The following is a 99,068-nucleotide window of genomic DNA, read 5'->3' on the forward strand; positions in this document are numbered from 1 at the left end:
TGCCGATCAGGCGCTCGCGCCGGGCCCCGCTCGGCAGGTCCTTGAAGATCCTCTGCCGGTGCGTGATGCCGCTCTCGGCAAAGGCCACCATGCCACGGGTCCGGGTGTCGATGCGCTCCTGGATCTTGTCCTTGAGGGGTTGGAGGTAGCTGTCCATCTCCTCCCTGAAATCCGGAGCGAGCATCCGCATCGTCATCACCATGCCGACCGCCTGGATGATCGCGTTGGCATTCACTCCGCGCGAGAGCGGCTTGAGACAGGACTGCATCATCATCTGCATGTAGACGTGGTGCATGACGCCGAGATCCTGCGTCCGCTCCTCGTCGGTGAAGCCGGGCACGAACAGCTTCGAGTCCCGCAGCGAGGCCATGTACTTCTCGCAGGCCAGCCGCGTCTCCGCCCTGAGTTTGAGCAGCTGCTCGCGCTGGTCCAGGCCCTCGCTCTCGTCCTCGGCCCGGTCGACGTCGATCCCGTGCACGCGGTCACGGTCGGCCATCCGCTTCCGGGTCTTCTCACCGAAGAATGCGCGGGCACGGTCCCGGAGCCGCTCACGTCGGGCGCGCACACCGTCCGCGTCCTGCGGCCCCGGACCGTCGCTCACCTCGGCGTCGACCGGCTCGTCCGAGCGCGAGTCCCCGTGGGCGTAGGTGTTGCCTCGCGGCTCACCGGTCCGAAGCCGATCGTCGCCAACCGGAAGCGCCTTGGTCGCGCGCCGGCGGCCCGCGGGTCCTGTTCCCAGTGCCTTGGGCTGTGCCATCTCAGTACCCCATCCCGTAGTCGTCGTTGTTGACTTCGGGCTGATCGATCGCGATGGTCGGCTTGTAGACCGGGCGCCTCGCGCCCACGACCACGGCATGCGCGGAGCGGCGCTGCGAGCCGCGGGTGCGGGACGCCGCCGCGTCTTGAGAGATCACGTCGCGCTTGACCACCGAGTCATCGACGGCGAGCACGGCGTGGTCCAGGCCGTGCCTCTCGGTGGAGCCCAGCTGATCCAGCTGCGACGACATCTGCACCCGAGCCTTCAGAGCCGCCGAAGACGCGAACTGCTCGTTCTTCTCGCCGTCGAAGACGCTCTCACGGTTCTTGGCCGCCTCGACCAGATCGGCGAACGCGCCGGCGTAGGCCATCCGGTCCATCAGGGTACCCCGCAGCGACACGTCTTCTTCCAAGTTGCGGATGAGCCCGGTCGCCGGGTCCTCCAGCGCACTGGCCACGCGAGCCACGTACTCCGGGTTGACCCTGACTCCGAAGCCATCCTTCGATTCGTAGAACTCGATGAACTGCTTCTCCCACTCCTCGGCCGCAGCCTGGACGGGCTCACCGTCCATGAATGCCGTGCGCCACTGGCCCGGGCCGACACGTTCGATGCTGCGGCCCCTCCAGAGATCGCGGCCGGGGCCCTGGAGCATCGCGTATTTGTGCCGGGCCTCGGCAGCGTCGTGCTTCGCCTGCAGGATCGACTGGGTCACCGGGTAGGTGACCTCCAGGACGGCCTTGAGATCCTCGCCGCGCAGCGCGCGCACGGCGCGCTGGCTGAACGCGCCACCCAAGCCGGTGCCGTGGGACTTGATCGCCGTGGCGAACATCGAGGCTTCCTGGTCGGATTGGGTGATGCCGGGCGTGCCCTGTGCATCGCCCAGGTTCCGGGCGTAGTCCTCGAGCTTCTTCTCGCTCCCCTTCGCGCCGGTCCTGACACAGACCTCGCGCACGCTCTGCAGGTGTGCCTCGCGATCCGCGAACGTCAGAGCCGCACCGAACTCGCCACGCTGCGCCCGGCGGTACAGCCCGCTCAGCTCCTCCGTCACGAACTGCTGGGCGAGCCTGACGTCCTCCGGCGAATCCGAACCCGTGATTGCCCGCAGCCGGAGCCGGTTGGCCTCGCTCCGCGAACTCTCCAACTCATGGGCCATTCTGTCGTTCTTGGACAGCGCGACCTGGGTGTCCAGCGACACCTGCATGGCCAGCGGGTGTGAACCGTCGCCCTTGACCACTCCGGTGTCCAACAGGTTGGCCGGCACCGAGAGCTTTGCCAGGGCCTCAGCCTTGGCTGCCTCGCTGTGCAGCTTCACCACGGCGACGGCATCACCGTCGAAATCGCCGTCAAAGCAAGCGTCCATCACCGGGTTGATCGCCGCGCCGGTGAGTCGGTCGTCGATCGCCACCCGCATGTAGCGCACACCGGCGTCACGGAGCACCGGGTCACGCCACACCAGCGCGTGGTCGCCCTCGGCGAGCCCCAACTTCGCAGCCTTGACCGAGCTGAGGGCGACTTGGTCGACGTCCAGCCGTGGGTCTGCGGTCCACACCATCGTCGCCGAGTCGGTGAGCCGTGAGGACATCAGCCCGGTCTTGAAGATGTTGCTCGTGCCCGTCAGCACTCGGTTCTGGACGTCGGTCGTGATCACTTCGAAGGCGCGCTGAGCGCGCGAGACCGATTCGCTCATGCCGCGACGCACCCTGGCGCGCTCCTCGGCAGACAGACCCTGGCTGTCCAGCTGCTCGGCCATGTAGCGGTAGCGGCAGGCCTCCACGAATACGTCCTGGTAGCTGCGGGTGTAGTCGTGCATGACGGAGGTCCCGTCCTCGAACTCCTGACCACTACGCAGATGCGAGGACATCACCGGCAGCTTCCACGAGCTCGCGCTCACCGTCTCCGTCTGCTCACCGGTCGGATACGTGAGCGGAAACGGGATCTCCATGTCGCCACCGCGGTCGCCGATGAGGTCGCCGAAGGACTCGCGCATCGCCATGATGTTCAGTCCCGGGAGCTGGCCCGCCCTGCGCGGCTGCGTGCGCAGCAAGTCGGGCATCGGGATGAACCGACGCTCGGTACGCTCGTCGAGGCCCTCGGCCTGGCCGATCACGCGCAGCGTGCCGTCAGCGTCCATGTCCATGCCGGATACCAGAAGGTACTCGCGCAGGCTCGACTCGGCCCCGCTGTTGTGGCCGTAGAACTCGCGCATGATCGCCGGACAGTCCTGAGACTGCAGCGCCCAGGCCAGTTGAGCGGAGGCCTTACGGCCCTTGCCGGCACGCACCTGCTCGTCGTCGTAGATCTTCGTCTTCTCGTCGACGGCCATATGGGTGACCACGAAGCGCATCTCGCCCAGGGCACTCGGCCGCAGTTCTCCGTTGGGCGAGCGCAGATCGGAGACGTTCCCGCTCATCAGCTCGCGCGCCGAGCCCGCGTTGCGCCGGGAGATGAGGCTGAACGGACTCATCACCACGTCCAGACCCGGGTTGGCGCGGAACCAGTTGACCTCTTCGACAACGGCCTGCCGCTGCGCGTCGTGCAGAGGCATGTCCCGGTCGACGATCAGCGAGATCACGCCCTTGTTGCCGTGCAGATCCGAGATCTTGTCGCCCACGACGAGATCGCGCTCCCGACCGCCGGCCCCGCGGATGCGGTGGCGCCCGGCGAATTCCTTCGACACCACGATCGGGTCATCAGCCGTCCAGCCGCCGAAGGTCATCAGCGCCGTCTTCGCCGGTGCGGTGACCTCGGAGGACTGCATGATCGTCGAGGCCGTCATCTGCTGACGGTCGAACGGGTCGTACCGCAGCGTCTCGAGCTCGGGGAGAGCCATGAGCGGCGCACGCTGTCCGGCCACGCTCTCGTCGCCCGGCACGATCCGACCATCGCTGTCGACCTGGGCCTGAGTGGTCAGGTACCGCACGATGCCCTGGTTGGTCGCGCCTCCGGTCATCACCGGGTCGAAGTAGCCGCTGGGCGCTGCCACGTTGTTCCGGTCCTTACCGGTGAGCACCGCCATGTTCCGCCCGCCGGTGAGCCGCCAGGCGTCGAAGTGGTTGTCATCAGCCGGGTCGGTTCGGTCGCGCTGGGCCCTGTACTCGGCGTAGACGGTCGAGCCGGCCTTGATCTCGTTGGAGTAGCGCACACGGCGCGCCTCGGTCTGCAGGATCGCTGCCGTCCACTCGTCCAGGTGTGCCTTGATCTCGCCGGTGGACTCGTCCCGCTGGTACGTGGTGGCGCGCTCGATGTAGTCGATGGGGTGCCTGGTGCCGTAAAGCTGTGAGTAGACCGTGTTGAGCGAGGAGGGCTCGCCGGTCTCGCTCCGCCCGGTGATGACGTCACCGGCGATCTGGTACTGGATGCGCTCGTGCATGAGCTGCTCGTAGCCGCGCAGGCGCGTGCGCTCCTCGACCGAGGTCGGAGCCTCGCCCGGGGTCTGGGCCGTGATCGTGGCCTCGTAGCCGGGCACGATCAGGGCGTTCTGCCCGCCGGCGAAGGCGGTGGTGATCTCGCCGTACGCGCCGACATCGAACACCTGGCCGATCTCACCCGAGATCGGAGTTCCCTTGCCGTCACGGCGAAGCTTCTCGCCACTCCAGCGAATGACGCCGTGATCGTCGACCAGGATCTCGGCGACCGTCGCCGCGTTGCGCTCGATGCTCTCGCGCACGGTGACCCCGATACGCCGCATGAACGCGGATTCGTGATCGGCGATCGGCACGGAACGCTCGGCGTTGAAGCGGACGAGCCGGTCCTTGAACCGGGTCGTCTGGAAGGTCGAGCCCATGATCTCGTCAGGGGAGATCTCGCAACGACGAAGCGCCGAGGCGAGGTTGTCGAGGTTCGACCACTGCCCGGTGGGGCTGGTCATGTATCGCGCCACCCGCTCCGGGTTGAAGCGCTGATCGACAAACTCGCCGTCGACGTCGTGGGGCTCCGCCTCCCAGGTCCCGATGAGTTCGAAGGGAACGTCCTCAGCGTGCTGTCGGACCTTCTCGACGGCGGTGCCGCCGTAGACAAGGTTGCCCATCTCGGGCGTCTCCTCGGCCTGCAGCTCGCCGATCTCCTCCAGCCGTTGCCGGTACATCTCTTCGGTCGCACCCGGGCGCAGCAGTTCGCTGTGCGCGCCTGTGAGCACGTCCCAGTACGAGCGCTGGATCGCAGCGACCTCGGAGTCAGCCGAGTACTCCGGCGGTTCGATCGCATCCAGCAGTCCGCCGGTTCGCTCCAGCTCCGTCTCGGCACGGGCAATGAGGTCCTCGACGCCGAGGGCTGCCCTCAGGTTTTCCCGAGCGGTCTCGACGGCGGTCTTCGCATAGGCCGCGGCCGATTCGGTGTCGCGGAAAAAGGCCGGCAGTGAGCGTTTCTTCGCGTCCCGGCGCAGCATCACCTTCGAGCCGGGCCTAGGGCCGGACTCACCGGGGGCCACGTAGTCGCCGACCACGAACATCGACTCACGGTCACCGTGGTAGCTGTCGGGCACTTCCACCACCATGCGGCCACGGCCGCGCTCCTGGTGCGTCGCGCCGGTCTCGCCGGCGGCGCGCCCCGGAAAGTCCGTACGCTCGACGCGATGTCCCTGGGCGAAGCGCAGTAGTTGGACGGCCTCCGCCGGCGAGGGAGAGTAGACCGCCATGCCGCCGGGAACCCGGTGGTTCGTCGAGTAGCGCAGCACGGTGCCCTTGTCGTATATCCGAGCTCCGGCGTACTCCTCCTGGCGTGTGTCGATGAGGCGGATCTCCATGCCGGTCCCGGCGATCTTCGCCTTGATCTGCCCTGGTTCGCGGTCGCGCATCACCGCGTAGGGCACGCCCTGCGCCTTCAGCTCTTCGAGCAGTGCTGCCGAGCGCGCCACGGCGCGCCGGGACATGAAGCGGTTGCCGTCGACGCGGTTCGTCTGCGGGTTCCGGCCGCCGTCGATGACCCACTCGCGCACCTGGTCGTACTCCTGCCGGCTCATCTTGTCCATGAGCGCGGTGAGTCCCGCGGCGTCGTCGATCGTCATCGCGCGGCCTGCCTGGAACGGCCGGCCGTTGTCGTCGATGCGCCAGAGCACCATGTTTCCGCGCCGCGGGTCGGCCAGGTTCTCCACCTCGCCGCCGGCCACGCGTCCGATCGTCTCGTCCGGCAGGTACAGCAGAGCGGTTCCGGCGCGCTTCACCGTCGCGCGTTCGGACCAGGCGGGGTCATAGGGGCTGATCGGCAGCCGGGCCGACTGTGAGTCGACCTGGGCACCGACACCGGTGACGCGGGTGAACTCCCGCTGCAACTGCTGATAGCGCTCGTTCCGGGGGGAATGATCACCGAACTGCGGCTCGTAGTCGGACACCTTCTCCGCGAACGCCTGGTCGATGGCGGAGAGGCAGTCCGCGATGCCCAGCCGGGGGTCGGCCAGTGCGGTGCCCCGCCGGCCGAGGATCTCGTCGACTCGGGCGCGGATCGCCTTGGCCTGGGAGATCGGAATGACCTGTCCGGCCTGCACCCGGGCCTGCTCGACTGCCTTGTAGTAGACGTACTCGTAGAAGTACTTCCGCAGTCCGCGCGCCTTCTTCATAGTCAATCAGCTTCCTGTGGATGCTCCGGGTTGCATAGAGCTTACATCGTCTATCGAAAGAGAGTTGGAAGCTATTCGAAAGGTCAGTGTCGAGGCTGTCCATCTTGGCTGAGAGGTGGCCTCGGCACTGGCTGTGGTCCTTGTCCGGCCCCAAGCGGCCGCCGGCTACTTCGAGTTCATCTCGATGGCCATCGCCCTGTCGAACCGGCCGTCGGCCAGCACCTCCCAGCTCGGCAGCGAGGCCAGGTACTGGTAGAAGGCCGAGTGGACCCTCACCGTCGCCAGCGACTTCAGGTCCTCCTCGGTGACGTCCTCCTCCGCGAACACCCGCGAGTCCTCGTCCTTCACGTGGCCGTTGATCAGGCGGGCGGCCTTGGCGTACGCGTCCGAGCGGATCTGGCTGATGTAGGTCTGAGACCCGTCGGCGCTGCGCAGTTCGCCGTCGCCGCCGACCGAGAAGTGCTCGCGATCCTGTTCCAACTCGGTCTGCGCGGACTTGTAAGCCTCGGCGATCTCGATGTCCAGGCTTTTGACCTTTGCCGAGCCGTCGGGATTGACCAGCATCTCCTTGCTGATCGTCCCCTCCGCGTAGAGCAGACGCTGCCGCTCGACGCTGGCCGCCTGACTCTCGGCGACTGCGACACCGACCTCGACGTTCTCGATGAACTGGTCCTCGTCGAACATGCTCATCCCCTCGTACTCGTCGGGGTCGACGACCACCGGAGCGTGGGGGTCATGGCCCTCGTCCACCGTGGTCATCGTCGTGATGACCTCCATGACTTCGTCGGCGTAGACATCCGGGTCCAGGCGCTCGATGTCGACCTCCCGGTAGCCGTAGATCTCCTTGTACTGCGCCTTCGCGTCCGCGGCCTTGACCGCCTGCCGCATGCGCTTCTCCAGCATCTTCACGAAGTCCGGCTGATTCATCCGCACGTCGAAGTCCATGGCACTGGACAGCGTGGGGATCGTCTGCAGTGAGTACGTGTGCCCCGGATGCTTGATCGTGTTCCTCAGCAGCCGGACCGACATCGGCAGGATCGTCTGGTTGCGGTTCCAGATCGGCGCATCGCCGGCCCGGAAGACGATCGAGTTGCGCGGCGAGAGGAAGGCCATGTCGTTGTAGCTGATCAGCGGCTCTTCCTTGGTGCTCATCGTGTAGGAGACCCGGCCCTCGGTCTTGCCGCCGATGACCTTGTCGAGATCCTGGCTGATCTGCTTGCTGTCCCTGTACGAGCGGTGAGTCCTGCCGCTCATCTTCTCCAGCGTCTCGATCATCGAGTCGTCCGTGGATTTCAAGAAGACGATGTTCGAGGTGTTGCCCTGCACGATCTTGTCGACGCTCTCGCCGTAGACGTCGCGCAGTTGCTGCAGGGTCTGCAGGATGAGCGTGAACTGCTGCTCCTGGCCCAGGCCGATGGAGAGCATCGTCGCGAAGCCGTCGATGCCCTTGCCCTCCGACTGCAGGTTGCCGAGCTCGTCGAGCATGAACCGCGTGCGGTAGAGCGGCTTCTGGTTCGACTTCGTCATGTACGACTGGTCGGCGCTCACATCGAACAGCTGCTTGACCAGAATCAGGATCAGTTTCGCGTACTTCATCAGGTGAGGCGGGGTCACCAGGAACAGCGCCTTCGGGGACTCCGAGTAGCGAGACAGCTTCTGCGTGATCGCCCGTGCCTGATACGAGACCTTCTCCGGGTTGCCGCCGCCGGAGAAGTCGAGCCGCGTGTCCGGGTAGAGCGTGTCTCCGGCCTGGAAGGACAGGATCTTCCCGTCCCGAGTGCCGCCCTCACGCACCGGCTTCAGCTCGCGCATCACGCCGTTCTTCACGATCTTCTTGCCCGTCACAGGCTCGACCACGTAGTGCCGGCCATTGAGCGAGACCTGGTGGGTCTTCGTGAAGCTGAAGTAGAAGGTGCGCAGCAGCATCTTCGTCTGGGGGTTGACCAGCTCCAGCTTGAGCCAGGCTTCGGCGCCGGGGAACTTGCCCTTGAAGTTGTACCGGGCCCAACCTTCGCGGCCGACGATCTCCTCGTGCTCGAAGTCCTCGCCGAGGTTCTCGGTGAACATCGGGTCCGCGTAGGCGGACCACACGGCCTGTTGACCGACGAGGTGGTCGCGCTTGACGTAGTTCGGCGCGAAGCGCACGCCGAGGCGACGCGGGAAGCTCAGTCCGGCCAGGTCGGTGTTCTGCGACGGCTTGCCCGAGGTCAGCGTCGAGATCGTGGGGTCGGTGAAGAACGACATGGCGGTGATCGCGATGCCGTACACAGAGGCGAGCATCTTCTCCGCGCCGGCCATCGAGCGCAGCGCGTTGTGGGCGTTGCCCACCATCGTGCGCATGTTGTTGCGGGGCAGCGCTTCGCTCGCGTTGAAGTACAGGCTGAGCATGTCCTGATCGGCCTTGCCTTCCCACATGAAGGCCCGGGCCGCAGCCTTCTCCTGCTCCTCGGCCAGGGCGTCCGCGTCGTTGTCGAACTCGCCTGCCTTGACCCGCTTTTCCAGTTCGGCCTCAGGGTTCTTGACCTTCTTCGAGCTCATCTGCACGAAGAGCTGGTAGCAGTTGTAGAGCGTGACCTTGCCCCAGAGGTCGTCGAGCTTCTGCTCGAGCAGCACCGGGTCCATGTTCAGCACGGCTGCGGCGCTGCGCAGCTCCCGTTCCTCTTCCAGGTAGAAGTCGATGAGTCCGTAGGCCGCGCGCTTGAAGGCGTTGTTGGCGGCATTGGGCCAGACCGGGTCCTCGCCGCCGTCGAGCGGAAAGAAGATCCCGGCGATGTTCTCCACGTACAGTGCGCACTTGGTGAAGTTGCCTTCACGCGCTGCGTCGGCCGCCAGCCCCAGGGGGTTGTAGATGTCGGTCTTCATGGAGTTGATCAGGTTGAACTGCACCGGCTCGAACCCCCGGGTGACCAGGGGCACGTAGTTCTTCACCAGCAGCTCGCCCTTGGGGTCGTTGATGACCATGTTCGAGGGCTTCTTCTCTCGCGACCACATGTCGATGACCGGCTCGATGTACGTCTGGCCCTTACCGGCTCGGGTGATGGCCAGCACCATGGTGTTCACCGGCGCGGTGTCGACTATGTACGCCCCGGCAGGGCGCTGGACCTCGTACTCCGGGAACGTCCAGTCCTCCTTGATCAGGGCAGCGACGGTCTTGTACGTGTTCGATCCGAAGCCGAGTTTGTCGCGGTTCTTGCCGTCAGGGTTGTACGGGATGCGTGTGGCGTCGTACTTCTGTCGCAGGGTCTTGTCAGCGGGGAGGCCGGAAGCCTCGAACAGCTCGTCGCCGAAGACTTCGTCGATGATCGGCAGGGTCCGCGTCAGCGGACTGCCTTCGTCGTCGTCCATGACCTCGCCGGCGTAATAGACGAGGTTCCCCTCCTCATCGGTGACGTCCTCCTTGGCGCGCTGGGCGACCTCGACGGTGCCCAGACCCTTCTGCCTGAGCATCATGTGGCTGAGCATCGAGCTGACCTGCACGCTCGAGTGAGCACCGGCGTCAGGGAACCAGTCGTAGTTCTGCTGGATCTCTTCCGGCAGAGCGATGTGCTGGTCGTTCTGGTACTGGTTGATGTCGCTCGTGGTGTTCATCAGGTTCGCCGCGGCGACCCTCCGCGAGAACCACGTGCCGATGACGAGGGCGACCATCAGACCCGAGCCGAGCGTGATGAAAAGCTTGAACCCCGAGACGTCGGCCAGCTGCTCTCCGACCGACGCCCCGCTCTTCTCGGGCTCAGCCGGCCTGCCGGCGCCGAGCTCGCCGTCCTTCGCCGCGGTGTACCAGACGGGGACCGGAACAGCCTCAGCGCTGGGGTGACACTTCGCCTTCACGTCCGGGTTGCCGTCCCGGGTCAGGGGTCGGTAACACTTCACGACCGAGCCGCCCGCACCCGTCATGGTGTCCTGAACGTAGTACGCACTCGGCTTGCCGCTGCCGGACACGCCCGAGCCCGCGAACACGCCCACCGAGAGCACCGCCGCGGCGATGAGCGAGTAGAGGACCCAGGCAACGACCGTCACCAGCACCCCGGTAGTCACCGCGACGACGATGCCCGGTCTGGTCGACCTCAGGGTCAGGAACTTGCTGCGGTCCAACTGCTGGCTGTCGTGCACGTCTCGGTTCGTCAGCGTCTCGCCGGGCTTCCGCGCCGAGATCTTCTCCCAGCTGCTCGCCTTCGGCCGTGCCGCCTTCCGCCTGTTCGTGGCCATCGTGATTCCTTACTCCCGAGCCTCGCCCATTTCGCTGTCCCGCTGTCCGTTGCGCCCGGCTGCGCAGACGGCGACGGCGCAGGGGGAACGCGCCCCGTGCGCCGTCAGATCACCCCGGTCATGACCGGATCGCTCAACGGATGAAGACCACCCCGACGATGAAGCCGGCCACACCCATGAGGAGCGAGAGCGTGACGATCATGACGACGAGGATCTTGTTCGAGCGGCTCTGCATCTCGGAAGCCCGCGCCAGCTCGTTGGCGTAGGCCTCCTTGTCGGCCTGCATCTCCGTCAGGCGGGCTTCGTACCGCCTGGCCGCTGAATCCTCGACCGTCGTCAGCTGCTTGAGCAGGTCGGTGACCCGCGTCACCTGGAAGTTGGTCTTCTCCTTCTCCAGGTTGAGGTTGTGCTGCCACTCGGCGTCCCGGGTCGCCATCTGCGTGATGGCGTCCTTGCGGTTGCGTTCGAGCTCGTCCTCCATCCGGCGGATCCGGTCGGCGTGCTCAGAGCGCATCGATTCCAGGAGGTCCTGCTGTTCCCGGCGCAGGATGCCGATCTCGTCCGTGGTCCGCTGGTGCTCGGCCAGCGCCTCGGACTGGGCGATGTCCGCCTTGCGGTTGTCGTCGACGATTCGCTGGATCTCGGACTTCCACCGGCTCAGGCGCTCTTCCTCGGCCGCCAGGTACTCCGACTGCCGCTCGGCCAGCACCTCGAATATCCGCGTCTGCCCGGTCTGCATCTTCAGCGTTGCGTCCGACCGCCGGACCCGCAGGATTTCCTGCTGGTTGTGCGCGTGGGTATCCTCGATGTCCCGCTCGATCTGGGCTACGGAGTCAATCTGCTCGCGCTCCATCCGCGAGCGGTTGCGCTCCTTGTACTGCAGCTCCGCCGAAAGCGCCGCCTGCTGGGCCACCTTGGCGGCCTGCGCCTCGTAGTCCTTGGCGATCTCCGCCCGGCGGGCTCGGGCCTTTTCCTCCCTCTCTGCCTGCCGCTGCTGGTGCTCAGCCTCAGCCGCATCCTTCAACAGCTTGTACCGGGAGCCCTCGCGGTCGGTGGCCACCGCACGGATGACCTGCTCGGTGTGCGCCGACATGAGGTTGACGTAGAGCGCACGCAGCTCAACCTCGTGCGCGGAACGGAGCTGCATCAAGTCCGCGTTGGCCTGCCGGTTGAGCTGGGCGACCTGGTCCCCGAGCCACTCGGTCGCTCCCTCGGGCACGGCGATCTGTACGACCGGTGCGCCGATGGTGAAGGTCGCGTTGAACTCGTCAAGCCTTACGTCCAAGTCCAGTTCCTCGGAGAGGAACCGGCGGGCGATGACGTCGCGTACCTGGGCCTGATCCGCCAGCGGCACGGCGTCGCCGGCTTCCTGGTAGTCGCCTTCGACGTCGTAGCCGGCGTCGGTCTCGTCGAAGCCCTCGTAGCCGGTCACCTCGTCGCCGTCGTAGTCCGGCTCCGGCTCGACCGAAACGGTGCCCACGTCGTCCCCGTCGAACACGGGTGCGTCCACCCGTTCATCGTCGTCGACGACGTCGCTGAAACGCGGCTCGTCGTCCAGGTCCTCGTCAGCCCCCTCGTCACCGGGGATCTCATCGAAGATCGCATCCCCCTCGTCCTCATCGAGGAGCGCCGGGGAGGGGTCGGCGGTCCCAGCCTCGGCGACCAGGCCGCTGTGTTCTTCCCACGCCTTCTTACCCACGGCTTCTTCGAGGGTCGTGATACCTGCGGCGACGAAGCGCGCCTGTGCGAAGGTCGCGTCGTTCACCAGATCGACGAGCAGATCGCCGCCGGGCTTCTGCCACACGACGGCCCAGGCGTAGGTGGCGCCGGTGAGCAGCGAGTACTCCTCCATGCGCGCGAGCGTCTCGTCGGTGGGGATGATGCCGAAGACTTCCTCTTCGAGCATCTCTGCCGTGGCCACCGTGCGGATCTGGTCGGAGCTGATGAGCTCGATGATCGAGCCCTTCGCCTCGTCCCGGCCGTGCCGCATACTCAAGCCGCCGATCTCCTCGGCAGCAAGCACGAGCATCACCCAGGCCGTGCCGCTGGGAAAGACGAACGGAGTGTTCGACCGCAGCAACTCGACCGCTGCCGGGATCGCCGTCTCTCTCACCACGGAGGCCAGAAGCTCATTGGGCTTCTTCTTCCGTTCCTTCTTCTGGCGGACCGCCGCCGCTCCCAGAATGCCCATTGATGCCGATCCCCTCGCCAAAAGAACACAGTCCGCCTGGTTTACGAGCATCCTATCGCCGCTTTGTCTGAGTAGGCAACTATAGGGCCACGAAGGGCTATCGACTCGTCAGTCGACTAGGTCCGCCGGTCTTTACCGACTCATCGCACCGCGCTGACCTCGATGTAGGCGTCGGAACTCAGCAGGTTCTTGTCGTCGCTGACCAAGTCGCCGACGACGTCGATGCGGATCCGTCGCTCTGAGGGGTGCTCGTTGAGGAAGGTCGCCACCGCGGTGGTGACCTCGTTGGTCAGCCTCGCCACGGCCGCACGCGCGCCGCCGGCATCGGAGTCGGTGTCACCCTTGTCCTCGATGAGGTACTGCAGCACCCTCGCATCGACGTCGACCCGCACGTTGTGCTTGATGAACACCTCCTGCACCATCTCCCGAAGCTTCTTCCGCACGATCTTCTGCTGCGTCGGCAGCGACAGCGGCTGGAAGGGTACGATCGCGTCGATGCGGCCCAGCAGCTCGGGCGGGAACCGGTTGTCGCCTGTCGTCGAGGAGATGGAGCGGCGGATCAGCTTCTCGTACTCCATCAGCTGCTTGCCCGAGCCGGTGTCGTCGGCGGCGTACTGCGAGATGCTCTTGTAGATCTCCGTGCCGGCGTTCGTCGTCAGAACGATGTACGTGTTGAGGAAGCTCACTTCGCGGTTGTTGTCGTCGTTGAGCCGGCCGTCGTCGAGCACCTGTAGTAGCACGCGCGTGACCATCGCCGAGGCCTTCTCGACCTCGTCGAAAAGCAGCACGGCGTGGGAGAGGTCCCACACCCGCTTGGTGAGTTCGGAGCGGAAGGCCGCGAATGACGAGTCCTCGGCGTACTCCGTCATGTCGAAGCGGATCAGGTGCCGCTGGTCATCGCCGAACAGCAGCTTCGCCAGCTGCTTGGTGAGTTCGGTCTTGCCGACGCCGGTGGAGCCCGTGAACAGCAGGCTCGCCATTGGCTTTCCCTTGTCGTTGAGGTCCGCCACCGCCAGCTGTAGGCGACGCGCCACCGCGCCGGTCGCCCATTCCTGGCTGAACACCTTCTCGTCCAGCTGCTTCTTGATCTTCGCGCCGTCGACCTTGAAGGCCACGTTGACGTTCAGGGTCTCCATGAGCACGTCCGAGAGCAGGTCCCGGTCCATCGGCCGGTGCGTCAGGCGGGACCAGCCGACCATGGAGTCGAGCACGAGGATCGACTTGCGCGGTTGAGCGCTGGCCGGCATGTAGCGCTGGGTGTACTCGTAGATCTGCCGGAAGATGTGGTCGTCGTAGAACTCGCCAGCCACCCCATATCGTTCGGCCATGCCCTGCAGAATCTTGATCGTCGTCGACTGGTCGGGCGGGTTCAGGTTGATGCGTTGCAGTCGCTCGACGAGCGGCTGGTTCGGCGAGATGTGCTTGTGGAACTCCTCGTAGGTTGTCGCCGCGATGATCCTGATGCCGCGGGTTCCCGATGCGGCGAGGACCGGCTTGATCGCCTCGACGGCGGCGTCGGAGAGCTGAGCGACCTGATGGAACTCGTCGATGAAGAGGACCAGTTCGTGCTTCTCGTTTCTGACGAAGTCCTCGGCCTCGTCGAAGAAGCCCTTGAGGATCGCGGCCATGTTCTCGGCGGTGCCCGCCTCGGAGATCATGCGCGCTGGGTCCACTTCCAGGTAGAGGCGGTCCTTGTCCACCAGCATCGTGGCCTGGACCAGGGCTGTCTTGCCTGTGCCGGCCTCGGCCAACAGGAGCGCGTTGCACAGCTCGGGACGGCTCAGCGAGGCCAGCAGCTGTGTCGTCTCGTGCTCGCGGCCGACGATGTCGCGCTCGGCCTTCTTCAGCGGCTCCGAGAGTTTGGACAGGAGCCGGTAGCGCTCGTTGAGCTGCACCTCTTGGAACATGCCACACAAGACCTCTCGACAGGACTCACGTTTCGACTGCAAAACCAGTCAAAACCTATCATGAGTCGCACTCGATAGGGCTTGAATGGGGGACTGGAAGGGGTCGTGAGGGCATTCGGAGGGGGTCTTGGGAGGCGGCCGCGCGATCAGTGCTCGACATCTCGTAGTCGTAGGTCGTGCACTCCCGTGGGTCAAGGTGAGCGACTTGTGCGTCCGGATGCGTGCGGTCGCGCGCTGACGGTTTCGGTGGCGCGAGCTGACCGACAGGCAGGCGCCCCCGTGTAGCCGAGAGGCCCCTGGATGTCATTCCAGGGGCCTCTCGAGGGCTTGACTCGGCCTCGCCCTTGGTCTCAGCCGACCGTCGGCTGGTCGACCTCGACCTCGGCTGCCTGCTCCCGCTCGGTCTCGGGAGCCGAAGTCCGAGCCTGCGACTCCTTGGCCGCGGCCTGGGCGTCGCGGGCTGCACGCATGGAGGCCAATTGACGGTCCAGCGTTCTGCTGTCGACCGTGAACTCGGAGGCCTTGACGGACTTGGTGTTGACCACCAGGCCGGTGCCGTGCGTCGCGGGCATCACATTGCCCTTGAAGCCGTAGACGGTGCCGATCTCGTTGCCGTCCTTGTCCAGGATCGGCTCGGTGTTCGGCCCCGCGGCCTCGACGATCTCCTCCATCTGACTGGTGGAGTACGGGGCGCCGTTGTTGTAGCGGACCTTGCCGTCCTCGCCCTGAACCCGATCGGACTTCAGATGCAGGTCCGTTTGATTCGGGCCGCGCAGGTCTCGAGCGTCAAGCTGGATGTCGGCGTACCGGGACTTGCCATCCTTGGTGAAGCCCTTCTTGTAGGCTATCGCGATGAGGTTGACCCCGGTCATCGCGCCCTTGCCCTTGAGAAGTGCCATGATCTCTTCCCTCCACTTGTTCCGACTGTCATCTGACAGTCGACCGCGATCAGTCACACCGCCCGAACAAGACGTAATCAGCTCGTCTGGTCAGGGCTCAAAAGCGGTTGAGATGGACGGCTGATGCGAGTCGGATGCCATCTCGGCGTCTGCTGTGGTCACAGCCTGATCGACTCGGGCCTGGACCCGCACGACCAGGCCGGCGTCCAGCGAGGAAGCCTTGGACCGCCGCATCCCCTCGGCCTGCTCACGCCCGGCGCGCAGCTCCGCGATTCGGGAACGCAACATGAGCGAGCCGGATCGCCGGCCCGTCTGCTGGGACGTCAGCTCCCGGGACACCCGTGTCATCGCCGCGACATCGTTCACCGGCAGATCGGCGATCGCCTCTGCCTGACCGGACTGGTCCAGGTAGTCCATCGCCGCCAGCAGCAGCCGTCGGCGATCCCTGGCCGTCTCGACGAAGGCCTGGTGTGCGCGCGGCCCGATGACGACGTCGGTGACGAAGTCGTAGCGCAGGTGATGTAGATCCAAGCCTTTGACCTCGTCGAAGTCATACGCGGTACCGGCGACGACCTTGAAGTCGGTGCTGACCGCGTCCGTCTCCGGACTCACCCGATCCTCGGCGCTCGACCCCACGCGCAGCACCAGGCCGGAGGAAGCGAGATCCGCCCGGAGGCCGTGCAACTTCCGGTCATAGGACTGCTTCATCGTCCGAATGCGCGCGTCCAGCACCGCCCGGCCGCGCATGCCCTCGGTCAGGAGCCTGCCGCCGGGCTGACCGTAGATCGTCCGGCCCAGATTCTCGGCCTCCTCGGAGTCTTTCATCCGCTGCAGCGAGGCATCCGCGCGCAGGGCCATGAGCGAGAGCAGCCGCCGGCCGTAAGCCGCCACGTCCTGCTGCTGCTCGTGCCATGCGCCCGCACCCCCGACAAAGGGCAGGAAGTGCCGGTACTTGCTCATCAGCCTCCAGTGGTAGGCCTCCTCGAAGCGATAGAAGTCGTAGAGCGGGCGCGAATCCTCTGCGGCCGCACCGGCCTTCTCGGCCCGTTCCCACTGGTGGGTGAGATCGCGGTAGACCCCGGCCTTCTCCCGGTGATGCCGTAGACGTGAGGCGTAGCTGCGCAGCCGGAAGCCGAAGGAGACCAGATCGGCTTCCGTGTTCTCGTGGTCCACCTGACGATCTGCAGCCAGCGCCGCCATCTGCTGGTAGTCCATCCCCATGACTTCGAGCATCGGCGTGCGCACTCGCAGGTCCGACTCCGGCATGGCCCGAAGCATCTGGTAGATGCCGTTGACGGCGCGCTCCGTGATCTGCGTACGTCCCTGCTCGACCAGCTTCTGCCATTCCTCCGTGCTCAGAGACTCCTTCGCGCGGCGCTCGTCGGCGTAGTCGACGATGCGCTCCATGGCCGCGGGCATCGGGGACCCAGCACGTTCGAGCTGCTCGTTCACGAGCTCGGTCACCAGCTGGTTCGCCTTGCGCATGCGAGCGTCGTCCGAGCCGGCGCGCCAAAGGGTTCGGTCCCCAGGCAGGCAGGCGACCAGAAACTGCGGCAGGGACTCGGCACGGATTCGCTCGTGCGCCCACCGCTTGATGAAGGTGGTGACGTTGCGCCGCTCGTAGCCGACGGCGCTGGAGAGGTGAGCGACCGCCTGCTTCTCGTGGAGCCAGGCATCGACGCCGCGGCGGAGCCGGGACTTGTGCCGGTCCAGTAGCTTGCCGCGCTGCGTGCCGTTCTTCGTCACCTGGCCCCGGCCGCCGTCGACCATGGCCAGGTGGCAGTGCACGTGCTCGGTGTCGACCTGGATGACCCCCACGTACCGCAGGTCGTCGAAGCCGCTGGTGCCCGAGCCCATCCGCTCCAGGCCGTACATGATCGCCATGCGCAGCTTCATCTGATCGATGTGGCCGCGGTAGTCACCGCGGGCTTCGCAGCGGAAGTCAACGTCGATGATCTTCTGCTTCCGCAGGTACTCCTCGTCGAAAGACAGCACGGTCTTCAACACGGTGTGCCCCGCGTCGAAGTAGCGCTGGATGTCCTTGCCGGCCGCCTTGAGCTGTTCGTCCGAGAGCGAGACCGAGCCGTAGCCGAAGGCCACGCCGCCGTCGCCTTGCGCCTGCCGCATCTCGTGCTTCGTCGCACCCCGCGAGATGCCGGCGCGCTCGACGGCGGACTCCCGCGCCGTGTAGCGCAGGATGAAGTCGTCGGTGCGCAGACGCCGGATCGGAGCCAGGGACTCCGTCGCCTGCGCGCGGGCCATGTACCGGGTGACGTAGTCGCCCGGCGTCGCGCCGCGCGATCCCTTGCCGCCGGGCAGCAGCACGCTGAACTCATTCACGATCACGATGTCCTGCTTCAGGCCCATCGTCGCTCTCCTTCCTGTCTCGCCACCGATGCACCACGGGCCCCGGCTCCCGTCAGCCGGCTCCCCGGGCCGCGCACGTCACGCCTGATCCGTCCTCAGGAGCCCAAGCTCTGCTCGTCGTCTACGCCGAAGTCCAGGTCGGCCGCACGCTGGGCCACCTGGAGCTTGCGCAAGTCCAGGCTCGGGGCGGGCTTGACCTCATGTCGGCGTGCCTCCTCCTGCAGGTCGGGACCGAGGTTCAGGTCGCGTTGCGCCTCACGGGTCGGGACCGAGGAAGCGGACGGCACCTCCTGCTCTTCTGCCTTGTGCAGTGGTGCAGCCACGCGCTCCCGGTAGAGGTTCTCCGTGGTGCCCTCGGTGCTCGCACGCTCGGTCTTGTACTGCTCGCGTTCGGCGGCGATCTCCGCCTCGATCTGCCGCAAGCGTGCGTTCACGCCGTCGGCCACCGGCGCTGCCTCGGGCGCGGGCGCTCCGACGACCTGCTTGGTCTCGGTGTCCAGGCCCAGCTCGTCCTCGGTGAACAGCGGGTTGATCGCGTCCGAGCGCGACTTCAGCCCACGTGCGTCGACTACGGCCTCGGCCCGCGGGACGCCGTTCTCGGATTGGTCGGCGAAGTAGTCGGCGAGGTCGTAGCCGCTGGACTCGAGATCGATCTCCAAGCCCCCGATGCCGTGGATCTGTGTGAAGACCACGGGCACATCGCCTTCGGTCTGCACCTGCGACGGAGCGAGGACGAGCACGTCCGCCGTGGCCGGCAGCTCCCACTCGATCCCAGTGACCTGCTCGGGCACGGTGAAGCCACTCGTGAAGTATCCCTTGCCGGCCAGCACCACCAGCTGCTGGTCGTCGAACTCGTAGAAGGCGTCCACCTTCTCGCCCTGGCCGGGGGAGTAGGTCACCTGGGATATACCGAACGGCAGGGCCTCCGCAGGGGTGACCGAGCGCAGCTCGCCCGTCATGTGCAGATACGGGCGGTAGTTTTCCTCCCGGCCCCGATGCTTGAGGTCGAGGGATTCGACCATGACGCCGAGCTCGGCGGCCACGCCCTCCAGCCGGTACGTCTCCACTCCTCGTTCCCGCAGGACACGGTGGGCCCATACGTCGTTCATCGTCAGTCCTGCGGTGCGCATCACTTGCTCCTCTTCCGGTTGGTCCTGCTCTGGTTGGTGGTCCTGGTCGTGGACTCCCGTGTGGCGTCGGCCCCGGTCACGTCGCCCCGGGCGTCCTGGATCTTCGCGATCATCCGTGTTGCCCAGCGCCACATGCCGCGCATCACGACGATCTCGCCCGCGGCGAGCAGTGCGACCAGGAAGAGGAGCGGCACCAGCCACAGGGCGATGGTTCCATCCGCGCTGAGCGCAACCCGGGATGCGCCCGACTGCTGGTGCAGCCATGCGCTCAGCAGCGGGATGATGACCACGGCCGTGATGCATGCCAGCAGGTAGTCGGCGAGAAGGACGACGGCCCGGAAGAACCCCGCCCACACCACGACGGAGAACCCGCCGGCCTGATTCCTCGGAGCCAGGCGCCGCCATCCGGTGCGCGGCTTCGAAGCCTTGGGCTCCTTCTCAGGCTTGGCCGTGGTCTTCCTCGCCGCCGAGGCCGTACTCGTCGGGACAGTCGTCTCGGTCTTCTCCAGGGCCTGAGTCGACATCTTCGTGTCCTTACGTCTCGTAGAGGTCTTCTGGGGTGCGCGCCGAAACGGTGGGTGCTTCGCTCACCGCTTCGGCTTGGGGGAGGACTGTTCCCCGCCGGCCCCGACGAGGGCGTCGCGGGTCTTGCCGGAGGCCCGATAGGCGTCCAGCGATGTCGCCGTGCCGTCCTGAGAGGTGGAGTAGGTGATGACCACGAACTCGCTCTTGGCGGCGCTGCTCTTATCCGGTCCAACGCGGACCGGATCGAGACGGGCCACCCCCGTGTAGGAGTAGTTCAGGCCCTGCACTCGACTCACGTGAACGTCCAGACCGGCAAGCGCGTACGTCGTCCCAGCGCCCTTCGCGGCTCCGGTCGCAGTCATCCACTCCGGCACGAACTCAGTCAGTACCCGGGACTTGTGGTCGAGGAAGCCGTAGCGCGCGTCGAGTAGCGCCTGCTGCTCCTTGACGGTCCGGCTCGACGCCGAGCTGTCCGTGAGGCCGAGCAGAAGGGACCGGCCCGTCGTCCTGTCACGGTTCACCCGCTCGATGTCCACGCCCGGCAACTGGGCCAGCAGCGCCGTGTGCCGTGCTGCGAGCTCGGTCCGGGCGTCGTTGAGGTCGCCTTCGAGCTTCTGAACGACCGCGTTGTCCTGGATGTCCGACACCGCCGGACCGGCGCTGAGCAGTCCGGCTCCGAGTGTGACCACCGAGAGCGCGAGCAGCGCCCCGGTGCCGCCGAGCAGGATCCTCCCGGCGTGCAGGCGCAACTTGTCGTTGATCTCCTCCTTCACGGTGCCCTCACCTCCTGCTCCAGAGCCTTGCCCGTGACCGTCGTACCGGTCCGGATGTTCACGAATGCGTTGCGGACCAGGTCGTAGTCGGCGCGGGCCCAGGCCAGCACCGCCGGCTTTTCGCCCGTCCCGGTCCTGGTCTCCATCGCCAGCCAGGTCACCGCGATGGTGCCGTCGTCGTTGACCAGGTAAGGCACCTGGCCGGCCCACTCGAAGCCCGAGTCGAAGCTCATGGGGATCCCGACGCCGGCTGGTACGTCCTTGTCGCCGGCGAGCAGGTACCACGGACCCAGGTCTTCCTGGTGTACCGAGGGGGCAAAGTAGGGGAGGAGATTGCGCAGCGTCGACTGAGACGTCGCCGCGTCGAGCTTGCCGCCGTCTGCCGCCACCTTGGGCGTCAGGTAGCGGTAGTCGTTCTGCAGCTTCGCGACTTGACCGGCCGCCCTCAGGGCCGCGGTCAGACCACGCTCGGCGTCGTCGGCCTTCGGTAGCGCCGCGGTCTTCGCCTCGGTGATCCTGAGCTGCTCCCGCAGAGAGGACACCTCCGGTACAGCCGTACCGCGCACCGCGCTCTGGCCGTCGGACGTTCCTGCGGAGAGCAGGAAGCACAGCAGTGCGCCGACACCCATGCTCAGACCGGCCGCAAGGGTGCGCTTGCGCAGGCCGCCCGCGGGCTCCATGCGCTCAGGAGTGTCCGCGCCCTCCTGCGAGGACCTGGACGTCGCGACGAAGCGTGTCTTGCGTACCGCGGACCCGCCCGACTCATCGGTCTGTGTCGACGCCATTGCCCCTCAACTCGCCGTTCCACTCAAATACCAGTCTAACTCTATCAGTGAGACGAGTCGAAAGGGCGTGCAAGTCATTTGGAATGGCGAGTCTCGCCGCTCGCCGGCACGCCGGAGAGGTTCGCGACCTTGCCGTGGGCGTCGACCGTGACGAAGAGGAGCGCGCGCCGGTACGCCGTGACACTGGCCTTGCTCGCCTTGTTCTGGGTCGTCGCGTCGGAGGTGACCTCGACGTCGGCAAGGACGGCGTAGGTGTAGACGCCCGCCTTGGCGTCGATGACCTCCACGGCCGGATCCTCACCGAGGGCCGAGTTCAGGCCAACCGCGTCGATGTAGTGGTAACGCCGCCCCTGGGAATCCTCGTTGAACCTCGACGGGGGCATGAACGTCTTCAGGAACATCTCGTTCTCGGTGAGGTCGAACCGACTCTTCAGCCGCTCGCGCGCAGCGTCGTAGCTCTGCCCCGAGTCCCACGTGAAGACCATCGAGAGCAGCGACTTGATGCGCTCACGGTCGGTGCTCAGCCGATTCCGGCTGACACCCAGGGCCGCCATGACGTCCGCGTTCACCTGCTCGGCTTCACTCTTCCGGACTGCCGCCAGACGTCCCTCCAAATCGTTGATCCGGGTCTCCTGCTCGACCAGGGCCGCGTGCCGGCTGCTCCAGGTCACTCCGCCAACCGTCGCGACCACCGTGAGGACCGCTGCCGCCCCCAGGGCCGAGAGGTTGCGCCGGAAGAATCCCCGCCGCGCGGGTGCTGCCGTCTGCTCCGTCATCGCTTCCCGCCCGCCTCCTGTGTGCCCGTGCCGCTGAGTTCGGGTACTCCGGACCCGGCCGGCATCCTGACCGCCGGGTTCTCGTGCGGAGCCCCGGCGGCGGTTACCACGAGGGCCAAGCGGTCGAAGGTCCCCACCGTGCCATTGCGTACGTAACGCGCGCTCGCCCAGGCGAGCACCTCGCCGCTCGTCGTGTCCCGGCACAGCCAGATGACCCTTGCCTGGTTCGTCGCGCCGGAGCCGCCCTTCGCGCTCAGATCGGGCATCACCGACTCGACCTTCCATGCGTACGCGCTCGGGGGGGCTGCCTTGTCGCCGTCGTAGCGGATGTACCAGGCGTGGCGCGGATCGATCTCGGTGGTCGCATCGAACGGCGTCAGCGACGACGTGCTGTACGCCTCCTTGTCACTGACGAGGAAGGAGTCCTTGTTGAACAGCGGCGCCAAGGCCCGTCGGTGCTCGACGATTTCCAGCGTGGCCTGGTTCGGAGCCCCGTTCTTCGGGCTGGGCTGGACATCGGCCTGGTGGTACAACTCGGCGAAGGTCTGCTCACCCGCCGCGACCTTCTTCGCGTCGGCGGCTGCCGCCTCGGCGAGCTTTGACAACTGCGCGCCGACGTCCGCCTTCGCGGGCTTGGACTGGGCATCGTCCAGGTGTTGCGTGAGCTGGAGGATCCGGGCCTCGTTGTCTGCTGTGGTCGTCTTGAAGCTCTCGCCGGTCACGCCCGCAGTGATGACCAGGGCGAGGATCCCGGCACTCATCACCGCGGTGACGCCGCGGCGGAGCAGGCGCGCGTTGTCCGCCGGGGCGCGGGCCTGGCCCTTCTCTCGCCGGCGCATCATCCAGCCCGCGAAGCGCTCTTCGAGCTCGACTCCGGTGACCTTCGTGTGTGTCTTCGGTGTCGCGGGCTTCTCCCCGGGCATCGACTCGCTCTCCTGCTCCGATCCGCTGCCCTTGGACTCGTCAGGGGTTGTCGTCACGGAACGCTCCTCAGTCCGCGTTGTTCTCATAAACGACTGAAGTCTATATCAAAAGCCATTCGCGGCCGAGTGTGAATCCATTCAGTAAGAGCGTCGAAGGTGGAACCGGCGCGCGGACCTGACTCGGACACGGAGAAGCCGGTGCCCGGATCGCCGAGCACCGGCGTCTTCCTTCCAGGTCAGATGCTGTGCATCAGGCCGTTTTGATCTTGTCGGAGGTGAGCATCGCATCCGACATGTCCACGAACTTCCAGCCTTCGGCAGCCATCCGCGCCGCGCTGTCGACGCGGACCCGGCCCATGTAGGCGCAGTAGCCGGCCTCACCGAGGATGACCTTGTCCCCCTGGACGCCGAGCACCACGAGGGTGTGGCCGACGGAAGTGGATCCCGGCCCGGACCCGACCGAGTAGGGGACGGGGGTCGACTGCATCGTCTTGCCGGTCTCCCTCGCGATCGTGTAGGCCGTCTCCTTGCCATCACCGACCGGGTAGGCCTGGAACGTCGTGTACTTGTTCACGAAATAGGTGGAGAAGCTCACGCAGTTCATGGCGTGGTTGTCGCCGCAGGAACCGGGGCCGCCGCCCGGACCGTACCGGTCGTCGAGGAACTTGTCGCCCTCCTTGTTGAAGAGGTCGACGAGGGCCTGGGCCTCCTCTTGCGTCATCCCGCCGTCCTTCGGCGAGACGGAACCGCCGGCCGTGGAGGCGCAGTTTCCCAGGATCGTGTCGATCGCGTTCGATATGTTGTCGATGATCCCGCCGACGATGTCCTCGACGTCACCGACGATCGAGCTGTCGACCGACCAGCCGCTCATCTTGCCGAACCACATCTCGGCGTTGTCGCCTCGTACGGCGAGCCCGGCCGCGCCGTCGGCGGAGCGCTCCCAGTTCTCGTGAAAATGCAGCGCCGCCGCACGCGGCGAGCCCTGCGACTTCCTGAGCATGTCCTTGAAGACCGCAACGTCACCCGGGTTGTCACCATCGGCCATGAAGGCCAACTGGGCCTTGATCGTGAACCAGTCGACGCCCTTGCGCTGCGCGTACTGGCGCAGCAGCGTGTTGCGGCCGAACGTCCACTGCCCGAGGCCGATACCGTTGTCCGTGTTCTGCGCGGCGCTGGCCTTCGCGGCGGTCATGGCATACGTCCCCGTCGGAAAGTTCTGCACACTCGTCGGGTCGATCCCCGACTCCTGCGACCAGTTCCCGAGGATGCCCGCGATGTTCGCCTTCGGCATCCCCCAACTGCTGAGTACCGAGTAGATCTCCTTGGCGTTCTTCTCCACGTTCGCCGGGACTGTGGCACCGGAACCGTTGCCGACGTTGTCCGCGTTGACGACGCACGCCGCCCTGTTCGCGTTGATGCTGCCCTCGGTCAACGCCGTCGAGTTGAGGACACCGGTCAGGACCGTGCCCAGCAGGCCCACGGTGGCGGTGATCGCGACCGCACCCGACAGTGCTGCCGCCACAGGGGCCATCGTCGCAGTGACGGTGACGCCCAGGACCGCGCCGGCCCCCTTGGCCAGGAAGCTGCCGATCGCCATGAACGGTGCGGCGATCGCATGACCAACTGCCTTGACGATGTTGACAAAGAGAGTCCACAGCAGCTTCCCGGCGTTGACGGCCATCGCCATGGCTGCGAAGAACATGGACTTGAGCCAGTTCAGTAAGGCCATGGCCATGACCAGGGCCATGGCCGGCGGAGCAGCAGACGCACTACCGCCGATGGCGACGCCCTTGGCCGCCTTCGCGCCCAGGCCCTCGTCGTCCTTCGTCGGACCGCGCTCGTAGCCCGTGCCGCCGACACCCAGCTCACGCTGGTCGGCCGGCTTGGCGTCGGGGCTGCCGCCGGTGGCCTTGGACACGCCTTTGACCGTGTCCTGGGCACCCTCGACAGCGAGGTTCTTCGCTGCGCCAACGGCGGCTCCCGGAAGCCCGCCGGCCTGTGCGCCGGCCACGGCACCGGAGACAGCAGCGCCCGCGTAACGCCCGACGTGACGACGGGTCGCGCTGCTGCCGTCTCCTTCTATCGCCTTCTGGGTCGCGCCTCCGGCCAGGTTCCCGGCGACGCCGTTCATACCCTGCTTGATCGTCGCCCCGGCGTTCGCGGCCCCGGCTGTCTTGCCTGCCGTGTCTGCACTGTCCGGTACCTTCGACCCGGTCTCCGCCGTCTTCGGTCGTGCGGTGTTCGCCGTGCCGGATGTGTCAGCAGGACCGGAAGGACGAGAAGGATCGGAGGGAACAGGAGGACCAGAAGGACCAGAAGGGCCGGAAGGGCCGGAAGGGCCAGAAGGGCGGGAAGGGCGGGAAGGGCGGGAAAGACGGGAAGGACGGGAGGGATCGGAAGGACGGGAAGGACGGGAAGGATCGGAAGGACCGGAAGGATCAGCTTCCCGCCCCGGGAGCTGCTTGGGCACGGCGGTCTTGCCCTCAGGAGGCTTCTCGATGCCCTCCTTTCGGGTGGGTGCCTCCGCCTTCATCCTGCTGTGCCGGCGCGGGGGCGCCGCCGAATCGAGGCTCTTGGTCCCGCGACCCTGCCGGGGCATCCCCTGACTCGCCGACGCGTCCGGCTGGTCCTTCGTCGTCCCCGTCTCGGAGCTCCGATTCGGCTGGTCGGCGGCCATGCTATTTTCCTTTCCGGCTCAAGCCAGGTAGCAGGATCCGACACTTCTTCGCCGCACTCAGTGGAGCGTGGTGAGGAAGTCTTTGTCGTCACGAACGGTGCTGTTGGACTGCACGTCCCGCAGACTCACGTCCAGTCGGAGGAGGTCGAGTGACAGGTCCGACTGGTACTTGGACTTGTTCGCTGAGTAGGTTTGATACGCATGTGAAAGGTTGTTCATGATGTTCATGAGCGGGCGCACCGTCACGTCAGAGGACTGGTAGTCCTTGGTGAGGCTGGTGCCATCCGAGAGAATCCACTGCATGTCCGAGATCTGCTGAACCGTCGGATCTGCCCCCTCGTCGCGCTTCTTGGCGAACAACTGGGCGTAGCTCTGTCCGGCCGGCGCCAGGGCATCGAGGTAGCCGTCGTAGACGTTGCCTGTACGCCAGTTGAGGTCGAAGCCGCCGGCGGCGACGTGCTTGGTCTGCAGCGCCAGCGTCGAGACACCATCCTTTGCCTCGGCTGCGGAGACCCCCGTGATCTTGTCGGTGGCGATCGAGGCCGGAACGGTCGGCGGACGCAGGAACAACCCGTCGATCTTCGTCGTCTGCAGGTCGGACGTATAAGACCGAATCTGCGTCAGATTCGCGCGCATCTCGACGAGCTTCTGGTCCAGGGCCTTCCTGGCCTCGGTCTCCTTCTTCTTGAGTGCGACCCAGTAGTAGGCCTGCGCGGGATCGAAGGTCGGAGCGTTGAGCGCCGCGATCTTCTGGACCCCGGACGCACCGGGGTTGAAGAAGACCCGCCACTGGTCGTACTTGGCGAAGGTCTCGTCACCGGCCAGCTTGCCGCTGTTCTGCTTCGGCTGGGCTCCGGGCGCGGTGAGTTCGGCATTGGCACGGACCGTCAGGTTCAACACCTGACGGTCGAAGGGCCGGTCGGCGTTCAGGAGGACCCCGATGTAGCCGGTCGAGCCGAAGGTGTAGAGGGATCCCTTGATCCCGCTGGTGCTGACCGGCTCGGTGTTGAGTGAGGTGTCCGACCCGAGCAGGAACGCCCTGTAGTCCGCGGCGTTGTACGAGATCTGAGCGGTCGGGCTGAAGTGCATCATCACGAGCGCCTTGTTGCCGCGCTCGTTGGTGTAGACCCCGTCCACGGTGCCGCCGAGATTCGTCTTCGACGTTTTGAAGTCGCTGGTGTACAGGGCCGTCTGTGACAGCGAGTCGCGTCCCGCCTGGTATGCCGAGACCCCTGATGCGCCGATCGCGATCGCGCCCGTGACCGCGAAGATGCCGAAGAACACCCCAAAACGCTCGATCGCGTGGTGCGAGTCAAGCTTGAACTTCCTGCTGAAGCCCAGCGCCTTGTTCCTGATCCCCATCTTCTGCTCTCTTTCGCGCCTGCACCGTGCTGCGAGCCCGGGTACGGCGAACCGGGTCGGAAGAGGCCTTGCGCCTCAACCGACCCGGTTCGCTCGATGGCTCTGTCACCGTTCGTCTGCGCAGTCCGTGACGGCCCCTTACTTGGAAGGGCCGCTCAGGAATCCGGTGACCTGGTCGAAGGTCTGCGCGATCACCGTGCCGCCGCCGAGGTCCGTAATGGTCTTCTGGCCGCCGGAGCCGATCGTCGAGATCAGCGTCCAGCCGCCGGTGCTCAAAGCTCCGCCGACGAGAACGAGGAGCGCGATCGTGCCCCAGCCCTGCTGTTGGCCCGCGGACTGCGGGTTGGCCATCAGCTTCTTGATCAAGAGCACGCCGCCCCAGACCAGGCCGACAACGCCGAGCAGCATGAGTACAGAACCTCCCCAGAGCTGGACCTGGGACTTGGCGTTCTGCAGGAAGCTGGTCAGGTCCCAGGCGGCGCTCGGCAGGGATGCCTGTGCGAGGACGGCTGCCCCGTCGGTCTTCGGCATACTTCTTTCCTCTCGCCTTTCGATTCATTCAGTGGTGTGACATCGAGTCGCACGGCGACAAGCGCTGACTACCTACCATGACAGGTAGCGACAGGGGCTGAGTGGGTCGCGGTCATCCATCGACTCCTCTTGCGGACTCGTATACGTGTGCACCCGGAGTGGCTAACTTACACCATTCGAATCGCCGATCGTAGGGGTGGGCTAGATGTATCGATAGACCATCGAAAGGGCCTCGGGATTGAGGCGAATCGACGTCGCGGTGCGTGGTCGTGGAGGTGGCGCGCGGCCGTTGAGGTGCGGCGGGCGGCTGTGGAATCCGCAGTTCGGGATGTGTAAGGTGCTGCTCCAGCAGTGCCGCGACGTCGGCCTGCTCGATTCCGAGGTGGGCCGCCCCGCCTGCCCCCCGTCGATCGCGATCTTGACCAGGAAGTGTCAAACCGCCATGAACCCACTGCCCGGTGACCTTTTCGCCCGTCGGCTTCGTCAAGAGCGCGAACGCCTCGGCATCAGCCAGGCAGAGCTGGCGCGCCGTATGGCCGCACTGCTTGGCGCGAACGTCGACGCCACTGCCATCACGCGCATCGAGCAGCAGACCCGTGCGGTCAGGCTCGATGAGGCGGTCACCGCTGCCGAGGCTCTCGGGGTTCCGCTGATCACCCTGGTCAGCGACAACTACGCCCGGGAAAACGAGGCTGAGATCCAGAAACAGCTCGCCGAGCTCGCCATCGCCGAGCAGGAGCAGGAGAGGCTGCTGCAGAAGATCCACCGGATCAACCGGACCATCCGGCAACTCTCCGCCGAGCGGGAGGCCTTCGTCTCCCACGCGCTGAGCGTCAACCCTGAAACCGTCGGCGACCACGAGCTCGACCCGGAGACCCAGGCCGCTCTCGATGTCCGGATGCGTGATGTCCGCAACAAGCCGGCCGGAGAAGGCCCAGGCCCAGGCGCATGACGCTGTGCGGGCGGCCGGATTGACCTTCCGGTCGCAGGCTTTCAACGTCCCGGCTTCCGCCACCGGCCGGCCTGCATGATCTCCTCGGTGCTCGCGTCGTTCCGCCGTATCCGGGTGACATGACCAGCCCGCAGACGGTGCAAGCCGTATGCCGGCGGATCCTTCCCGGCCGCTCGGGGTGCCGGTGCAGCATCGCGTGCAGCGCGTCGCCGCTCACGCCGGTCGTGTGGATCCGTGCGTCGAGGGGCACATCGTCCTGGTCGGCGGCCTTCGGTCGGCCTTCGGTCGGCCACGGGCCCGTGCATCCGTCGGCGGATGTAGCTCCAGGCCGTGCGGCTGCGCGGTCGCAGTGTCCCAAATCACCAAGACAGTCGGGCAGTTCGGATAGGATCGCAGGCATGGGATTTGACTGGGAAAACATACTCGGCACAAGCGGGAACGGTCTCGACGAGGCATACGACAGGGCGGTCTCCTCGGTCGTCTACGGCGAGACCTCGGAGGAGGACCATCCGCCACTCCCGGTCGGCGAAGAGTTCGACAACACGGATGGCCTGCGCTGACCTGAGGGCACACGCAGAGACTGCCCGAAGAGCCGGGAGTGCTTGTCGGGCTTGGTCCGCTCTGGCGGGCAATGGGGATCAGAGGCCTCCGCCCCGTAATGGACCGGTGGTCAAGCGTGCCATCGGGAACCTCGCCTCGCCGTGTCCGGATGGGCGCGGCACGGGTGGCGAGAAGTTGCGCTCGGACGGCCCGGCGTCCGTCGCCGGCTTCTTCGGCGTGGCGCTGAGCCGGCCGGGGAATCGCGGGTCAGGCCGGGCCCGGGCCGGTGCGCCCCTCCTGACCTCCCGTGGTCGCCCCAGGGCACTCGGGAGCGGGGCGTGGTGATCGTGTCCCGCCTCGCTGCGAACCCGCTTCGGCCGGCCGTTGGACCACCTTCCGCACCGGGTGGGCACCGCAACGCCCTGGAGTATTCCTGCACCGGGCGCGCCGGCTACGGCTACCGCTGCGGCCACACCCGCGTCTTCCGGCCCCTGGCGCGCCGCTTCAGAGGACTGCCCGGTACGTGTATGAGCCGAGCCGCGCGGCCCGACGTCGGCGGAGGGCGCCTGGCTTCTGGGCATGCTCAGCAGCTCTCGCAGTCGGGGGGTCGGCGGAGACGGTGAGCAGCCCGGTCAGGGCGACGTCCGCAGCGTCGCCCAGGTGGCCAGCGGGGCGCAGGTCGGGCGTGTCCCGTTCTGGTCATCGCTGTGCGTAGACATGACGGCCAGGCCGCGGACGGGAGAGGATCGCAGGTCAGAAGCCGTATCGGAATCATCCGATACGGCCTTTTCCGTTTTGGGGGCCTCCTTGGGGCCGGGCGGGGCCGGGGCGGCCCCCGGCGGGGCGGTCGGCGACCTCGGGGGCTTGCCGGGAAGGGGAACGGGAGGCAAAGCTGGGGTAAAGCGAAGCGCTTGGAAGGGTCATCCGCGACGGTGAACGAACACATGCGCCACCTGTCCCGCGTCCTGCTGCCGGCCGCCCTGCGCCGGCGGGCCCGCCCCGTGACGGGCCTGCCGGGGGTGCCTTCCCAGCCGCAGCCGGGGCAGCGGGAGCCGGGCGGACCCGCGCCCACGTCGCCCCGGACGCGGGAGGACGAACTCCTCGACGAGCTGCCCGGCGTGGTCCGGGACCAGGGACTTCTCGCCCTGGTCAGCGACGCCCTGCTGCCCGCCGACGTACGGGCCGCGAACCTGCACGCGGCCGTCGCGGCCCTGGAGGCGGCCGGCATCGCGCACGGGCTGGTGCCCGAGCCCGGGCCGTCCCACAGGCTGGCGATCGCCCCGGGCGACCGGCCCCGGGTCGCCGAGGCGTGCGCCGAGGCCTTCGCGGGCCGGCCCGTCTACGCCAGGCTGCTGGGCGAGGGCGGCAGCAGCCTGGGCGACGTCCTCGCCGAGGCACTGCCCCGGGCCCTCGCCCCCGAGCGGCAGACCGGCGAACAGGTCCACGGCATCCGCCTGTACCAGCGCGTGGTGACCTCCGGCCGGACGCTTCGCCACGGCCCCGAGCTGGGCTGCGACCTCGACTTCTGGACGCCGTCCGCCTCCGGGCAGGGCGGCGTCGCCTCGCTCCGCGAGACGCCGTACGGATGGTGGCTGCCCTCCATGGAGGCGACCGCGGTCCGGCGGATCGGCGGGCGCGACTGCCGCGTCCTCGACGCCCTGGCGGGACGGTTCCCCCACGACATCGACTTCCCCGTCGACGCCGTGATCAGCTGGGTGGACTCCGCCGACCCCGCCTGGCGCCGCAGACGCGAGCAGGCCGGAGCCGCGGACGGAGCCGGCCGCCCGCACGGGGTGGACGACGCGGAGCACCGCTACCGCGACCGCGGGGAGCTGCGCTACTGCCTGCGCTCCATCGCCGCCTACGCGCCCTGGATCCGGCACGTCTTCCTCGTCACGGACCGGCAGACGCCCCCGTGGCTGGCCGCCGGCCACCCCGGCATCACGGTCGTGGACCACCGCGAACTCTTCGCCGACCCCGGCAGCCTGCCCGTCTTCAACTCCCACGCCATCGAAAGCCAGCTGCACCGGATCCCCGGCGTGTCCGAGCACTTCCTCTACTTCAACGACGACATCTTCCTCGGCCGGGAGCAGCAGCCCCAGTGCTACTTCCTGCCCTCCGGCCTGCCCAAGGTCTTCCACGACCGGCGGGCCGTACCCCCGGCCCTGCCGGGCGAGGACGGGGACGACGACGTCTTCAGCGCCTCCCAGCGGGTGACCCGGCAGGCCGTCGAGGAGGCGGCCGGCCGCACGTACCCGTACATCCTGGCCCACACCCCGTACCCGCTCAGGCGCTCCCTCTTCGCGCGCGTCGAGGAGGTCCTGCCGGGCCGGCTCGACGCCACCGGTCGGTCGGTTTTCCGCAGCGCGACCGATCTCGCGCCGGTCACGCTCGCCGCGCACCTGGCCCTGGCCGAAGGCCGGGCCGTGGAGGGCGAGCTGACCCACGCGTACGTGGCGACGGACCAGCCCGAGGCCGGCGGACAGCTGGCCGACCTGGCCCGGCGCCGCGACGTCGACGCCTTCTGCCTGGCCGACGACGCGGGGACGGAGGTCACGCCGGAGCACCAGCAGCAGACGGTCACCGCATTCCTGGAGGCGTACTTCCCGGTGCCGTCCCCCTACGAGCTGCCGTAGCCGCTGGGCCCGTGCCCCTCGGCCCGGCTTCCGCCCGTCAGGCCGCCTCGGCCGGGGCCGGGGCGGGGCGGGGACGTGCGGTGGGCGTCGGGTCCGCGGCGGGAGCCGGCAGGGCGAAGGCGCGGAGGAAGAGCTGGGCGAGGGGGCCGATGGCCAGGGCGTAGGCGACCGTGCCGACGCCGACGGTGCCGCCGAGCAGGAACCCGGCCGCCAGCACGGTCAGCTCGATGCCCGTCCGGACCAGCCGCACCGAGCGGCCCGTACGGCGGTGCAGGCCGGTCATCAGGCCGTCGCGCGGGCCCGGGCCGAACGCAGCGGCGATGTACAGGCCGGTGGCGGCGCCGTTGAGGACGACGCCCGCGGCCAGGACGGCCACCTGGGCCGCCACGCCGTGCACGTCGGGTACGAAGGCGAGCGTCGCGTCCATGGCGAGGCCGACCGCGAACACGTTCGACACCGTGCCGAGGCCGGGCCGCTGCCGCAGCGGCACCCACAGGAGCAGGACCAGCGCGCCCACGGCGACGGAGACCGTGCCGATGCTCCAGCCGACGCGCTCGGCGACCCCCTGGTGGAAGACATCCCACGGGCCGAGGCCGAGGCCCGCCCGCACCAGCAGCGCAGAGCTCGCGCCGTACAGGGCGAGGCCCGCGTACAGCTGGACGAGGCGGCGGGGGAGGCGGCGCGCGGAGAGCGCGGGAGGCGTGGGCACGGAGGGGCCTTTCCGTCGGGTGAGGCGGCCAAAAGCGGCCGGCTCCCACCGTCGGGCACCCCCGGACCCCTTCGAAAGGGCCAATTCAATCCGAGTGGACTTGCTTTTCCGGATCCGGGCGTCGGCCGCCCCGGGCGGTGTGCCGACCCGTGCCGCCTCCGTGAGAACACGCACATTTTCGTGTTGTTTCGCCCGATTTGGTGAATCCTGGTAGCCGACCAGTCCGGCGCGCTCATCCGCCGTCGGCACACCGGCGCACCGATGCCACGGGAGAGACATGCGACGCGTACCACGCCTGATCACCGACTGGCGGACGGCCCTGCCCCTCGCGTGCGGGGCCGCCGTCCTCGGCTTCGGCGGCCTGTACGCGGCCGGCCTCGCCTACGCGGGCGACACCATCGCCGACGGCACCCGGGTGCACGGCGTCGACATCGGCGGCATGACCCGCCACGAGGCCGAGGCGGCCCTCGACCGCGAGCTCGGCCCCGAGGCCGCCGCGCCGATCCCCCTGCGCATCGACGGCCGCGCCGCCCAGGCGGCCCCCGCGGCCTTCGGCCTGTCCCTCGACACCAAGGCCACCGCCGACCTCGCCGCGCGCTCCGGCTCCGACCCGTTCACGGTGATCGGCCGCCTGGTCCTGCCCGCGCAGGAGCGCGACCTCGAACCCGTCGTCCGGACGGACGACGCGGCCGCGGCCGCCGAGGCCGAACGCCTCGCCGCCCGGACCCGCACCGAGCCCCGCGACGGGGCCATCACCTTCCACGACGGCGCCGCCCGCGCCACCGCCCCCGCCGTCGGCGTCGCCGTCCGGGCCGGGGCCGCGGCGGACGCCGTCAGCACCGCCTACCTGGAGCCGCGCACGGAGCCCGTCGCCGTTCCCGTCGTCCGCACCCAGCCGGCGGTCGACGCCCGGGAGACCGAGCGGGCCATGGCCGAGATCGCCGAACCCGCGATGTCCGGCCCGATCACCCTGACCCTGACCGGCAAGCCCGTCACCCTCACCCCCGAGGTCATCGGCCGCCACCTGGCGATCGCGCCCGGCGACGACGGCGTCCTGCGGCCCGACCTCGACGCCGAGGGGCTCCTCGCCGATCCTGCCGTCGCCCGGCAGATCGCCGAGCTGACCCGGCCCTCCCGCGGCGCCGTCCTCGAGGTGGACCCCGCCTCGAAGCGCGTCGTCGTCGCCGAGGACGGGCGCAGCGGCGTGCAGGTCACCGCCCGGGCCCTGGAGGACGCCGTCCTGCCGCTCCTCACCCGGACCGGCGCCGCCGCCCGGACCGGTGTGCTCGCCGCCACCGAGGTGCCGCCGCAGATGACCGCGGAGAAGGCGCGCAGCCTCGGCATCCGCGAGGAGGTCTCGTCCTTCACCGTCGAGTTCCCGGCGGCGCCGTACCGCAGCACCAACATCGGGCGGGCCGTGGAGCTGATCAACGGCTCGGTCGTCAAGCCGGGGGAGGCGTGGAGCTTCAACGGCACCGTCGGGGAGCGGACCGAGGCGAACGGCTTCGTCGACGGCATCATGATCAATGACGGCCGGTACGTGAAGTCGCCCGGCGGCGGGGTCTCCGCGGTCGCGACGACCATGTACAACGCGATGTTCTTCGCCGGCCTGAAGCCGCTGGAGCACGGGGCGCACTCCTTCTACATCGAGCGCTACCCCGAGGGCCGCGAGGCCACCGTCGCCTGGGGCACGCTCGACCTGCGCTGGCGCAACGACTCCGGCCACGCGGTGTACGTGCGGGCGAGCTCCACGGACACCTCCGTCACGATCAGCCTGCTGGGCACCAGGAAGTACGACGAGGTGCGCGCGGTGAAGGGCCCGCGGACCAACGTCACCCCGCCGAAGAAGGTCTCCGCCCCGGGGCCGCAGTGCGAGGTGCAGACCCCCCTGGAGGGCTTCGACGTCGCCGTCGACCGGGTCTTCGTCAAGGGCGGGAAGGAGGTCAAGCGGGAGACGTACACGACGCACTACACCCCGCGCGACGAGGTCTCCTGCGACCCCGTGACCCCCTCGACCGCACCCCCCGCGCCGGCGGCCCCCGCAAGCCCCGCCGCACCGGCGCCGACCCCCGCCCCCGCCTCCGCGGCCTCCGCCGCCCGCCCCGGCGCGGTGTGAGCCGGCCCCGGACGCACCGCCGCGGCGGCCGCAGGAGCGGCCGCCGCGGCTTCGCCGTCCGGCGCGGGCCCGCCCGGGGCGCCGTCCTCAGTGGTGGAGGAAGGACTTGGGGCGGGCGCGCCAGGAGTGCGCGGGGTGGTGGACCGGGGAGGGCAGGTCGCGGTCCCAGTGGGCGCGGCGGTGCCGGGTGGAGCGGGGCGGCCCCGCGATCTCGGCCGCGCGCGCCAGTGCGAGCAGGGCGGCCGTGAGGGCCGCCAGTTCTATGTGGTCCGGGACGCCTCTGACCACCTTGATCCGGTGCCGGCGTATCACCAGGACACCGGCAGGGACTTGGGGCCGCGGATCAGGCCGCCGGCCTGCCATTCGACCTGCTCGGGCGGGACGGCCAGGGCCAGCCGCGGGTAGCGGTCGAGGAGCGTGGCCAGCATGACCTCCGACTCCATCCGGGCCAGCATCGAGCCGACGCAGTGGTGCGGGCCGTTCCCGAACGCCATGTGGGCGATCGGGCCGCGGTCGAAGTCCAGCCGGTCCGGGTCGGGGAAGACCTCCGGGTCCCGGTTGGCCGCCAGGTACGAGGAGTAGACGGTGTCGCCCGCCTTGATCCGCACGCCGGCGATCTCCAGGTCGCGCGTCGCGATCCGCGGCAGGCCGACCCCGTTGCGGTGCGGGATGAAGCGCAGCAGCTCGTCCACCGCCTGGGGGATCAGCTCCGGCTCGGCGCGCAGCCGTTGGAGGTGCTGCGGATGGGTGAGGAGGGCGTACACCATGTTGGCGCTGTTGTTGCGGACGGCGTGGGCACCGCTCACGAGGATGGCGGTGGCCAGCGAGACGGCCTCGTCGTCGGTGATCTCGCCGGCCGCGGCGGCGGCGGTCAGCACCCCGGTGAGGTCGTCGGTGGGCTCCTCGCGGCGCATCTCCAGGAGGGCGACGACCGTCTCGCGGACCGTCTTGAGGGCGTCGACGCTCTGCGCGGGCGCGGGCCCCGGCGTCATCGCCACGTTGGCCCAGTCGGTCATGTCGGCCCGCATCCCGTGCGGCATCCCGAGCAGGTCGGCGACGGCGGCGAGGGGCAGCGGGCCGTGCAGGTGCTCGACCAGGTCGGCGGGCGAGCCGTGCCGCTCCATGCCGTCCAGCAGGCCGTCGGTGGTCCGCTGGATGGTCGGCCGGAGCTTCTGCATGGCCTTGCCGGTGAACGCGCGCGCCACCACGCGGCGCATGTCGTTCAGCCGGGGCGGGTCGGCGTAGTTCAAGGACGCCTTCTGTGAGGCGATCGCGTGCGGCGAGGAGGCGGTGATCGTCCGGCCCACCAGCTCCGACCTGCTGAAACGCGGATCGGTCGTGGCCGCCTTGACATCGGCGTAGCGCGACATCAGCCAGGCGTCGCCCTGGCCGAAGGGCAGCCTGATGCGGGCGGCCCGCTTCTCCTTCAACCGCTCGTGGAGGAACGGGTCGAAGTCCAGCGCCTGGAAGTCGTCCAGGCTCCAGTGGTGCACCGTCTCGTCCGGGGCCGGCTGCGCAGCCGGCTCCGCGGCCGTTCTCGGCTCTGCCGTCATGCTTCATCTCCCTGCGTGGATGGCTCCCCCGACCGCACGGATGATGCGGCCAAATAGGATTTCCGCGGCCATATCGGCACACGCATCCCTTCCCGGTCGCCACCCGCCCCGCCGCCTGTGCCGGGCAGCGTCACCGGATTGGCCCATGTCCCCCAACGCCGTAGTCCCGCGCGCGCTTCGGCTGCCGGTCCGTGAGGCTGTGTCAGACAGGAAAGGAGAGCCACCCATGGCGACTCTGTGCAGGCCAACGGTGTCCGTGCCCGAGCACGTGATCACGATGGAGGAGACCCTCGACCTGGCCCGGTCCGTGCACGCGGACCATCCGCAGCTCGACCTGGCACTGCGTCTGATCCGCAACACCGGCGTCGCGAAGCGGCACATCGTGCAGCCCATCGAGGAGACGCTCAAGCACCCCGGCTTCGAGTCGCGCAACGCGGTCTACGAGGCAGAGGCCAAGGCTCGCGTCCCCGCCGTGGTGCGGCAGGCGCTCGAGGACGCGCAGCTGCGCGCCAAGGACATCGACATGATCATCTACGTGTCGTGCACGGGCTTCATGATGCCCTCGCTGACCGCGTGGATGATCAACGCGATGGGCTTCCGGACCGACACCAGGCAGCTCCCCATCGCCCAGCTGGGCTGCGCCGCCGGCGGGGCCGCCGTCAACCGGGCCCACGACTTCTGCACCGCCTACCCGGACGCGAACGCGCTGATCGTGTCCTGCGAACTGTGCTCGCTGTGCTACCAGCCCAGCGACCTGGAGGTCGGCAACCTGCTCTCCAACGGCCTCTTCGGCGACGGCATCGGCGCGGCGGTGGTCCGCGGCCGCGGCGGCACCGGCATGACCCTGCACCGCAACAGCTCGTACATCATCCCCCAGACAGAGGACTGGATCATGTACGACGTCAAGTCGACGGGATTCCACTTCAAGCTCGACCGGCGCGTGCCCGGAACGATGGAACCCCTCGCCCCGTCCCTCAAGGAACTGGCCAAGGCCCACGGCTGGGACGCCGCAGCCCTGGACTTCTACATCATCCACGCGGGCGGACCACGCATCCTGGACGACCTCAGCAAGTACCTCGGTGTGGCACCCGAAGCATTCCGCTTCAGTCGGGCCACACTGACCGAGTACGGCAACATCGCCAGCGCCGTCGTCCTCGACGCGCTGCGCCGCCTCTTCGACGAGAACCGCACCGCCGACGCCGCGAAGGGCCTGCTGGCCGGCTTCGGCCCCGGCATCACCGCAGAGATCTCACTGGGCAGCTGGACCTCCGAACGAGGGACCCGTTGAGGGAGGAATCCGAAGAATGCTGAAGGACGGCCCCGCAACCGCACGGCCACCCGTCACGCACTGGCCCACCCCGGCGCTGGAGGGGGTCGACTTCGACCCCGTCCTCGCCGGACTGATGCAGGCGGGGCCCGTCACCCGGATCCGGCTGCCCAACGGATCCGGCTGGGCCTGGCTCGTCTGCCGGTACGACGACGTGCGCATGGTCGCCAACGACCCCCGGTTCAGCCGCAAGCTCGTCGCCGAACACGACGTCACCCGCCTGGCCCCCCACTTCATCCCCGCGCCCGGCGCCGTCGGGTTCGAGGACCCGCCCGACCACACCCGGCTGCGCCGCACCGTCGCCGCCGCCTTCACCACCACCGGCGTGGAGCGCCTGCGCACCCGGGCCAAGCAGATGCTCGACGGCTTCGTCGAGGGCATCCTCGCCGACGGCCCGCCCGCGGACCTGACCGAACGCCTCCTCGCGCCCTTCCCGCTCGCCGTCGTCTGCGAGCTGATGGGCGTACCCGAGCAGGACCGGCCGATGGTCCACGAGTGGACCACCCTCATCCTGTCCTCCGCCCAGGGCGCCGAGCGCAGCGAGCGCGCGAAGAACGAGGCGCTGGCCTACCTCGCCGCCCGCCTGCGCTCCGGGGACGTGCCCCACGACGAAAGCGTCATCGGGCTCCTCGACAAGGCCGTCCGGGACGGCGAGGTCACCCTGGAGGAGGCCACCGGCCTGGGCCTGCTCATCCAGATCGGCGGCGAGGCCGTCACCAACAACGTCGGCAACATGGTCTACATCCTGCTCACCCGGCCGGACCTGATGGACCAGCTGCGCACCAGACCCGAGCTGCGGCCCTCCGCGCTCAACGAACTGCTGCGCTACATCCCGCACCGCAACGCCGTCGGCCTCTCCAGGATCGCCCTGGAGGACGTCGTCATCGCCGGCCAGCTCATCCGGGCCGGCGAGGCGGTCTACGTCTCCTACCTGGCCGCCAACCGAGACCCCGACGTCTTCCCCGACCCTGACGAACTCCACCTGGACCGCAGCCCGAACCCGCACGTCTCCTTCGGGTACGGCCCCCACTTCTGCCCCGGCGCGATGCTCGCCCGCCTGGAGTCGGAGCTGATGGTCGACGCGCTGCTCGACCGCTTCGAGGACCTGCGCTTCACCGTGCCGACCGCCGAGCTGCGCTGGCGGCCCGGAGCGCTCATCCGCGGCCCCGAAGGGCTGCCGGTGACCTGGTCATGACGGCGCACGCAGCCCGGGACGGCCTCCTCGTGCCGCCGGGCCACGGCCGGACCCTGCACACCCCCGCCCAGCAGGTCACGTTCAAGGTGACCGGCGAGCACTCCACCGTCGCCTCCAGCTTCGAGGTCGTCGTCCCGCCCGGCTTCGACGTCGGCGCCCACCGGCACATCCGCAGCGAAGAGCTGTTCTACGTCCTGGAGGGTGAACTCGACGTCATGGCCTTCGAGCCGCGCGTGCGCAGCGGCGACGACTGGAGACACTGGGAATCGCTGGACGGACGCCAGGTCGTGCGGGCCACCCCCGGGACCGTCATCGTGGTCCCGCCCGGCTGCCCGCACGCCTTCGCGAACCCGACCGGCGATCCGGCCCGCATGTTCTTCCAGGCCTCACCGCCACCGGATCACGAGCGGTACTTCGAGGAACTCATCGCCCTGCTCGACTCGGGCGTCGCCCCGGACACCGCCGCGATCGCCGACCTGCGGAACCGGTACGACATCGAACAGCTCACGCCCCTGCGGCACGGGCTGTCCTGACCGACCGCCAGCCACCAGCCCCACCGCACACCGCACACACCACACCCATGCTCGGGAGACTCCATGCTGCGCACGCGCCGCACTCTACGCACCGCCACGTACACCTTCGCCGGGACGGTCGTCGCCGCCGCCTCGCTCGCCGCGGGCCCGGCCAGGGCCGCCGAAGCCCTGCCGTCCCACTGGTGCTACGTCAACGGAGTGGAGGCCCGGCCCGGACAGGAGGTGCGGGGCACCGCGGGCGACGACACGATCGTCTGCGAGAACGACGTCGAGAACGCCATCATCTGGGGCGGCGGCGGCAACGACAACATCCGCGTCAAGGGCATGCTCATCGACGCGCAGGTGCTCGGCGGCGAGGGCGACGACACCCTCCAGGTGAACAACCTCGCCCCGCGCAACGGCAACTCCTCCGTGCGCGGCGGCGCCGGCAACGACACCATCATCACCGCCCTCGTCATGGGCACGGCCGAGCACGGCGCCACCGTCTACGGCGACCACGGCGACGACACCATCACCACCGGCAGCGTCTTCGGCGAGCCCGGCGCCTACCAGCGCGGCGGCGGGCAGGTCTTCGGCAACGACGGCAAGGACACCATCCGCACGGGCCACGTCGACCTCGGCGGCCGCGTCCTCGGCGGCAGCGAGCACGACACCATCGAGCCGAAGTCCGTCGGCGCGGAGTCCGCGGGCATCGTCCAGGGCGGTCCCGGCAACGACACCGTCCGCGGCCAGAACGACGCCGTCCTCGTCATCGGCCCCGGCTACGCCCAGGTCGACGGCGGCCTCGGCACCAATGCCTGCAAGATCCGGCACTTCTCCACCGGCGAGCGGGTACGCAGCTCGGTCGCGAACTGCGAGATGCCGGCCGAGACCCCGCCCGCCAGCGCCCCGTCGACCACGACGCCGCCGGCGGCCGGGCCCGCGGAGCCGGCCGCCCCGCCGGCCCAGAACGCCCCGGCCCGCCCGGCCTCAGGGTCCTGAGGGGCGGCGGCCCGTCCGCGGAGCGCCGTGTGCGCGCTCCGCGGACAGGCCGCCCGGCAGCAGGAACAGCGTCAGCACCGCCCCGGCGGTGAAGATCAGCGCCGACGCCGTGAAGACGGTCCTATAGCCTTCCAGAGCAGCCCGTGCCAGTAGTTCCGGCGCGGGCTGCCGCCCTGCCAGGTACCGGCCGACGGCGCCCAGGGCCAGCGTGCTCATCAGCGCCGTGCCCGCCGAGCCGCCGACCTGCCGCATCGCGTTGACCGTCGCGGAGCCCACGCCCGCGTCCCGCGGGTCTACGCCCGCCGTGGCCAGGTTCATCGCCGCCGCGGTGATCAGGCCCATGCCGAGCCCCGTGGCCATCTGGCCGGGCAGCACCTCGACCGCGTACGGGCCGGTCGCCGTCAGGTTCGCCAGCCACGCCATGCCCGCCGCGGCGAGCAGCATGCCCGTCACGACGCGGGCCCGCCCGCCGGCCCGGCCGAGCAGCCCGAGGTTGCTGCCGATCGCGCTGAGCATCGTGCAGCCCGACATCGGCATGAAGGCCAGCCCGGTCCGGGCCGGGCTGAAGCCGCGGGTGTGCTGGAAGTAGTACGTCAGGAACAGGAACACCCCGAACATCCCGACGCCCGTGAGGAAGACGGACGCCAGGGCCGTCGCCCGCACCCGGTCCCGCACGATCCGCAGCGGCAGCAGCGGGTGCGGACTGCGACCCTGCCACCACGCGAAGGCCGCCAGCAGAACCGCGGCCGCCGTCAGGATCCCCAGGGTCGGCACCGACCGCCAGCCGCGCGGGCCCGCCGTCGACAGCCCGTACACCAGGCAGAACAGGCCGGCCGAGGCCAGCACCGCACCCGGCAGGTCCAGCCGCGGCGGCGCCTGCGGCGGGCGGCGGCGCAGCAGCAGCACCCCGCCGGCGACGGCGACCGCCGCGAACAGGACGTTCACGTACAGGGTCGACCGCCAGCCCAGGTGCTCGGTGAGGAGGCCGCCGAGCAGCAGGCCCACCGCGCCCCCCGAGGCGGCCAGCGCCCCGAACACCCCGAAGGCCTTCCCGCGCTCGGCGGGCGCCGAGAACGTCGTGGTCAGCAGCGACAGCGCCGCCGGGGCCAGCAGGGCGGCGAACACGCCTTGGAGGGCGCGGGCCGTGACGAGGACCTCGAAGGAGGAGGCGGCGCCGCCGAGCGCCGAGGCGGCGGCGAAGCCGATCTGGCCGACGAGGAAGGCCCGGCGGCGCCCGACCCGGTCGGCCAGCCGCCCGCCGAGGAGCAGCAGGCTCCCGAACGGGATGGCGTACGAGGTCACCACCCACTGGCGGCGGTGGTCGGAGAATCCGAGGCCCTCCTGGATGGAGGGCAGGGCGACGTTCACGATGGTGGCGTCGAGGACGACCATCAGCTGGGCGAGGCCGATGACGGCGAGGATCCACCAGCGGCGCGGGTCTGGCTGCGCGGCCGGGGCGCCGGCCGCCCCGGTGGTGGTTCCCGCGGCGGGGCCGCGGCCGGGGGAGGGCCCGGAGGCGGGCCCGGTCGGTTCTGCTGCGGACATGGTGGCACTCCGTGGATTCCGCTCGCCCGCGCGGCCGGAGTGCGCTTCGTGCGCGCGGGCGCGGGCGATGTGTGCTTCGACCATGCGCGAGCCGGGCCCGCGGCCCGCGCGCCACGCCACGTTGCCGCCCGGATGGACCAGCCCGCCGGTGCTGTGACCGGCACGGCACCCCTCAGCGGGGTGCCGTGCCGGCGGGGCGCCCGGCGTGGAGTTCCAGGGGGCCGGTGCCCTGGGTGCGGGCGCGCAGGGAGGCCTTGATCTGGCGCCGCAGGGACGGCTTGACGAGGTCGCGGAGTTCTCCGGCCGTCGCGAGGTGCCAGGCGAGGAGCTCCCCCGGGGGGAGGCGGATCGCGGCGAGGGCGGCGCCGTCCAGGATCCCGCCGTCGTAGAGGAAGCGGATGCGGGCCGGGTAGCCCGGCTTGTGCGACCAGTTCACGGCGAGCAGCCGGCCCGGCTCCGCGTCGAGGCCGAGTTCCTCGCGCACCTCGCGCCGGACGGCGGCCCTCGGGGTCTCGCCGAGGTCGCTGTCGACGCCGCCGCCCGGCAGGTGCCAGCGGCCGGGCCGGCCGTAGGCGGGCTCCACGAGCAGGACCCGCCCCGCCGCGTCGGTGAGCAGTGCGCTGGCGGCGGTCAGCGCCTTGGGCCGGGCGGCGCGGTGGCTGGCCGCGTCGAGCGCCCCGGCGTGCTCCAGCGCCGACCGGCGGGCCGGATCCAGCCCGGCGGGCGAGCCCGGCTGGGCCACGCCGCAGGCCAGGTGCGCCACCGAGCCGGTGCGCAGGGCGGCCAGCGCGGCGCGGAGCCGGGCCGCGTCCGGCTCCGGCAGCAGGGCGTACGCCTCCTGCGGCGCGAGCCAGCCCGGAAGCACCGCCGCGGCGGCGGCCGCGTCCTGCGGCCCGAGCGGCCCGACGAGGTGCAGGTGGACGACGGCGGCCCGCGCGCGGGGGCCCGCGGCGGGCAGGGAGTCCACCGCGAGCAGCCGGCCCACGGGGGCGTGCAGGCCCAGCTCCCGGGCCAGGGCTCGGGCCAGCCCCGCCTCCGGGGTGTCGGTGCCGGCGACGGCGCCCCCCGGGAGGCCGGGCCGGCCCGGGGCGCGCCCGGGGGCCCGTACGAGGACCCGGCCGGCCCCGTCCACGACGACCGCCGCGGCCGTCAGCAGCGGGCCGGGCCCGCGGGCGGGGCGGATGGAGCGGCGGTCGGAGCGGTGGTCGGGCACGGCGGGCTCCCACGGGTCGTGCGGCGGCGGGACGGCCGCGGATGGTGCGGCGGCGGGGCGGCCGCGGCCGGTCAAGCCCCGGCCAGCAGCATCCCGCCCATGGTGACCATGGTCGCCGCCACGACCCCGTCGAGCACCCGCCAGGACTTCGGGCGCGACAGCAGGCCGCTGAGCAGGCGGGCCCCGTACCCGAGCGCGGCGAACCAGCCGAGGCTCGCCAGGGCGGCGCCGACGCCGAACGCCCAGCGCAGGTCGCCGCGGTCGGCGGCGAGCGAGCCCAGCAGCAGGACGGTGTCCAGGTACACGTGCGGGTTGAGCCAGGTCATGGCCAGGCAGGTCAGGACGGCGGCGCGGCGGGACGGGGCCGTGGCGCCGCCGGTGTCGAGGGCCGCCGCGGGGTCGGGCCGCAGCACCCGGCGGGCGGCCAGGAGCCCGTAGCCGATCAGGAACGTCCCGCCGGCGATCCCCACGGCCGTGAGGGCGGCCGGCCAGGCGGTGACGAAGGCGCCGACGCCGGCGACGCCGAGCGTGATCAGGAGGGCGTCCGACACGGCGCAGATGGCGACCACGGCGAGGACGGCCTGGCGGCGCGCCCCCTGCCGGAGGACGAGCGCGTTCTGTGCGCCGATGGCGACGATGAGGGAGAGCCCGGTGCCGAAGCCGGCCAGGGCCGCCGTGAGGATGCCGTGTGTCATGCGTCCGACCATATGAACGCATCGCTGTGCAGTACAGCTAAGGATTTTTACGTACCCTTAGCGATTGTGATGGACGATCTTCCGCTGGACCAGGTACGGACCCTGCTCGCCGTCGTCGACGAGGGCACCTTCGACGCTGCGGCCGCCGCGCTGCACGTCACCCCCTCCGCCGTCAGCCAGCGCGTCAAAGCGCTCGAACAGCGCACCGGGCGGGTCCTGCTGATGCGGACCAAACCGGTGCGGGCGACGGAGTCGGGGCAGGTGGTGGTCCGGTTCGCCCGCCAGCTGGCCCGCCTGGAGCGGGACGCGCGCGCCGAGCTCGGCATGGCGCAGGAGGAGGGCGGACCGGTGCGGCTGCCGGTCGCCGTCAACGCCGACTCCCTCGCGACCTGGTTCCTGCCCGCGCTGGAGCGGGTGCCGCAGGACCCGCCGGTCCTCTTCGAGCTGCACCGCGAGGACGAGTCGCACACCACCGCCCTGCTGCGGGAGGGCCAGGTGATGGCCGCCGTCACCTCCTCGCCCGACCCGGTGGCGGGCTGCACCGTGCGCCGGCTGGGCCTCGCGCGCTACCTGCCGGTGGCGGGCCCCGGCTTCGCCGCCCGGCACGTCCCGGAGTCCGCGACCGCGGCCGCCCTCGGGCGGGCCCTGGAGCGCGCCCCGGTGATCGTCTTCGACCGGCGCGACGTCCTGCAGGACGTCTTCGTCCGCTCCCTCACGGGCGACGCGGACACCGGAGCGGGCCGGCTGCGCCACCGCGTGCCCACCTCCGAGGGGTTCCGCGACGCGGTCGCCGCGGGCCTCGGCTGGGGGCTGGTGCCGCAGTCGCAGGCGGAGCCGCTGCTCCGCTCGGGCGGGCTCGTGCTGCTCCTGCCGCACCGGACCCTGGACGTCCCGCTGTACTGGCAGCAGTGGAAGCTCGACTCGCCGGCGCTCTCCACGCTCGCGCGGGTCGTCGCCGAGGCCGCCGCCGAAGCCCTGCACCCCTGGCAGGGAAACTAGGGCCTGTACGGGGTTGCCCCGCGGCGTCGCGATGCCCGGCACGCGCCGAGGGCACGCACCGAACGCCGCTGCTTGCTCCACGGGGCAACCCCGTCCAGGCCCTGGTCCTCTGTGGCCCGGAAGGGCCGCAGCACTAGGCTGCCGCCATGGACTCGTACACGATCGGCCAGGCGGCGCGGCTCCTCGGCGTGAGCGTCGACACGGCCCGCCGCTGGGCGGACGCCGAGCGGTTCCCCACCCGCCGCGAGGGTGCCCGCCGCATGGTCGACGGGCCGGACCTGGCCGCGTTCTGCGTCCAGGTCGCCCGGGAGGGCGCCGGGGACGAGGAGGCGCCCGCCACCTCGGCGCGCAACGCCTTCCCCGGCATCGTCACCGCCGTGAAGCTCGGCACCGTGGACGCCCAGGTCGAGATCCAGGCCGGCCCGCACCGGGTGGTGTCGCTGCTGACCCGGGAGGCGGTGGAGGAGCTGGGCCTCGTCGTGGGCGCGCGGGCCGTGGCCCGGGTGAAGGCGACGAGCGTCTTCGTCGACCGCGCCTGACGCGCACCCTCCGCCGGTCCGCCGCACCGGCGAGCCGCGGGATGCGCCCCGCCGCGGCGGGGCAGGAGCGCGGGCGGTGGCAGACTGGCCGCCGAACCGCCGAAGGGGAGTGCACCGTTGTCCATGTTCAGCAACCTGCGCCGGGTCGTGCGCCGCGGCTACCGGCGGGCCGTGGACCTGAGCCACCCCGCCCGCTCCCCGCTCGGCAGCGCCGTCGTCAACTGCATCGTCTACCGCGAAGGGGTGCGGCAGGAGGGCTGCGCCGACGCCGAGGAGGCACTGCGCCGGGTCCGCAAGACCGGCGGGGGCTTCGTGTGGATCGGCCTGCACGAGCCGTCGCAGGAGGAGCTCGCCGGGCTGGCCGACCTGTTCGGGCTGCACCCCCTGGCGGTGGAGGACGCCGTCCACGCCCACCAGCGGCCCAAGGTGGAGCGGTACGACGACATGCTGTTCGCCGTCCTGAAGACCGTCCGGTACGTGGAGCACGAGGAACTCGCCGCGGACAGCGGGATGGTGGAGACCGGCGAGCTGATGGTGTTCGCCGGCGAGGACTTCGTCCTCACCATCCGGCACGGCGGCCGCGGCACGCTCGGACCGGTCCGCGAGACGCTGGAGGCGGACCCCGAGCAGCTGGCCCTGGGGCCCGCGGCCGTGCTGCACGCGATCGCCGACCACGTCGTCGACGACTACGTCGCCGTCACGGACGCGGTGCAGAACGACATAGACGCCGTGGAGACCGCCGTGTTCAGCGGCGACGGCGGCCGCGGCGACGCCGGCCGCATCTACCAGCTCAAGCGCGAACTGCTGGAGCTGCGCCGGGCGGTGGCCCCGCTGGCCCGCCCGCTGGAGCAGCTGGCCACGCAGCCGATGCAGCCGGTGCCGCAGGAGGCGCGCGCCTACTTCCGGGACGTCGCCGACCACCTGACCCGCGCGACCGACCAGATCAACGCGTACGACGCGCTGCTCGACTCGATCCTCCAGGCCCATCTGGCGCAGGTCACCGTCGCGCAGAACGAGGATATGCGGAAGATCACGGCGTGGGCGGCGATCGTGGCCGTCCCCACCATGGTCTGCGGCGTCTACGGCATGAACTTCGAGCACATGCCGGAGCTGCGCTGGACGTACGGGTACCCGCTCGTGCTCGGCGTGATGGCCGTGGCCTGCTTCCTGATCCACCGCGGCTTCCGCCGCAACGGCTGGCTCTGATCCCCTCCGCTCCGGCCCCTCCGCCAGGGCACGCCCGTGTCGCGGCGGGATAACGATGTGGGCACCGCGGACGCCCTGCCGGGCGTTCCTTCCGCGGACACGCTGGGTGGTGCGCAGGTCCGTGCGAACACCACAAAAGGGATCTCACGCCCCTTCAAGTGCCCCCCGCCGCCTGGATTTCGTCACCGGTTGTGACGTCTCGCGATCAGTGGGTTCCAAGTGGCGGCGGGGGAGGGTGTGTTTGGTTGCCGCAGTCGACAAAGCCCCCGCACAGCCCGGTCGGCAACTCGCTTGACCGCGATGTAAGCGGGGCATAAGTTCGCCCCGGCTTGCTCCAGAAGGACGGGCCGACGATCCGTCCTCAGGGGGGACCATGCACTACTACACCGACGTCCTGAAGAAGTACGCCGTCTTCTCCGGCCGCGCCCGCCGGCAGGAGTTCTGGATGTTCGTCCTGTTCAACATCCCGGTGGCCCTCGTCCTCATGGTCGTGGACTTCGCGCTGTCGACGTACCCGCTCTTCACCGGCCTCTACCTGGCCGCCACGTTCGTGCCGAACCTGGCGGTCACGGTCCGCCGCCTGCACGACACCGGCAAGTCCGGCTGGTGGTACTTCATCAGCTTCGTCCCGTTCATCGGCGGCATCTGGCTGCTGGTCCTCATGGCCAGCGAGGGCGACGCCAACCCGAACCAGTACGGCCCGAGCCCGAAGGCCGTCCAGGCCTGATCCGGCCCGTACGCGCCGCAGCGCACGAGAGAGCGCCGTCCCCGGCGGGAAACCGCCCGGGGGCGGCGCTCCCGCGTTCCCCCGGTTTCACCCGGGTGACGTGCGTCTCGTCGCTCTTCCGGCAGGGGGCTGTCCGGGAGGGCCCCATCACGAGATATCTTGATGTCGAGCAATCTTGCAGACGTGAGACGCAGACTGTGGAGCGGAGCATCCGGTGACTGACTCGACCATCATCTACACGCACACTGACGAGGCCCCGGCCCTCGCGACGTATTCCTTCCTGCCTGTGGTCCAGGCCTACGCGTCGACGGCCGGTGTGAATGTCGAGACCCGTGACATCTCCCTGGCCGGTCGCATCATCGCCTCCTTCCCCGAGTACCTGGAGGAGGGCCAGCGCATCGCCGACGCCCTCGCCGAGCTCGGCGAGCTGGCGAAGACGCCGGAAGCGAACATCATCAAGCTGCCCAACATCTCGGCCTCGATCCCGCAGCTGAAGGCCGCGGTCGCCGAGCTCCAGGCCCAGGGCTACGCGCTCCCGGACTACCCGGACGACCCGAAGACCGACGAGGAGCGCGAGATCCGCTCCCGCTACGACAAGGTCAAGGGCAGCGCCGTCAACCCGGTCCTGCGCGAGGGCAACTCCGACCGCCGCGCCCCCGGCTCGGTCAAGAACTACGCCAAGGCCCACCCGCACCGCATGGGTGCCTGGACCGCCGAGTCGAAGACGAACGTCGCCACCATGGGCGAGAACGACTTCCGCTCCACCGAGAAGTCCGCGGTGATCGCCGAGGACGGCTCCCTGCGCATCGAGCACGTCGCCGCCGACGGCGCCGTCACCGTCCTGCGCGAGTCCGTACCCGTCCTGGCCGGCGAGGTCGTCGACGCCTCCGTCATGCGCGCCGCCGCCCTGCGCACCTTCCTCTCCGAGCAGGTGGCCCGCGCCAAGGCCGAGGGCGTGCTGTTCTCCGTCCACCTCAAGGCCACGATGATGAAGGTCTCCGACCCGATCGTCTTCGGCCACGTCGTGCGCGCCTTCTTCCCGCAGACCTTCGCCACGTACGGCGAGGCCCTCACCGCGGCCGGCCTGTCCCCGAACGACGGCCTCGGCGCCATCCTGAACGGCCTGGACGCCCTCCCGAACGGCGCCGAGATCAAGGCCTCCTTCGACGCCGAGCTCGCCGAGGGCCCGGCCCTGGCCATGGTCGACTCCGACAAGGGCATCACCAACCTGCACGTCCCGTCCGACGTCATCGTCGACGCCTCGATGCCGGCCATGATCCGCACCTCCGGCCACATGTGGGGCCCCGACGGCAAGGAGGCCGACACCCTCGCCGTCCTGCCGGACAGCAGCTACTCGGGCGTCTACCAGGCCGTCATCGAGGACTGCAGGGCCCACGGCGCCTTCGACCCGGCCACGATGGGCTCCGTCCCGAACGTCGGCCTCATGGCGCAGAAGGCCGAGGAGTACGGCTCCCACGACAAGACCTTCGAGATCGCCGCGGCCGGCACCGTCCGCCTCGTCGACGCCGCGGGCACCACCGTGCTGGAGCAGGAGGTGTCCGAGGGCGACATCTTCCGCGCCTGCCAGACCAAGGACGCCCCGATCCAGGACTGGGTCAAGCTCGCCGTCACCCGCGCCCGCGCCACCGGCGCCCCGGCCGTCTTCTGGCTCGACGAGGACCGCGCCCACGACGCCCAGCTGATCACCAAGGTCAAGACGTACCTCGCCGACCACGACACCGAGGGCCTCACCATCGAGATCCTCTCCCCGGTCAAGGCGACCGCGTACTCCCTGGAGCGCATCCGCCGCGGTGAGGACACCATCTCGGTGACCGGCAACGTGCTGCGCGACTACCTGACCGACCTGTTCCCGATCCTGGAGCTGGGCACCAGCGCCAAGATGCTGTCGGTCGTCCCGCTGATGGCGGGCGGCGGCCTCTTCGAGACGGGCGCCGGCGGCTCCGCCCCGAAGCACGTCCAGCAGCTCGTCAAGGAGAACTACCTCCGCTGGGACTCGCTCGGCGAGTTCTTCGCGCTGGCCGCCTCCTTCGAGCACCTCGCCACCACCACGGGCAACGCCCGCGCCCAGGTGCTGGCCGACACCCTCGACCGCGCCACCGGCACCTTCCTCAACGAGGACAAGTCGCCGACCCGCCGCATCGGCGGCATCGACAACCGCGGCAGCCACTTCTACCTGGCCCTGTACTGGGCCCAGGAGCTGGCCGCGCAGAGCGACGACGCCGCCCTGGCGTCCGCGTTCGCCCCGCTCGCCAAGACGCTGACCGAGGCGGAGCAGACCATCGTGTCCGAGCTGAACGCGGTGCAGGGCTCCCCGGCCGACATCGGCGGCTACTACCAGCCCGACCCGGCCAAGGCCGCGGCCGTCATGCGGCCGTCCGCCACCTTCAACCAGGCCCTCGCGACCCTGGCCTGAAGCACCGGCGCCCCCGCGGGGGCGTAGAGGGACAGGGGCCCGCCCCCGGCCGGCAGCCGCCGACCGGGGGCGGACCCGTATGCGGGCGGCGGCCGCCAGAGCCGGGGGGCACGCTCCCTGCTGGGCCAAAGGGCGTTTCGAGCCGCGCAGGGGCGATTGCGGAAGAGGCGCCGGCGGACCGCCGGAGCACCGGCCGGGGGCGCTCCCGCCGGGGGCGGGGCGCGCGAGCGCACACCCCGGCGCACCCGTCGCGCACCCCGGCGAGCGGCGTATCCGGGCTGGGCCTCCCGCTGTACGCGCACCGGCGAACGGTTGTCCGGAAGCCGGAATTCGGCTCTACTGCTCTCCAGCCGATCGCAGGCATATTCCAGGAGGGGCGACACGATGAGAGCGGACCGGACCACGGCCCGGCACGCGGAGCGGCAGGACGGCACCCCGGCCGGGCACCGCGCCGCGGACCGGCGGGCGCGGCGCGCCTCGCACCGGCGCCGGGCGGGCCTGCGCCGCCGCCCCCTGCCGGCCCTGCTCCTGTCCGGATGCCTCCTCGCCGGCCTTGTCGCCGCCGGCATCGCCTGGGAACCGTTCACGGCCGGCGCCGGCCAGTGGGCGGGCGCCCCCCGCATCGCAGAGCCCCGGCCGGGCACGCCCGGCGCGTCCGGATCCGGCCCCTCCGGAAAGGAGGCGCCCGCGCCCGGGAAGACCCGCAGCGGCAGCGGCAAGGGCGCCGACCCCGTACCGGACGCCGGCGACACCGTCGACAAGCGCCCCGCGGGCGCCCTGCCCTTCGACATGCCCGAGCCGACCGCCCTGCGCTCGGCGGCCGGCGCCGGCCGGAAGCTCGTGTTCGCCCACTACTTCACGCCCTACCCGCTCTCCCTCGACAACGTCCGCGCGGACAAGGACTACTACACCCGCAACTACCTCAACCCCGACGGCGAGAAGGGCAAGCACGAACGGTACGGCGGCCTCCTGCGCGACCGGCCCCTGCCCGTCGCGCCCAAGGCCGGCAACTGGGAACTCGCCAACCTCCAGCAGGAGGTGCGCACCGCCCGCACCGCCGGCCTCGACGGCTTCACCCTCGACATGCTCTCCCTCAGCGGCCCCAACTGGGAGCGCGCCAACCTGCTGATGGAGGCGGCCCGCTCCGTCGACCCCCACTTCAAGATCATGTTGATGCCGGACATGACCTCCCTGAAAACCGACGACCCGGCCGTCGTCGCCGGAGCCGTCGCCGCCCTCGCCAAGTCGCCGTCCGCGCACCGCCTCGGCGACGGACGGCTCGTCGTCTCCCCCTTCAAGGCCGAGGTCCGCGACCCCGCCTGGTGGACCCGCTTCATGGACGTCCTGAAGTCCCGGCACGGCATCCGCACCGCGCTCGTCCCGACGTTCCTCGACTTCGACTCCCACCACGCCCGCTTCGCGCCCATCAGCCACGGCTTCTCCGAATGGGGTTCGCGCAGCTACACCGGCCAGGAGGGCGCCGCGCGCGACGTCCGCCGCTCCCACGACATGGGCAAACTGTGGATGCAGCCCGTCTCCGTCCAGGACGCCCGCCCCAACCAGGGCGTCTTCGACGAGGCCGGCAACACCGCCACCCTGCGCGCCACCTGGACCAGCGCCATCGACGACGGCGCCGACTGGGTGCAGCTGACCACCTGGAACGACTACTCCGAGAACACCCAGTTCGCCCCGTCCGTCAACAACGGGCACGCCTACCTCGACCTGGCCTCCTACTACCTGACCCGGTTCAAGACCGGCAGCTGGCCGAAGATCGTCCGCGACACCCTGTACGTCACCGCCCGCACCCAGTTCGCGGCCGCCGACCCCACCGGCGACCAGTCGCTCGTGATGCGGCTGCGCCGCGGCAGCGCGGCCGCCCGCGACACGGTCGAGGTGCTCAGCTTCCTCAAGGCCCCCGCGACCGTCCGGACGAGGACCGGCTCGGCGAAGGCCTCCCACCAGGCCCCCGCAGGGGTCCACGCCACCCTGCTCCCGCTGCGCACCGGCACCAACTCGGCCGCCGTCGAACGCGGCGGGAAGACGGTCACCACGGCCGAGCTGCCGCGCCCGGTGCAGGGCAGGGTCGAGGTCCAGGACCTCCAGTACCACGCCGTCACCAGCGGGCGGAAGTAGCCCCCGGTCCGGCCCGGCGGCGGGACGGCACCGGCCACCCTGGCGGGATTGGCCCTTCCCGGAGGCCCGCCGCCCGCCGATGATCCTGCGGACGACCGCACCGTCCACCAGCGGAGGATCCGTGACCCGGCCGACGAGCCCCAGCAGCCCGACCAGCCCCAGCAGCCCCAGCAGCCCGACCGGCCCGACCGGCGCGGGCCACGGCAGTCCCGCCGTGTTCCCCGGCGGGCCCGCCCTGTTCCGCCTCGACCCGGCGGTCGCCCACCTCAACCACGGCTCGTTCGGCGCCGTCCCCCTCCCCGTGCAGGAGGCCCAGGCGGCGCTGCGCGACGAGGCCCACGCCGACCCCGACGCCTTCTTCACCGGCGCCCCCGACCGCATCGCCGCCGCCCGCGCCCGCATCGCCGCCCACCTGGGCGCCGACCCCGACGGCATCGCCTTCGTCTCGAACGCCACCGAGGGCGCCAACCTCGCCCTCGGCGCGATCCCCCTGGCCGACGGCGACGAAGTCCTCGTCACGAACCACGGCTACGGCACCGTCACCGCGGCCGCCGTCCGCCGCGCCACCGTCACCACCGCCGCCCTCGATCCGGACCTCCCCGACGAGGACGCCGTCCGCGACGCCGTCCTGGCGGCCGTGACGCCCCGTACGAAGGTCGCCCTCCTCGACCACATCAGCTCGCCCACCGCCCGGCCCCTCGCCACCCCGCGGCTCCTCGCCGAACTCGCCGACCGCGGCATCACCACCGTCGTCGACGGCGCCCACGCGCCCGGCATGCTCGCCGACCCGCTCGCCGTCGGCGCCGACTTCTACTTCGGGAACCTCCACAAGTGGGGCTACGCCCCCTCCGGTACCGCGGTCCTCGCCGTCGCCCCCGCGCACCGCGGCCGCGTCCGGGCGCTCGTCCCGTCCTGGGAGGACGCGCACGGCTTCCCGCGCTCCGTCGAGAACCGGGCCACCGCCGACTACACCGGCTGGCTCGCCGCGCCCGAGGGTTTGGACCTGCTGGCCCGCCTCGACGCCGCCAAGGTCCGTGCCCACAACAGCGCCCTCGCCGCGCACGGCGCGGCCCTGCTCGCCGAACTCCCGCAGCTCACCCCGCTGCCCTGGGGGGAGGGCGTCGCCATGCGCTCCCTGCGCCTGCCGCCCGGCCTCGCCGAGACGCCGGAGGCCGCCCGCGCGCTGCGCGAGCGGCTCGCCGCCGAGCACCGCATCCGGGTGCTGGTCTGGCCCTGGCCGGGCGGCGGCGGCATCCGCGTGTGCGGGCAGCTCTACAACCGCCCCGAGGAGTACGAGCGCCTCGCCGCCGTCCTGCCCGGCTTCCTCAGCCGCGCCTGAGCAGGTACGTGTCCATGATCCAGCCCTTGCGGGCGCGGGCCTCGGTGCGCAGCTCCTCGATCCGGCCCGCGACGTCCGCGAGCCGGCCCTGCACCAGGATCTCGTCCGGGGTGCCCACGTAGGCGCCCCAGTAGATGTACGCGTCCTGATCGAGGTGGGCGGTGAAGGCGTGCCGCGCGTCCAGCATCACCACCACGTCGTCCACATCCTGCGGCCACCCCTCGGCCAGGCGGCGCCCGGTCGTGATCTGGACCGGGCGGCCGACCCGGTTCAGCGTCGTGCGGTGCCGGGCGAGCAGCGAGGAGATACTGCTGACGCCCGGCACCACCTCGTACTCGAACGCCACCCGGCCGCGCTCCAGCACCTCGTCGAGGATCGCGAGGGTGGAGTCGTACAGCGACGGGTCGCCCCACACCAGGAACGCGCCCGTCTCGCCCTCGGCGAGGTCCTCCGCGACGAACCGCTCGAAGATCTCCGCCCGCGCGCTGCGCCAGCCGTCCACCGTCGGCGCGTACCGCTCCGGAGTGCGGTCACGGTCGGGGTCCCGGCCCTCCACCAGCCGGTGGCCCGGGCGGGCGTGCTCGTCGAGCATCGCACGCCGCAGCCCCGTCAGGTCCGCCTTCTCCTCGCCCTTCTCCAGGATGAGGAACGCGTCCGCCGCGCCGATCGCCCTGACCGCCTGGAGGGTCAGGTGTTCCGGGTCGCCCGCGCCTATGCCGATCACTGAGAACTTCTTCACGCCGCTATTCTGCCCGCCATGCGAGCCGCGCTGTTCGTCACCTGCGTCAACGACGCGCTCCACCCCCGCACCGGGGTGGCCGTCGTCCGCCTGCTGGAGCGGCTCGGGGTCGGGGTCGACTTCCCTGCCGCCCAGAGCTGCTGCGGGCAGCCGCAGTACAACACCGGCTACCGGCGGGAGGCCGAACCGCTGCTGCGCCGCACCGCCGAGGCCTTCGCCGGCCACCGCTACGTCGTCACCCCCTCCGGCTCCTGCGCCGCGATGCTCCGCGGCCACTACCCGCGCATCGGGCGGCTCGCCCGGCAGGAGGGCCGCGGGGGCCGGCTGGAGGCGTACGCGGAGGACCTGGCGCCGCGGGTGTACGAGCTGTCCGAGTTCCTCGTGGACGTGCTCGGGGTGACCGACGTCGGCGCGTACTACCCGCACACCGTCGCCTACCACCCCTCCTGCCACGGGCTGCGCGGGCTCGGCCTGGGGGAGCGGCCGCGACGGCTCCTCGCCGCCGTCAGGGGGCTGGAGCTGGTCGAACTCCCCGGCGCCGAAGAGTGCTGCGGCTTCGGCGGCACGTTCGCCGTGAAGAACCCCGACGTGTCCGCGGCGATGGGCGCCGACAAGGCCGCGGCAGCGGCCGCCGCCGGGGCCGAGGTGCTGTGCGGCGGCGACAACTCCTGCCTCACCCACCTCGACGGCATCCTGCGCCGCACCGGTTCGCCGGTGCGGTCCGTGCACCTGGCCGAGATCCTGGCCTCGACGGAGGAGGAACCCCTCGTATGACGACGGGCGAACCGGACGCAACGGGCGCGGCGAGGGCGTCGGCGAGGGCGTCGGCGGGGGCGCAGCCGGCGGCCTTCCTCGGCATGCCGCCCTTCCCCGAGGCCGCGCGCCGCGCCGTCCGCGACCCGGTCCTGCGCGCCAACCTGCGACACGCCACACACACCATCCGCGGCCGACGCGCCCGCGCCGTCGCCGAGCTCGCCGACTGGGGCCGGCTCCGCGCCGCCGGCAAGGCCGTCAAGGACCACACGCTGCGCCACCTCGACCGCTACCTCGTCCAGCTGGAGGCGTCCGTGACCGCCGCGGGCGGCACCGTCCACTGGGCGGTCGACGCGGCCGAGGCCTGCCGCATCGTCACCCGGCTGGTCCAGGCCACCGGTGAGCGCGAGGTCGTCAAGGTCAAGTCGATGGGCACCCAGGAGATCGGCCTGGGCGAAGCCCTGGCGGAGGCCGGGATCGCCGCGTACGAGACCGACCTCGCCGAACTCATCGTGCAGCTCGGCCGCGACCGCCCCTCCCACCTCCTCGTCCCGGCGATCCACCGCAACCGCGGCGAGATCCGGGACCTCTTCGCGCGGGAGATGGGCCGCTGGGGCCGCCCCGCCCCCGACGGCCTCGGCGACGACCCGCGGGAGCTCGCCGAGGCGGCCCGCCTCCACCTGCGGGAGAAGTTCCTGCGGGCCCGGGTCGCCGTGTCCGGGGCCAACTTCATGGTCGCGGAGACCGGCACCCTCGTCGTGTTCGAGTCCGAGGGGAACGGCCGGATGTGCCTGACCCTGCCCGAGACGCTGATCTCCGTCGTCGGCATCGAGAAGGTCGTGCCGACCTTCCGCGACCTGGAGGTCTTCCTCCAGACGCTGCCCCGCTCCTCCACCGCCGAGCGGATGAACCCGTACACGACGATGTGGACCGGCACGGCCGGCGGGGACGGCCCCTCCGCATTCCACCTCGTCCTCCTCGACAACGGCCGCACCGACACCCTCGCCGACCCGGTGGGCCGCCAGACGCTGCGCTGCATCCGCTGCTCCGCCTGCCTGAACGTCTGCCCCGTCTACGAGCGGGCCGGGGGCCACGCCTACGGCTCCGTCTACCCCGGCCCGATCGGCGCCGTCCTCAGCCCCCAGCTGCGCGGCACCGGCAATCCCGTCGACGCGTCACTGCCGTTTGCGTCCACGCTGTGCGGGGCCTGCGAGGAGGTGTGCCCCGTCGCCATCGACATCCCCGAGGTCCTCGTCCACCTGCGGGAACGCATCGTGCAGGGCGGCCCGGCGACCCGCGAGGGGGTCCGCGTACGGATCCGGCCCGCCCGCGGCCGCACCGCCGAGCGAGCCGCGCTGCGCGCCGCCCGGCTGCTGCTCGACCACCCCGGCGCGTGGCGGGCGGGCGAGCGGCTGCTGGCCCGCGCGCGGCGCCTGCGGCCGCGCCGGCTGCCCGGACCGGGCCGGGCGTGGACGGACAGCCGGGACCTGCCCGAACCGCCCGAACGGCCGTTCCGCGACTGGTGGGCGGACCGGGAACGACAGGACCGGACGCCGCAGCGGCAGCACCAGGCGGGCACACCGTGACGCGCGACGGGGACACGCCATGACGAGCGAGGGAGGCACACCATGACGAGCAGGGACGTCATCCTGGCCCGCATCCGGCGGGCCGCGGCCGCCGACCCCGCCGGGGCCGAACCGCCCGTTCCGCGGGACTACCTCCGCGTCCACGGCGAGCGCACACCCGCCGAAGCCGCCGAACTGCTCGCCGCGAACCTCGCCGAGTACCGCGCCCACGTCCACCGCACCGCCGCCGACGGCCTCCCCGCCCTCCTGGCCCGGCTCCTGGCCCGGCGCGGCGCCCGCACCGTCCTCGCCCCGGCCGGCCTGCCCCCGCACTGGCTCGCCGCCACGACCGCCACACCGGTGGCCGACCGCGCCGCCGCCACCCCGTACGAACTCGACGCCGTGGACAGCGTCGTCACCGGCTGCGCCCTGGCCATCGCCGAGACCGGGACGCTCGTCCTCGACGGCGGGCCCGCGCAGGGCCGGCGCCGCATCACCCTGATCCCGGACCACCACGTGTGCGTGGTCCGCGTCCCGGAGCAGGTCGTCGACTCGGTCCCGCAGGCCCTGGAACGCCTGGACCCGACCCGCCCGCTGACGTGGATCTCCGGCCCCTCCGCGACCAGCGACATCGAACTGACCCGCGTCGAGGGCGTCCACGGCCCCCGCACCCTGGACGTCATCCTCACGACGGCAACCCCCGCCGCACCCCCCTGACCGCCCGAACGAGCAGCACCCCAACGGCGGCCCCGAGCAGCCCCGGCCTCGGCCAGCCCCGGCTTCGGCACGGTCAGCACGCCGACCGCGGTCAGCACGCCGACGGCGGCGAGGCCCCGCCCAGCCGGGGCGACTCGGCCACGGGATCGACGGGCCCACCTTCCGCCTCCACCCGCCCGGCAAGCTCCCGAGCCCAACCAACCACCCCGGGCACGTCAATCCCGTACCAGCGCCCGCCCACGGGGCCGATCCTGCCCGGCCGGCCCGGCCTGCCCGGCCGGCCCGGCTGGCCCGGCCGGCCCGGCCCGCCCATCCCAGCCGGCCGGCCCATCCCAGCCGGCGCGGCCAGCGCATCGGCTCCGCGCCGCAGCAGCCGGGCCCCTCCGACCGCATTCCCGCGGGCCGCGTGGGTCAGCCCGACCGCCACCTGCGCGAGCGCCCGCCACAGCGGGGCAGCCTCCGGCGGCCCGGACTTCCAGGCGTCCTCGAACACCTCGTGAGCGTGGAACGGCATTCCCGCGTCCAGCAGGCGCTGCGCCTCCCGGACCGTCTCCTCCGGGGTGCGCACCACGCCCTCCGGCTGCCGTGCCACGCCCGAAGCCCCGTAGGGCAGCGGCCGCCCCAGCCCGTCCCGCGGACGCGCACTCCGCGCCCGCCCCTCGGCATCCCGATCCCGTCCCTCCACCCGGCCATCCTCCCCCGACCCGGATACCCGTGCATGCGCACCCCTCGACGTGGGGTAATCTTCTGCATGTGCCGCAGGGCAGAACCCCAGGTGGGAGCAGCCCTCAGCACAACGGGACGTGGCGCAGCTTGGTAGCGCACTTGACTGGGGGTCAAGGGGTCGCAGGTTCAAATCCTGTCGTCCCGACTTGCATCTATGCAGGTCGGAGGTCGTATCGGAAGTGTCCGATACGACCTTCAGGTCGTTTCGGGGGCCGGGTGGGTGGCGTTGCCGAGGTCGCCGCCGGGCGTGGGCTCCGGCGTCCGGTGGCGTGTCCGGGGTGTCGGTGCGTCAGTTGTGGGCCGCGTCGTACTGGTGCCGCCACTTGTCGATCAGGGCGGCCATCTCCCGCTGCATGAAGCCGTAGAAGTCCTGCATCTCGTCCAGCCGGCGCCCGGCGACGCTGTCCTTGCCTGCCACCTTGATGCCTTCGGCGGCGGCGGCCCCCATGCCGGCCAGCAGGGTGTTCTGGTTGCCCATCAGTGTGGCCCAGGCGTGCTCGCGGAAGCGGTAGTGGTCGCGGCGGCTGCCCGGGGCGGGGACGCGTTCGATCATGCCGGTGGGGATGAGTTGGTTGACGGCGCCCGACACCGCGCCCGAGCTGATCTTCAGGACCTCGCAGAGGTCGCTCGCCGTCATCGCCTCCTGCTGGCTGAAGAGGAGCGCGGTCATCACGCGTGCGGTGGTCTTCTGCATGCCGCTCTGGGACAGGGTCAGGGCCAGCTTCTCCGCCGACTCGCGGAGTCTCGCGTCCGTGTCTTCCGTGCCGTCCATGCCTGACCTCCTCTTTGGGGCAGATGTCTATCACACAGAGAGCTTTTGATTTTCAGAGTGTTCACAGATTTGTGAACGCACGCTATGTTCCCGGTATGGAGAACGCGATCGAGCTCCGCGAGCTCACCAAGGCGTACGGCACCCGTCGCGGTCTGACGGGCCTCACCCTGGACGTGGTGCAGGGCGAGGTGTTCGGCTTCCTCGGGCCCAACGGCGCGGGCAAGTCCACCACCATCCGGCTGCTCCTCGACCTCATCCGCCCCACCGCCGGCAGCGTCGCCGTTCTGGGGCTCGACCCGCGGGGCGACGGTGTGCGGCTGCGCCGCCGGGTCGGGTACCTGGCGGGCGACTTCGTGTGTGGCGGCCGCCAGAACGTCCGCGGCTACCTGCGCTTCCTGGCCGCTCTGCGCGGCGGTGTCCCGCAGGGGCGGATCGACGGCCTCGCCGACCGGCTGGGTCTCGACCAGTCGGCGAAGATCAGGAAGCTGTCGAAGGGCAACCGGCAGAAGGTCGGCCTCGTGCAGGCGTTCATGCACACGCCCGAGCTGCTGATCCTCGACGAGCCCAGCTCCGGACTGGACCCCCTCGTCCAGCAGGCCTTCCTCGACCTGGTGGCCGAGGCAGCCGCCGACGGCCGGACGGTCTTCATGTCCAGCCACATCATGAGCGAGGTCGAGGCCGTCGCCGACCGGGTCGGCATCATCCGCGACGGACGGCTGGTGGCCCTCGACACGGTGGCGGACCTCCGCGCGGGTGCGGTCCGCGACGTCGAGGTCACCTTCGGGACGAGTGTTCCGGTGACCGCCTTCGCGGAGCTGCCCGGTGCGAACCGGCTGCGCCTGGACGAGGCCGGTACGACGCTCAGCGGCCAGGTCGTCGGCAGCCCCGACGCGCTCGTCAAGGCGCTGGCCCACTACCCCGTCACCGGCCTGCGCGCCACCGAACCCGCGCTCGACGAACTCTTCCACTCGTACTACGCAGGCGCCGAGGCGGCACCGCGCAGCACCCCGCCGGCACGCATCGCCTGACCCGGTACTCGTACCACGCCACGCACCGGCACCGAAAGGACCACCTGATGAGCGCCGCCGTCTTCGCCAAAACCCTGTCGGACAGCCGTCGGAGCCTGATCGGCTGGGCTGTCGGCACAGCCCTCGTCGGCATGGTGTACGCGGGCACCTACCCCTCGCAGCGGGAGAACACCGAAAGCATCCCCGCGGCGCTCCGCGAAAGCCTCCACGTCGACGGGACCGCCGCGGGTTATCTGCAGGCCACCGTCTTCGGTGTGATCGTCCCCCTCCTCGCGATGGTCTACGGCGTCGCCACGGGCTCCCGGGCCGTCGCGAGCGACGAGGAGTCCGGGCAGCTCGACCTGCTGCTCGCCCACCCCGTCACCCGGACCCGGTTCGCCCTGCAGCGCTTCGGCGCCCTGGCGGCCGGTGCCTTCGCCATCGCGGCCCTCGTCTGGCTCGCGGTCCTGGCCGTGCGCGACAGTGCCGAACTGGCCGGCGTCACGCCGGTCGAGTTCCTTGCCCAGTGCCTGAACCTGGCGCTCCTGGCGATCACCTTCGGGGCGCTCGCGTTGGGGATCGGAGCCGCCGTGGGGCGCCGTACCGCGGCGCTGGTGGTCACTGCCGTCGCCGGGGTGCTCGCCTACACGGCGCACACCTTCGCCGCCCGGATCGGGGCCGCCTGGCTCGCCTACCTCTCCCCGTTCCACTACTACATCGGAGGCGAGCCGCTGAAGAACGGCTTCCAGTGGGGCGACGGTGCCGTACTGGCCGCCGCGTCGGCGGTCTTCGTCGCGGTGGGCGTGCTGCGCTTCAACCGCCGCGACCTCAACGGCTGACCCGCTCCGGCGCCCTGCGGCAGCCCGGAGGGATTCGGTGCCGGGGGCGGATTCCGGTTGCCCCCGACTCCGGGAGGTGGGTCCATGGAGGGAGGTGTCGGCGGGAAGGGGAGCGGGCGCAGCGCATGGGAATCGACGTCACCGCGGAGCGGGTGCTGCCGCTGCCGTGCGAGCAGGTCGCCGGGTACGCGATGGACTGGAGGCACGACGCCGAGTGGACGCAGGGCATCCGTTCGGCGGAGCTGACGCGTCCGGCCGACGGCGGTGGCTTCGGAGTCGGGGCCGAGGTGACGCGGACCGCGTACTTCCTGGGCCGGCGGATCGACTACGTGCTGCGCGTCGCCGCCCACGAGCCTCCGCGGCTGCTGGACATGGTGTCGGTCGCGGGCCCGATGCCGATGCACGTGACCTACACCTTCACCCCGACCGCGGCCGGCGGCACGCTGGCGCGGATCCGCGTACGGGGTGACGCGTCCGGCCTCTACGGGCCGGCGGCGCCGCTGATGGGGCGCAAGGTGCGGTCTTCGCTGGTCAAGGACCTGCGGGACCTGGAGCGGCGGCTGAGCGCGCCGCAGCACTGAACGCGGGGACGGTGCGAGGGCGGCGATGGCGCTCCCAGGGTCCCGGCCGGTCTTGCCGACCGGTCGGGACCCCCGTCGTCCAGGCGGTCTTCGGCGCCCGGGCGGGGGAGCGGGGCGGCGGCCGGTCAGGCTCCTGCCGCCACGGCAGTCAGCCAGGCGTTCCAGTCGTTCTCGTAGTCCAGGGAGGTGAGGAAGGCGCGTGCGGCGGTCCAGTTTCCGGTGCGGTAGTGGCCGAGCACGGTGGCGACGTCGTCCGGGTGCCTCTCGACCATGTAGCGGGCGGCGAGGTAGCCCCAGTTGTAGGTGCGGTTGACGTCGCTGTTGGCGTAGGTGGTGTCGAACAGCGTGCGCAGCGAGTACGTGTGCTTGCCGGCCTCGGCCAGGGCGTTGGTGTAGGGGACGCCGCGGTAGGAGTAGGAGACGTACTCCGCGATGCCTTCGCCCCACCACACGGTGGGGGTGCTCTGGCTGGCGTTGAAGTCGCCGTACAGGTCGAAGCGGCCGTCGAGGTAGTGCGTGTACTCGTGGTTGAGGTTCCATATCTGCCAGCCGGGGCTGACGTCGGTGCGCTCGTAGCAGATGAACCGCGGCTGGTTGCCCGGCTTGGAGGGGTCTCCCTCCAGGTACATGCCGCCGTTGTTGGTGTCGATGCCGTAGATCTTCCTCGCATACGCCTTGTAGTCGGCGCTGGAGTTGAAGACGTCGACTTCCAGGGTGGTGTTGTAGTCGTTGGCGACGGGGCCCGAGTCCTTGACGACGCTGTGGAAGTAGGCGTCCTGGTTGGCGAGGCTCGCGCAGGTGGCCGTGAGCTGGGCGGCGGTCATCTCCTGGGCGCGGATACGCAGTGTGGGGCTGCAGTTGTGGACGATCGGCAGGATGCGCGACTCCAGTCGGCCGCCGGTGGTCCCGGTGTCGCCGGGAGCGCCTTTGGCGGTGCCGTGGGCCGGACGCTGGGCCGGGTCGGCGAACGGGTGGCTCGGCTTGGGGTCGGCGTGGGGGGACGCCTGGGCGGGGGAGGCGGCGAAGGCTGCGATGAGCAGGGCGGTGGCGACGGCCATGGCGCGCAAAGGTCACTCCTGGGGAGGGGAGTCGGAATCCCGTCGACGACGGGGTGCGCTGTAAAATGGCACATGTCACATGGGTCGGCAAGAGTTTTGACAGGGACACATCGAACCCGTGTCGTCGTCGTTGCCCGCGGCGGCCGGGAAGCCGGACGGGACGAGGGCGGTGCCGCATTTCGCGGGCAGACGGGCCGTGACGAAAGGACGGCCGGCATGGGCGAGTTGCTAATCGGGACGTGTTCGTGGACGGACAAGGCGCTGGTGGCCGGCGGGTGGTACCCGCCCGGGCGGCGTGACGCGGAGGGGCGGCTGCGGCACTACGCCGAACGCTTCTCCGTCGTGGAGGTCGACGCCGGCTACTACGCCCTTCCGAGCGTCCGCAACAGCGAGCTGTGGAGCGAACGCACGCCGCCCGGCTTCCGGTTCGACATCAAGGCGTTCTCCCTCCTCACCGGCCACCCGACCCGCAGGGCCGCCCTGCCCGGCGACCTGCGCGACCGCGACCTCGGGGATCCGGAGCTGCTCGACGAGGTCTGGCACCGTTTCGGCGCGGCCCTGCGGCCCCTGCGCGAGTCCGGTCGGCTGGGCGCCGTACTGTTCCAGTTCCCGCCGTGGTTCCGGCCGGGCCCGCGGGCGGAGACCGTGCTCCACACCACCAGGAAACGGGCGTACGAGTGGCCGGCGGCCGTGGAGTTCCGGCATCCCGACTGGTGGCGGGAGGACCGGCGCGAGCGCACCGCCGCCCTGCTGCGGGACCTGGACGCCACCGCGGTGGTCGTCGACACGGCCCAGGGGCTGCCGACCTCGATGCCCGCCGTCACACCGGTCACGTCCTCGAAGCTCGCCGTGGTCCGCTTCCACGGGCGCAGCGCCGCCTGGGGGACCGGAAGCAAGGAGGACCGCTTCCGGCACGCCTACACGCGGGAGGAACTGGCCTCCTGGCTGCCGCGCCTGCGCCGACTGGCGGACCGCACCGAGCAGCTGCACGTCCTGTTCAACAACTGCTGCGGTGACGCCGCCGTACGTGCCGCCGAAACGCTGCGGAGCCTGCTGGCATGAGTCCGCCCGATGGGGCCGAAGGCGCCGGCCCCCGGCGAGGCCCGCAGCTCGGAGGCCGTCTTCTCACTTTTCCGCGGAGGCGGCCCCTCCCGTGTTCCGGGCCGCCGGGGCCGCCTCGCGGGCCGCTAGCATGTTCGGACTGTCCACGAGCACGTCGCAACATGAACATCGGCTGACAATTGATATCCACGGTTTCGCGAGCGTTTTCCCGCGCAGACGGCGCAATCCGATCCGCCGTACGGGGCCGGCCCCGGGCCCTGATGTGGGCCGTGGTGGGTGCGGCCGCCCTGGTGTTCCTCGTCGCGCTCGAGTTCGCGGCCCGCCGGTACGGCGAGGCCGGGCCGCTCACCGCCCAGGCCCGGGAAGTCGTCTTCGCCCCCCGCTCGGGGACGGTCCTGTACGCCGCGATGGCGCTGATGACGGTGGTGCTCGGCTGGCGGCAGCGGTTCGCCGCCTTCGGCGCCGCGATCGCCGTCGACCTCGTCCTCTGGGGCGTACGGGCGCAGCTCGGCGCCGAGCAGATGGCCGGAAGCGGCGCCCTGTGGGTGACCCTCGCCTTCGCCGTGATCGCCGTCACCCGCCGCACCGGCCGGGAGCGGACGCTGCTGCTGAAGGGCGTCGGGCTGGCCCTGCTGCTGGTGGCCGGCCGCAAGACCGGCTACACCTGGCTGCTGCTCACGTCGGAGACGCGGCCGATGGTCCTCGACCAGTACGTGGCCGCCGCCGACCACGCCCTCGGCAATCCGTCGTGGGTGGCGGGCCGGATCGTGGAGGCCACCGGCGCGGCAGGGGCCCACGTCCTCGACTGGGTGTACGTCCAGCTCGCGGTGGCCGCCGTCGCGGTCGCCCTGTACCAGCTCCGCAACGTCGCCGCCGAGCGCCGCTTCCCGCGCCACCACCTGGTGCGCAGCTTCCTCGTCATCGGGCTGCTCGGACCGGGCATCTACATGCTGTACCCGGTCGTCGGGCCGGTCTTCGTGTACGGCGCCGACGGCGGGCAGTGGGCCCTCGCCGACCTCTGGCCGAACACGCCGCCGCCGGTCGCCGTCCCGCAGCCGATGCCCTTCGACGGGTTCACCCCGCGCAACTGCATGCCCAGCCTGCACACCGCCTGGGCGACGGCCATCTTCATCCACTCCCGCAAGGCCCCGCGGGCCCTGCGCTACGCAGGAACGTTTTGGCTGATCGCGACCCTCGGCGCGACGCTCGGCTTCGGCTACCACTACGGCGCGGACATCATCGCCGGCGTGGTGTTCACCGTCACGATCGAGACGGCGCTGCGCGCCTACGACCGCGGCTGGGACCCGCAGGGCGTCCGGCTCGCCGTGTACGGCACCGCGGTGTTCGCCGCGCTGCTCGCCTCCTACCGCTTCCTGCCGGTGGAGATGGCCGGGCTGCCGTGGTTGTTCGGGCCGCTGCTCGTGCTGGCGACCGCCTCCGTGGTCTACGGGTACGTACGCACCACCCGGCGGTGGGAGCGGCAGGACGCGCCGGTGCGCCTCCCCGCGCCGCGCCGCGAGACGCAGCGGGAGCCGCAGCCCGAACCGGTCTGAGCCGCCTGGCCGCCGGGAGAGCCCGGCGGCCAGGCGGCTCAGGGCCCGTACGGGGCGCTCTCCGCGCTCTCCGGCCCGCCCGGAGGTGCGGACCGTCACCCGGCGGTTCACGGTCGCCGTACGCGTCGAAGGCGACGCGTACGGTGGCGCCGTCGAACGACACCCGGACACCGGACTCGTCGCGGGCCGGTGCCGGCTCGTCGAACGCATCTCTTCGGTCACGCGCACCGTCCGGGACCGGATTCCGGCCGGTCGTGCCGCGGTCTCCGAAGGTCCCCGGCCGGCCGCCCGTAATCCGGTTGCCCGCGGGCGGGGCGGCGGATCCAATGGCCGGCACGACCACCGGCGCGCCCGCCCTGCCGCCGGGCCGCACCGTCGCTGGGGAGACGCCGATGCACACGCCGCCGACGCACACGCCGCCGATGCACACGCCGCCGACGCACACGCCGCCGCCCGGAGCGCACCGCACTGACGGCGCGCCCGTCCGCATCGGCGCGCTCGTCCCGCTGACCCGGCCCGGCTGGACCGAGGCGGGCCGGCAGCTGCTCGCCGGACTGGAGTTGGGCGTCCGGGACGCGAACGCCGCCGGGGGCATCGCCGGCCGGCCTCTGGAGCTGCTGGTCCGGGACACGGCAGCCGACCCGCGGCGCGCCGCGGCGGCCGTGGACGAACTGGCCGACGCGGGCGTCGCGGCCCTGGTCGGCGAGTACCACAGTGTCGTGGCCCGGGCCGCCGCTGCCCGGGCCGACGCCGTCGGTGTGCCGTTCCTCTGCTCGTCCGCGGTGCTCGACGAGCTCACCGACGGGCCAGCGCAGCAGGTCGCCCGCCTGGCCCCGCCCCAGTCGCGGGGCTGGCGGACGTACGCGGACTTCCTCCTGGCGGCCGGACGGCGGCGGATCGCCGTGGCCGCCCAGCCGGGCGCCTACTGGTCCTCCGGGACGCGCATCCTGCGCGACCGCCTCGCCGCCGGCGGCGGCACCCTCCTCGCACTCGACGCGGACGCGCTCACCCCCGCGGCCCTGTGCGACGCGCTCGCCGCCGACGGCGCGACGGCCCTGCTCCTGCTGGCCGGCCACCCGGAGCCGGCGGTTCCGATCGTCCGGGCCGTCCGGGCCGACCGCCGCCTCGAAGGCGTGCTGATCGGCGCCCCGGCAGGGCAGCCGGAGTTCGCCGGATGGGCCGCGGCGCTCGGCCCGAACGGCGCCGGGATCCCGTTCCTGCGCTACCTGCCCGACCGGCTCGGCCCGCTCGGCGAACGCGTCGCCGGGGAGCTGCGGACCCGGCTGGGCGGGGCGCCGTCCTTCGTCGCCCTGGAGGGCTGGGACACCGTCGCCGTCCTCGCGGAGGCGCTGCGTACCGGCGGCAACGGCCGGGCGGCGGTCGCGGGGGCGTGGCCCCTTGTGTCGGCCGAGGGCACCCGGGGGCGGATCCGCTTCACCCGCGCCGCGGGCACCGGCGTGTGGCAGTGGGCGGGCGCACCGGTCCAGGTCGCAGACCGGGACCCGGCGCGGCCCGACCGGTTCCGCGTCCGTCACACCGCCTGAGGGCCGCGGGCCGGCCACGATCCGCGGCACGCACTCAGACCCGCCTCCACAGCGCCGGGGTGGCCGGCGGCTCCCAGCCGACGGCCGCCACGTGGGCCTGGAGGCACGAGTAGGCCGCGCCGCCGTAGGAGGCCCGGTCCCCGGCCCGGTAGGTGCGGCCGGGGGTCCAGGCGTCCGCGGGCGGCTGGGAGCCCGTGGGGGACGGGGAGGGGCCGCCGGCGTCGGCGTCGAGGACGAAGTCGAAGGTGCCCTCGCGGCCCGGCCCGCTCTGCCGGACGGTCATCAGCAGCCGCGCGTCGAAGAGGGAGTCCGTGGCGTTGCGCGGCTCGCCGGGGAAGTACAGCTGCGTCGTCAGCACGCGCCCGCCGGGGGCCTGGGCCTTGACGTGGATGTGCCGGGTGCGGCCCGGGTAGAGGCCGGGGACGATGGTGCGGAGCGTGAACGCGCCGCGCGCGTCGGTGAACTGGTGGCCGCGGAAGGCGTACCCCGTGTTGTCGTACGCGCCGTTCGTGTCGGCCTGCCAGAAGTCCAGCAGGGCGCCCGCCACCGGCCGGCAGCTCCGGCCGAAGACGAACCCGGACACCGTGAGCGGGACCCCCGGCGTCCCCGCCGAGACCAGCGAGGTCCGCTGCGGGGAGTTCGGCTTGAAATACGGGCCCTCGGTCTGCGGGATCGTCGGCGCGTCGCCGTCGTCGCAGGGCGGCGTGAGCTCCAGGTCGGCGCCCGGGGCGGCGCCGCGGTCCCTGGCCAGGGCCGCGCCGCCGCCGATCAGCAGCGGGGTGACGCCGGCCAGGGCGGCCGCCTTGAGCACCGATTTGCGGCTGAGGGCCCGGCGCTGGGCGTCCTGGGCGTCGTGGCCCGGGTCTTCGGGAGCGGGCATGCGTCGACTCCTTCCGGTGGTGGGGGTGGCGGGCCGGAACCGTGCCGCGGTGGGGCGCGGCAGCGCCGCGGGCGGCGGCCGCCCGCCGGTTCCGGCGCCGCGGTGCCAACCTAGGGGCCGGATTCGGGCGCCGCGATGGACGGGATCCGGGGATCGTGGTGTTTTCCTGCGAGCCCCGCACGGAACCCGCCGGGGGTCAGGCCCGTCTCGCGCCGGAAGAAGCGGCAGAAGTACGACGGGTCGGCGAAACCCGCCTGCTGTGCGACCTGGCGTACCGTCAGGTCGGTTCCCGCGAGCAGGCGTTTGGCCTCCAGGGTCTGCGCCCGGCGGATCAGCTCGCCGGGGGTCAGGCCCGTCGCCTGCTTCACCGCCGTGTGCAGGTGCCCCGTGGAGACGCCGAGTTCGCGGGCGCAGGCGGCCACCGTGAGCTGCGCCCCGCCCGGGCGGGCGGTGATCCGCCCGAACGCCTCGGCGAGGCCGTCCGCCCGGTCTGCGGGCGCCGGCGGCGGCGCGACCGCCTCGGCGGCGCGCGCGGCCTCCACGACCAGGATGTGCAGGTAGGAGCTCAGCACGCCGGCGTACCCGGGCCGCAGGGCCCGGTACTCCTCCTCCATCGCGTCGACCAGCCCGGCGATGCGCGGCGCGTGCGTCCCCAGGCCGACGGTGGGCCGTCCGGCCAGCCGGCGCAGCGCCCGCGCGTCTTCGGGGTGCCCGCCGAGGAAGTCCTCGTGGAAGAGGACGACCCGCCCCGCCAGCCCTTCGGCGCGCTCCCAGTGGTGCACCTGGCCGGGGGTGATCACACAGAGCAGGGGCGGGTCGAGGGGGCCGGGCACGAGGTCGAGGACGTGCCTGCCGGTTCCGCCGGTGACGTGGGCGATCTCGTGGAAGGTGTGCCGGTGGGGGAATCCGGCACGGGAGAGGGGGCCGATCGCGTCGAAGGAGCCGACAGCGAAGGGCAGAAGGTGCGGCTGGGGCACCTGGAGGCGGTGCAGGGGCAGTTCGGCGGCGCTTCGGCCGGTGGGCTTCATGGGTCCTCCCGCAACAGGCGTCACGGCAGTGTGCGCCACCCGCGCAGGATTGGTACAGACCACCGGGCCCCGGCTGGTCCGTCCTCCCGTGCCCCCGCCCCGCCTCAGCGGTGGTACACCGACGCCTCGGCGAACGGCCGGGCCGCCGACGCCGGGGAGGCGAGGACCGCGACCCAGGACCCGTCGGTGAACTCGATGTCCATGCGCCCCTTCTGCAGCGCCCCGCGCGGGTTGGCCCGCAGGGCGGAGACGGACTGCCGCGGCACCTCCCAGTACTCCCGCATCACCGGCGTGGACCGCCACAGCGGGGAGACGTCCGTCAGGGCGAACCAGCGCCGGTCCGTGACGGCGAGGATCCCGCCCACCGAGCCGCGGGCGTCGGCCCGGCTGATGAGGAAGCGGCCGGCGGCGCTCTCCCAGCCGCCTTCCATGCTCGGGCCGTGGAGCAGCCGCGAGCCCGCTGCGTCCACGGCGTCCGGCAGCCGGTCGGCGGCGTCCGCCGCGGCGGCGGGGCGAGAGTGGCGCGGATCGAGCGCCTTGGCGTGGACGAACTGGCGCAGGGGGCGCGGGATCCGTGCCTCTATGCGCCGGGAGAGCGCCGGGGGCTCCGGCGGCGCGAGGAGCGACTCGGGCGGGTACGGCACGCCCGGGCCGAGTTCGTAGGCGCAGGCGGCGACGAGCCGCTCGTCCTGCCGGAGGAAGTTCTGGGCCTGTTCGCGCGTCGCCTGGTTCAATGCGTGCGCTCCTGTTCCGTGCTGGTCCGTGAGGAGGCGAGCCGACGAGTGGCGGGGCTCTGCCGAAGATCATTCTGCCCCCGGGGGAATCGCCGGTTCCGCGCGGGGTACCGGCCAGTAGCAAAGCACGGAAAATCGGCCCCGACCGGCACACAAACGGGTTTCGGCCAGAAAGGCCGCACTCAACCCGGTTGCCCTGTCCGGATCATGACCTGCTGTCAAGGGCCGCGCACGGAGCCGCTAAGATTCCGGGCCGTTGTCCTATGATCATTCGCTTTCGATCGTTTGAGGGTTCTGATGGTTCGCGTGGGATCGTCGCCCGGTAGTCCAGGGGCCACCTCACCCGTCGTATGGGCGCTTCCCGCCCTGGCGACCGCAGTTGCCGCGGCGATCGCCGTCGCAGCGGTCTCCGCACCCGCCCGCACGCCCGTCGCCTGGGTCGGCGCCGTCGCCTTCGCGGCGGTCGCCCTCGCCTGCGCCGTGGCCGCCCGGCGCAGCAGGGCGGTCGCCGTCCTGCGCGCCGCCGTCGCCGCACAGGAGGCGGCGCTCGCCCGGCAGCAGACCGAGACCGTCCGCCTGGCGCAGGAGCTCCTGCCGGACGTCGTCGAACGGCTCCGCAAGGGCGAGTTCCCCGAGGAGGTGCTCGCCTCCCTGGAGGAGCCCGGCACCCACGGGCCGGGACTCACACCCGAGTTCCGGGCCGCCCACCAGGCGGTGCTGCGCTCCGTCCTGGAGGCCGTCGTCGCCGAGGAGGACCTGCGCGACTCCGCGCAGCGCGCCTTCGTCAACATCGCCCGTCGAGTCCAGGCCATCGTCCACCAACAGGCGCAGGAACTGCGCGAGATGGAGGACCGCCACGGCCGCAGCCCCGACGTCTTCGGGGACCTGCTGCGCCTCGACCACGGCACCGCGCTCATCGGGCGCCTCGCCGACTCCATCGCCGTCCTCGGCGGGGCCCGCCCGGGCCGCCAGTGGTCCAAGGCCGTCCCGCTCTACAGCGTGCTCCGCGGCGCCATGTCCCGGATCATCGACTACCAGCGCGTGGAGCTCCACTCGGTCTCCCAGGTCGCCGTGGTCGGCCCGGCGGTCGAACCGCTCATCCACGCCCTCGCCGAACTCCTCGACAACGCCACCCGCTACTCGCCGCCGCAGACCAAGGTCCACCTGACCGCCGTCGACGTGAACTCGGGTATCGCCGTCGAGATCGAGGACGGCGGCGTCAGCATGAGCGAGGAGGCCCGCCGGCGCGCCGAGCGGATGCTCCGCCAGGCGCAGGAGGGCATCGACCTCGCGGACCTGGGCGAGACTCCCCGCCTGGGCCTCGCCGTCGTCGGCCGGCTCTCGCAGGCCTACGACTTCCAGGTCTCGCTGCGCGCGTCGGCGTACGGCGGCGTCCGCGCCGTCCTCGTCATCCCGCAGGACCTGATCACTGCCAGCTCCGCCGCGACCGGCGTCGCCCACGGCATCGGCACCGCTTCCGGTCCGCGTGCCGCCCTGCCCGCCGCCGCGCCCGCCGCGCCGGCGGCCGAGGCACGGCCGGCTGCCGCGGAGCACACGGCTGCCTCCGACGACGCGCCCGCCGCGGCCCGCCCGCCGGCCGCCGCCCGTCATTCGACGGGCCCCCGGCACCCCGAGGACGACGACGTGCCCCTGGTCACCGAGCGGACGGCGACCGGCCTTCCGCAGCGCCGCCGCCGCACCCGCGTCGCGACCCCGGACGAAACGGCCGCGGCCGCCGCGGCACCGGCCGCACCCGCCGCGGCCGCCGTCACACCCGAACCCGAACCCGAACCCGGCATGTGGCTGGCCGCCTTCCAGGGCGGCCTCACCGGGGACACCAGCAGCAAGACCGTCCCGAGCCGCCGCGCCGCAGCAAGCCCGAACACAGACGCCTCGCCGAACACGGCGAGCAAGGGGGAACAGCCATGAGTCAGCAGCAGAGCAACATGGACTGGATGCTCAAGGACCTGGCCGAAAGCGTTCCGCAGACCCGCCACGTCGTCGTCCTGTCCGCCGACGGCCTGCGCATGGCGCAGTACGGCACCGAGACCGACACGGCCGACCGGCTCGCCGCCGCCTGCGCCGGACTCCAGAGCCTGGCCGGCGCCGTCGCCGCCGAACTCCCGCACAGCAGCGGCCGGATGCGGCTCGTCGTGATCGAGATGGACGGCGGGTTCTTCTACCTGATGGCGGCCGGAGCGGGCGCCTACCTGGCCGTCCTGGCCGACGAGGGAGTCGACGCCGGCCTGATGGGCCAGCGCATGCGCGACCTGGTCGCCCGTATCGGCGAGCACCTGAGCAGCCCGCCGCGGGTCGGAGACGCCCCCGGAGCCACCGCGCCCGGGGGAGGGCTGACCGCGTGAGCAACCCGGGCCGGGACTGGGAAGACGGCACTCCCGAGCGGCTCTACGTGATCACGGGCGGGCGGAGCGGACCGGTGTCCCCGGTCCCCCTCGACCTCGTCACCCTGATCATCGCCAAGACGGGGCCCAGGCCCGGGATGCAACCCGAACACGCGGCGATCATGAGGATGTGCGGGTCACCGCTCTCGGTGGCCGAGATCTCCGCCTACCTCGCCCTGCCGGTCAGCGTGGTCACCGTCCTGCTGGGCGACCTGATCACCGCCGGCCACGTGCTCTCACGCCCGCCCGTCGCCCCCGCCAAACTCCCCGACCTGGCACTGATAGAGGCAGTCATCGATGGACTTCGCAAGCTCTGAGCCGCCGCCCACGGCACCCCACCGCGGACATCCCCCGGCCGGTCCCCGGAGCGAGGACGCCCTCCCGGCCACGGCGGCGGCCGCCGTCAAGGTGGTCATCGTCGGCGGCTTCGGCGTCGGCAAGACGACCCTGGTCGGCTCCGTGAGCGAGATCCGCCCGCTCACCACCGAGGAGACGATGACCCAGGCCGGCGTCGGCGTCGACGACACGGCCGGAGTGGAGCGCAAGACCTCCACCACCGTGGCCATGGACTTCGGCCGCATCAGCATCAACGAGGAACTGGTGCTGTACCTCTTCGGCACCCCCGGACAGCAGCGCTTCTGGTTCCTGTGGCGCGGCCTGTTCGAGGGCGCCCTCGGCGCGGTCGTCCTGGTCGACACCCGCCGGCTGGAGGTCAGCTTCGACGTCATCGGGCGCCTGGAGGAGCGCGGCGTGCCCTTCGTCGTCGCCGTCAACGCCTTCCCCGACGCGCCCGAGCACCCGCTGGAGGACCTGCGCGCCGCGCTGGACCTGCCCGAGGCGGTCCCGCTCGTCGTGTGCGACGCCCGCCGCCGCGACTCCAGCCGCGATGTCCTCATGACGCTGATGCGCTACCTGCACTCCCTCGCCGCAACCCCGGAGGCCCTGTGAGTACCCCGCCGTCCGACCCCGCCCTCCCGCCGCCGGGCTGCCCCGCACACCGGCTGTACGGCCCCGAGGCCGAAGCCGACCCGACGGGCCTGTACGAGAGGCTGCGCGCCGAGCACGGCCCCGTCGCGCCCGTCCTCGTCCAGGGCGACCTGCCCGCCTGGCTCGTCCTCGGCCACCGCGAGAACCTCGACGTGGCGCGCACCCCGTCCCGCTTCTCCCGCGACCCACGGCGCTGGCGCGACATGCAGGAGGGCAACGTCCCGCCGGACCACCCGCTGACGCCCATCACCGCCTGGCAGCCGGTCTGCCACCTCGTCGAGGGCGCCGAGCACGAACGGCTGCGCGGCGCGGTCACCGACTCCCTGGAGCGCTTCGACCGCCGCGGCATCCGCCGCTACGTCACGCGGTTCGCGAACCAGCTGATCGACGGCTTCGTCCAGACCGGGCGGGCCGACCTGGTCGCCGACTTCGCCGAGCCGCTGCCGATGCTGGTGATGACGCAGCTCGTCGGCATGCCGGACTCCTACGGCCCGCGCCTCGTCGAGGCCGCCCGCGACATGCTCAAGGGCACCGAGACGGCGGTCGCCAGCAATGCGTACGTCACCGAGACGCTGGAGCACCTGGTCGACCGCAAGCGGGTCGTCCCCGGCCGGGACTTCACCTCCTACCTGCTGGACCACGACACCGACCTGACGGACGACGAGATCGTCGAGCACCTGCGCCTGGTGCTGATCGCGGCCTTCGAGTCGACGGCCAACCTGATCGCGAACACCCTGCGGGTGGTGCTGACCGACCCCCGGTTCCGCGCCAACCTCTCCGGCGGGCACATGACGCTGCCGGACGCCCTGGAACAGGTCCTGTGGGACGACCCGCCGTTCACGACCATCCTGGGCCGCTGGGCGACCGGGGACACCGACCTCGGCGGACGGCACATCAGGGCCGGCGACATGCTGCTGCTCGGCCTGTCCGCGGGCAACGTCGACCCCGACATCCGGCCGGACCTCACCCTGCCCGTCCACGGCAACCGCTCGCACCTGGCGTTCAGCAGCGGCCCCCACGAGTGCCCCGGGCAGGACATCGGCCGCGCCATCGCCGACACCGGCATCGACACCCTCCTGGCGCGGCTGCCCGACCTGGAGCTCGGCGTCCCCGAGGACGGGCTGTCCTGGAGGTCCTCGCTGATGTCCCGCCACCTGGTGGAGCTGCCGGTCTGCTTCACCCCGCACGGGGCCGCGGCCACCGGCGCCACGCCGGTGCCGGCGCGGGTCCCCGCGCCCGCGCCGGTCCGGGTGGCGGCGCCGCCGCGGGCCGCGGGGCCCGCGAGCCGGGCCCCGTGGTGGGCCCGGCTCCTCGGGCGGGGCTGAACCGCCGCGTCAGCCGTCGAGCTGCTGCCACCACCCGGCGAGGGTGGGCACCGGCAGCGGCTCGGCGCTCGTGTCCGACGGGGTGTCCCGGAAGACGACGTCGTACGAGGCCCCCTCGACCGGCAGCGCGTTGCGGTTGCGGGGGCTCGCGTACCGGGGCGCCCGGTTGTGGTACTCGGCGTCGCCGGCGATCCAGTGCTCCAGGGACCGCAGGTACCGCCGGAGCTCCGCTCCCGCGTCCCGCGCCACCTGGTCGCGGAGCCGGACGAAGAAGGAGACCACCCGGTCCCGCAGCGCGACCGCGGCCTCCAGGGCCTCCGCCGGCGTGCAGCCCCGCTCCTGCGCCAGGACGTTCACCAGGTTCTCCTCCAGGGAGCCGTGGTGGTCGTCCTTGTTGTACGAGAAGAAGTCGTTGTCGCACCCGACGATGAAGCCGGCGGCATCGGTCAGCGCCTGCACCTGCGGCGAGTACAGGACCGGCGCCGGCACGTTGATCCCGTTCGCGGCGTCGCACCAGCTCAGGGTGAAGCGGGTGCCGTTCACGGCCATGCGCATCGCCGCGAACTCGTTCAGCGAGGGCATCACGCCCTGCTCCGCGTAACCGGACTGCCAGGTCGAGCCGAACACCCAGTCCTGGATGCCCTGGGTGAAGCGGTTCAGCTGCACCGGCGTCAGCATCTCGTGCGTACGGACCGCCAGGTCCTCCAGCGCCGCGGTGAACGGCCCGGGCGGCAGCAGCCCGGAGCCCGGTGCCCGCACGGCGCGGACGAGCCGCGCCCCGTGGTCGGCGACGTCGGCGGTGCGGGACCTGTCGGTGGCGGCGCCGGAGTCCTGCCAGTCGTCGATCGCGAAGGCCCAGTAGTTCCACTGCGCGAACAGCAGCATCGGCTCCACGTCGCCGAAGGGGATGATCCGGGCGGTGAACTCGGCGCTGCGCGTGGCGAGCCCCCAGGCGCGCTCGGTGTCGTCGGCGTACAGGCGGTGCCCGTCCAGCCAGGCCACGGCGCGCTCTTCGATCTCCGCGGCCTTGGGGTGGATCAGGCCGCGTTCGAACGGGCAGTAGAGCGCGGGCAGCGTCCAGCCGATGCGGGAGGGGGCGGATCCCTTGGCGTACGAGGGCGGCACGCCGTCAGCTCCTCTCCGCCAGGCGGAACAGCAGCAGCCGCGTCTCCAGGGCGTGGTCGCGCCAGATGCGGAACAGCTTGCCGTGGGTGATCGCGGACTCCTGGAGCCGCTCGCGCGACCAGGCCGAACGGGCACCGGTGAGCTCGATGCGGTCGAGCTCGGCGGTGTTCCAGGCCATCGACTGCACCCAGAACTCGGCGACCCGGTCGGTGACGTCCTCGTCCTGCTCCAGCTCGAAGCCCGCCGCCTCGGCGGCCCGCAGGTACTCGGTCAGGGTGCCCAGCCGCGTCTTGTAGTAGCCGTCGATGAACTCCGTCCACTCCGGCCGGCAGATGAAGTGCTCCTGGATGCCGAACCAGCCGCCCGGCTTGAGGCTGTCCGCCACGACCCGGAAGAGCCGGTCGCGGTCCATGTAGCCGGAGCTCTCGTTCGCGTACGCCGCGTCGTACTTCAGCTCGGTGCTGAAGTCGTGGACGTCCGCCAGGAGCGGCGTGACGCGGTCGGCCACGCCCGCCTGGAGCGCGAAGTCCTCGATCACGGGTATGTGGTCGGCGGCGACGGTGAGCCCCGTGACCGAAGCACCGTGCTCCTGCGCCCAGTACAGGGAGCCGCCGCCCACCCCGCAGCCGATGTCGAGGAGCCGTGCGGGCGGGTTGACGTACGCGCCCCAGGAGCGGGCGGCGTGGTCGACGATCGCCTCCTGCGACTCGACGATGCGGCGCTTGAGCACCCGCTGGGTGACGGTGGTGTTGGGGGTCGCGCCCTGCGGGAACAGCCCCATGTGGAAGTGCACCCGGGGTCCGGGGCCGTACTTGTGGAGGATGTCCGCCGTCTTGCGGCTGTAGTAGAGCGGTACTTGGCTCTCGTCGAAGGTCGTGGCACCCGCGGGTGTGGGGACGACGAGGTTGCTGTCCATCGGTTCTCCAGTCGCGTGGGGGTGTTCATCGGCCGCCCCACTCTGCCCGTAAGTGATCGATATAAGTCGTGAGTCACTCGAGGGATGAGCATAGCCACAGCAGAAAGGGCTGCAATTCCAGCCATTTGATGGCACGTCAGGGCCACAGGCCCGATCGGGAAGGGTTCTACGGGCGGGCGGGAAGTGCATCCGGGCCGGTCCCGGGGCCCGCAGCCTAGAATGGGAACATGCATACGAATAACGGGGAGTCCCGTCCCGCCCTGACGGCGGAACTCACCGGTGCCGAGTTGCGGCGCTGGTATTGGACGCTCGCCGAACTCGGCGTCCTCGCACGGGCCATGGGGGTGTCCGCCGGCGGCGGCAAAGCCGCCCTGACCGCGCGGCTGGCCGCCGCGCTCGACGGGCTGCCGGCCCCCGGCCCGGCCCGGCCCGCCCCCCGGAAGGCGGCCCGGCAGCTCACGGCACCCGTCGACGGCCGCACGGCCATCCCGCAGGGACAGCGGTGCAGCCAGGTCCTCCGGGAGTTCTTCACCCGCGAGATCGGCCCGTCCTTCCATTTCGGCGCCGCCATGCGGGACTTCGTCGCGCACGGCGCCGGCCGCACCCTCGCCGAGGCCGTCGCACACTGGCACGCCACCCGCGCCGCCGCCGCCGAACCACGGCCGATAGCCGGCCAGTTCGAGTTCAACCGCTTCCTGCGCGACTGGCACGCCCGCCACCCCGGCCGCCCCCGCGCCGACGCCCTGGCCGCCTGGCGGGCCCACCGCTCCCGCCCCCGCGGCGGACCGTCCATACTGGCTGCCGTGAACAGCGAAGACGCCGCCGACCACCTCCTGTCCCACCGGCAGGGGCGCACCGGGGTGATCACCCTGAACCGCCCCCGGGCCCTGAACGCCCTCACGCACCCCATGGTGCTGCGCATGGAGGAGGTCCTCCTCGCCTGGGCGCGCGACCCGGAGGTCGAACAGGTCCTCGTCCGCGGCGCCGGCGAGCGCGGCCTGTGCGCGGGCGGCGACATCCGGGCCATCCACGACGACGCCAAGGCCGGCACCTCGGCCTCGGCCGCCTTCTGGCGCGACGAGTACCGCCTCAACGCGCTCATCGCCCGCTACCCCAAGCCCTACGTCGCCCTCATGGACGGCATCACCATGGGCGGCGGCGTCGGCGTGTCCGCCCACGGCAGCGTCCGCATCGTCACCGAGCGCTCCCGCGTCGCCATGCCGGAGACAGGCATCGGCTTCGTCCCCGACGTCGGCGGCACCTGGCTGCTCTCCCGCGCCCCCGGCCGCCTCGGCACCCACCTCGCGCTCACCGGCGCCGCCGTGGGGGCCGCCGACGCCCTCCTGTGCGGCCTCGCCGACCACCACGTGCCCGCACAGCGGCTCCCCGAGCTGGCCGCCGCCCTCGCGGACGCCCCCGCCCGCGAGGCGGTCCTGCGGTTCGCGACCGAACCCGCCCCGGGCGTCCTCGCCGGCCGGAGGCACTGGATCGACCGGTGCCACGCCGCCGACACCGTCGAGGAGACCGTCGCGCGGCTCCTCGCCGAGGACGACCCGGCCGCGAAGGAGGCCGCCGAAACGATCCTGGCCAAGTCCCCGACCGCGCTGAAGGTCACCCTCGCCGCGATGCGCCGCACCGCCGCCCTGCCCTCGCTGGAGGACGCCCTCGCCCAGGAGTACCGGGTCTCCTGCAACGCCCTGCGCTCACCGGACCTCGTCGAGGGCATCCGCGCCCAGGTCGTCGACAAGGACCGCGCCCCGCGCTGGAACCCGGCGGTGCTCGCCGACGTCTCCGACGCCGACGTGGCCCGGTTCTTCGCCCCGCCCGCGCAGCCCCCGGCGGATCAGCGGTAGCCGGCGGTGTCCGCCGGCAGCCCCGGGTCCTGGACCTCGACCAGGTACCTCCAGGCGTCCGGCCGGCTCCCGTCCAGGTCCGTGAAGCCGTACACGCGGGCGAGCTGCCCGCTGGAGAGCGACTGCCCGTTCCAGCGGGCGGCCTCCGGGTCGGCGGCGAGCGCGGCGACCGCCCGGCCCACGTACGCGGGACTCTCCGAGATCGCGAAGTGCGGGACCTGCTCCAGGGCGTCCCGCCAGGTGGCCTCGGTCACCCCGTACGCGTCCAGCATCATCTCCGAGCGCAGCCAGCCCGGCGTCAGCGCGACCGCCGTCGCCCCGCGCGGGCCCAGCTCGTGGCCGAGGGCGAACGCCATCCGCAGCACCGCCGACTTCGCGACGTCGTAGAAGAACGACACCCGGTACCGGCTCGCGTTGTACTCGGCGGTGCCGTCCGTCATCTCCACCACCAGCCCGCCCGGCCGCCGCAGCAGCAGCGGAATCGCGTAGTGGCTGGTGATGGCGTGGGTGTCGACGGCGAGCCGCAGCAGCCGCAGCCCGTTGTCCAGGTCGTGGTCCCACACGGTGCCGTCCCACTCGAACAGCAGCTCGCCGCCCCAGATGTCGTTCACCAGCACGTCCAGACGCCCCTGCTCGGCGTCGATCCGCCGGACCAGGGACTCCACCTGCTCGGGCACCAGGTGGTCCGCGACCACCGCGATCCCCTTCCCGCCCGCCGCGGTGACCAGCTCCGCCGTCTCCTCCACCGTCTCCGGCCGGTCGTACTCCGAACGCCGGCCGCGCGTGCTGCGCCCGGTCACGTACACCGTCGCGCCCTGCGCGCCCAGTTCGACCGCGATGCCGCGGCCCGCGCCCCGCGTCGCCCCGGCGACCAGGGCGACCTTCCCGTCGAGGTTCTGCCGTGTCTGCGCCATGCCCCGACCCTATGCCGACCCGCCCCACCCGGGGGGCCGGACGTCCAGGGTCACCGTGTGCAGGCCGGTCGCCCCGTCCGGCAGGACCGGGGCGCGGGCCTCCGTCTGCACGGCCCCGGTGCCGTCCACCGCCCGCACCTGGAGCGTGTGCCGGCCGGGGGAGGCCTCCCACGGCCACGACCACAGCCGCCACGTGTCGACCCCGTCCGCGGCGGCGAGCCGGGCCTGCCGCCAGGGGCCGCCGTCGACCCGCACCTCCACCCGGGAGATGCCGCGGTGCTGCGCCCACGCGACCCCGGCCACCGCGATCCGGCCCGCCGCGGGCCGGGCGGAGGGGCGCGGCGTGTCGATCCGGGACTGCGTCTTGACGGGCGCCCGCGCCGCCCAGGACCGGCGAACCCAGTACGCGTCGTACGCGGCGAAGGTCGTCAGCCGCAGCTCGCGCAGCCACTTGCAGGCCGACACGTACCCGTACAGCCCCGGGACCACCATCCGGACGGGGAAGCCGTGCGCGAAGGGCAGCGGCTCGCCGTTCATCCCGACGGCGAGGAGCGCCTCCCGGCCGTCCATGACGGTCTCGACGGGCGTGCCCAGCGTCATCCCGTCCACCGACCGCGCCACCAGCTGGTCGGCGGGCCCGCCGCGGGAGGGCGGCCGTACGCCGGCCTCGCGCAGCAGGTCGGCCAGGCGGACGCCGAGCCAGCGGGCGTTGCCCGCGTACGGCCCGCCGACCTCGTTCGACACGCACGTCAGCGTGATGTCGTGCTCCACGAGCGGCCGTCGCAGCAGGTCGCGCAGGCCGAGGTCCAGCGGGCGGGTGACGCCCTCGCCGTGGATCCGCAGCCGCCAGGCGTCCGCGTCCACGCGCGGCACCACCAGGGCGGTGTCCACCCGGTAGAACTCCCGGTTCGGGGTGAAGAACCGGGACGCCCCCGGCACCCGCGGGTCTGCGCCGGGCGGCACCGGCGGCGCGGGCACCGCGGGCGGCGGCAGGGCCAGCGCCGCCCGGGAGGCCGTCGCGGTGGCGGAGCCGTGCGCGCCGAGCCGCCGGCCGGCGTACCCGGCGACCGCCGAGGCGGCGAGGACGCCCGCGGCGAGCCGCCCGAAGCCGCGCCGGTCCATCGCCCGCGCCCCGCCGGGCGGGGCGCCCGCGGGCCGGGGCCGGCGCAGGGCGCGGGCGAGCGCGTAGAGCACCACGGCGGCGGTGAGGCCCCCGGCCGCCGACGGCACCGCGTCGCGCCAGGAGGCCCCCGGCCGGCCGAGGGCGGCCGCCGCCCCGAGGAGCCCGACGGCGGCGGCGACGGCCGCCCCCGCCCGGAGGCGGCGCGCGGCGAGCACGCCGGCCGAGGCGGCGACCGCGGCGAGGACGAGCAGGATCCCGGCGGCCAGCAGCGGCTTGTCGGCGGTTCCGAACGTGCGGACCGCCCACTCCTTCACGGCGGCCGGGGCGAGGTCGACGAGCGTGCCTCCCACCGCGGCGACGGGGGCCGCCTCGGGGCGGACCGCGGCAGCGCCCAGCTCGGCCGCGGCCAGGCCCGCGCACGCCGCGAGGAGCCCGCAGGCGGCGCCGCCGAGGAGGAGGCGCCGCCGCCCGGATCCCGTCTTCCCGCCTGCCATGTGCAGTCCGTCCGCCGACCGGTCGCCCGACCCCTCCAGTGTCCCGCCGCGCCCGGCCGCCGCGCGCCGCCACCGCCGTGTCAGACGCGCGGGTTGCCCTCCGCCGCGACGCGCTCGGCGGCCTGCCGGGCCACCGTCTCCAGCCGGTCCTCCGCGGCGGCGCCGGGGTCTTCGGCCGTGCCGGCCAGGCGGGGGGCGAGCCCGCCGCGCTTGCGGAGTTCCACCACCCCGTCCGTGAGGAGCTCGACCGGCTCGCCGGGATGCGGCACGCCCGGCACCCGCTCACCGGCGGCGGGCGGTGCGGGCGCCGGCGGCGCGGCGGCGGCCCCCCGGCCCTCGGCGGCCGGTGCGTCCGGCGCGGGGCCCTCCTGCCCGGACCGGCCGGGCCGCTCGTGTCCGGTGTCGGACATGCTCGCTGCACTCCTGCTCGTGTCATGCCGTCACGGCGTCGGAAGGGGCGGCCGCCGGATCCCCGGCGGCCGCCCCTGCTCGCTTCCGGGACAGTGAAGCGAGTGCCCGCCCCGGGCGGCGGCCGGATGCCGGGTTCTCCCTCCCAGGAGGCGCGCAATTCCCTCGAACGGGTGAAGTGTGTCGGGGTAGGCCCGGCTACCGGGCCGCCGCCAGCAGCCGGGCCACGCCGGAGGCGAGCGCGTACGGGTCCCCGGTCGGCCCGTGCGCCTTTGAGGGGTGCCGGGTCGTGCGCCGGGCCCACTCCTCCTCGAAGGCGTGCCAGTCGATCTCGCGCGGCGCGGTCCCGCCGGCCAGCGCCTCCTCCAGCGAGGCGAAGTACGCCGCCCAGCGCGGCGCGTACAACTCCCGCACCAGGCCGCCCCACTCGCGGTTCGCGTAGTCGTGCAGGAACCCGCCCTCGCTGGTGCTGCGCCGGCCCCACACGCTCAGGATCGAGCGGGCGTCGTACTCGTACCGGTCCTGCTCCGCCCGGTCCGCACCCCAGGAGCGGGCGGCGGAGAGCCAGGTGCCCAGCAGCAGGTGCGGGTCGGAGCCCGCCAGCGCGTCCAGCCGGCGCTCGGCGTCCTGCCAGGCGGCGGTCAGCTCGCGGAACGCGGCCAGGTCGCGGGCCGTGTACGCGGCCCGGATCCGCGGCAGCAGCACCCGCGAGTGGTTGGCGAGCGCCTGCCGGGCGGTGTCCACCAGGTCGAAGCGGTAGGCGCTGGAGCCGCGCAGCCGCGGATCCACCTTCAGGAGGTGGTCCAGCGCCCGGCGCACCGAATCGGCCGGGTAGCGCATCGACTTGGGGCTCCAGTAGGCGGCCGTGGCCGCGGTCAGGCTCGGCCGGGCCGCGAACAGGCTGTCCTGGGACTCCGACCACAGGCCGGACGAGGTGCTGTAGGGCCCCTTGCGCAGCTCCTCCCACGCCGCGGCGGCCTCCTCGTCGGGCCGCCCGTAGCGCCGGGCCGCGAACGCGGCGAACCACGCCCGGTGGTCGATCGGGCCCGGCTCCCAGGCGAGGTCGGTGAACAGGTCGAAGGCGGCGGGGTTGGTTCCGGTGGCCTCGGGCAGGTAGGCGGTGCCGCGCAGCGCGCTGTCCTCCTTGGCCCGCCAGGCGCCGAACCGGTCCAGCCACACGGAGGTGTTGGCGCCGACGGTGGTGTGCCCGCCGAAGTTGTAGATCGTGCCGAGCGCGTACGGGGCGCCGCCCCAGCGGGCCTCCCGGTCCAGGCGGTTGTACCGGTCGGACAGGCCGTCCAGGATCAGCAGCTTCGAGGTGTCCGTCCCCGCGAGCAGTTCCTGGCGGGGGCTGTCCTGCCAGCCCAGCACCGCCCACAGCGCCCCGGGGTGCGCGGCGTGCAGGGCGGCCTGGACGGCGCCGGAGGCCGCCCGCACGTCCACCGGGCCGGCCGTTCCGCCCTCGTGGAGCGGGCTCATCCGGTACATGGTGCTGTCGCCGAACACCGCGCGCTGCTCGGCGTAGTAGGCGGCGGCCACCTTCCCGAACACCGGCGAGGACGGGTCCAGCCAGTCGGGCCGCTCGAAGCCCGCCCAGTCGCCCTGCGGCACCGTGGCCGCGCCCGGGTTGCGGGCGGCGAAGCCGGGCGGGACGGTCCCGTAGTAGCCGGGCAGTACCGGGGTCATGCCCAGGCCGCGCAGCTGCCCGGCGATCCTCCGGCCGATGGCCGCGCGCTCGCGCATCACCCGCTCGGAGACGGGCCCGCCGAAGCCGCTCAGGTTCTGCAGCAGCCACCAGCTCTGGTGGGCGGGGCCCGGGATCCACGCGCGCAGCTCCGCGGGGGTGTACCCGAAGCGCTGGAAGGTCCGGTAGTACGGGTACTCGGCGCCGACCTGCACGAACACCTCGTTCACGCCGTGCAGGGCCAGGAGGTCGATCTGCCGCTGGTGCTGCTCGAAGGTGCGGTACGGGCCCGAGTAGCCGTCGTCGGTGTCGTTGAGGGCGTACCGGTGGGGCACCAGGGCGCTGCGGGTGACGGGCGCGGGCACGGCGGGCAGCCGCGCGGGCAGCATGCCGGTGCTCTCGCCGGGCCAGCCGATGTCGACGCCGGCGACGTGCTGGAGGTACCAGCCGACGCCGGTCAGCAGGGTCGCGCCGGTCGAGCCGCGGACGGTGATCGCGCCGGTCCTCCCCGAGACGGTGAAGGTGTCCTGGCCCGCCGCCGGGTCGGGTACGAGGGTGAACTGGTTCGCGTGCCGCGGCAGCAGGCGCCGCAGGGCGGCCCGCGCGGGGCCGGCGTCGAAGGTGCGGGGTGCCTGCCCGGCCTCGGCCGGCGGGGCGGCGGCGCCCGCCCCGTCCGCCGGTGGGGCGGCGGCGCGGGCGGGGGCCGGGCCGGGCAGGGCGGCGGCCAGGGCCAGGGCGAGCAGCGCGGCGGGGAGCGCGGCGAGGGGGCGGAGGCGGGGGCGGGTACGGGAGGCGGGGCGGAGGGCCCGCCCGCGCGGGCGCGGCCGGCCGCGGCCCGCCGCCGGAGGTTCTGGGTGGTTCGTCATGGCTCCGTCGCGTGCGGGAGGCGGGACACGGGTGGGCTCGGGGGAGGGGCGGGGGCGGGGGGCATGGGCGTGGGGGTGCGGGCCGGGGACGGCCGCCGTCCGGCGGGTGCGGGCGGCGCCCGCACCGCGGGTGCCGCCCGGCGTTCCGTCAGACCGGCAGGGACCAGGCCTGGTCGACCCGGTGGTCGCCGCAGTCGGCCAGCCGCAGGCGCTCGGCCGGGGCGTCCGCCGTGGCCGGCGGGGCGGGCGCGGTCAGGCAGAGCCCGTACGCGGCCGAGACGAGGGTCCCGTCGCGGCGGTGCGTCCAGCGCTGCCCCGGCTGCCGGGGAGCGCAGCGCGCGAGTGCGACGAGGCCGTCGGTGCCCGCGGCCAGGCACTGGCCGGCCAGCCGGAGCGTCGAGTCGGGGGCGACGACCCACCGCTGGTCGGCGGCGGCCGTGCACGCGGCGAGGACGACCGCGCCGACGCCGGTGGTGTTGGCGCCGTCCGCGCACTTCACGCCGTCACCGGTGATCTGGCCGGTCGGGACGGCGTCCCCGCAGCCCTTGTGCGGAGTGAGCCGCCAGACCGCCGTGTCGTGCCCGGCGAGCTTCCCCGTCAGGTCGGCGGAGACCTCCGCGCGGCCGCCGCTCCACAGGTCCTTGGCGGTCACCGTGCAGTTGTACAGCCCGATGTCGGCGAGCGGGACGGAGATGTCGCGGGTGGCGGCGGACCGGTTGAGGACGGCGACCGCCCGGTCCCCGTTCGCCAGCGGCCGGGCGAGCACCTCGAAGGTGGCGTTCGCGGAGACCACCGCGCCCTGGCGGCCCATGGGGTCCTGGTCCAGGGCGATCAGGTCGGTGTTGCCGAGCGCGGCGAGCCCGCCGGGGGTGAGCGAGGAGACGTCGGAGGAGAGGATGAACGGGGCGGCCATCATCGCCCACAGCGCGACCTGGCTGCGGCTCTCGGCGTCGGTCAGGCCGGGGGCGCCCGCGATGAGGAAGTCGGGGTCGTTCCAGTTGCCGGGGCCGGCGTACCGGCCGAGCCAGCGGTTGTACCCGTAGTTGCCGAGGACGGAACTCCAGCGGGAGGTGGCCGGCGCGGCCGGGTTGTGGACCTTGATGTCCTTGCCCTCGCGCCACAGCTGCCCGGTCTCGCCGACCCAGTCGATGACCTTGTGCCAGTCGGCGGAGCCCCATTCGCCCTGCTGGAAGTAGGCCGGTGCGGACGCCGACAGGACCATGGGCCGGCCGGTGTCGCGCAGTGCGCGGGCCACGGCGTTGTAGGCGTCGCGGTAGGCCTGTTCCTTCGTCCTGCCGGGCGGCACCCACAGGTTGCAGCCGTCCATCTTGACGTAGTCGGCCTTCCAGGACGCGAACAGCCGGGCGTCCCGGGCGTAGTGGTCGGGGCCGCCGCCCTCGGGGGAGCCGCTGCCGGGGTACTTCTCGCAGGTGAGCGAGCCGGCGTCCTGGTAGATGCCGAACTTCAGCCCCTTCGCGTGCAGGTACTCGCCCAGCCAGGCCATGCCGTGCGGGAACTTCTCCGCGTCGACGACGAGGTTGCCGTCCGCGTCCCGGCTGCGGGTCATCCAGCAGTCGTCGACGGTGACCGTGTCGTACCCCTTGGCGGCCAGGCCGCTGGAGACCAGCGCGTCGGCGTTGGCGACGACCTTCGCCTCGTCGATGTCGCACATGTAGTGCGCCCAGTTGTTCCAGCCCATCGGCGGGGTCAGGGCGAGCGGGGTGTCCGAGGTCGCGGTGGGCTCGGCCGCCGCGGTGGCGGGGGCCAGGCCGAGGGCGAGCAGGGCGGCCGCGGTGAGGCAGGGGAGCGACGCACGCAGGCGAGGCGGCACGGAGTCTCCTTGCGAGGGGGCGGTGGTGCGCCCAGTGCAGCGGTGTGACTACCCGCTGTCAACAAAGGCCGATGGTTTGTGCCGTGATGACCAGCAATATGGGTGTAGGCCGGTCACGCGATCGGGCAGCGACCGCGTGTGTGACAGTGGCTGATACGCTGTATCACATGCCGCGCAGATCACCCGCCCTGGACCGGGCCACCCCCTCGGCGATCGCGGAGGCCGCACTGCGGATCATCGACGAGGACGGCCCCGGCGCGCTCAGCTTCCGCTCCCTCGCCGACCGGCTCGGCGTCTCCCACGCCACCGTCCAGCGCCGCTGCACCGACCTCGCGGGCCTGCTGGACCTGTGCACCGACCACCTCGCGCGCCGCCTGCCCGAGGTGCCCGCCGGAACCGGCTGGGCCGAGGCTGCGGAACTCCGCTTCACCGCCCTCTACCGGCTGCTGGTCGCCCACCCCGGGCTCCTGGTGCTCCGCGGGAGCCGCCCGTGGACCGGCCGCGAGCTGCTGGCCCGGCTCGTCGAGCCCTCCCTGGCGGACAGCACGGCCGCCGGGATGGCCCCCGCCGAGGCCATGGCCGTCTACCGGGGCATGTACCTGCTCACCCTCGGCTGCGCCGCCTTCGTCGACCACCGCAACCCCGCCGCGGTCACCGCCGCCTCGCGGACCGCGATCGCCGCCCTCGATCCCGATGACTTCCCCGTCCTGACGGCCGCCCTGCCCGAGATCCTGCCCGTCCTCACCGACCACGCCGTGTACGCCGCCGCCCTGCGCCGGCTGATCGACGCCGCCCGGCCCGACACCCCGCGGCCCTGACGGGCGCCGCCCCGCACGCCCCCACCCCAGCGAAAGGGAACCGCCCCCGTGGAAGAGCAGCTCGACCCCGCGGCCGTGCGCGCCGCCGCCGCCCGGATCGCCGGGGCCGTCCGGCCCGCCGCCGTGGTGCCCGCCGCCGAAGGCGTCTGGTACGCCCTGGAGCACCTCCAGCACACCGGCTCCTTCAAGGCCCGCGGCGCCCACAACTTCCTGGCCGCGCACCGCGCCGCCGGAACGCTGCCCTACGCCGGAGTCGCCATCGCCTCCGGCGGCAACGCCGGCCTCGCCTGCGCCTGGGCGGCCCGCGCCCACTCCGTGCCCGCCACCGTCTTCCTCCCGGCCACCGCGCCCCGGATCAAGGTGGACCGGCTGCGCGGCTACGGCGCGGACGTCCGCCTCGTCGGCGAGCGGTACGCCGAGGCGCAGGCCGCCTGCGCGGAGTTCACGGCCCGCAGCGGCGCCCTCGCCTCCCACGCGTACGACCACCCCCTCGTCGCGGCCGGCGCCGGAACCCTGCTGGAGGAGGTACGGGCCGCCCTGCCCGGCCTGGACGCGGTCGTCGTCGCCGTCGGCGGCGGCGGACTCCTCGCGGGCGTCGCCACCGCCGCCCGGGAGCACGGCGTGCGCGTCGTCGCCGCCGAACCGGAGGGCTGCCGGGCCCTGTCCGCCGCGCTGGAGGCGGGCCGGCCCGTCGACGTCCCGGTGGCCTCGGTCGCCGCGGACTCGCTGGGGGCCACCCGCGTCTCCGCGGACGCCCTCACTGCCGCCCTCGCCGGCGGTGTCCGCTCGGTCCTCGTGCCCGACTCCGCGATCGTCTCGGCCCGGCGGACGCTGTGGGAGGAGCACCGGATCGTGGTCGAGGCGGGTGCCGCGACGGCCCTGGCCGCCGCCCGCACCGCCCCCGAGCCGCTCGGCGAGCGCGTCGCCGTGGTGCTGTGCGGGGCGAACACCGACCCGTCGGACCTGGCCGCGGGCCTGCCCGCGCGCCGCCCCGGGCTGCCGGCGGCGCCCGGGAGCTGAACTCGCCCGCCCCGTAAGGCTGCCCGCGTCACGGCAGCACGACGATCGTTGCGCCGACCTGCGACTTTCGGGGACAGCGCGGCCGTGTCCCGTCCTGCGAAAGTCCTCGTGTCAGAAGGAAACACCCCGCGACACGCGACACGGGGAAGACGCACGGAGGAACGGGCATGGCACAGCGCAAGGGATGTCTCATCGGCTGCGGAGTGGCGCTGGCCATCGGCATCGCCGGCGCGGTGGCGCTGGCGTTCGGGCTCACCAAGGTGGTCGACGCCGCGAACAAGACCATGATCGACCCGGCGGTGTACGCCGCCCTGCAGGTCGGCGACGCGGAGGACGCCGTCCGCGCCAAGCTGCCGTCGGGCGATTCCTTCATGAAGGAGGCCCTCAAGTCGGGCGGCCCGGCCGAGCCCGCGGGCAGCACCTGCTCCTGGTTCATCAACGGCGACGGCGAGTCGGCCGGCGAGACCGTCTACCGCCTCTGCTTCAAGGACGGCAAGCTCGCCGAGAAGGTCCAGTACCCGCTCAAGTAGCGGCCGGCCGGCCCCGGTTACCTGCCGAACGACAGCAGCGCGTGGTGGACGAGGCCGGGCTCCGGGCTCTTCACCCTCCCGTTGAGCAGGAACAGCCGCCCGCCGGCCCACGCCGTGTGCGCGCCGTGCGAGAAGAAGACCTCCTGCGCCCCCGCGGCGCCGGACGGGCTCTGCAGGAACACCTCCAGCGCGCCGTCGGCCGGCTTCAGCGCGGCCATCGCGCCCGCCGCCCTGCCTTCGGGCCACAGGTAGGCGACGACCTTGCCGTCCTCCAGGGCCGTCGGCCAGATCCGGCGGCCGCCGGGGGCCTTCGCCCGCCACTTCTCCTTGCCGGTGGCGAGGTCCACGGCGATGACGTGGTCGGTGAGGTCGATGCCCAGTTCGCGGCCCGGGCTGCCGCCGGCGAGGTACAGGGTGTCGGCGTCGGCCACCGCCGCGGGGCAGTCGCCCAGGCTGCCGCTGCCGTCGCCCCAGCCGTTGCACCGCTTGTCGGTCCCGAACGGCGCCTCGCCGTGCGAGCGGACCTTGCCGTCCGCGGTGAACGCGGTGAGGCTCCACACCTTCCGGCCGCTGTGGTAGGCAGCCGCGACCAGCGGGTCGGCGGACAGGACCCGGCCGACGGTCCAGCCGCTCTCGAAGCCGTGGCCCCACTTCGCCGCACCCGTGGCCGGGTCGACCTCCTCCAGCAGGGGGCGGCCCGCCCCCGGGGCGCCGCCCGCGTCGGGGCACTGGCGGACGAGGACCAGCCGGGCGCCGCCGCCGAAGGCCACCGGGTGGCAGCCGCCCGTCTTGGAGGTCCCGAAGAGCTTCCTGCCGTCCGTGGCCGAAAACCCTCTCATGACGGCCGACCGGGCGACGGCCACGGTGTCACCCGAGACCGCCATCTGCAGCTCCAGCGCCGTGTCGTAGTCGTTCTCCTTCGGCACGGGGGCCTTCCAGCCCGCCTTGCCCGCCGCGAGGTCGATCTGCTGGAGCGCGTTGCAGTGGGTCGTGGGCCCCTGGCCCTCCCGCACCGCGACGACGAGCTTCCCTCCGGCCGCCGGCGCCTGCGGCACCCCGCACACGGGGGTCTCCAGCTGCACCTTCCACTTCTCCCGGCCGTCGGCCGCCCCGTACCCGGCGACTTCCCTGTCCACGGCCCGGACCACCACTTCGCCCACGCGCCACGGACCGTACTGCCGGGCGCCCGCCCCGGCCACCTCCACGCGGTTCTCCAGCAGCCAGATCGGAGCCTCGCCGGGCTTGATGCCGGCGTTCGGGTCGACGGTGTCCGGGCCGGTGCCGGTCCCCTTGCCGTCGCCCTTGTCCACGGGGGCCGACGGGGAGGGGGGCGGAGACGCGGACGCCCCACCGCCCGCGGACGGCTCCGCGTCGCCGGACGGGCCGCCGAACACGGCCCAGCCGAAACCGGCGACGGCGAGCGCCGCGGCGGCCAGTGCCGCCACCACCGCGGCCCGCTCGCCCCGCAGCCCGCGCCGAGGGGCCCGTACGGGTGCCTCGGGGGCGTACGGCTGCGGCGCCGGGCCGAAACCGGGGGGCGCCGACGGCTGCTGCGGAGGGACGTCGGGCTTCGGCGGCTCGCCGTGATCACGACCGGTCATGGGAAGAGTGTGGCCGGTGGGGCCCCTGCCGGGGACCGCATTTCCGGACTTCCCCCGCCCGGTCGCGCGGACCACCCGGCTGCGCCGGGCCTGGCCGGACCGCCGGGTGTGGGTTCCGCCACAGCGGGCGGACGGTCGGCCCGCCGCGCCGGGGGAGTGGCCCCCACCTGGTTATGCACCTAGTTGCAAAAGGGTGGTCTCCTCGCTACAACAGGTTCCATCCACCCCCGCGCGAGGAGGCGCCCCCATGAGTTCCCAGAGCCGGTACCCCCACCTGCTGAGCCCCCTGGACCTCGGTTTCACCACCCTGCCGAACCGCGTGGTCATGGGCTCGATGCACACCGGTCTGGAGGAGCACGCGGGCGGGTTCGAGCGCCTCGCCGCCTTCTACGCCGAGCGCGCCCGCGGCGGCGCCGGCCTCATCGTCACCGGCGGCATCGCCCCCAACGACGCGGGCCGGCCCTTCGAGGGCGGCTCCCGCCTCACCACCGAGGAGGAGGCCGCCGAGCACCGGGTGATCACCGAGGCGGTCCACGCCGAGGGCGGGAAGATCGCCATGCAGATCCTCCACTTCGGCCGCTACGCGTACCACAAGGACCTCGTCGCCCCCAGCGCCCTCCAGGCCCCCATCAGCCCCTTCGTCCCGAACGAGCTGAGCGACGCCGAGGTCGAGCAGACCGTCGAGGACTTCGTCCGCGCCGCCCGCCTCGCCAGGCTCGCCGGCTACGACGGCGTCGAGATCATGGGCTCGGAGGGCTACCTGGTCAACGAGTTCATCGCCGCCGCCACCAACCGCCGCGAGGACCGCTGGGGCGGCTCGTACGAGAACCGCGTCCGCTTCCCCCTGGAGATCGTCCGGCGCACCCGCGAGGCCGTCGGCCCCGACTTCATCCTGGTCTACCGCCTCTCCATGCTCGACCTGGTCCCCGGCGGCTCCACCCTCGACGAGGTCGTCCACCTCGCCAAGGAGATCGAGGCCGCGGGCGCCACCATCATCAACACCGGCATCGGCTGGCACGAGGCCCGCATCCCCACCATCGCGACCTCCGTCCCGCGCGGCGCCTACACCTGGGTCACCAAGCGGCTGATGGGCGCGGTCTCCGTCCCGCTCGTCACCAGCAACCGCATCAACACCCCCGAGAAGGCCGAGGAGATCCTCGCCGAAGGCCGCGCCGACCTCGTCTCCCTGGCCCGCCCCTTCCTCGCCGACGCCGACTTCGTCGCCAAGGCCGCCGCGGGCCGCCCCGAGGCCATCAACACCTGCATCGGCTGCAACCAGGCCTGCCTCGACCACACCTTCAGCGGCAAGATCACCAGCTGCCTGGTCAACCCCCGCGCCTGCCACGAGACCGAGCTCGTCCTCTCACCCACCCGGCTCGCCAAGCGCGTCGCCGTCGTCGGCGCCGGCCCGGCCGGCCTCGCCTGCGCCGTCACCGCCGCCGAACGCGGGCACACCGTCACCCTGTTCGAGGCCTCCGGCCACATCGGCGGCCAGCTCGACATCGCCCGCCGCATCCCCGGCAAGGAGGAGTTCGAGGAGACCATCCGCTACTTCGGCCACCAGCTCGCCGAGCGCGGCGTCGAGGTCCGCCTGAACACCGCCGCCGACCCGGAGCTCCTGCGCGGCTACGACGAGGTCGTCGTCGCCACCGGCGTCACCCCCCGCACCCCCGCCATCGATGGCGTCGACCACGCCAAGGTCGTCAGCTACCTCGACGTCCTGCGCGACGGCGCCCCCGTCGGCGAGAACGTCGCCGTCGTCGGCGCCGGCGGCATCGGCTTCGACGTCGCCGAGTACCTCACCGACAGCGGCGAGGGCGCCTCCCAGGACCCGGACGTCTACTTCCGCCACTGGGGCGTCGACACCTCCTACGCCGGCCCCGGCGGCCTGACCGCCCCCGACCGCCCGGCCTCCCCGCGCCGCGTCCACCTCCTCCAGCGCAAGACCACCAAGGTCGGCGCCGGCCTCGGCACCACCACCGGCTGGATCCACCGCGCCGAGCTCAAGCACCGCGGCGTCGTCTCCGTCGCCGGCGCCTCCTACGACCGCATCGACGACGAGGGCCTGCACATCACCGTCGACGGCGAGCAGCGCCTCGTCCCCGCCGACACCGTCGTGCTGTGCACCGGCCAGGAGCCGCGCCGCGACCTCTACGAGGAGCTGCGCGCGGCCGGCGTCGCGGCCCACCTGATCGGCGGCGCCGACGTCGCCGCCGAGCTCGACGCCAAGCGGGCCATCCGCCAGGGCACCGAGCTGGCCGCCTCGCTCTGACCGAAAAGGATTGTGGCGGCCCCGCCGGGCCGCCACAATCTGCGGGTGACCCTGACACCGGCAGACGCAGACAAGGTCCTCAAGGACAACTTCGCCCCGTGGGTGCTGGCCCTGGGCCTGACCGTCGAGGAGACGGGCGACCGGCACGCCGTGCTGCGGCTGCCCTGGTCCGGCGAGCTGGCCCGGGACGGCGGCGGGCTGTCCGGGCAGGCCCTGATGGCCGCCGCCGACACCGCCACCGTCATCGCGATCAGCGCCGCCCGCGGCGGGTACGGGCCGATGACGACCGTCCAGCAGTCGACGAGCTTCCAGAGGCCCGTGGCCGGATCCGACGTGCTCATCGAGGTCCGGGTGACCAAGCTGGGCAAGCGGATGGCCTTCGCGGACATCACGATGACACCGGAGGGTGCGCAGGACCCGGCCGCGACCGCGTCGACGGTCTACGCGCTCCTCGGCTGACGCGTGGCGCCTGCCTCCCCAACCCCGTTACCGCAGGATCCGGCACCGCCGCTCCGGCGGAACCGGAACTTCACCGTCTTCTGGCTGGGCCAGGCCCTGTCCGTCCTCGGCGGCTCGATCACCTACCTCGCCCTGCCGCTGCTCGTCCTCGACGCGACCGGGTCCATCGTCCGGATGGGCCTGCTCACCGTCGTCATGGGCGCCACGGGCATCGCGACGGGGCTGTTCGCCGGGTACGTCGTCGACCGCACCGACCGGCGCCGCCTGATGGTCGCCTGCGACCTGGGGCGCGCCGTGCTCCTCGGCGCGGTGCCGTTCGTATGGCTCGCCGGGCCGCGCCTGTGGGTGCTGTACGTGCTGACGGCGGTCGTGACCGTCCTCAAGACGCTCTTCGACGTGGCGTACGTGACCGCGGTGCCGGCCCTGGTGCGCAGGGAGGACCTCGCTGCCGCGAACGCCCGGCTGATGGGCACCTTCGCGGTCGGCACGCTGTTCGGGCCGGTGGCGGCCGGCCTCGTCACGGCCGGGGTGGGCGCCGCCTGGGCGCTCGCGGTGGACGGGGCGACCTTCCTCGTCTCGGCGCTCAGCCTGCGCTGGGTGGCCTTCGGCACGGCGCCGCACTCCACGGCCCCCGGCGACGCGGGCGGGTCCGGGCGGGACGGGGTGCGCGGACGGCTCCGCGAGGTGTTCACGACCGGCTTCGCGTTCCTGTGGGCCCACCGGCTGCTGCGGCCGCTGACCGTCCTGCTCACCCTGCTGACGTTCCTCACGATGGGCGCCACCGACCTGCTGGTCTTCCGACTGCAGGAGGACCTCGGCCGGGACGCGGCCGTCGTCGGCCTCGTCGTCGCCGTGAGCGGCCTCGGCGTCGTCGCCGCGTCCGCCTGCGCGGCCCGGCTGCGCCGCGCCTTCGGGTTCGGACCGTGCTGGCTGGGGTCGGTCGCGCTGATCGGGGCCGCCGTGGCCGTGACCGGGACCAGCACCGGCGTGCCGGTGATCGCCGCGGCCGCAGCGGTGTTCATGTTCGGGATGACCCTCGGCGGCGTCAGCTCCATGACCCTGCGCCAGGAGGTCACCCCCGAGCCGCTGCTCGGCCGGGTCACCTCGGCGTTCTGGACGGTCCACAACGCCGCCGGCCCGATCGGCGCCGCCGTCCTCACCCTGTGCGCGGGCCGCTGGGGCGTCACGCCGGTCAGCCTCGCCGGCGCGGTGTTCTGCCTGCTGATCGCGGCCGCCGGGCTGCTGACGCCGCTGCGCTCGGCCCGGTCCGGCGGCCGGCCCGCCCCGCCGGCGGCGGCCGGGGCCGGACCGGGGCCCGCCGGCGCGGCCGGCGCGGACACCGGCGGCGCCGGCGGGGCGAAGCAGACGTGATCCCGGCCGGCCCGGCCGGGCCGGCCGGGATCCGGGCCCGCACCCCGCGCGGGCGCACGGGCCCGGCGTACGCCTGCGCCCCCGTCGGCGCGCAGGCTCAGAACCGGTGCGGGGAGCTGCCCGGGAAGCGCTGCGGCGCGGACGGCACCAGGTCGGCGCGGCGCTCACCGCCGGCCGGAGCGGTCCGGCAGGTCACGTCCGCCGCGGGCAGGCCGCCGCCGGCCAGGTAGGCGTTGACCGTCGCGTTGACGCAGGACGCCGGGTCGAACAGGTAGACGCCGTGCCCCTCGCCGCCCTCGGCGAGCACCATGCGCGAGCCCGCCAGCGCCCGGTGCAGGGCCTGGCCGCTGTCCAGCGGGGTCTGGGAGTCCCACTCGTTCTGGACGGTCAGCACGTTCGCCCGGGTCGTCGTCTTCGTGGCCGGCTCGATCGGCCGCTGCCAGAACGCGCACGGCTTGATGTTGGACGCGAAGTCGCCGTACAGCGGGTACTTCGCCTTGTCCCGGGCCGCCTCACGGGCGTACTGCTCCGGGTAGCGCGGCCACTCCACGTCACCGCACACCACCGACCAGAACGCGGCGGTGCCGTTGTCCGACGCCGGCTCCGACGTCGGCCGCAGCAGCCGGCGCTGCTCCGGGGTGAGGGCGGTGGGCCGGCCCTCCGCGGCGTCGACCAGCGCCCGGACGACGGGCGTCGCCTGCGCCGGGTAGAAGAACAGCGCCCGCGCGGTGCGGATGTCGTCGCCCGACAGCTTCTGCCCCTCGAACTCGATGGGCACGCGGTCCGCGCGGGCCACCAGGTCCCAGAACGCCTTGGAGACCGCACCGGGCGTCGCGCCCAGCCGGTACTCGCCGTCCCGCTCGGCGGCCCACCGCGTCCAGCGCGCGAACGCCGGCTCGGCCTCGGTCGCCCACACCTGGATCATGCCGCGCCACGCCCGCTTGGGGTCCACGCCGCTGTCGAGGACGAAGCGGTCGGTGCGGGAGGGGAACATCTGCGTGTACACCGCACCCAGGTAGGTGCCGTACGAGTAGCCCACATAGCTGATCTTCTTCTCGCCGAGCGCGGCGCGGATCGCGTCCATGTCGCGCGCCGTGTTGCGGGTGGTGATGAACGGCAGCACCTGCCCCGACTTCTCACGGCACTTCTCGGCGACCGTCTGTGCCCACGCGACGTCCGCCGCGAAGGTCTCCTCCTTGTACGGGCGGTCGAAGGCCTGCTCCTCGTCGGTCAGTCCGCAGGTGACCGGGCTGCTTGCGCCGACGCCGCGCGGGTCGAAGCCGATCACGTCGTACCGGTCGCGCACGTCCTTCGGCATCAGCTCGTCCGCCATCAGCGGCAGGTCGAGTCCGGGGCCGCCGGGGCCGCCCGGGTTCATCAGCAGCACGCCGTGCCGCTTCGCCGGGTCGGCGCTCTTCATCCGGGATATCGCGATGTCGATCGTGCGCCCCTGCGGGCGCCGGTAGTCGAGCGGCACCTTGACGGTCGCGCACTCGTAGGAGGCCGGCTGCTCGGGGCTGCACCGCTGCCACGCCGGCTTCGGCGGGACGAACTCCGCGGCCCCGGCGGCCGACGCCTGGGGGGCGGACAGGAGGGGGACGGTGGTGGCGAGCAGGCCGGCCGCGGCGAGCACCGGCGCGAGGCGTTTGATGTTCACGTAACGCCGTTTCCTTTCCGTGAAGTCGGTGGCCCCACCACCCTGTTGCACGGACAGGCCCGGCGAATCATCCCGGAGGGCCGCCTCCTGTGCGCCTCTCGGACGAGGAGGGATTCGGACAACTGGCCGACACGCCGCCCCAGTCGGGCGCGCCCGGCGTGCGCGGCGCCGCCCGGCGGCCGCCCGGCGGCGCGACGGCGCAGGCCCCGGCCGCGGGGGCGGGGCCGGCCCGGCCGCCCGCCGCGGCGGGCACGGGCCGAGCGGCGTACGACGTACGGGGGACGCGCCCCGGCGCCGACCGCGGCGCCGCCGCCGGCCCGCGGTCCGTCGTACGGCCGAATCCGGGCGCGGCTGGGGCTGCCCGTCCGCGGCGGGGGAGGGAGGATGGAGTCGTCCCGGGTGCCGGGGCACGGAACGGGCGGGCCGGCGCTCCGCTCTCTCGGCGGCGGACGGGAAGGAGCGGTCGGCATGAGCACGGCGAACGGCGTCCCGGCCGACTCCGCAGGCACCCCGCCGGGCCCGAGCGGCCCCACAGGCCCCACCGGTCCCACCGGCTCGGCCGGCCCCACCGGGCCGAGCGGGCCCGTCGGCCGGGCCGGGCCGACCGGCACCGGCCCGGGCCGGGGGCTGCTGGACGTGCTCGGCGTCGCCGCGGTGCTCCTCGACTCCGAGGGGCGGATCATCCTGTGGAGCCCGCAGGCCGAGGAGCTCTTCGGCTACCCCGCCGAGGAGGCGCTGGGCGAGTACGCGGCCCGCCTCCTCGTCGACGACGAGCACCTGGACGTCGTCCTGGGCCTCTTCCGGGAGGTGATGTCCGGCGGCAGGCCCTGGGCCGGGGTGTTCCCCGTCCACCACAAGGAGGGCGGCACCCGGCTCACCGAGTTCCGCAACATGCGCCTGGAGGACCGCGAGGGCCGCCACTACGCCCTCGGCATCGCCTCCGACCAGGCCACCCTGCGCCGCCTGGAGCGCGACCTCGCCCTCTCCCTGCGCCTGGTCTCCCAGTCGCCCATCGGCCTGGCCGTCCTCGACACCGACCTGCGGTACGTCCTGGTCAACCCGGCACTCGAACGGATCAACGGGCTCCCGGCCGAGCAGCACCTGGGCCGCCGCGTCCACGAGGCCCTGCCCCGCGTGGACGCCGCGGCCATCGAGGCGGCCATGCGCGAGGTACTGGTGACGGGCGTCCCCCGGCTGGACCAGTTCACCACCGGCCGCACCCCGGCCGACCCCCTCCGCGACCACGCCTTCTCCGCCTCCTTCTACCGGCTCGACGACCCGGCCGGGCGGCCCATCGGCGTCGCCGCCTCCATCGTCGACGTGACCGAGCAGCACAAGACGGCGCAGGCCATCGCCCTGGCCCGGCAGCGGCTGGCCCTCATCGCCGACGCCTCCGTCCGCATCGGCACCACCCTCGACCTCGGGGTCACGGCCCGGGAGCTCGGCGACATCGCCGTGCCGCAGCTCGCCGACGTCGCCACCGTCGACGTCCTGGACGACGTCCTCACCGGCGAACCGCCGCCCGGCACCGCCCCCGCCGGGACCGTCCGGTTCCGGGCCCTCGCCGTCAAGGCGGCCCGCCCCGGCCCCGCGGTCCGCGCGGCCGACCCCGTGGGCACTCTGGCCCGCTACGACGACACCCGCGTCGTCACCCGCTGCGTCCGCACGGGGCGGCCCGTCCTCCAGGCCCGCGTCACCCCCGGCGAACTCGGCGGCATCGCCCGGGACGCCGAGGCCGCCGCGCTGCTCGCCGAGGCGGGGCTGCACTCCTACCTCGCCGTGCCGCTCATCGCCCGCGGCGAGGTCATCGGCGCGCTCGGCCTGCAGCGCGCCGACAACCCGCTGCCGTTCGACGAGGACGACGTCCTGCTCGCCCAGGAGCTGGCCGCCCGCGCGGCCGTCTGCATCGACAACGCCCGCTGGTACCAGAAGCAGCGCCGCGCCGCGCTCCTCCTCCAGCGGCACCTGCTGCCCCACCAGCCCACCCCGACACCCGGCCTGGAGATCGCCTTCCGCTACCAGCCCGCCCAGAGCGCCGGCGAGGTCGGCGGCGACTGGTTCGACGTCATCCCGCTCGCCGACGACAAGACCGCCCTCGTCGTCGGGGACGTCATGGGCAGCGGCATCAACGCGGCCGCCGCCATGGGCCAGCTCCGCACCGCCGCCCGCACCCTGGCCGAACTCGACCTCGACCCCGCGGCCGTCCTGACCCGCCTCGACCACACCGCCACCGGGCTCGGCCACACCATGGCCACCTGTGTCATCGCCGTGTACGACCCCCGCCGCAACCGCTGCCGCATCGCCACCGCCGGCCACCTGCCGCCCGTACGCGTCGGCCGGGGCCGCCCGCCCGAGCTGCTGGACCTCCCCACCGGGGTGCCCCTCGGCGTCGGCGGCGTGCCCTTCGAGGCCACCGCCCTCGACCTGGCCGTCGGGGACGAGCTCGTCCTCTACACCGACGGCCTCGTGGAACGCCGCGACCAGGACATCGACACCCGGCTCCGCGCCCTCACCGACCTGCTGGACACCCCGGGCCGCCCGCTGGAGGCGACCTGCGACCTGCTGCTGGGCCGGCTGCGCCGCCCGGACGACCGCGACGACGTCGCGCTGCTCATCGCCCGCGCCCGCCCCCTCTGACGGGACGTGCGGCCGCGGCACGGTACCACCCCTCCGGGGAATCGACCGGATGTTTGTCCATTCGTGATGGGCCTTCCGAACGACCACCACAACTGGCACTAGCGTCCCGTGGCACCCGGGGAGCGCGGGTGCACGCGGCACGACTGCCGTGTCCCTTGCCCCTGCCGCCCCTTCCGGCCCATGCAGCAAGGAGGCACAGTGCTGTCATTCCGTCGGTCGGCCGTCGGCAGCATGTCGGTCGCATCGAGACACGTGTTGGCCACGGTCGCCGTCATCGGCGCCCTCGCCTTCACCCTGATCGCGTTGCTGGTCCCCGTGGAGAAGTTCAACGGGGGATCGGCCGCAGCGACCACGCTCCCCGCGGCCGACGACGACGGCCTCGGCACCATGAGCACGGCCTTCGGGCCGCTGACCGCCCAGGACCGGGACTTCGTCCGCAAGGTGCGCCTCGCCGGCCTGTGGGAGCTGCCCGCGGGCCGCCAGGCCCTCCAGCGCAGCAAGCGCTCCACCATCCGCACGGCCGGCGAGCACCTCGTCGAGGGCCACTCCGAACTGGACCGGCGCGCCCTCGAAGTGGGCGGGGCGCTCGGCATGGAACTGCCCGACCGGCCCACCCAGCAGCAGCAGGAATGGCTCGACCAGCTCACCAGCGCCCAGGGCGCCCAGTACGAGCAGCTGTTCGCCCAGCTGCTCCGCCGGGCCCACGGCAAGGTGTTCTCGCTCGTGGCCCAGATCCGGGCGCAGACCCGCAACTCGATGGTCCGGGGACTGGCCACGGACGCCAACGCCACGGTCCTGGACCACATCACGGTCCTGGAGGCCACCGGCATGGTCGATTTCGACGGCCTCGCGGACGCGCCGCCGGCCGCGGTCCCCGCGCCCGCCTCCTCCACCGTTTCCCGACCGAAGTGAAGTGATCGCATGAGTCAAAAGGGCCACAAACGCCGTCTGCGGACGTCGCACAAGGTCCTCGCCATGGTGTCCGCCCTGGTCCTGGGCGGCGGCGGGGTCGTGTTCGTCGCACAGGGCGCGTTCGCCGGACAGGACGACCGCGCCGCCCCGGTGACCGCCACCATCGACTGCCCGGACGTCGGCGACAAGCTCACCGACGTGCCCGACCGGGCCCGCCCCGAGGTGGACAAGAACCTCGCCCAGCTCGACACGCAGGTCGCCGACGCCTACAAGCAGCTCGCGACGGGCCGCGCCAACGGCGGCGCCCTGCTCGGCGGCCTCGAAGAGCAGCGCGGAAAGACCATCGATGCCATCGGCGACGCGATGGCGGGCGCCGGCGCCCGCCCCCAGGGCCTGAACGGGCTCGCCGGCTGCGAGATGAAGCAGGCGGCCGCCCCCGACCCGAAGGACGAGCCGGCAGCCGCGCAGGGGGCCGCAGCGCAGGGCGCCGCGGCCCAGGGCGGCGGCCAGGCGGCGGCCAAGGGCGGCCCGGCCCGCAGCGACTTCGTCGCGATCGGCAACATCCGGCCGAACGTCCGCAAGCCGGCGGACCGCGGGAACGCCTCCAAGGGCTCCTTCTCGGTGAACTGCGGCCGCAACGAGAACGGCCACTTCAACCCGGACAACGTCATCGTCGCCCCCGGCGTCAGCAACGGCGCCCACCACATGCACGACTACGTCGGCAACCTCACCACGGACGCCTTCTCCACCAACAACAGCCTCGCCGCCTCCGGCACCACCTGCACCAACGGCGACAAGTCCACCTACTACTGGCCCGTGCTCCGGCTGCGCGACGGCCGCGCCGAACGCGACGCCAACGCGCCCGGCGGCGGCCAGGACGGCAACGTCGGCACCATCCTCAAGCCGAAGCAGGTGACGATCGAGTTCAAGGGCAGCCCGGTCTCCAAGGTCGCCGCCATGCCCCGCTTCCTGCGCATCATCACCGGCGACGCCAAGTCCTTCACCAACGGGCCGGGCAACGCCAACGCCTCGTGGAGCTGCACCGGCTTCGAGAACCGGCAGCTGAAGGACAAGTACCCGGTCTGCCCCAAGGGCAGCGACGTGGTCCGCACCTTCACCTTCCAGAGCTGCTGGGACGGGCGGAACACCGACAGCGCCAACCACCGCACGCACGTGGCCTTCGCGAACAAGGACGGCTCGTGCAAGCCGGGCTTCAAGGCCATCCCGCAGCTGGTCCAGCGGATCGTCTACAGCGTGCCGCCCGGCTCCCGGTTCGCGGTCGACAGCTTCCCCGAGCAGCTGCACAAGCCGGTCACCGACCACGGCGACTTCATCAACGTGATGTCGGACCGGCTCATGGCGAACGCGGTGCGCTGCATCAACGAAGGACGCACCTGCCGCTGAGTCCCTCGGGGCGGCGCACCCCCTCCCCTGTGCCGCCCCGAGAGCGGTGGGGGGGGGGAGGGGGGGGGGGGGGGGGAAACACACCCGAGGGGTGGTGGGGCATTCCTAGGGACACAGGGGGGGGGAGGGGGAGACAAAAGAGTGGCCTCTCGAGTGGGGGCCACAACCC

At 72.2% G+C, this 99,068-nt stretch carries 76 protein-coding genes, 1 tRNA gene and 2 pseudogenes (1 of these 79 only partly in view); 41 read left to right on the forward strand and 38 right to left on the reverse strand.

From position 1 onward, the window contains the following. The 16 genes from ACZ462_RS26460 to ACZ462_RS26535 form a co-directional block, all read right to left on the reverse strand. On the reverse strand, positions 1-496 hold the start of the coding sequence (locus ACZ462_RS26460) for a hypothetical protein (RefSeq protein ID WP_467805489.1). It extends 983 nt beyond the left edge of the window; 496 of the gene's 1,479 nt are visible here — the first part of the coding sequence; it begins with the start codon at positions 494-496; its stop codon lies beyond the left edge, outside the window. A 262-nt stretch (positions 497-758) separates the two neighbouring features. Further along, positions 759-6,308 carry a hypothetical protein gene (locus tag ACZ462_RS26465; RefSeq protein WP_467805491.1) on the reverse strand — a complete coding sequence of 1,850 codons (5,550 nt, stop codon included), beginning with the start codon at positions 6,306-6,308 and terminating at the stop codon, positions 759-761. A gap of 165 nt (positions 6,309-6,473) precedes the next feature. Then, positions 6,474-10,178, reverse strand: coding sequence for a type IV secretory system conjugative DNA transfer family protein (locus tag ACZ462_RS26470; RefSeq protein ID WP_467805492.1), 3,705 nt, complete (start codon positions 10,176-10,178; stop codon positions 6,474-6,476). 469 nt (positions 10,179-10,647) lie between these two features. After that, complete coding sequence (locus tag ACZ462_RS26475; RefSeq protein WP_467805494.1) at positions 10,648-12,705, reverse strand: hypothetical protein; 2,058 nt, start codon at positions 12,703-12,705, stop codon at positions 10,648-10,650. 140 nt (positions 12,706-12,845) lie between these two features. After that, the gene (locus ACZ462_RS26480) at positions 12,846-14,600 is read right to left on the reverse strand and encodes an AAA family ATPase (RefSeq protein WP_467805496.1); all 1,755 of its coding nucleotides are present in this window, start codon (positions 14,598-14,600) and stop codon (positions 12,846-12,848) included. Positions 14,601-14,962: 362 nt separating this feature from the next. After that, the gene (locus ACZ462_RS26485) at positions 14,963-15,511 is read right to left on the reverse strand and encodes a hypothetical protein (protein ID WP_467805497.1); all 549 of its coding nucleotides are present in this window, start codon (positions 15,509-15,511) and stop codon (positions 14,963-14,965) included. 90 nt (positions 15,512-15,601) lie between these two features. After that, on the reverse strand, positions 15,602-17,878 hold the full coding sequence (gene mobL, locus ACZ462_RS26490; RefSeq protein WP_467805498.1) for a relaxase MobL: 2,277 nt from the start codon (positions 17,876-17,878) through the stop codon (positions 15,602-15,604). A 95-nt stretch (positions 17,879-17,973) separates the two neighbouring features. After that, a complete protein-coding gene (locus ACZ462_RS26495; RefSeq protein ID WP_467805500.1) occupies positions 17,974-19,008 on the reverse strand; it encodes a hypothetical protein in 1,035 nt (344 codons plus the stop codon). Then, on the reverse strand, positions 19,008-19,532 hold the full coding sequence (locus tag ACZ462_RS26500; RefSeq protein ID WP_467805501.1) for a hypothetical protein: 525 nt from the start codon (positions 19,530-19,532) through the stop codon (positions 19,008-19,010). Before ACZ462_RS26500 ends, ACZ462_RS26495 begins: the two co-directional genes overlap by 1 nt. A gap of 63 nt (positions 19,533-19,595) precedes the next feature. Then, positions 19,596-20,306: a hypothetical protein gene (locus tag ACZ462_RS26505; RefSeq protein ID WP_467805503.1), complete on the reverse strand. Its 711-nt coding sequence runs from the start codon at positions 20,304-20,306 to the stop codon at positions 19,596-19,598. Then, entirely contained in the window at positions 20,303-21,091 is a 789-nt protein-coding gene (locus ACZ462_RS26510) for a hypothetical protein (RefSeq protein WP_467805504.1), read from the reverse strand. Before ACZ462_RS26510 ends, ACZ462_RS26505 begins: the two co-directional genes overlap by 4 nt. 74 nt (positions 21,092-21,165) lie before the next feature. Next, complete coding sequence (locus ACZ462_RS26515) at positions 21,166-21,867, reverse strand: hypothetical protein (RefSeq protein WP_467805506.1); 702 nt, start codon at positions 21,865-21,867, stop codon at positions 21,166-21,168. Then, the gene (locus tag ACZ462_RS26520; protein WP_467805507.1) at positions 21,864-22,847 is read right to left on the reverse strand and encodes a hypothetical protein; all 984 of its coding nucleotides are present in this window, start codon (positions 22,845-22,847) and stop codon (positions 21,864-21,866) included. Before ACZ462_RS26520 ends, ACZ462_RS26515 begins: the two co-directional genes overlap by 4 nt. A gap of 193 nt (positions 22,848-23,040) precedes the next feature. Then, positions 23,041-24,921, reverse strand: a complete 1,881-nt coding sequence (locus ACZ462_RS26525) for a phage tail tip lysozyme (protein ID WP_467805508.1) — start codon at positions 24,919-24,921, stop codon at positions 23,041-23,043. Positions 24,922-25,524: 603 nt separating this feature from the next. After that, complete coding sequence (locus ACZ462_RS26530) at positions 25,525-26,829, reverse strand: hypothetical protein (RefSeq protein ID WP_467805510.1); 1,305 nt, start codon at positions 26,827-26,829, stop codon at positions 25,525-25,527. 138 nt (positions 26,830-26,967) lie between these two features. Then, a complete protein-coding gene (locus ACZ462_RS26535) occupies positions 26,968-27,360 on the reverse strand; it encodes a hypothetical protein (RefSeq protein ID WP_467805511.1) in 393 nt (130 codons plus the stop codon). A 337-nt stretch (positions 27,361-27,697) separates the two neighbouring features. Between ACZ462_RS26535 and ACZ462_RS26540 the strand changes: the two genes are divergently transcribed. The 3 genes from ACZ462_RS26540 to ACZ462_RS26550 all read left to right on the forward strand — a co-directional run bounded on the left by ACZ462_RS26540 (position 27,698) and on the right by ACZ462_RS26550 (position 31,488). After that, on the forward strand, positions 27,698-28,312 hold the full coding sequence (locus ACZ462_RS26540) for a helix-turn-helix domain-containing protein (RefSeq protein WP_467805512.1): 615 nt from the start codon (positions 27,698-27,700) through the stop codon (positions 28,310-28,312). 398 nt (positions 28,313-28,710) lie between these two features. Next, entirely contained in the window at positions 28,711-28,872 is a 162-nt protein-coding gene (locus ACZ462_RS26545; protein ID WP_467805514.1) for a hypothetical protein, read from the forward strand. A gap of 912 nt (positions 28,873-29,784) precedes the next feature. Then, positions 29,785-31,488: a stealth conserved region 3 domain-containing protein gene (locus tag ACZ462_RS26550; protein ID WP_467805515.1), complete on the forward strand. Its 1,704-nt coding sequence runs from the start codon at positions 29,785-29,787 to the stop codon at positions 31,486-31,488. Between the two features lie 37 nt (positions 31,489-31,525). On the opposite strand, the gene yczE is transcribed toward ACZ462_RS26550, so the two are convergent. Next, entirely contained in the window at positions 31,526-32,197 is a 672-nt protein-coding gene (gene yczE / locus ACZ462_RS26555) for a membrane protein YczE (RefSeq protein ID WP_467805517.1), read from the reverse strand. Between the two features lie 277 nt (positions 32,198-32,474). Here yczE and ACZ462_RS26560 point away from each other — a divergent pair, with 277 nt between their 5' ends. Further along, positions 32,475-34,313: a VanW family protein gene (locus tag ACZ462_RS26560; RefSeq protein WP_468252950.1), complete on the forward strand. Its 1,839-nt coding sequence runs from the start codon at positions 32,475-32,477 to the stop codon at positions 34,311-34,313. A gap of 87 nt (positions 34,314-34,400) precedes the next feature. Here the strand turns inward: ACZ462_RS26560 and ACZ462_RS26565 are convergent, their stop codons facing one another. Both ACZ462_RS26565 and ACZ462_RS26570 read right to left on the reverse strand, forming a co-directional pair. Further along, complete coding sequence (locus ACZ462_RS26565) at positions 34,401-34,625, reverse strand: acyl-CoA carboxylase epsilon subunit (protein WP_467808596.1); 225 nt, start codon at positions 34,623-34,625, stop codon at positions 34,401-34,403. Further along, positions 34,622-35,866, reverse strand: coding sequence for a cytochrome P450 (locus ACZ462_RS26570; RefSeq protein ID WP_467808595.1), 1,245 nt, complete (start codon positions 35,864-35,866; stop codon positions 34,622-34,624). The genes ACZ462_RS26565 and ACZ462_RS26570 overlap by 4 nt, the downstream gene beginning before the upstream one ends. 226 nt (positions 35,867-36,092) lie before the next feature. Between ACZ462_RS26570 and ACZ462_RS26575 the strand changes: the two genes are divergently transcribed. The 4 genes from ACZ462_RS26575 (at position 36,093) to ACZ462_RS26590 (ending at position 39,902) form a co-directional block, all read left to right on the forward strand. After that, entirely contained in the window at positions 36,093-37,154 is a 1,062-nt protein-coding gene (locus ACZ462_RS26575) for a type III polyketide synthase (protein ID WP_467808594.1), read from the forward strand. A 16-nt stretch (positions 37,155-37,170) separates the two neighbouring features. Beyond that, positions 37,171-38,388: a cytochrome P450 gene (locus ACZ462_RS26580; RefSeq protein WP_467808593.1), complete on the forward strand. Its 1,218-nt coding sequence runs from the start codon at positions 37,171-37,173 to the stop codon at positions 38,386-38,388. Then, positions 38,385-38,921 carry a cupin domain-containing protein gene (locus tag ACZ462_RS26585; RefSeq protein WP_467808592.1) on the forward strand — a complete coding sequence of 179 codons (537 nt, stop codon included), beginning with the start codon at positions 38,385-38,387 and terminating at the stop codon, positions 38,919-38,921. Before ACZ462_RS26580 ends, ACZ462_RS26585 begins: the two co-directional genes overlap by 4 nt. 63 nt (positions 38,922-38,984) lie before the next feature. Beyond that, positions 38,985-39,902 carry a hypothetical protein gene (locus ACZ462_RS26590; protein ID WP_467808591.1) on the forward strand — a complete coding sequence of 306 codons (918 nt, stop codon included), beginning with the start codon at positions 38,985-38,987 and terminating at the stop codon, positions 39,900-39,902. Here ACZ462_RS26590 and ACZ462_RS26595 read toward each other — a convergent pair. The 3 genes from ACZ462_RS26595 to ACZ462_RS26605 all read right to left on the reverse strand — a co-directional run bounded on the left by ACZ462_RS26595 (position 39,891) and on the right by ACZ462_RS26605 (position 43,355). After that, positions 39,891-41,447 (reverse strand): MFS transporter, encoded by a 1,557-nt coding sequence (locus tag ACZ462_RS26595; RefSeq protein ID WP_467808590.1) that lies wholly within the window; start codon positions 41,445-41,447, stop codon positions 39,891-39,893. The two genes, ACZ462_RS26590 and ACZ462_RS26595, sit on opposite strands and share 12 nt — an antisense overlap. A gap of 172 nt (positions 41,448-41,619) precedes the next feature. Beyond that, positions 41,620-42,660, reverse strand: coding sequence for an NUDIX hydrolase (locus tag ACZ462_RS26600; RefSeq protein WP_467808589.1), 1,041 nt, complete (start codon positions 42,658-42,660; stop codon positions 41,620-41,622). Positions 42,661-42,731: 71 nt separating this feature from the next. After that, positions 42,732-43,355 (reverse strand): LysE/ArgO family amino acid transporter, encoded by a 624-nt coding sequence (locus ACZ462_RS26605; RefSeq protein ID WP_467808588.1) that lies wholly within the window; start codon positions 43,353-43,355, stop codon positions 42,732-42,734. Positions 43,356-43,424: 69 nt separating this feature from the next. Here ACZ462_RS26605 and ACZ462_RS26610 point away from each other — a divergent pair, with 69 nt between their 5' ends. The 7 genes from ACZ462_RS26610 (at position 43,425) to ACZ462_RS26640 (ending at position 52,732) form a co-directional block, all read left to right on the forward strand. Continuing rightward, complete coding sequence (locus tag ACZ462_RS26610) at positions 43,425-44,354, forward strand: LysR family transcriptional regulator ArgP (protein ID WP_467808587.1); 930 nt, start codon at positions 43,425-43,427, stop codon at positions 44,352-44,354. 146 nt (positions 44,355-44,500) lie between these two features. Beyond that, positions 44,501-44,893 (forward strand): TOBE domain-containing protein, encoded by a 393-nt coding sequence (locus ACZ462_RS26615; protein ID WP_467808586.1) that lies wholly within the window; start codon positions 44,501-44,503, stop codon positions 44,891-44,893. Between the two features lie 123 nt (positions 44,894-45,016). Then, on the forward strand, positions 45,017-46,099 hold the full coding sequence (gene corA, locus ACZ462_RS26620; RefSeq protein WP_467808601.1) for a magnesium/cobalt transporter CorA: 1,083 nt from the start codon (positions 45,017-45,019) through the stop codon (positions 46,097-46,099). A 373-nt stretch (positions 46,100-46,472) separates the two neighbouring features. Next, positions 46,473-46,826, forward strand: a complete 354-nt coding sequence (locus ACZ462_RS26625; protein ID WP_403331104.1) for a DUF805 domain-containing protein — start codon at positions 46,473-46,475, stop codon at positions 46,824-46,826. A 214-nt stretch (positions 46,827-47,040) separates the two neighbouring features. Then, positions 47,041-49,260 (forward strand): NADP-dependent isocitrate dehydrogenase, encoded by a 2,220-nt coding sequence (locus ACZ462_RS26630; RefSeq protein WP_467808585.1) that lies wholly within the window; start codon positions 47,041-47,043, stop codon positions 49,258-49,260. A gap of 384 nt (positions 49,261-49,644) precedes the next feature. Beyond that, the gene (locus ACZ462_RS26635) at positions 49,645-51,393 is read left to right on the forward strand and encodes a glycoside hydrolase family 71 protein (RefSeq protein ID WP_467808584.1); all 1,749 of its coding nucleotides are present in this window, start codon (positions 49,645-49,647) and stop codon (positions 51,391-51,393) included. A gap of 121 nt (positions 51,394-51,514) precedes the next feature. Continuing rightward, positions 51,515-52,732, forward strand: coding sequence for an aminotransferase class V-fold PLP-dependent enzyme (locus ACZ462_RS26640; RefSeq protein WP_467808582.1), 1,218 nt, complete (start codon positions 51,515-51,517; stop codon positions 52,730-52,732). Here the strand turns inward: ACZ462_RS26640 and cobF are convergent. Then, positions 52,719-53,471: a precorrin-6A synthase (deacetylating) gene (gene cobF / locus ACZ462_RS26645; RefSeq protein WP_467808581.1), complete on the reverse strand. Its 753-nt coding sequence runs from the start codon at positions 53,469-53,471 to the stop codon at positions 52,719-52,721. The two genes, ACZ462_RS26640 and cobF, sit on opposite strands and share 14 nt — an antisense overlap. Positions 53,472-53,489: 18 nt before the next feature. Between cobF and ACZ462_RS26650 the strand changes: the two genes are divergently transcribed. From ACZ462_RS26650 to ACZ462_RS26660, 3 genes are all read left to right on the forward strand, one after another. After that, the gene (locus ACZ462_RS26650) at positions 53,490-54,245 is read left to right on the forward strand and encodes a (Fe-S)-binding protein (protein ID WP_467808580.1); all 756 of its coding nucleotides are present in this window, start codon (positions 53,490-53,492) and stop codon (positions 54,243-54,245) included. Positions 54,246-54,328: 83 nt separating this feature from the next. Next, complete coding sequence (locus ACZ462_RS26655) at positions 54,329-55,810, forward strand: lactate utilization protein B (RefSeq protein ID WP_467808600.1); 1,482 nt, start codon at positions 54,329-54,331, stop codon at positions 55,808-55,810. A 42-nt stretch (positions 55,811-55,852) separates the two neighbouring features. Beyond that, positions 55,853-56,506, forward strand: coding sequence for a LutC/YkgG family protein (locus tag ACZ462_RS26660; protein WP_467808579.1), 654 nt, complete (start codon positions 55,853-55,855; stop codon positions 56,504-56,506). 91 nt (positions 56,507-56,597) lie between these two features. Here the strand turns inward: ACZ462_RS26660 and ACZ462_RS26665 are convergent, their stop codons facing one another. After that, entirely contained in the window at positions 56,598-57,098 is a 501-nt protein-coding gene (locus ACZ462_RS26665; RefSeq protein WP_467808578.1) for a DUF309 domain-containing protein, read from the reverse strand. A 205-nt stretch (positions 57,099-57,303) separates the two neighbouring features. Here ACZ462_RS26665 and ACZ462_RS26670 point away from each other — a divergent pair. Further along, positions 57,304-57,377, forward strand: a tRNA-Pro gene (locus ACZ462_RS26670). Between the two features lie 144 nt (positions 57,378-57,521). On the opposite strand, the gene ACZ462_RS26675 is transcribed toward ACZ462_RS26670, so the two are convergent. Further along, the gene (locus ACZ462_RS26675; protein ID WP_467808577.1) at positions 57,522-58,004 is read right to left on the reverse strand and encodes a GbsR/MarR family transcriptional regulator; all 483 of its coding nucleotides are present in this window, start codon (positions 58,002-58,004) and stop codon (positions 57,522-57,524) included. A 95-nt stretch (positions 58,005-58,099) separates the two neighbouring features. On the opposite strand from ACZ462_RS26675, the gene ACZ462_RS26680 reads away from it, so the two are divergent. From ACZ462_RS26680 to ACZ462_RS26690, 3 genes are all read left to right on the forward strand, one after another. Then, positions 58,100-59,032, forward strand: coding sequence for an ABC transporter ATP-binding protein (locus tag ACZ462_RS26680; RefSeq protein ID WP_467808576.1), 933 nt, complete (start codon positions 58,100-58,102; stop codon positions 59,030-59,032). A gap of 47 nt (positions 59,033-59,079) precedes the next feature. Next, the gene (locus ACZ462_RS26685) at positions 59,080-59,850 is read left to right on the forward strand and encodes an ABC transporter permease (protein WP_467808575.1); all 771 of its coding nucleotides are present in this window, start codon (positions 59,080-59,082) and stop codon (positions 59,848-59,850) included. Positions 59,851-59,975: 125 nt separating this feature from the next. Beyond that, positions 59,976-60,431 carry an SRPBCC family protein gene (locus tag ACZ462_RS26690; RefSeq protein WP_467808574.1) on the forward strand — a complete coding sequence of 152 codons (456 nt, stop codon included), beginning with the start codon at positions 59,976-59,978 and terminating at the stop codon, positions 60,429-60,431. 131 nt (positions 60,432-60,562) lie between these two features. Here ACZ462_RS26690 and ACZ462_RS26695 read toward each other — a convergent pair. Then, a pseudogene (locus tag ACZ462_RS26695) lies at positions 60,563-61,324 on the reverse strand (collagenase); the annotation flags it as partial. A 381-nt stretch (positions 61,325-61,705) separates the two neighbouring features. Between ACZ462_RS26695 and ACZ462_RS26700 the strand changes: the two are divergent. From ACZ462_RS26700 to ACZ462_RS26710, 3 genes are all read left to right on the forward strand, one after another. Continuing rightward, positions 61,706-62,551 carry a DUF72 domain-containing protein gene (locus ACZ462_RS26700; RefSeq protein WP_467808573.1) on the forward strand — a complete coding sequence of 282 codons (846 nt, stop codon included), beginning with the start codon at positions 61,706-61,708 and terminating at the stop codon, positions 62,549-62,551. Positions 62,552-62,811: 260 nt separating this feature from the next. Then, the gene (locus ACZ462_RS26705) at positions 62,812-64,104 is read left to right on the forward strand and encodes a phosphatase PAP2 family protein (RefSeq protein ID WP_467808571.1); all 1,293 of its coding nucleotides are present in this window, start codon (positions 62,812-62,814) and stop codon (positions 64,102-64,104) included. A gap of 422 nt (positions 64,105-64,526) precedes the next feature. Continuing rightward, positions 64,527-65,648: an ABC transporter substrate-binding protein gene (locus tag ACZ462_RS26710; RefSeq protein ID WP_467808599.1), complete on the forward strand. Its 1,122-nt coding sequence runs from the start codon at positions 64,527-64,529 to the stop codon at positions 65,646-65,648. Between the two features lie 34 nt (positions 65,649-65,682). On the opposite strand, the gene ACZ462_RS26715 is transcribed toward ACZ462_RS26710, so the two are convergent. The 3 genes from ACZ462_RS26715 to ACZ462_RS26725 all read right to left on the reverse strand — a co-directional run bounded on the left by ACZ462_RS26715 (position 65,683) and on the right by ACZ462_RS26725 (position 68,290). Further along, positions 65,683-66,528 (reverse strand): dioxygenase family protein, encoded by an 846-nt coding sequence (locus ACZ462_RS26715; RefSeq protein WP_467808570.1) that lies wholly within the window; start codon positions 66,526-66,528, stop codon positions 65,683-65,685. Positions 66,529-66,638: 110 nt separating this feature from the next. Continuing rightward, complete coding sequence (locus ACZ462_RS26720; RefSeq protein WP_467808568.1) at positions 66,639-67,556, reverse strand: helix-turn-helix transcriptional regulator; 918 nt, start codon at positions 67,554-67,556, stop codon at positions 66,639-66,641. 104 nt (positions 67,557-67,660) lie between these two features. Then, a complete protein-coding gene (locus ACZ462_RS26725; RefSeq protein ID WP_467808567.1) occupies positions 67,661-68,290 on the reverse strand; it encodes a hypothetical protein in 630 nt (209 codons plus the stop codon). Between the two features lie 297 nt (positions 68,291-68,587). Between ACZ462_RS26725 and ACZ462_RS26730 the strand changes: the two genes are divergently transcribed. The 5 genes from ACZ462_RS26730 to ACZ462_RS26750 are packed head-to-tail and all read left to right on the forward strand — an operon-like array spanning position 68,588 to position 73,004. Next, entirely contained in the window at positions 68,588-70,219 is a 1,632-nt protein-coding gene (locus tag ACZ462_RS26730; protein ID WP_467808566.1) for a sensor histidine kinase, read from the forward strand. Further along, positions 70,216-70,653: a roadblock/LC7 domain-containing protein gene (locus ACZ462_RS26735; protein WP_189807338.1), complete on the forward strand. Its 438-nt coding sequence runs from the start codon at positions 70,216-70,218 to the stop codon at positions 70,651-70,653. The genes ACZ462_RS26730 and ACZ462_RS26735 overlap by 4 nt, the downstream gene beginning before the upstream one ends. Beyond that, complete coding sequence (locus tag ACZ462_RS26740; protein WP_467808564.1) at positions 70,650-71,009, forward strand: DUF742 domain-containing protein; 360 nt, start codon at positions 70,650-70,652, stop codon at positions 71,007-71,009. Before ACZ462_RS26735 ends, ACZ462_RS26740 begins: the two co-directional genes overlap by 4 nt. Next, entirely contained in the window at positions 70,990-71,640 is a 651-nt protein-coding gene (locus tag ACZ462_RS26745; protein WP_467808563.1) for a GTP-binding protein, read from the forward strand. The genes ACZ462_RS26740 and ACZ462_RS26745 overlap by 20 nt, the downstream gene beginning before the upstream one ends. After that, positions 71,637-73,004, forward strand: coding sequence for a cytochrome P450 (locus ACZ462_RS26750; protein ID WP_467808562.1), 1,368 nt, complete (start codon positions 71,637-71,639; stop codon positions 73,002-73,004). The genes ACZ462_RS26745 and ACZ462_RS26750 overlap by 4 nt, the downstream gene beginning before the upstream one ends. Positions 73,005-73,013: 9 nt before the next feature. On the opposite strand, the gene ACZ462_RS26755 is transcribed toward ACZ462_RS26750, so the two are convergent. Next, entirely contained in the window at positions 73,014-74,129 is a 1,116-nt protein-coding gene (locus ACZ462_RS26755) for a terpene synthase family protein (RefSeq protein ID WP_467808560.1), read from the reverse strand. A gap of 4 nt (positions 74,130-74,133) precedes the next feature. Further along, the gene (locus ACZ462_RS26760; protein ID WP_467808559.1) at positions 74,134-75,045 is read right to left on the reverse strand and encodes an SAM-dependent methyltransferase; all 912 of its coding nucleotides are present in this window, start codon (positions 75,043-75,045) and stop codon (positions 74,134-74,136) included. Between the two features lie 227 nt (positions 75,046-75,272). Between ACZ462_RS26760 and ACZ462_RS26765 the strand changes: the two are divergent. Continuing rightward, positions 75,273-75,620 (forward strand): annotated as a pseudogene (locus ACZ462_RS26765) (DUF6434 domain-containing protein); the annotation flags it as partial. A gap of 258 nt (positions 75,621-75,878) precedes the next feature. Beyond that, on the forward strand, positions 75,879-76,898 hold the full coding sequence (locus ACZ462_RS26770; protein WP_467808598.1) for an enoyl-CoA hydratase/isomerase family protein: 1,020 nt from the start codon (positions 75,879-75,881) through the stop codon (positions 76,896-76,898). Here ACZ462_RS26770 and ACZ462_RS26775 read toward each other — a convergent pair. From ACZ462_RS26775 to ACZ462_RS26795, 5 genes are all read right to left on the reverse strand, one after another. After that, on the reverse strand, positions 76,889-77,812 hold the full coding sequence (locus ACZ462_RS26775) for an SDR family oxidoreductase (RefSeq protein WP_467808558.1): 924 nt from the start codon (positions 77,810-77,812) through the stop codon (positions 76,889-76,891). The two genes, ACZ462_RS26770 and ACZ462_RS26775, sit on opposite strands and share 10 nt — an antisense overlap. Before the next feature lie 9 nt (positions 77,813-77,821). Next, positions 77,822-79,429 carry a molybdopterin-dependent oxidoreductase gene (locus ACZ462_RS26780; RefSeq protein ID WP_467808557.1) on the reverse strand — a complete coding sequence of 536 codons (1,608 nt, stop codon included), beginning with the start codon at positions 79,427-79,429 and terminating at the stop codon, positions 77,822-77,824. Between the two features lie 80 nt (positions 79,430-79,509). Further along, on the reverse strand, positions 79,510-79,839 hold the full coding sequence (locus ACZ462_RS26785) for a hypothetical protein (protein ID WP_467808555.1): 330 nt from the start codon (positions 79,837-79,839) through the stop codon (positions 79,510-79,512). Positions 79,840-80,035: 196 nt separating this feature from the next. Then, positions 80,036-82,387 (reverse strand): alpha-N-acetylglucosaminidase, encoded by a 2,352-nt coding sequence (locus ACZ462_RS26790; RefSeq protein WP_467809791.1) that lies wholly within the window; start codon positions 82,385-82,387, stop codon positions 80,036-80,038. A gap of 148 nt (positions 82,388-82,535) precedes the next feature. Next, complete coding sequence (locus ACZ462_RS26795; protein WP_467809790.1) at positions 82,536-84,218, reverse strand: ricin-type beta-trefoil lectin domain protein; 1,683 nt, start codon at positions 84,216-84,218, stop codon at positions 82,536-82,538. Between the two features lie 167 nt (positions 84,219-84,385). Here ACZ462_RS26795 and ACZ462_RS26800 point away from each other — a divergent pair, with 167 nt between their 5' ends. From ACZ462_RS26800 to ACZ462_RS26810, 3 genes are all read left to right on the forward strand, one after another. Beyond that, complete coding sequence (locus ACZ462_RS26800; RefSeq protein ID WP_467809789.1) at positions 84,386-85,036, forward strand: TetR/AcrR family transcriptional regulator; 651 nt, start codon at positions 84,386-84,388, stop codon at positions 85,034-85,036. A gap of 48 nt (positions 85,037-85,084) precedes the next feature. Further along, positions 85,085-86,056, forward strand: coding sequence for a serine/threonine dehydratase (locus ACZ462_RS26805; protein WP_467809788.1), 972 nt, complete (start codon positions 85,085-85,087; stop codon positions 86,054-86,056). A 167-nt stretch (positions 86,057-86,223) separates the two neighbouring features. Then, on the forward strand, positions 86,224-86,586 hold the full coding sequence (locus ACZ462_RS26810; protein WP_467809787.1) for a hypothetical protein: 363 nt from the start codon (positions 86,224-86,226) through the stop codon (positions 86,584-86,586). Positions 86,587-86,603: 17 nt separating this feature from the next. Here the strand turns inward: ACZ462_RS26810 and ACZ462_RS26815 are convergent, their stop codons facing one another. Then, a complete protein-coding gene (locus ACZ462_RS26815; RefSeq protein WP_467809786.1) occupies positions 86,604-88,187 on the reverse strand; it encodes an outer membrane protein assembly factor BamB family protein in 1,584 nt (527 codons plus the stop codon). A gap of 247 nt (positions 88,188-88,434) precedes the next feature. Between ACZ462_RS26815 and ACZ462_RS26820 the strand changes: the two genes are divergently transcribed. From ACZ462_RS26820 to ACZ462_RS26830, 3 genes are read left to right on the forward strand one after another with little or no spacing between them, the layout of a single operon-like run. Further along, positions 88,435-90,459 (forward strand): NADPH-dependent 2,4-dienoyl-CoA reductase, encoded by a 2,025-nt coding sequence (locus tag ACZ462_RS26820; protein ID WP_467809785.1) that lies wholly within the window; start codon positions 88,435-88,437, stop codon positions 90,457-90,459. Between the two features lie 45 nt (positions 90,460-90,504). Beyond that, positions 90,505-90,918, forward strand: coding sequence for a PaaI family thioesterase (locus ACZ462_RS26825; protein ID WP_189807352.1), 414 nt, complete (start codon positions 90,505-90,507; stop codon positions 90,916-90,918). Positions 90,919-90,921: 3 nt separating this feature from the next. Continuing rightward, positions 90,922-92,289, forward strand: coding sequence for an MFS transporter (locus ACZ462_RS26830; RefSeq protein ID WP_467882475.1), 1,368 nt, complete (start codon positions 90,922-90,924; stop codon positions 92,287-92,289). 97 nt (positions 92,290-92,386) lie between these two features. Here the strand turns inward: ACZ462_RS26830 and ACZ462_RS26835 are convergent, their stop codons facing one another. After that, entirely contained in the window at positions 92,387-93,946 is a 1,560-nt protein-coding gene (locus ACZ462_RS26835) for an alpha/beta hydrolase (protein WP_467809783.1), read from the reverse strand. Between the two features lie 468 nt (positions 93,947-94,414). On the opposite strand from ACZ462_RS26835, the gene ACZ462_RS26840 reads away from it, so the two are divergent. The 3 genes from ACZ462_RS26840 (at position 94,415) to ACZ462_RS26850 (ending at position 98,899) form a co-directional block, all read left to right on the forward strand. Further along, positions 94,415-96,583, forward strand: coding sequence for a SpoIIE family protein phosphatase (locus tag ACZ462_RS26840; protein WP_467809782.1), 2,169 nt, complete (start codon positions 94,415-94,417; stop codon positions 96,581-96,583). Between the two features lie 198 nt (positions 96,584-96,781). After that, positions 96,782-97,495 carry a DUF4142 domain-containing protein gene (locus tag ACZ462_RS26845; RefSeq protein ID WP_467809781.1) on the forward strand — a complete coding sequence of 238 codons (714 nt, stop codon included), beginning with the start codon at positions 96,782-96,784 and terminating at the stop codon, positions 97,493-97,495. A gap of 9 nt (positions 97,496-97,504) precedes the next feature. Then, a complete protein-coding gene (locus tag ACZ462_RS26850; protein WP_467882478.1) occupies positions 97,505-98,899 on the forward strand; it encodes a DUF1996 domain-containing protein in 1,395 nt (464 codons plus the stop codon). The last annotated feature ends 169 nt before the right edge of the window (positions 98,900-99,068 follow it).

This window comes from Streptomyces sp. NPDC031121 (genome assembly GCF_055570615.1).

What these genes read in the sequence shown, in the direction of transcription:
- ACZ462_RS26465 (WP_467805491.1), bottom strand. Translation starts at nt 6,308, where the DNA reads ATGAAGAAGGCGCGCGGACTGCGGAAGTACTTCTACGAGTACGTCTAC.
- ACZ462_RS26475 (WP_467805494.1), bottom strand. Translation starts at nt 12,705, where the DNA reads ATGGGCATTCTGGGAGCGGCGGCGGTCCGCCAGAAGAAGGAACGGAAG.
- ACZ462_RS26485 (WP_467805497.1), bottom strand. Translation starts at nt 15,511, where the DNA reads ATGGCACTTCTCAAGGGCAAGGGCGCGATGACCGGGGTCAACCTCATC.
- mobL (WP_467805498.1), bottom strand. Translation starts at nt 17,878, where the DNA reads ATGGGCCTGAAGCAGGACATCGTGATCGTGAATGAGTTCAGCGTGCTG.
- ACZ462_RS26495 (WP_467805500.1), bottom strand. Translation starts at nt 19,008, where the DNA reads ATGCGCACCGCAGGACTGACGATGAACGACGTATGGGCCCACCGTGTC.
- ACZ462_RS26500 (WP_467805501.1), bottom strand. Translation starts at nt 19,532, where the DNA reads ATGTCGACTCAGGCCCTGGAGAAGACCGAGACGACTGTCCCGACGAGT.
- ACZ462_RS26510 (WP_467805504.1), bottom strand. Translation starts at nt 21,091, where the DNA reads ATGGCGTCGACACAGACCGATGAGTCGGGCGGGTCCGCGGTACGCAAG.
- ACZ462_RS26515 (WP_467805506.1), bottom strand. Translation starts at nt 21,867, where the DNA reads ATGACGGAGCAGACGGCAGCACCCGCGCGGCGGGGATTCTTCCGGCGC.
- ACZ462_RS26525 (WP_467805508.1), bottom strand. Translation starts at nt 24,921, where the DNA reads ATGAACGGCGTCGCCGGGAACCTGGCCGGAGGCGCGACCCAGAAGGCG.
- ACZ462_RS26530 (WP_467805510.1), bottom strand. Translation starts at nt 26,829, where the DNA reads ATGGGGATCAGGAACAAGGCGCTGGGCTTCAGCAGGAAGTTCAAGCTT.
- ACZ462_RS26535 (WP_467805511.1), bottom strand. Translation starts at nt 27,360, where the DNA reads ATGCCGAAGACCGACGGGGCAGCCGTCCTCGCACAGGCATCCCTGCCG.
- ACZ462_RS26545 (WP_467805514.1), top strand. Translation starts at nt 28,711, where the DNA reads ATGGGATTTGACTGGGAAAACATACTCGGCACAAGCGGGAACGGTCTC.
- ACZ462_RS26560 (WP_468252950.1), top strand. Translation starts at nt 32,475, where the DNA reads ATGCGACGCGTACCACGCCTGATCACCGACTGGCGGACGGCCCTGCCC.
- ACZ462_RS26570 (WP_467808595.1), bottom strand. Translation starts at nt 35,866, where the DNA reads ATGACGGCAGAGCCGAGAACGGCCGCGGAGCCGGCTGCGCAGCCGGCC.
- ACZ462_RS26575 (WP_467808594.1), top strand. Translation starts at nt 36,093, where the DNA reads ATGGCGACTCTGTGCAGGCCAACGGTGTCCGTGCCCGAGCACGTGATC.
- ACZ462_RS26580 (WP_467808593.1), top strand. Translation starts at nt 37,171, where the DNA reads ATGCTGAAGGACGGCCCCGCAACCGCACGGCCACCCGTCACGCACTGG.
- ACZ462_RS26585 (WP_467808592.1), top strand. Translation starts at nt 38,385, where the DNA reads ATGACGGCGCACGCAGCCCGGGACGGCCTCCTCGTGCCGCCGGGCCAC.
- ACZ462_RS26590 (WP_467808591.1), top strand. Translation starts at nt 38,985, where the DNA reads ATGCTGCGCACGCGCCGCACTCTACGCACCGCCACGTACACCTTCGCC.
- ACZ462_RS26595 (WP_467808590.1), bottom strand. Translation starts at nt 41,447, where the DNA reads ATGTCCGCAGCAGAACCGACCGGGCCCGCCTCCGGGCCCTCCCCCGGC.
- ACZ462_RS26605 (WP_467808588.1), bottom strand. Translation starts at nt 43,355, where the DNA reads ATGACACACGGCATCCTCACGGCGGCCCTGGCCGGCTTCGGCACCGGG.
- ACZ462_RS26610 (WP_467808587.1), top strand. Translation starts at nt 43,425, where the DNA reads ATGGACGATCTTCCGCTGGACCAGGTACGGACCCTGCTCGCCGTCGTC.
- ACZ462_RS26615 (WP_467808586.1), top strand. Translation starts at nt 44,501, where the DNA reads ATGGACTCGTACACGATCGGCCAGGCGGCGCGGCTCCTCGGCGTGAGC.
- corA (WP_467808601.1), top strand. Translation starts at nt 45,017, where the DNA reads ATGTTCAGCAACCTGCGCCGGGTCGTGCGCCGCGGCTACCGGCGGGCC.
- ACZ462_RS26625 (WP_403331104.1), top strand. Translation starts at nt 46,473, where the DNA reads ATGCACTACTACACCGACGTCCTGAAGAAGTACGCCGTCTTCTCCGGC.
- ACZ462_RS26635 (WP_467808584.1), top strand. Translation starts at nt 49,645, where the DNA reads ATGAGAGCGGACCGGACCACGGCCCGGCACGCGGAGCGGCAGGACGGC.
- ACZ462_RS26650 (WP_467808580.1), top strand. Translation starts at nt 53,490, where the DNA reads ATGCGAGCCGCGCTGTTCGTCACCTGCGTCAACGACGCGCTCCACCCC.
- ACZ462_RS26655 (WP_467808600.1), top strand. Translation starts at nt 54,329, where the DNA reads ATGCCGCCCTTCCCCGAGGCCGCGCGCCGCGCCGTCCGCGACCCGGTC.
- ACZ462_RS26660 (WP_467808579.1), top strand. Translation starts at nt 55,853, where the DNA reads ATGACGAGCAGGGACGTCATCCTGGCCCGCATCCGGCGGGCCGCGGCC.
- ACZ462_RS26675 (WP_467808577.1), bottom strand. Translation starts at nt 58,004, where the DNA reads ATGGACGGCACGGAAGACACGGACGCGAGACTCCGCGAGTCGGCGGAG.
- ACZ462_RS26680 (WP_467808576.1), top strand. Translation starts at nt 58,100, where the DNA reads ATGGAGAACGCGATCGAGCTCCGCGAGCTCACCAAGGCGTACGGCACC.
- ACZ462_RS26685 (WP_467808575.1), top strand. Translation starts at nt 59,080, where the DNA reads ATGAGCGCCGCCGTCTTCGCCAAAACCCTGTCGGACAGCCGTCGGAGC.
- ACZ462_RS26690 (WP_467808574.1), top strand. Translation starts at nt 59,976, where the DNA reads ATGGGAATCGACGTCACCGCGGAGCGGGTGCTGCCGCTGCCGTGCGAG.
- ACZ462_RS26700 (WP_467808573.1), top strand. Translation starts at nt 61,706, where the DNA reads ATGGGCGAGTTGCTAATCGGGACGTGTTCGTGGACGGACAAGGCGCTG.
- ACZ462_RS26705 (WP_467808571.1), top strand. Translation starts at nt 62,812, where the DNA reads ATGTGGGCCGTGGTGGGTGCGGCCGCCCTGGTGTTCCTCGTCGCGCTC.
- ACZ462_RS26710 (WP_467808599.1), top strand. Translation starts at nt 64,527, where the DNA reads ATGCACACGCCGCCGACGCACACGCCGCCGCCCGGAGCGCACCGCACT.
- ACZ462_RS26715 (WP_467808570.1), bottom strand. Translation starts at nt 66,528, where the DNA reads ATGCCCGCTCCCGAAGACCCGGGCCACGACGCCCAGGACGCCCAGCGC.
- ACZ462_RS26720 (WP_467808568.1), bottom strand. Translation starts at nt 67,556, where the DNA reads ATGAAGCCCACCGGCCGAAGCGCCGCCGAACTGCCCCTGCACCGCCTC.
- ACZ462_RS26730 (WP_467808566.1), top strand. Translation starts at nt 68,588, where the DNA reads ATGGTTCGCGTGGGATCGTCGCCCGGTAGTCCAGGGGCCACCTCACCC.
- ACZ462_RS26735 (WP_189807338.1), top strand. Translation starts at nt 70,216, where the DNA reads ATGAGTCAGCAGCAGAGCAACATGGACTGGATGCTCAAGGACCTGGCC.
- ACZ462_RS26745 (WP_467808563.1), top strand. Translation starts at nt 70,990, where the DNA reads ATGGACTTCGCAAGCTCTGAGCCGCCGCCCACGGCACCCCACCGCGGA.
- ACZ462_RS26760 (WP_467808559.1), bottom strand. Translation starts at nt 75,045, where the DNA reads ATGGACAGCAACCTCGTCGTCCCCACACCCGCGGGTGCCACGACCTTC.
- ACZ462_RS26775 (WP_467808558.1), bottom strand. Translation starts at nt 77,812, where the DNA reads ATGGCGCAGACACGGCAGAACCTCGACGGGAAGGTCGCCCTGGTCGCC.
- ACZ462_RS26780 (WP_467808557.1), bottom strand. Translation starts at nt 79,429, where the DNA reads ATGGCAGGCGGGAAGACGGGATCCGGGCGGCGGCGCCTCCTCCTCGGC.
- ACZ462_RS26785 (WP_467808555.1), bottom strand. Translation starts at nt 79,839, where the DNA reads ATGTCCGACACCGGACACGAGCGGCCCGGCCGGTCCGGGCAGGAGGGC.
- ACZ462_RS26790 (WP_467809791.1), bottom strand. Translation starts at nt 82,387, where the DNA reads ATGACGAACCACCCAGAACCTCCGGCGGCGGGCCGCGGCCGGCCGCGC.
- ACZ462_RS26800 (WP_467809789.1), top strand. Translation starts at nt 84,386, where the DNA reads ATGCCGCGCAGATCACCCGCCCTGGACCGGGCCACCCCCTCGGCGATC.
- ACZ462_RS26810 (WP_467809787.1), top strand. Translation starts at nt 86,224, where the DNA reads ATGGCACAGCGCAAGGGATGTCTCATCGGCTGCGGAGTGGCGCTGGCC.
- ACZ462_RS26815 (WP_467809786.1), bottom strand. Translation starts at nt 88,187, where the DNA reads ATGACCGGTCGTGATCACGGCGAGCCGCCGAAGCCCGACGTCCCTCCG.
- ACZ462_RS26820 (WP_467809785.1), top strand. Translation starts at nt 88,435, where the DNA reads ATGAGTTCCCAGAGCCGGTACCCCCACCTGCTGAGCCCCCTGGACCTC.
- ACZ462_RS26840 (WP_467809782.1), top strand. Translation starts at nt 94,415, where the DNA reads ATGAGCACGGCGAACGGCGTCCCGGCCGACTCCGCAGGCACCCCGCCG.
- ACZ462_RS26850 (WP_467882478.1), top strand. Translation starts at nt 97,505, where the DNA reads ATGAGTCAAAAGGGCCACAAACGCCGTCTGCGGACGTCGCACAAGGTC.